General features: G+C 43.3%; 107 protein-coding genes and 2 tRNA genes (1 of these 109 running past the window's edge). 54 read left to right on the top strand and 55 right to left on the bottom strand.

Annotation, left to right across the window (positions count from 1 at the left end):
- The 3 genes in view from DK188_RS08150 to dtd are tightly spaced (each overlapping or abutting the next) and all read left to right on the top strand, a layout consistent with a single transcriptional unit that may run on beyond the window.
- A protein-coding gene (locus DK188_RS08150; RefSeq protein WP_111670607.1) for a thioredoxin family protein crosses the window boundary here: on the top strand, window positions 1-315 show its 3' portion. Its footprint begins 309 nt before the window's first position; the window shows 315 of its 624 coding nt (coding positions 310-624); its start codon lies off the left edge, out of view; it ends in the stop codon at window positions 313-315.
- Complete coding sequence (locus tag DK188_RS08145) at window positions 312-1031, top strand: Rossmann-fold NAD(P)-binding domain-containing protein (protein WP_111670328.1); 720 nt, start codon at window positions 312-314, stop codon at window positions 1029-1031. The genes DK188_RS08150 and DK188_RS08145 overlap by 4 nt, the downstream gene beginning before the upstream one ends.
- Window positions 1028-1480: a D-aminoacyl-tRNA deacylase gene (gene dtd / locus DK188_RS08140; protein ID WP_111670327.1), complete on the top strand. Its 453-nt coding sequence runs from the start codon at window positions 1028-1030 to the stop codon at window positions 1478-1480. The genes DK188_RS08145 and dtd overlap by 4 nt, the downstream gene beginning before the upstream one ends.
- 269 nt (window positions 1481-1749) lie before the next feature.
- Here the strand turns inward: dtd and DK188_RS08135 are convergent, their stop codons facing one another.
- From DK188_RS08135 to mce, 5 genes are all read right to left on the bottom strand, one after another.
- Window positions 1750-2253 carry a toxin-antitoxin system YwqK family antitoxin gene (locus DK188_RS08135; protein ID WP_111670326.1) on the bottom strand — a complete coding sequence of 168 codons (504 nt, stop codon included), beginning with the start codon at window positions 2251-2253 and terminating at the stop codon, window positions 1750-1752.
- 102 nt (window positions 2254-2355) lie between these two features.
- Entirely contained in the window at window positions 2356-2787 is a 432-nt protein-coding gene (locus tag DK188_RS08130; RefSeq protein ID WP_157963196.1) for a hypothetical protein, read from the bottom strand.
- 87 nt (window positions 2788-2874) lie between these two features.
- Entirely contained in the window at window positions 2875-3903 is a 1029-nt protein-coding gene (gene thiL / locus DK188_RS08125; RefSeq protein WP_111670324.1) for a thiamine-phosphate kinase, read from the bottom strand.
- 2 nt (window positions 3904-3905) lie between these two features.
- On the bottom strand, window positions 3906-4490 hold the full coding sequence (locus DK188_RS08120) for a hypothetical protein (protein WP_157963195.1): 585 nt from the start codon (window positions 4488-4490) through the stop codon (window positions 3906-3908).
- Between the two features lie 179 nt (window positions 4491-4669).
- Window positions 4670-5071: a methylmalonyl-CoA epimerase gene (gene mce / locus DK188_RS08115; RefSeq protein WP_111670322.1), complete on the bottom strand. Its 402-nt coding sequence runs from the start codon at window positions 5069-5071 to the stop codon at window positions 4670-4672.
- Between the two features lie 92 nt (window positions 5072-5163).
- Here mce and DK188_RS08110 point away from each other — a divergent pair, with 92 nt between their 5' ends.
- The 3 genes from DK188_RS08110 (at window position 5164) to DK188_RS08100 (ending at window position 7471) form a co-directional block, all read left to right on the top strand.
- Window positions 5164-5490, top strand: a complete 327-nt coding sequence (locus DK188_RS08110) for a HesB/IscA family protein (protein ID WP_111670321.1) — start codon at window positions 5164-5166, stop codon at window positions 5488-5490.
- Between the two features lie 176 nt (window positions 5491-5666).
- Window positions 5667-6761 carry a glycine cleavage system aminomethyltransferase GcvT gene (gene gcvT / locus DK188_RS08105; protein ID WP_111670320.1) on the top strand — a complete coding sequence of 365 codons (1095 nt, stop codon included), beginning with the start codon at window positions 5667-5669 and terminating at the stop codon, window positions 6759-6761.
- Between the two features lie 2 nt (window positions 6762-6763).
- Window positions 6764-7471, top strand: a complete 708-nt coding sequence (locus DK188_RS08100) for a 2-phosphosulfolactate phosphatase (protein WP_111670319.1) — start codon at window positions 6764-6766, stop codon at window positions 7469-7471.
- A 344-nt stretch (window positions 7472-7815) separates the two neighbouring features.
- On the opposite strand, the gene DK188_RS08095 is transcribed toward DK188_RS08100, so the two are convergent.
- Complete coding sequence (locus DK188_RS08095) at window positions 7816-8880, bottom strand: BamA/TamA family outer membrane protein (protein ID WP_157963194.1); 1065 nt, start codon at window positions 8878-8880, stop codon at window positions 7816-7818.
- Between the two features lie 267 nt (window positions 8881-9147).
- On the opposite strand from DK188_RS08095, the gene DK188_RS08090 reads away from it, so the two are divergent.
- On the top strand, window positions 9148-9384 hold the full coding sequence (locus tag DK188_RS08090; protein WP_111670317.1) for a YdcH family protein: 237 nt from the start codon (window positions 9148-9150) through the stop codon (window positions 9382-9384).
- Window positions 9385-9433: 49 nt separating this feature from the next.
- Here the strand turns inward: DK188_RS08090 and DK188_RS08085 are convergent, their stop codons facing one another.
- Window positions 9434-9778 (bottom strand): nucleotide pyrophosphohydrolase, encoded by a 345-nt coding sequence (locus DK188_RS08085; protein WP_198672987.1) that lies wholly within the window; start codon window positions 9776-9778, stop codon window positions 9434-9436.
- A gap of 162 nt (window positions 9779-9940) precedes the next feature.
- Here DK188_RS08085 and DK188_RS08080 point away from each other — a divergent pair, with 162 nt between their 5' ends.
- Both DK188_RS08080 and DK188_RS08075 read left to right on the top strand, forming a co-directional pair.
- On the top strand, window positions 9941-11500 hold the full coding sequence (locus tag DK188_RS08080; protein ID WP_111670316.1) for a M81 family metallopeptidase: 1560 nt from the start codon (window positions 9941-9943) through the stop codon (window positions 11498-11500).
- 26 nt (window positions 11501-11526) lie between these two features.
- Window positions 11527-11898 (top strand): iron chaperone, encoded by a 372-nt coding sequence (locus tag DK188_RS08075; RefSeq protein ID WP_232825689.1) that lies wholly within the window; start codon window positions 11527-11529, stop codon window positions 11896-11898.
- Window positions 11899-11900: 2 nt separating this feature from the next.
- Here the strand turns inward: DK188_RS08075 and DK188_RS08070 are convergent, their stop codons facing one another.
- Window positions 11901-13172 carry an aminotransferase class V-fold PLP-dependent enzyme gene (locus tag DK188_RS08070; protein ID WP_111670314.1) on the bottom strand — a complete coding sequence of 424 codons (1272 nt, stop codon included), beginning with the start codon at window positions 13170-13172 and terminating at the stop codon, window positions 11901-11903.
- A 156-nt stretch (window positions 13173-13328) separates the two neighbouring features.
- On the opposite strand from DK188_RS08070, the gene DK188_RS08065 reads away from it, so the two are divergent.
- Window positions 13329-14855 carry a sulfatase family protein gene (locus DK188_RS08065; protein ID WP_111670313.1) on the top strand — a complete coding sequence of 509 codons (1527 nt, stop codon included), beginning with the start codon at window positions 13329-13331 and terminating at the stop codon, window positions 14853-14855.
- Here the strand turns inward: DK188_RS08065 and DK188_RS08060 are convergent.
- From DK188_RS08060 to rlmD, 3 genes are all read right to left on the bottom strand, one after another.
- Entirely contained in the window at window positions 14849-16354 is a 1506-nt protein-coding gene (locus tag DK188_RS08060) for an ATP-binding cassette domain-containing protein (RefSeq protein WP_111670605.1), read from the bottom strand. The two genes, DK188_RS08065 and DK188_RS08060, sit on opposite strands and share 7 nt — an antisense overlap.
- Before the next feature lie 164 nt (window positions 16355-16518).
- The gene (locus DK188_RS08055) at window positions 16519-16896 is read right to left on the bottom strand and encodes a hypothetical protein (protein WP_111670312.1); all 378 of its coding nucleotides are present in this window, start codon (window positions 16894-16896) and stop codon (window positions 16519-16521) included.
- The gene (gene rlmD / locus DK188_RS08050; RefSeq protein WP_111670604.1) at window positions 16893-18299 is read right to left on the bottom strand and encodes a 23S rRNA (uracil(1939)-C(5))-methyltransferase RlmD; all 1407 of its coding nucleotides are present in this window, start codon (window positions 18297-18299) and stop codon (window positions 16893-16895) included. The genes DK188_RS08055 and rlmD overlap by 4 nt, the downstream gene beginning before the upstream one ends.
- A 134-nt stretch (window positions 18300-18433) precedes the next feature.
- On the opposite strand from rlmD, the gene DK188_RS08045 reads away from it, so the two are divergent.
- From DK188_RS08045 to DK188_RS08030, 4 genes are all read left to right on the top strand, one after another.
- Window positions 18434-19246: an SDR family oxidoreductase gene (locus DK188_RS08045; RefSeq protein WP_111670311.1), complete on the top strand. Its 813-nt coding sequence runs from the start codon at window positions 18434-18436 to the stop codon at window positions 19244-19246.
- Window positions 19247-23119, top strand: a complete 3873-nt coding sequence (locus DK188_RS08040) for an AAA domain-containing protein (RefSeq protein ID WP_111670310.1) — start codon at window positions 19247-19249, stop codon at window positions 23117-23119.
- Between the two features lie 652 nt (window positions 23120-23771).
- Window positions 23772-24113 (top strand): helix-turn-helix domain-containing protein, encoded by a 342-nt coding sequence (locus DK188_RS08035; protein ID WP_111670309.1) that lies wholly within the window; start codon window positions 23772-23774, stop codon window positions 24111-24113.
- The gene (locus DK188_RS08030; protein ID WP_111670308.1) at window positions 24107-25408 is read left to right on the top strand and encodes a type II toxin-antitoxin system HipA family toxin; all 1302 of its coding nucleotides are present in this window, start codon (window positions 24107-24109) and stop codon (window positions 25406-25408) included. The genes DK188_RS08035 and DK188_RS08030 overlap by 7 nt, the downstream gene beginning before the upstream one ends.
- Here the strand turns inward: DK188_RS08030 and DK188_RS08025 are convergent.
- Entirely contained in the window at window positions 25405-26751 is a 1347-nt protein-coding gene (locus DK188_RS08025) for a cell envelope integrity protein TolA (RefSeq protein ID WP_111670307.1), read from the bottom strand. The genes DK188_RS08030 and DK188_RS08025 overlap by 4 nt on opposite strands.
- A 159-nt stretch (window positions 26752-26910) precedes the next feature.
- A complete protein-coding gene (locus DK188_RS08020; RefSeq protein WP_111670306.1) occupies window positions 26911-27681 on the bottom strand; it encodes a YdcF family protein in 771 nt (256 codons plus the stop codon).
- Between the two features lie 205 nt (window positions 27682-27886).
- Here DK188_RS08020 and DK188_RS08015 point away from each other — a divergent pair, with 205 nt between their 5' ends.
- A complete protein-coding gene (locus DK188_RS08015) occupies window positions 27887-28294 on the top strand; it encodes a nucleotidyltransferase substrate binding protein (RefSeq protein WP_111670305.1) in 408 nt (135 codons plus the stop codon).
- The gene (locus DK188_RS08010) at window positions 28294-28626 is read left to right on the top strand and encodes a nucleotidyltransferase domain-containing protein (protein ID WP_111670304.1); all 333 of its coding nucleotides are present in this window, start codon (window positions 28294-28296) and stop codon (window positions 28624-28626) included. Before DK188_RS08015 ends, DK188_RS08010 begins: the two co-directional genes overlap by 1 nt.
- On the opposite strand, the gene DK188_RS08005 is transcribed toward DK188_RS08010, so the two are convergent.
- A complete protein-coding gene (locus DK188_RS08005; RefSeq protein WP_111670303.1) occupies window positions 28619-28927 on the bottom strand; it encodes a DUF3784 domain-containing protein in 309 nt (102 codons plus the stop codon). The genes DK188_RS08010 and DK188_RS08005 overlap by 8 nt on opposite strands.
- Window positions 28928-29053: 126 nt before the next feature.
- Here DK188_RS08005 and DK188_RS08000 point away from each other — a divergent pair, with 126 nt between their 5' ends.
- A complete protein-coding gene (locus tag DK188_RS08000) occupies window positions 29054-31999 on the top strand; it encodes an FAD-binding and (Fe-S)-binding domain-containing protein (protein ID WP_111670302.1) in 2946 nt (981 codons plus the stop codon).
- Between the two features lie 137 nt (window positions 32000-32136).
- Here the strand turns inward: DK188_RS08000 and DK188_RS07995 are convergent, their stop codons facing one another.
- The 6 genes from DK188_RS07995 to DK188_RS07970 all read right to left on the bottom strand — a co-directional run bounded on the left by DK188_RS07995 (window position 32137) and on the right by DK188_RS07970 (window position 39363).
- A complete protein-coding gene (locus DK188_RS07995; protein ID WP_111670301.1) occupies window positions 32137-32550 on the bottom strand; it encodes a type II toxin-antitoxin system VapC family toxin in 414 nt (137 codons plus the stop codon).
- Window positions 32534-32806 carry a DUF6364 family protein gene (locus DK188_RS07990; protein ID WP_111670300.1) on the bottom strand — a complete coding sequence of 91 codons (273 nt, stop codon included), beginning with the start codon at window positions 32804-32806 and terminating at the stop codon, window positions 32534-32536. Before DK188_RS07990 ends, DK188_RS07995 begins: the two co-directional genes overlap by 17 nt.
- Before the next feature lie 219 nt (window positions 32807-33025).
- Window positions 33026-35545: a replication restart helicase PriA gene (priA, locus tag DK188_RS07985; protein ID WP_111670603.1), complete on the bottom strand. Its 2520-nt coding sequence runs from the start codon at window positions 35543-35545 to the stop codon at window positions 33026-33028.
- A gap of 4 nt (window positions 35546-35549) precedes the next feature.
- Window positions 35550-37577 carry a thioredoxin domain-containing protein gene (locus tag DK188_RS07980; RefSeq protein ID WP_111670299.1) on the bottom strand — a complete coding sequence of 676 codons (2028 nt, stop codon included), beginning with the start codon at window positions 37575-37577 and terminating at the stop codon, window positions 35550-35552.
- A 46-nt stretch (window positions 37578-37623) separates the two neighbouring features.
- Window positions 37624-38592: a GSCFA domain-containing protein gene (locus DK188_RS07975; RefSeq protein WP_111670298.1), complete on the bottom strand. Its 969-nt coding sequence runs from the start codon at window positions 38590-38592 to the stop codon at window positions 37624-37626.
- A gap of 27 nt (window positions 38593-38619) precedes the next feature.
- A complete protein-coding gene (locus DK188_RS07970; RefSeq protein ID WP_111670297.1) occupies window positions 38620-39363 on the bottom strand; it encodes a DUF1835 domain-containing protein in 744 nt (247 codons plus the stop codon).
- Window positions 39364-39505: 142 nt separating this feature from the next.
- Here DK188_RS07970 and DK188_RS07965 point away from each other — a divergent pair, with 142 nt between their 5' ends.
- Both DK188_RS07965 and DK188_RS07960 read left to right on the top strand, forming a co-directional pair.
- The gene (locus tag DK188_RS07965; RefSeq protein WP_111670296.1) at window positions 39506-39994 is read left to right on the top strand and encodes an RNA polymerase sigma factor; all 489 of its coding nucleotides are present in this window, start codon (window positions 39506-39508) and stop codon (window positions 39992-39994) included.
- Window positions 39995-40006: 12 nt separating this feature from the next.
- A complete protein-coding gene (locus DK188_RS07960; protein WP_111670295.1) occupies window positions 40007-40600 on the top strand; it encodes a hypothetical protein in 594 nt (197 codons plus the stop codon).
- Between the two features lie 55 nt (window positions 40601-40655).
- Here DK188_RS07960 and DK188_RS07955 read toward each other — a convergent pair whose 3' ends face one another.
- The 8 genes from DK188_RS07955 to DK188_RS07920 all read right to left on the bottom strand — a co-directional run bounded on the left by DK188_RS07955 (window position 40656) and on the right by DK188_RS07920 (window position 52856).
- On the bottom strand, window positions 40656-41087 hold the full coding sequence (locus DK188_RS07955) for a DUF1801 domain-containing protein (RefSeq protein ID WP_111670294.1): 432 nt from the start codon (window positions 41085-41087) through the stop codon (window positions 40656-40658).
- A 2-nt stretch (window positions 41088-41089) separates the two neighbouring features.
- Window positions 41090-41479 (bottom strand): SMU1112c/YaeR family gloxylase I-like metalloprotein, encoded by a 390-nt coding sequence (gloA2, locus tag DK188_RS07950; RefSeq protein WP_111670293.1) that lies wholly within the window; start codon window positions 41477-41479, stop codon window positions 41090-41092.
- Window positions 41479-42252: a class I SAM-dependent methyltransferase gene (locus DK188_RS07945; RefSeq protein WP_111670292.1), complete on the bottom strand. Its 774-nt coding sequence runs from the start codon at window positions 42250-42252 to the stop codon at window positions 41479-41481. Before DK188_RS07945 ends, gloA2 begins: the two co-directional genes overlap by 1 nt.
- Window positions 42252-44327: a S9 family peptidase gene (locus DK188_RS07940; RefSeq protein ID WP_111670291.1), complete on the bottom strand. Its 2076-nt coding sequence runs from the start codon at window positions 44325-44327 to the stop codon at window positions 42252-42254. The genes DK188_RS07945 and DK188_RS07940 overlap by 1 nt, the downstream gene beginning before the upstream one ends.
- A 2-nt stretch (window positions 44328-44329) precedes the next feature.
- Window positions 44330-45637, bottom strand: coding sequence for a D-alanyl-D-alanine carboxypeptidase (locus tag DK188_RS07935; RefSeq protein ID WP_111670290.1), 1308 nt, complete (start codon window positions 45635-45637; stop codon window positions 44330-44332).
- A gap of 59 nt (window positions 45638-45696) precedes the next feature.
- Window positions 45697-47109, bottom strand: coding sequence for a SusD/RagB family nutrient-binding outer membrane lipoprotein (locus tag DK188_RS07930; RefSeq protein WP_111670289.1), 1413 nt, complete (start codon window positions 47107-47109; stop codon window positions 45697-45699).
- Window positions 47110-47128: 19 nt separating this feature from the next.
- A complete protein-coding gene (locus tag DK188_RS07925; protein WP_111670288.1) occupies window positions 47129-50218 on the bottom strand; it encodes a SusC/RagA family TonB-linked outer membrane protein in 3090 nt (1029 codons plus the stop codon).
- A 424-nt stretch (window positions 50219-50642) separates the two neighbouring features.
- Window positions 50643-52856: a sodium-translocating pyrophosphatase gene (locus tag DK188_RS07920; RefSeq protein ID WP_111670287.1), complete on the bottom strand. Its 2214-nt coding sequence runs from the start codon at window positions 52854-52856 to the stop codon at window positions 50643-50645.
- A 267-nt stretch (window positions 52857-53123) separates the two neighbouring features.
- Between DK188_RS07920 and DK188_RS07915 the strand changes: the two genes are divergently transcribed.
- Entirely contained in the window at window positions 53124-53822 is a 699-nt protein-coding gene (locus tag DK188_RS07915) for a response regulator transcription factor (RefSeq protein WP_111670286.1), read from the top strand.
- Window positions 53823-53834: 12 nt separating this feature from the next.
- Window positions 53835-55283: a HAMP domain-containing sensor histidine kinase gene (locus DK188_RS07910; protein WP_111670285.1), complete on the top strand. Its 1449-nt coding sequence runs from the start codon at window positions 53835-53837 to the stop codon at window positions 55281-55283.
- A gap of 69 nt (window positions 55284-55352) precedes the next feature.
- Here DK188_RS07910 and DK188_RS07905 read toward each other — a convergent pair whose 3' ends face one another.
- The 4 genes from DK188_RS07905 to DK188_RS07890 all read right to left on the bottom strand — a co-directional run bounded on the left by DK188_RS07905 (window position 55353) and on the right by DK188_RS07890 (window position 57847).
- Complete coding sequence (locus DK188_RS07905) at window positions 55353-55799, bottom strand: DM13 domain-containing protein (protein ID WP_111670284.1); 447 nt, start codon at window positions 55797-55799, stop codon at window positions 55353-55355.
- A gap of 101 nt (window positions 55800-55900) precedes the next feature.
- Window positions 55901-56512 carry a Crp/Fnr family transcriptional regulator gene (locus DK188_RS07900; RefSeq protein WP_111670283.1) on the bottom strand — a complete coding sequence of 204 codons (612 nt, stop codon included), beginning with the start codon at window positions 56510-56512 and terminating at the stop codon, window positions 55901-55903.
- Window positions 56509-57396: a hypothetical protein gene (locus tag DK188_RS07895; RefSeq protein WP_111670282.1), complete on the bottom strand. Its 888-nt coding sequence runs from the start codon at window positions 57394-57396 to the stop codon at window positions 56509-56511. The genes DK188_RS07900 and DK188_RS07895 overlap by 4 nt, the downstream gene beginning before the upstream one ends.
- A 1-nt stretch (window position 57397) precedes the next feature.
- Window positions 57398-57847, bottom strand: coding sequence for a DM13 domain-containing protein (locus tag DK188_RS07890; RefSeq protein WP_111670281.1), 450 nt, complete (start codon window positions 57845-57847; stop codon window positions 57398-57400).
- 88 nt (window positions 57848-57935) lie between these two features.
- On the opposite strand from DK188_RS07890, the gene DK188_RS07885 reads away from it, so the two are divergent.
- From DK188_RS07885 to DK188_RS07855, 6 genes are all read left to right on the top strand, one after another.
- Window positions 57936-58256 (top strand): hypothetical protein, encoded by a 321-nt coding sequence (locus DK188_RS07885; protein WP_317046864.1) that lies wholly within the window; start codon window positions 57936-57938, stop codon window positions 58254-58256.
- A gap of 45 nt (window positions 58257-58301) precedes the next feature.
- Window positions 58302-58709 (top strand): DUF4174 domain-containing protein, encoded by a 408-nt coding sequence (locus DK188_RS07880; RefSeq protein WP_111670280.1) that lies wholly within the window; start codon window positions 58302-58304, stop codon window positions 58707-58709.
- A gap of 462 nt (window positions 58710-59171) precedes the next feature.
- A tRNA-Pro gene (locus DK188_RS07870) sits at window positions 59172-59245 on the top strand.
- A gap of 302 nt (window positions 59246-59547) precedes the next feature.
- On the top strand, window positions 59548-60135 hold the full coding sequence (locus DK188_RS07865) for a Crp/Fnr family transcriptional regulator (protein WP_232825688.1): 588 nt from the start codon (window positions 59548-59550) through the stop codon (window positions 60133-60135).
- 72 nt (window positions 60136-60207) lie between these two features.
- Window positions 60208-60564: a YciI family protein gene (locus DK188_RS07860; protein WP_111670278.1), complete on the top strand. Its 357-nt coding sequence runs from the start codon at window positions 60208-60210 to the stop codon at window positions 60562-60564.
- 6 nt (window positions 60565-60570) lie between these two features.
- Window positions 60571-60987: a hypothetical protein gene (locus DK188_RS07855; protein ID WP_111670277.1), complete on the top strand. Its 417-nt coding sequence runs from the start codon at window positions 60571-60573 to the stop codon at window positions 60985-60987.
- A gap of 123 nt (window positions 60988-61110) precedes the next feature.
- Here DK188_RS07855 and DK188_RS07850 read toward each other — a convergent pair whose 3' ends face one another.
- Window positions 61111-62049 carry a GNAT family N-acetyltransferase gene (locus tag DK188_RS07850; protein ID WP_111670276.1) on the bottom strand — a complete coding sequence of 313 codons (939 nt, stop codon included), beginning with the start codon at window positions 62047-62049 and terminating at the stop codon, window positions 61111-61113.
- Window positions 62050-62287: 238 nt separating this feature from the next.
- Between DK188_RS07850 and DK188_RS07845 the strand changes: the two genes are divergently transcribed.
- From DK188_RS07845 to DK188_RS07810, 8 genes are all read left to right on the top strand, one after another.
- Window positions 62288-63106: a polysaccharide biosynthesis/export family protein gene (locus tag DK188_RS07845; protein WP_111670275.1), complete on the top strand. Its 819-nt coding sequence runs from the start codon at window positions 62288-62290 to the stop codon at window positions 63104-63106.
- A 4-nt stretch (window positions 63107-63110) separates the two neighbouring features.
- Window positions 63111-65573 (top strand): GumC family protein, encoded by a 2463-nt coding sequence (locus DK188_RS07840; protein ID WP_111670274.1) that lies wholly within the window; start codon window positions 63111-63113, stop codon window positions 65571-65573.
- 73 nt (window positions 65574-65646) lie between these two features.
- A complete protein-coding gene (gene kdsB, locus DK188_RS07835) occupies window positions 65647-66372 on the top strand; it encodes a 3-deoxy-manno-octulosonate cytidylyltransferase (protein ID WP_111670273.1) in 726 nt (241 codons plus the stop codon).
- A gap of 99 nt (window positions 66373-66471) precedes the next feature.
- Window positions 66472-66753 carry a GNAT family N-acetyltransferase gene (locus DK188_RS07830; RefSeq protein ID WP_111670272.1) on the top strand — a complete coding sequence of 94 codons (282 nt, stop codon included), beginning with the start codon at window positions 66472-66474 and terminating at the stop codon, window positions 66751-66753.
- Between the two features lie 275 nt (window positions 66754-67028).
- Complete coding sequence (locus DK188_RS07825; RefSeq protein WP_232825687.1) at window positions 67029-67436, top strand: GNAT family N-acetyltransferase; 408 nt, start codon at window positions 67029-67031, stop codon at window positions 67434-67436.
- A gap of 105 nt (window positions 67437-67541) precedes the next feature.
- The gene (locus DK188_RS07820; protein ID WP_111670270.1) at window positions 67542-68819 is read left to right on the top strand and encodes a metal-dependent hydrolase family protein; all 1278 of its coding nucleotides are present in this window, start codon (window positions 67542-67544) and stop codon (window positions 68817-68819) included.
- A 90-nt stretch (window positions 68820-68909) separates the two neighbouring features.
- Complete coding sequence (locus DK188_RS07815; RefSeq protein WP_111670269.1) at window positions 68910-70418, top strand: S10 family peptidase; 1509 nt, start codon at window positions 68910-68912, stop codon at window positions 70416-70418.
- A gap of 123 nt (window positions 70419-70541) precedes the next feature.
- A complete protein-coding gene (locus DK188_RS07810; protein WP_232825686.1) occupies window positions 70542-71543 on the top strand; it encodes a serine hydrolase domain-containing protein in 1002 nt (333 codons plus the stop codon).
- A gap of 5 nt (window positions 71544-71548) precedes the next feature.
- On the opposite strand, the gene DK188_RS07805 is transcribed toward DK188_RS07810, so the two are convergent.
- The 4 genes from DK188_RS07805 to DK188_RS07790 all read right to left on the bottom strand — a co-directional run bounded on the left by DK188_RS07805 (window position 71549) and on the right by DK188_RS07790 (window position 78261).
- Window positions 71549-75541: a T9SS type A sorting domain-containing protein gene (locus tag DK188_RS07805; protein WP_111670267.1), complete on the bottom strand. Its 3993-nt coding sequence runs from the start codon at window positions 75539-75541 to the stop codon at window positions 71549-71551.
- Between the two features lie 216 nt (window positions 75542-75757).
- The gene (locus DK188_RS07800; RefSeq protein ID WP_111670266.1) at window positions 75758-76141 is read right to left on the bottom strand and encodes a response regulator; all 384 of its coding nucleotides are present in this window, start codon (window positions 76139-76141) and stop codon (window positions 75758-75760) included.
- A gap of 173 nt (window positions 76142-76314) precedes the next feature.
- Complete coding sequence (gene groL / locus DK188_RS07795; RefSeq protein WP_111670265.1) at window positions 76315-77943, bottom strand: chaperonin GroEL; 1629 nt, start codon at window positions 77941-77943, stop codon at window positions 76315-76317.
- Window positions 77944-77982: 39 nt separating this feature from the next.
- Complete coding sequence (locus tag DK188_RS07790) at window positions 77983-78261, bottom strand: co-chaperone GroES (protein ID WP_111670264.1); 279 nt, start codon at window positions 78259-78261, stop codon at window positions 77983-77985.
- A gap of 224 nt (window positions 78262-78485) precedes the next feature.
- On the opposite strand from DK188_RS07790, the gene DK188_RS07785 reads away from it, so the two are divergent.
- Window positions 78486-79193, top strand: coding sequence for a hypothetical protein (locus tag DK188_RS07785; protein WP_111670263.1), 708 nt, complete (start codon window positions 78486-78488; stop codon window positions 79191-79193).
- 89 nt (window positions 79194-79282) lie between these two features.
- Here DK188_RS07785 and DK188_RS07780 read toward each other — a convergent pair whose 3' ends face one another.
- The 6 genes from DK188_RS07780 to miaB form a co-directional block, all read right to left on the bottom strand.
- Window positions 79283-80212 (bottom strand): sterol desaturase family protein, encoded by a 930-nt coding sequence (locus DK188_RS07780; protein ID WP_111670262.1) that lies wholly within the window; start codon window positions 80210-80212, stop codon window positions 79283-79285.
- A 150-nt stretch (window positions 80213-80362) separates the two neighbouring features.
- Window positions 80363-80722 carry a preprotein translocase subunit SecG gene (gene secG / locus DK188_RS07775; RefSeq protein WP_111670261.1) on the bottom strand — a complete coding sequence of 120 codons (360 nt, stop codon included), beginning with the start codon at window positions 80720-80722 and terminating at the stop codon, window positions 80363-80365.
- Window positions 80723-80732: 10 nt separating this feature from the next.
- Window positions 80733-81479, bottom strand: a complete 747-nt coding sequence (locus DK188_RS07770; protein WP_111670260.1) for a hypothetical protein — start codon at window positions 81477-81479, stop codon at window positions 80733-80735.
- Between the two features lie 30 nt (window positions 81480-81509).
- A complete protein-coding gene (lptE, locus tag DK188_RS07765; protein ID WP_111670259.1) occupies window positions 81510-82046 on the bottom strand; it encodes an LPS assembly lipoprotein LptE in 537 nt (178 codons plus the stop codon).
- Window positions 82033-83319, bottom strand: a complete 1287-nt coding sequence (locus DK188_RS07760) for a sigma-54 interaction domain-containing protein (protein WP_111670258.1) — start codon at window positions 83317-83319, stop codon at window positions 82033-82035. Before DK188_RS07760 ends, lptE begins: the two co-directional genes overlap by 14 nt.
- Window positions 83316-84791 carry a tRNA (N6-isopentenyl adenosine(37)-C2)-methylthiotransferase MiaB gene (gene miaB, locus DK188_RS07755; RefSeq protein WP_111670257.1) on the bottom strand — a complete coding sequence of 492 codons (1476 nt, stop codon included), beginning with the start codon at window positions 84789-84791 and terminating at the stop codon, window positions 83316-83318. Before miaB ends, DK188_RS07760 begins: the two co-directional genes overlap by 4 nt.
- Before the next feature lie 340 nt (window positions 84792-85131).
- Between miaB and DK188_RS07750 the strand changes: the two genes are divergently transcribed.
- On the top strand, window positions 85132-85638 hold the full coding sequence (locus DK188_RS07750; RefSeq protein WP_157963193.1) for a hypothetical protein: 507 nt from the start codon (window positions 85132-85134) through the stop codon (window positions 85636-85638).
- Window positions 85635-87449, top strand: coding sequence for a M64 family metallopeptidase (locus DK188_RS07745; RefSeq protein ID WP_111670255.1), 1815 nt, complete (start codon window positions 85635-85637; stop codon window positions 87447-87449). Before DK188_RS07750 ends, DK188_RS07745 begins: the two co-directional genes overlap by 4 nt.
- A 1-nt stretch (window position 87450) precedes the next feature.
- Here the strand turns inward: DK188_RS07745 and dinB are convergent, their stop codons facing one another.
- From dinB to DK188_RS07730, 3 genes are all read right to left on the bottom strand, one after another.
- Window positions 87451-88554, bottom strand: a complete 1104-nt coding sequence (dinB, locus tag DK188_RS07740; protein ID WP_262512135.1) for a DNA polymerase IV — start codon at window positions 88552-88554, stop codon at window positions 87451-87453.
- Complete coding sequence (locus DK188_RS07735; protein ID WP_232825685.1) at window positions 88544-89761, bottom strand: anthranilate synthase component I family protein; 1218 nt, start codon at window positions 89759-89761, stop codon at window positions 88544-88546. The genes dinB and DK188_RS07735 overlap by 11 nt, the downstream gene beginning before the upstream one ends.
- Window positions 89762-89850: 89 nt before the next feature.
- Entirely contained in the window at window positions 89851-90573 is a 723-nt protein-coding gene (locus DK188_RS07730) for a YceI family protein (protein WP_111670252.1), read from the bottom strand.
- 135 nt (window positions 90574-90708) lie between these two features.
- On the opposite strand from DK188_RS07730, the gene DK188_RS07725 reads away from it, so the two are divergent.
- The 7 genes from DK188_RS07725 (at window position 90709) to DK188_RS07695 (ending at window position 96911) form a co-directional block, all read left to right on the top strand.
- Complete coding sequence (locus DK188_RS07725; RefSeq protein ID WP_111670251.1) at window positions 90709-91230, top strand: gamma carbonic anhydrase family protein; 522 nt, start codon at window positions 90709-90711, stop codon at window positions 91228-91230.
- Window positions 91231-91386: 156 nt separating this feature from the next.
- The gene (locus tag DK188_RS07720; RefSeq protein WP_157963192.1) at window positions 91387-91875 is read left to right on the top strand and encodes a hypothetical protein; all 489 of its coding nucleotides are present in this window, start codon (window positions 91387-91389) and stop codon (window positions 91873-91875) included.
- A gap of 138 nt (window positions 91876-92013) precedes the next feature.
- Window positions 92014-92727, top strand: coding sequence for an esterase family protein (locus tag DK188_RS07715; RefSeq protein ID WP_111670249.1), 714 nt, complete (start codon window positions 92014-92016; stop codon window positions 92725-92727).
- Window positions 92728-92754: 27 nt separating this feature from the next.
- Entirely contained in the window at window positions 92755-93711 is a 957-nt protein-coding gene (locus DK188_RS07710) for an ATP-grasp domain-containing protein (protein ID WP_111670248.1), read from the top strand.
- An 11-nt stretch (window positions 93712-93722) separates the two neighbouring features.
- On the top strand, window positions 93723-94841 hold the full coding sequence (locus DK188_RS07705) for a carboxylate-amine ligase (protein WP_111670247.1): 1119 nt from the start codon (window positions 93723-93725) through the stop codon (window positions 94839-94841).
- 42 nt (window positions 94842-94883) lie between these two features.
- Window positions 94884-95714, top strand: a complete 831-nt coding sequence (locus DK188_RS07700) for a type 1 glutamine amidotransferase (RefSeq protein ID WP_317046863.1) — start codon at window positions 94884-94886, stop codon at window positions 95712-95714.
- Between the two features lie 6 nt (window positions 95715-95720).
- Window positions 95721-96911 (top strand): hypothetical protein, encoded by a 1191-nt coding sequence (locus DK188_RS07695; RefSeq protein ID WP_111670246.1) that lies wholly within the window; start codon window positions 95721-95723, stop codon window positions 96909-96911.
- Between the two features lie 28 nt (window positions 96912-96939).
- Here the strand turns inward: DK188_RS07695 and pyrE are convergent, their stop codons facing one another.
- Entirely contained in the window at window positions 96940-97584 is a 645-nt protein-coding gene (pyrE, locus tag DK188_RS07690) for an orotate phosphoribosyltransferase (RefSeq protein WP_111670245.1), read from the bottom strand.
- A gap of 95 nt (window positions 97585-97679) precedes the next feature.
- Between pyrE and DK188_RS07685 the strand changes: the two genes are divergently transcribed.
- Complete coding sequence (locus DK188_RS07685; protein ID WP_111670244.1) at window positions 97680-98357, top strand: NUDIX hydrolase; 678 nt, start codon at window positions 97680-97682, stop codon at window positions 98355-98357.
- Here DK188_RS07685 and coaD read toward each other — a convergent pair.
- Genes coaD through DK188_RS07665 form a run of 4 tightly spaced genes read right to left on the bottom strand, consistent with a single transcriptional unit; the run spans window position 98354 to window position 100787 of the window.
- The gene (coaD, locus tag DK188_RS07680; protein WP_111670243.1) at window positions 98354-98809 is read right to left on the bottom strand and encodes a pantetheine-phosphate adenylyltransferase; all 456 of its coding nucleotides are present in this window, start codon (window positions 98807-98809) and stop codon (window positions 98354-98356) included. The genes DK188_RS07685 and coaD overlap by 4 nt on opposite strands.
- A 3-nt stretch (window positions 98810-98812) precedes the next feature.
- The gene (locus DK188_RS07675) at window positions 98813-99631 is read right to left on the bottom strand and encodes a DUF3822 family protein (protein ID WP_157963191.1); all 819 of its coding nucleotides are present in this window, start codon (window positions 99629-99631) and stop codon (window positions 98813-98815) included.
- A 12-nt stretch (window positions 99632-99643) separates the two neighbouring features.
- The gene (locus DK188_RS07670; protein ID WP_111670241.1) at window positions 99644-100228 is read right to left on the bottom strand and encodes a hypothetical protein; all 585 of its coding nucleotides are present in this window, start codon (window positions 100226-100228) and stop codon (window positions 99644-99646) included.
- Window positions 100229-100277: 49 nt separating this feature from the next.
- The gene (locus DK188_RS07665; protein ID WP_111670240.1) at window positions 100278-100787 is read right to left on the bottom strand and encodes an NUDIX domain-containing protein; all 510 of its coding nucleotides are present in this window, start codon (window positions 100785-100787) and stop codon (window positions 100278-100280) included.
- Window positions 100788-100802: 15 nt separating this feature from the next.
- Between DK188_RS07665 and DK188_RS07660 the strand changes: the two genes are divergently transcribed.
- The 4 genes from DK188_RS07660 to DK188_RS07645 all read left to right on the top strand — a co-directional run bounded on the left by DK188_RS07660 (window position 100803) and on the right by DK188_RS07645 (window position 105793).
- Window positions 100803-102251 (top strand): ATP-dependent DNA helicase, encoded by a 1449-nt coding sequence (locus DK188_RS07660; protein WP_111670239.1) that lies wholly within the window; start codon window positions 100803-100805, stop codon window positions 102249-102251.
- 148 nt (window positions 102252-102399) lie between these two features.
- Window positions 102400-102798 carry a DUF1573 domain-containing protein gene (locus tag DK188_RS07655; RefSeq protein WP_111670238.1) on the top strand — a complete coding sequence of 133 codons (399 nt, stop codon included), beginning with the start codon at window positions 102400-102402 and terminating at the stop codon, window positions 102796-102798.
- 244 nt (window positions 102799-103042) lie between these two features.
- Window positions 103043-104788, top strand: coding sequence for an ABC transporter ATP-binding protein (locus DK188_RS07650; protein ID WP_111670237.1), 1746 nt, complete (start codon window positions 103043-103045; stop codon window positions 104786-104788).
- A 15-nt stretch (window positions 104789-104803) separates the two neighbouring features.
- A complete protein-coding gene (locus DK188_RS07645; protein ID WP_111670236.1) occupies window positions 104804-105793 on the top strand; it encodes a metallophosphoesterase family protein in 990 nt (329 codons plus the stop codon).
- On the opposite strand, the gene DK188_RS07640 is transcribed toward DK188_RS07645, so the two are convergent.
- Window positions 105790-106734 carry an EamA family transporter gene (locus DK188_RS07640; protein ID WP_111670235.1) on the bottom strand — a complete coding sequence of 315 codons (945 nt, stop codon included), beginning with the start codon at window positions 106732-106734 and terminating at the stop codon, window positions 105790-105792. The two genes, DK188_RS07645 and DK188_RS07640, sit on opposite strands and share 4 nt — an antisense overlap.
- Before the next feature lie 114 nt (window positions 106735-106848).
- On the opposite strand from DK188_RS07640, the gene DK188_RS07635 reads away from it, so the two are divergent.
- Both DK188_RS07635 and DK188_RS07630 read left to right on the top strand, forming a co-directional pair.
- Complete coding sequence (locus DK188_RS07635; RefSeq protein ID WP_111670234.1) at window positions 106849-107340, top strand: GNAT family N-acetyltransferase; 492 nt, start codon at window positions 106849-106851, stop codon at window positions 107338-107340.
- 28 nt (window positions 107341-107368) lie between these two features.
- Complete coding sequence (locus tag DK188_RS07630) at window positions 107369-108001, top strand: hypothetical protein (protein WP_111670233.1); 633 nt, start codon at window positions 107369-107371, stop codon at window positions 107999-108001.
- Window positions 108002-108095: 94 nt separating this feature from the next.
- On the opposite strand, the gene DK188_RS07625 is transcribed toward DK188_RS07630, so the two are convergent.
- Window positions 108096-111932, bottom strand: coding sequence for a PVC-type heme-binding CxxCH protein (locus DK188_RS07625; RefSeq protein ID WP_111670232.1), 3837 nt, complete (start codon window positions 111930-111932; stop codon window positions 108096-108098).
- Window positions 111933-112317: 385 nt separating this feature from the next.
- Between DK188_RS07625 and DK188_RS07620 the strand changes: the two genes are divergently transcribed.
- Window positions 112318-113388 carry an AI-2E family transporter gene (locus DK188_RS07620; protein WP_111670231.1) on the top strand — a complete coding sequence of 357 codons (1071 nt, stop codon included), beginning with the start codon at window positions 112318-112320 and terminating at the stop codon, window positions 113386-113388.
- A gap of 37 nt (window positions 113389-113425) precedes the next feature.
- Here the strand turns inward: DK188_RS07620 and DK188_RS07615 are convergent.
- Both DK188_RS07615 and DK188_RS07610 read right to left on the bottom strand, forming a co-directional pair.
- Window positions 113426-113506 (bottom strand) — tRNA-Leu (locus tag DK188_RS07615).
- Window positions 113507-113613: 107 nt separating this feature from the next.
- Window positions 113614-115035 carry an alanine/glycine:cation symporter family protein gene (locus DK188_RS07610; RefSeq protein ID WP_111670230.1) on the bottom strand — a complete coding sequence of 474 codons (1422 nt, stop codon included), beginning with the start codon at window positions 115033-115035 and terminating at the stop codon, window positions 113614-113616.
- 107 nt (window positions 115036-115142) lie between these two features.
- Between DK188_RS07610 and DK188_RS21690 the strand changes: the two genes are divergently transcribed.
- A partial coding sequence (locus DK188_RS21690; protein ID WP_232825684.1) for a hypothetical protein occupies window positions 115143-115343 on the top strand: 201 nt, incomplete at its 3' end.

The raw sequence follows: 115343 nt of genomic DNA, 5'->3' as shown, positions 1-115343 counted from the left end.
GACCTAAACCCGCTGATCGACCTCAAAATCCTAATGCGCGATGAGAATCCTACAGTTATGGATGCATACCTGACCAATGGAGCGCGTGCTATTCCCAAGCTGGTGGCATTTACCAAAGATTTGAAAGCGGAGCTATTTACTTGGGGACCAAAGCCGGAATACCTCATCAATCGACACAAAGAATACAAGCTTGATGCTCAAGGGAAACCGTACAAGGAGTTTCTTGAGGAAATTCACCTTTGGTACGCAAGAAATAAAAATCAGGACTTGGAAGCCGAGCTTTTCCCATTAATTCAGTCAACTTTGACCCCATGAACATCGCATTAATTTCGGGTACCTCAGGACTTGTCGGCATGCAGCTGCTTCACCAGCTCTTGCAAGGCAATACATACGATTACGTGCTCAGTGTAGGCAGAAGGAAGCTTTCTCTGAAACATGGCAAACTGATTCAGATCGATGGAGATCTTTTCAACCTTGAATCCTGGGACTGGCAAGAAATGATCAAATCCCAGTCTCTGGGAGGAGAATACCATGCATTTCTTGATGCTGTCACCGACAAAAAGGCTACGATTCACGCCTTTTCCAGCTTGGGCACTACGATCAAAGTAGCCGGGTCCAAAGAGAAATTCTTCGCAATCGATCATGATTTGGTTCTAGGATTTGCCCGATGGGCAAAAAAGATTGGTGCTTCCAGATTCCTATATGTTTCTGCACTGGGTGCGGATGCTAAGTCTTCGGTTTTTTACAATAAGGTAAAAGGTCAGACTGAAGCTGATCTCAAAGCCTTGGAATTTGAGTACTTGGGCTTATTTAGACCATCGCTTTTGCTCGGAAATCGAAGTGAATTCCGAATGGGGGAGTTGGTAGCTTCAGTTTTGATGAAGCCATTGGTTTGGCTGAAAATCGCTAAAAATATCCGTCCGATATACGATTACCAAGTAGCCAAAGCCATGGTAAAGAAAGCCAATTCGAGCTATGCTGCTCCTGTTGAAATTGTTCCCTCGGGCCAAATGCAAGACCTAAGCCAATGATTGTAGTCATCCAGCGCGTATCCGAGTCTTCTGTCAAAATCGACGGTAATGTCAAAGCTCAAATTGGGCAGGGTTTGATGATTCTCTTGGGAATCGAAGAAGCAGATAATCAGGAAGACATCGATTGGTTGAGTAAGAAGATCGTCAATCTCCGGATTTTCCCGGACGAAAATGGCGTGATGAATCGCAGTGTGCTCGAAGTGGGAGGGGAGATCTTGTTGATTTCACAGTTTACCCTTCATGCCAGTACCAAAAAGGGCAATCGTCCCTCTTACATCAAAGCCGCGAAACCCGATATTTCCATTCCCCTTTACGAAAAAATGATTGCGGCTTTAGAAACCGAACTGGGCAAGTCGATTGGCACCGGGGAATTTGGAGCGGATATGAAAGTCAGCTTGGTCAATGACGGTCCAGTGACCATTGTGATGGATTCGAAGAATCGGGTTTAGTGACTAGGTCGAATGATTTCACTACAAATCTCGATATAATCTTCCACAGCTTCCTCGAAAGCATATTTCAAATCCGCTACCGTGCCACCTTCAAAAGTCACCAAATCATCAATGACTTCGATTTTTCCATGAAAAACCTTATCCTCAGCCGAAAATGAAACTGATCCGATGAAGTTCTAGTATTCAAGTGTGTTTTTCATAGCTTTTCTTTATTTCAATATGAATCAATCAAGGTTAAACTACACCAATTGTCTATGGAGAGTACTGAATCAATCAATGGGCTTGCCTTTTTTATCAAATCGGATTAAATCAATTTGATTACCAGCGAAATCTCTGATGGATTTCTCCTCCTTGTCGCCATTTTCATTGTAATGGACTGTGACTATTTGGTCTTTTTTTGGATAAAATTTGGTTCTTTCGCTCAAATAGGTCTTTTGATCATTGAATCCAACACCAAAATCAAGAAACTTTTTGAGATTCCCTTTTTTGTCATAGAAGGAAATCATACTAGCGCTTTTTCCTCGACTACTTAAATTGTAGAATGTTCGTTTTTTGAAGTCTTTTCCTATTCTCTTTTTACCTTCCAAGGAAATGGTGCCATTTGGGTTCACCCAAAGATAAGGGCCATCCTGAATCCCATTTTTGTAGGAAACATAGCCGAAGTTCTTGCCTTCGGGATAGAAATAGGTGACTTTTCCATGAATTTTTTCATTTTTAAATTGTTGAGCACGCTCAAGGATTCCATTTTGATAAAAAATGGAATCCTTATCCAATTCAAGGTAATTTCTGGATTTGGTATTAAAAGCACTATCTAAAAGTAATAACTCCTTGATTCCGCTCCCGTATTGCCATTGTCTTAGACCTTCTTGGTCTCTTTAGATCTGAGTAAAAGAGCAAAAGTTGATTTCTATTTCGTCATTTAACTTTTTCCCAAAAATGATCCATTCTTCGCCAGGATCAATTCCAAGATCACATGAAGTATGATAGTTAAAGCTTCTATGTCCGCCAAAAACTTTGAGTTTTGAGATTGGGCCACCTTTGAAGCGATCTATCTCGGTTACTTCAGCCTCAAAATACCGCTGAATTGATTCATCGTCCTTTTTCTCAATAGGGGGAATCAGTTTTCCGACTTTTACCAGAGCTACATAGTCATACTCATTCATTTTTTCTATAGAAAAATCTCCTGTAAAAGCACAAACACAGGCAACTGAGTAATAGGGCAACAAGAAAAGTGAAATGCCAAAAAAGTAACTGAATAAAGTTGATCTCATTAACAAGAGTAATTTAGTTGAAATTTTTACTCCCATCAATTTAGATGATTTTCTGTTTTTTTATAAAAAAAGCTGGAGTTCATCCTCCAGCCCATTTTGCTTCTTGAATCTAACCTCTTGCTTCTAGAAATGCTTCCAACCCTGAGCTTTTAGCTGCACTGCGGTTCCGCTTTTGGTTACCAGATATTTTCCCTCATCAGGCTTGGTCATGTGACCGATGAAGTGGATGTCTGGATGTTTTTCCAGCTTCGCAAAGTCTTTTTGATCAATCGTGAAAAGCAACTCATAATCTTCCCCGCCATTCAAAACGCAGGTGATCGGGTCCAAATTCAATTCCACTGCCGTGTCGAAGGTCTGCTTGTCGATAGGTAGTTTGTCTTCATAGATCGTCGCACCGACGCCTGACCCTTTACAGATGTGAAAAATCTCAGAGGCCAAGCCATCCGAAATATCCATCATGCTGGTAGGCACTACGCCCAATTCCCGCATTTCATGAATGATGTCCATTCTTGCGTCGGGTTTGAGTTGGCGTCCCGTCACGACAGTGTAATTTTCAAGATTGGGTTTCATGTCAGGATTTGCCAAATACACCTGCTTTTCGCGCTCCAAGATCTGTAAACCCACCAAGGCTGAACCCAAATCACCTGTGACACAAAGGATATCATTGACTTTGGCACCTGTTCGGTAAGTGATTTGCTCTTTTTGTGCTTCACCGATGGCAGTGACAGAGATTACCAATCCACCTCGTGAGGCGGTTGTGTCTCCGCCGACGAGATCAACGCCATAATGCTCGCAGGCGGCATTTATTCCTTCGTAAAGAGCGTCTACTGCTTCTACAGAAAAGCGATTGGATAATGCGATGCTCACCGTGATTTGCTTCGGAATGGCATTCATGGCAGCCACATCGGAGATATTGACAGCGACCGCTTTGAATCCGACATGGGTCAATGGAGCATAAGAAAGGTCGAAATGTACTCCTTCAAGTAAAAGATCGGTAGTCACCACTTTCACATGATCCCCGGCTTCAATAACCGCCGCATCGTCGCCGATACCTTTGACAGTCCCTGAGTTTTTGATTATTACTCTAGAATTCAAATGATCAATTAGGCCAAACTCACCCAATTCACTTATTTCTGTTCTTACTTCTGACATTATTATTTCTTGGTTGGAAATGCAAAGATACTTCTAATTCCAAATTGGGTTATACCATTCCAATTTGTCGGGAAAAATGGGTTAGCATTTAGAGTAGGTGAAATTAACAGTGAATACTTCTCTCCCATTTTAAACTCCTTGCCTAAGCCTAATGAAAACCCAAGTCGGAAATAACCGAAGGAATCACGACTAGTCTGTGATAAATTAGGCCCAGCTTGAAGAAAAAATCGATTAGGAAGCCATTTTCTGAAGTTGGCAGAGACCAGCCAATTATTGAAATTTAGATCGTAAGGATCTTCTGGAAATCCGGGAGAAATGTTCGGAGTAACTTTGAACTTATTGCTTGAATAAATTAGTCCTGTTTCAAATTCCCATTTTTCCGATAGGGGAGTTAAATATAGAAAACCAATATCAAAAAAGAACTTTCCATCATAGGATGGGGCACCATCAGCATCACTTTGGATATAGGAAGGATTGCCAAAGGAAGCTTGTATACCAAATCTGTTGGCTTTTTTTTCTTGAGCTAGGGTAAAATTCGACCACAAGCAAAAGCATATTATAGCAGTAAAAAAGGTTAGAATCTTCATAATGACATTTGATTAGTTGTTTGCTAAAAATTGTTAAGCTTAACGAAAAATCCTTCCGAACAGATTTACTAAATGCCAAATTTTAATTGTTGGGCCATAAATCCATTTTGGGAAATGGAATGCTTATTTGATCAATCTACCAATTCAAAAACCTTTCAACTTTAGCACTTTCAAACCTTTCAACCCGAATTTTGACACAACTCCACAAGCACCCCATTCGTGCTGCGCGGGTGCAAAAATACCACAATTTTATTGTCTGCACCTTGTTTTGGCGTTTCATTCAGGATTTCAAAACCGGCTTCTTTCAGTCTTTTGACTTCTGCATGGATATCTTCCACATCAAAAGCGATGTGGTGGACTCCCTCTGATTTTCGCTCCAAATACTTCGCAATCGGACTGTCTGGCCGGCTCGCCTGAAGTAATTCTACCTTGGTTTCGCCCACCTGAAAAAAGCTGGTTTCTACCCCTTCACCGTCCACAGACTCGGTTTTGTAGTGCTCTTTTCCCAGCAATCGAGCAAAGAGTTCATTGGACTTTTCTAAATCTGAGACAGCTATTCCGATATGTTCAATTTTCCTCATCATCTATTTTGTATCTTTGTGGCGAATCTTTTTTTTAGGGGATGTGTTGAGTATGCATTCCTATAGTATAGCTAAAGTAAAAGTATAAAAATATGATCATCGTTTCAGACAAAGCCAAAGAGCGGATTCTAGAACTCAAAAAAGAGGAAGGCCGGTCCGAAAATGAAAATATCCGAGTTTCGGTCAAAGGTGGAGGTTGTTCCGGTTTGATGTATGACTTGGGTTTTGATGCCACTGTGGTGGATTCAGACCATGTCTTTGAAGACAAAGGCGTCAAAATCCTCGTAGATCGAAAAAGTTTACTGTACCTCGCCGGTACGGTACTTGAATTCTCTGATGGGCTGAACGGCAAAGGATTCCAGTTTGTAAATCCTAACGCCAGCCGAACGTGTGGATGTGGAGAAAGCTTCTCCGTATAATCCCTATCTCGAAAAATAACGCATAAAAAAGCAGCCGAAACGCTGCTTTTTTTGTTTAAAGACAGCAAGAGATCAAGGCGTCACATCCTTTCCTCCACCAGTCAAAAATCCAAAAATCCCTTTACCTTAATTCCTGTCAATCCTTACCTTTGCCCACGATAAAAAAAACACCCTAAATGGAAGAGCAAATCAAAAACGTACCTCTGAATGACCTGCACGTAGCCCTTGGTGGCAAAATGGTGCCTTTTGCCGGATTCTATATGCCCGTGCGCTACAGTTCCGACAATGAAGAACACCTTTGTGTCCGCAATGGAGTAGGGGTATTTGATGTGTCTCACATGGGTGAATTCCTTGTGGAAGGACCGGAGGCGCTTACTTTGATCCAAAAAGTAACTTCGAACGACGCGTCAAAACTGGTGATCGGTCAGGCTCAGTATTCCTGCTTTCCCAATGAAACAGGCGGAATTGTGGATGATTTGATCGTCTATAAATTTGACGAAGAAAAATACATGCTCGTGGTCAATGCTTCCAATATTGCCAAGGATTGGGCTTGGGTCAACAAGTACAACACCATGGGAGCCAAATTGACCAATGTCTCCGATGACTATTCACTTTTTGCAGTGCAAGGACCAAAAGCTATCGAGGCTGTTCAGTCCTTGACTCCTGTGAATCTTGCCGAAGTGAAGTTCTATCATTTTACCGTTGGAGAATTTGCCGGAGTTCAGGATGTGATCATTTCAGGTACGGGTTATACTGGCGCTGGAGGATTTGAGATTTATGTGAAAAATGCAGACGCAGCACATGTATGGAACGCGATTTTTGAAGCTGGAAAAGATTTTGACATCAAGCCTATCGGTTTGGGTGCACGCGATACGCTCAGAATGGAAATGGGGTATTGCCTCTATGGCAATGATATCAACGATACCACTTCACCGATTGAAGCAGGCCTCGGATGGATCACCAAGTTCACCAAAGACTTCACCAATTCTGAAGCGCTTAAGAAACAGAAAGAAGAAGGTGTCTCCCGCAAATTGGTGGGTTTTATCATGCAGGAAAGAGGAATTCCAAGAGGACATTACTCGATCGTCGATGCTGCAGGAGAAGTAATAGGCGAGGTGACTTCCGGAACTCAGTCTCCAAGCATGGGTGTAGGTATAGGAATGGGGTATGTGAAAACGGAATTCAGCAAACCTGGAACCGAGATTTATATCCAAGTCAGAACTAAGAACCTGAAAGCACAGGTTGAAAAACTTCCGCTTCTGAAAGCTTAAGCATGAGAAAAGTTGAAGTCTGCTTCAGTCCTGAGTTAATTCATCTCTTTGATCTTGAAAGCAAAATCGTGGTCGTGGTCGATATCTTTCGCGCCACTTCCACGATGGTAGCTGCTTTGGCGAATGGAGTGGTGGAGATTCTTCCATTTGCCGATCTGGAAGCTTGCAGGGTGATGAAGGAGAAGGGATTTTTGATCGGAGGGGAGCGAAATGGACTTACAGCTCCCGGATTCGAAATGGGAAACTCTCCGGTAGCCTACTTGGATGGAACGTATGCCGGTCGCAAACTCGCCATGACCACAACTAACGGAACCCAAGCCATTGAAAAATCTCGTACAGCCGAAGAGATTCTGATCGGAGCTTTTCCAAATCTTCAGGCCACTGTTTCTTATATTCAAACGCAGGACAAGGATGTCCTCATCCATTGTGCGGGCTGGAAAGGTCATTTCAATCTAGAGGATTCCCTGTATGCGGGAGCATTGGTGAAGTCCCTGGAATCCACGCACACATCAAGTGAAGACGGTGCATTGGCTATGGGGACACTTTTTGAAAAAGTCGGCCATAATCTCAAAGGATTTTTGTCTCAAGCATCCCATGCCAAGCGATTGCAAAATCATGGAATCGAGCGGGACATTGACTTCTGTCTGACACTTGATTTGTATGAGATTGTGGTGAAATTGGATGAAAGAGGGTTTTTGGTGAAAGTTTAGTAGTATCTTTTTTCTCATCCTTCAAACTTCAACTTTCTTACTTTTCCTGAAAACTGCCCACTGAGACTGCCTACTTTCAGCTTTCTCACTTCTGCGTTCTTAATTTTCCAAAACTGCCTACTATGACTGAAGGCTGGAATTATCCCGCTGATCTGCGCTGAAAAAGTCGCTGAACTACGCGGATTTTTTCTTCTCTGAACTAGCTGTGAGCTTTATTAATAAAAAAAGGCAATCACTTACGACTGCCTTTCAGATTTCTGATTTTATACTTTTGACTTTTGGTCTTGCCTACTGCCCACTGTGACTGCCTACTTTCATCTTTTTCACTTCAAATTTCTTCCTTCCTAAAATGCTTCCCCAAACGTAAAATAAAACTGCATCCCCTCATTTGGAGAATGCGCCAAATCCAGCCTCAAATTCAACTTTTTGGCTTTTGAAAGTCGGAATCTCCCACCTGCTCCATAGGTTATTTTTGCACGGTCAGCTAGGGAATTGAGATTTGAAAAAACATTCCCAACTCCGGCAAAACCAACCAAACCCCATCGGTTCCCGATGCTTTTTCTAATTTCTGATTGAATAAAAGCCAGATTGTTATCTCTGTATTTTCCCTCAAAAAGCCCTCTTAAAGAGCGATTTCCACCCACTAATGGCAATGCAAAAAAAGGTGTTTCTCCAGTTGTGAATTTTGTCGCGATCTGATTTGCCCAGATTACAGTTTGAGAAAGCGATTTGTAGTGTCTCAGGTCGCCCCCGATTTCCCAATAGGAATAATCTCCTCCAAATGGCTTTCCAAATCGCATCAGGTAAGTTTCCGAAAACCATCCTGAATTAGGGTAAATTGGGTTGTCCCTTGAATCAAAAATGAATGCTGGGCCGAGTCCGACATTCCATCCGCCATCTTTTCCGATATAATCCTCATTTGCGAGCTTTCCATCAGGATCAAAACCTGAAAAGCTAAAGTGGTCCAAAACTGTCTTGACGCCAAGATATCTTGAAGGAGCTATTTGCTTGGCAAAATCAAATCGAAGTCTTGGGAATTTTGCATCATATGTTTCAGAATCCGATTCATTTACCTCATTTCCAATTCCATAGAAAAAGTACAAGTAATCATACCAGCCAACTTCGCCTGAAAACAGATTTTTGTTTTGATCGGTAAAAATTCTCCAATTCACATAGCTCAAGAATTGCCTTCGCAAAGAATATGCAACGCCAAAAACTGATTGACTTTCATAGGTTTCTGTCGGATTCCCTAGATTGAAATTTGTTGCTCCTCCCACTCCGAATACCCAGCGAGTTTCCGGAGTATAATACGCCAAAGGAAGGATGAAAACAGCTTTCTGTTGTTTCAGAGTGGAATCATCTTGTGCAAATGCGGAATTAGTGATTTTTCCCAAAATCAGAAAAAGCAAGACTGAACACTTTGCAAATTGAAGCATATTGTAATGTACGAGCCTAGCACCTGAAGCTGATCAAAGGTCGGTGGAAATGTTTCAATCGAGGATTTTCCTACTCCTTTAAATCATGCTTGCTTGATTTAATCACCTTGAAATCCGGTGAACCTTTCATTCCCTATTTCCCAATTGGAAGACTTTAATCCTGATCCTATGTGACCTTTGTCATGATTTATTAGGGGAGTCGGGGCTAAACTTGTATCAAGACAAAACCCATAAGAAATCATGTTTAAAAAGCATCCGCTAACCGAGGAGTTTCCTGAGTTTGAAGCTAAAATCCATGAATTGAAGGCAGAAAATGAGCATTTCAAAAAGCTGTTTGAAGCCTATGATGAAGTGGATCACGAGATCTATCGTATCGAATCTGATGCAGAACCTGCCTCCGATGAGACCGCCAACCAATTGAGGATAAATAGGCTTCGGTTAAAGGATGAACTTTATTTCATGCTCAAGGAAGGTTAAGTTGTTTTATTACCCTAAACTAGAAAAGCCCATCCCTGGATTGGGCTTTTTATTTCAGTTTCTCATTGTTTTTGTGCCTGTCGAGATCGCGGATATTCTTCTTTTCGAAGTTCTTCTGCAAAGCTTGAGTTAAATCCACTCCGGTCTGATTGGCAAGGCAAATCAAAACCCAAAGTACGTCCGCTAGTTCATCACCAAGATCTTTCCCTTTGTCCGACTCTTTGAAAGATTGCTCGCCATAGGTGCGGGACATAATGCGGGCTAATTCGCCTACTTCTTCCATCAAAATGGTCATGTTGGTAAGTTCATTGAAATACCGGACCCCGACTGTTTTGATCCACTGATCGACTTGAGCTTGTGCCTGTGCAAGGGTTATTTCTGTTGACTTATTCATTTGGGGATAATTTGAATCGGAAATTAGAGATTGAGGTAGGGGATTCCAAACGGTCTGAATTTTTTAAACTGGAATTCACTTTTGTGTTTAATCCTGAAATTCCACCAGTGAATTTGGTTCACACATTTTTCTGAGTTAATTCACGGTCCAAAACATTCTTTCATGAAAAAGCTAATTCTCCTCCTTTTGGTCTGTGTTTTATTTTTTCGCTGCGCGGAAAAAGAATCCGAAAACAAACTTCCAAGGATTGCAATCGCAGGTTTGGCGATCGAATCAAGTACCTTTTCGCCAGCTTTGACCCATGAAGAAGCATTCAAAGCGCGGGTCGATGAGGATGTATTTTCGTTTTATCCCTTTTTGGCTGAGGACTCAGTGGATAGAAAGCGTGCCGAATGGATTCCTACCTTGCGGGCACATGCCTTGCCAGGTGGTATTGTGACCCGTGAAGCATATGAATCGCTGGTCACCCAGACCTTGGATCGGCTAAAGGCCAACCTTCCGTATGATGGACTTTTCTTTGACATCCACGGTGCTATGAGTGTGGTGGGATTGGATGATCCCGAAGGAGATTTTATCCAGCGGGTAAGGGAAGTGGTGGGATATGAGACCGTGATTTCTACCTCAATGGATTTGCATGGAAATGTTTCTAAGGTGCTTGCAGAGAATTCAGACCTGATCACCTGCTATAGAATGGCGCCACATGAAGATGCTTTGGAATCCAAAAAGCGGGCTGTTGAAAACCTTTTGGTTCGATTGGAAAGTGGAAAAGGAAAACCTGCCTACAAGGCTTGGATCCCTGTTCCAATATTGCTTCCCGGAGAAAAGACAAGTACCAGAATTGAGCCTGGAAAGGGACTTTATGCCAAAGTGGATCCAGCGACCAAAGAAGAAGGAGTCATCGATGCTGCGATTTGGATTGGCTACGCTTGGGCGGATGAACCAAGGAATCATGCTGTGGTCATGGTCACCGGAGATGATGAATCAAAAGTGAAAGAAGCTGCGGAATACTTAGCCAAAAGCTTTTGGGATGTGCGGTCCGAATTTGAGTTTGTCGCTCCTGTGGCGACATTGGAGGAAAGTTTGAACATGGCTTTGGTCAGTGAAAAAAAGCCTTTCATGATTTCTGATATGGGTGATAATCCCACCGCAGGAGGCGCAGGCGATGTGACTTGGACCTTGCACGAGATCCTGAAGCGTCCCGAGTTCAAATCCGAAGATGGACCTGAATTAATCTATGCGTCAATTCCCGGACCTGAATTGGTGGCGAAAGCTATTGCGGCAGGAGTAGGCGGGAAAGTTTCTGGTGAAGCTGGAGCTGCAGTGGATAACCGATTCGCTCCCCCAGTGATGCTTTCAGGAACTGTGGAAGCCATCAAAGAAGGTGACAGAGATGCTGGAATTGAAGTGGTGATCAAGGTCGGTTCCGTACGGGTGATAGTCACCCAAAAAAGAAAGCCCTACCATCATGAAAAGGACTTTACAGATTTGGGCTTGAATCCAAGGGAAGCCGCTATAGTAGTGGTAAAGATCGGCTATTTGGTGCCCGAATTATATGACATGCGTGGAGATTGGATCATGGCTCAGACGCCAGGTGGTGTGGATCAGGATCTGGATCGATTGGGACACAAGCGGATCATCCGTCCGATGTATCCTTTGGACAAGGATATGGCTGATCCGGATCTGAGTGTCCGATGGATTCCTGTTTCTGGAAGTAGCAAGTAATTTTCTCACCTCCAATTTTTTATACAATGATGAATCCAAAGCCAGAGTCTGTTGACCAGTACTTAAGTTGGTTTACAGGGGAAATCCGTGAGCGACTCGAACTAATCAGAGTTACGCTTAAAAATGAGCTTCCAGAGGCCAAGGAAGTGATCAGCTACCATATGCCCGCATTCAAGACCTCTGAAGTATTGGTCTATTATGCTGTCGCAAAGAATCACATCGGATTTTATCCAACCAACAGTGGTGTAGCTGAATTCAAAAATGAACTAGAAGAATATCAAACTAGCAAAGGAGCCATTCAATTCCCGCATAATAAGCCTTTGCCTCTTGATTTGATCGTTGCGATAGCCCAGTTCAGATTCTTGGAGGTTCAGGCCAAGCAAGCAAGAAAGAAGTAAAACTAACCCAGTGCATTTGGAAGTGCTTCGACTAGAAGATCGATTTCATGCTTTGAATTGTAAATATGCGTGGATATGCGAATGGCGTCGACTTGACCTTCCGGTACTTGCCGGATTCGGAATCCCGACTTTGCAAGGTTAGTTCCGACTTCTTGGAAGGAAATAGCCTTGGGTCGGAAAGAAACCATACAAATACGGGATGCGTCCTCCTTAGGGCTAAGGATTTCCAGCTGATTTTTGAATTGGGAGAGTCCTTCGTACAAATAGTGGTTCAATTCACGAATTCGAGATTCTACTTTTCCAGTGCCGATTTCATCATGAAATGCAATAGCTGCCGACACTCCTTTCATCAATGTGGTACTTTGCGTTCCGTAGTCAAATCGATGCGCTGAAGCTGCATAGCCTAGCATTACAGGTGGATTTGAAAATAGATCCCAACCGGAATCACTTCCTCCGCCGACATGAAATGGCTGAAGTCGGTCCAGCATCGCTTCCCTGACATAGAGAAATCCTGTGCCACTTGGTCCCAAAAGCCACTTGTGACAGCAACCAGCATAGAAGTCACACCCCAACGCATCCAAGTTCAGATCAAGACAGCCAGCGCCATGTGCTCCGTCTATTGCCGTCAGGATGCCTTGATTTCGGGCATATTCGGCTATGTCTTTCACAGGAAAAACCAGTCCAGTGGTACAGGTCACATGCGGTATGGCAATGACTTTGGTTTTGGGTGAAACCAAGCTTTTGATCCGGTCAAGATTTTCAGCTTGGGTCGAAGCAGGAGTAAAAGGTTTCAGAACTATTCCATGGAGTTTGGCCCGATTGAGCCAAGGAAGCGCATTGCCTACGTGGTCATGCGTAGTGAGAATCACTTCGTCTCCTGGATTGAGCGCAATTCCCCATGCCATGATATTGATTCCTTCTGTGGTGTTATGTGTCAGGGAAAGCTCTTCCGTTTTAATTCCCAAAAAGGCAGCCAGCTTCTCTCGTTCTGGCTGTGTGCTACCATATTCTCCAGTGGTATTGATTTGAAGGAGCGACTCTTCCATGGCTCTTTGGACGGGGAAAGGAGCAGGGCCAAATGTTCCATTGTTTAGATAAATTCGGTCTTTGGATAGAGGAAAACTCCCTCTGATTTGATCCCAAAAAGGTTCTCCTTGCAAGGTGTGATCTATTTGCAGGTTCTTCTGGATAGTTCGGTGCGGAGCAAATCCAAACAGACCTGGTGCAGCTAGTCCGACAGAGAATTTTTTAAGAAAATCACGCCTATTTTTCATGAAATGGATTCCCTTTTGGGAGATGTAAGTAAACCAAAATCTTTGCGTTAGCAAAGTGACTATTCGATGATTTCGGTTTTTGGAAGATATTATTTGGTTTGGAATCTGGGCCAAAAGTAACTTACTTGATATTTAACCTGCATTCAATTTTGGTTGATGAATCCATCCTTGCTACGCCTATCATTAGTTTCGATTTTCATCCTGTTGCTTTCTGGCTCAGTTGCCTTGGCATGGCAATCGGATGCTCAAAGTGATTTACCCAATGTCATTCTTCTGCTGGGTGACGATCATGGATGGGATGAAACAGGCTACAACGGTCATCCTTATCTCAAAACTCCTGTGCTGGATGAAATGGCAGCTCAGGGCATTCGGATGAATCGGTTTTACTCAGCCTCTCCGGTATGTTCTCCCACTCGGGGGAGCATCCTTACAGGAAGGCATCCAAATCGCTACGGAACCTTCACTCCGGGATTCTCCATTCGACCTGAGGAGGTCAGTATTGCTCAATTGTTGAAAAATGCAGGCTATGCCACTGCCCACTTTGGAAAATGGCACTTGGGGCCAGTCAAAGCCGAATCACCTACCAATCCTGGTGCAATGGGGTTTGAGGAATGGCTTTCACACGATAATTTTTTTGAAATGAATCCCGTGCTTTCTCGAAATGGAGCTAGCCCCGAAGTATTCAAAGGAGAGGGATCAGAGGTTATTGTACGGGAAGCTTTGGCATTTATGGAAAAAGCGAAGGAGGCAGGCAAACCTTTTTTCGTTGTCATTTGGTTTGGCTCGCCACATGAACCCTATAGCGCATTGCCAAAAGACTTGGCCTTGTACGATGATTTACCCCTTGATTTTGCAAATAAGACTGTCCGCTTGACTTCCAATGAGACAGGAGAGCCAGTGGATCGGCTCCAGCGGGGGGTCTTGCGTGAACGCTTTGCTGAAATCACCGCTATGGACCGCACGATCGGCTGGGTTAGGGATTACCTGAAAAGTGAGGATCTCCGAGAAAATACGCTCCTATGGTATTTTGGGGACAACGGAACCCCAAAAGAAGGAAATGCAACTGTTCCCTTTCGGGAAGAAAAGGGCAGTGTCTATGAAGGTGGGATTCGAGTTCCGAGTGTTTTGGAATGGCCTGCTGCGTTCCCAGTGCCTGCAGTGACGGATGTAAATATCGTTTCATCCGATGTCTTTCCAACGCTTTGCGCCATAGTGGGACAGTCCATTCCTTCTAGGCCAGTTGATGGAATCAATCTTTTACCAATCTTCTCGCAAAAGATAGCGCAAAGACCTGAACCGATTAAATTTTGGAATGGAGCTCCCAGGACTCAAAGTGGAATAGTGCCCAAACCCTACATTGCTCCCGAGCTGCAAGAAGGGACTACGCCACTGGCAAAATTGCAGGATGGAATTGCCACGAGGAATTTCAAAAACTTTCATCATCCCGACATCCTGCCGCAGGACTATCGAGGACCTAGGGCGATTCTGGACAATGACTTCAAACTGGTCATCCACGAAAGAAAAGATGGGACGGTTTTCAGGGAGTTATTCCAGGTGAAAATGGATCCTGCGGAAAAGAAAAATCTCATTGCCGATTACCCCAAACTCGCAGAAGACCTCGAAAAATCTTTGCTGGAATGGCAACAATCTGTTTTAAAAAGCTTGATGGGAGAAGATTATTGATTTGGGGACTTTTCAGTTTTTAAAATTCCTAAATCAAGGGTTTTCGATACCTGTTCCGGTATGTCACTGGCATAGTGACTCACAAAGACTATAGCCATTGAGGTGCTTTCGCAGATTTTTTCGATGGTTAATTTAAAAAGTGCACGCTGTAAATCGTCTAGCCCTTGGGAAGCTTCATCCAAAATCAACAGACTTGGTGCTTTAATCAGTGCCCTAGCCAAAAGCGTCCATCGCTGTTGGCCTAGGGAAAGTCTGGAGATCGGCTGGTCTTTGACTTCTTCTAGCTGAAATAACCCAAGCCATTGATCGGCTTTTGACTCTTGGTCAGGAGTGGTTTTTTTGAATAATCCCATCGTATCAAAGAATCCCGAAAGGACCACCTTACGGCAGGTTTGGTTGCTTGGGAAAAATCTGGTCAGCTCAGGTGCCACGAATCCTATCGGGCGCTTTACATCCCAGATGCTTTCACCGCTTCCTCTTTTTCTGCCAAAAAGCACAATATGCTGCGAATAAGCTTGTGGGTTTTCTCCGATAAGTAAGCTGATTAGCGTCGATTTTCCCGATCCGTTTGGTCCTTTCAATAGCCAGCGCTCACCATCTTTAATTTCCCAATTGAGCTGGTTTAGGATCCGTTTATCACCGTATTGAATGGTGACATCACGCAGCTGAACGATCGGCCCTTTGTTTTCCTTATTTTTTGGAAGAAAGGTTTTCAGCAAGTTCCAGTCCCAAGAAGGTGGAGCCAATCCTCCATGGACTTCAGGAAAAAATTCAGATGTCCAAGTATTGCCAATCCCAATAGAATTTAGGTAGGCAAGGTGAGTTATTCCTGCTGGGATTTCCCTGGATGAAGTGGTGATCAGCACGTGGATTTCTTCCCTAATAATCGCCTGGAGAAAATCTCCAAAGGCAGCCCGGCTTTCCTGATCTAATCCTGTCATCGGCTGGTCCATGAGAAAGATTTTAGGCTGACGAAGTAATCCTAAGGCAAGTGCCAATCGCCGTGTTTCTCCATTGGAAAGCTTAAGAATCGATGAGTCCAGGAGCGTATTTAGGCGGAGTAATTCTGCAACCCTTTCCAAACTCCAAGGACCTGGAATCTGGGGGGAATTTTCCTCCAAATATTCACGGACGGTTGCAGCTTGCTCAGATTCTGCACTGTTGAATCGCTGCTGAAAGTAAAAGTTTTGAAGATTGGATTTGTTCCTGAATCGATACTGCTGGGACACATATGCGATCAAGTCCCGGAAGCTATTGACGCTTCCCTGTTCTGTTTTGGTCCGGATATAGTCCTCCGAAAATGGCCTGACTACATGTCCATCGGGTAGGTGAGTCGTACCAAGCAGTGTCTCAAGAAATGCGGTAAGTTCGAGACCGGAGTCTGCTGTGATGGCCCAGTGTTGTCCTTTTTCCCAAGTAAAATTTAACTGCTGAAAAGTGGCTTTGCCGAGATACTGGACGGTAGCTTTTTCTACTTGGATCAGAATATTGGAAGTCAAAGGCTTTAAAGTTCGGGTTGATTTATGAAGGTATAAGATTGGTTTTTTTTTGAATAAAGCAGGATTTTTCTCCAAAATTTTCTTTAAGCTATCCTATTTAAAAAATTGATCTTCAATAAAAAAAGGAGCGATACCTAAATAATCGGTAAAGCTCCTTTTTGTAATCAGTCATTGGGATACGGAATGTACACGAAAGAGGTAAATGCCCCATCCATGACGAAAAGACAACAGAATTCATCTGGATCTTTGTAGGCTTTTTTGAAGTCTTCCAAGGCCTCTTCAGCAATTAAAGTTCGCTGGACAAATTCATCGACGTAGGTGATGAAGTAGTTCCAGTCGAGGTCTTTTTCAGCTTTTCCAATAAAGATCTTTCCGATCGGCTGCATGTCTTTGGAGATGGGGAAAATCGGATATTCCGAAAATCCCCTGGAGCGGATTTGGTATGAAGCCTCTTTGAGGACGTCAGATATTTTCACAAAATCACTGGTGATCGTACCCAAATACTTTCCACTCAGTTCGGGATCATTGAAGTCTGAAATCATTTTTTTAGCGTTAAGCGTACCACATTTTCGACATGATAGGTTTGTGGGAACATATCCACAGGCTGGACCTTTTCGACTTGATATTTCTCACCGAGGAGCGCTAAATCCCGAGCTTGAGTCGCCGGGTTGCAAGAGACGTAGACGATTTTAGGCGCTTCAAGTCTGAGGAGCATTTCCACCACTTTTTCATCCATACCTGCTCTCGGAGGATCGGTGATGATGACATCGGGAGCGGCATGGTTTGCAATGAATTCTTCATTGAGGATATCCTTCATGTCCCCGGCATAGAAGAGCGTATTATTTATTCCGTTTAGTTGGGAATTGAGCTTGGCATCTTCGATTGCGGCTTCGACATATTCCACACCGATGACCTGTTTGGCCTTTTTTGCGACGAAATTGGCGATGGTTCCGGTCCCGGTGTAAAGGTCATAGACCACTTCGTCCCCCTGCAGATCGGCAAAGTCCCGCGCCACCTTGTATAGTTCGTAGGCTTGCTCCAAGTTGGTCTGGTAGAATGATTTGGGTCCGATTCGGAATTTCAATCCTTCCATTTCTTCCTCGATGTAGGGTTGCCCTGAAAAAGTCACCAGCTCCAAATCATTGTAAGTTTCGTTTCCTTTGGTATTGATGACGTAGAGCAGGGAGGAGATTTCAGGAAATTTCCCCTTCAAAAACTCCATCACCAACTGAATTGACTCGGGGTCATTTTCTCCAAACTGCACGATGACCATGGTCTGATTGGTCGTGGTGGTGCGGATGATGAGGTTTCTCAGCAAACCGGCATTGGCCCGGATATCGTAGAAGCTTAGGTTGTTTCCAAGTGCAAAGACTCTCAGTTCGTTTCGAATGGCATTCGAAAGCCCTCCCTGCAGGTAGCAGTGCTCGATGTCGATGATTTTGTCAAACATCTTTGGGATGTGGAACCCAAGAGCATTTCGGTCAAAATCTTCTTCAGATCGAATCTGATCCAGCGTGAGCCACTTTTTATTTGAGAATGTGAAATCAAGTTTGTTGCGGTAGTACTGGGTTTTGGCCGAACCCAAAATGGGCATCACCTCTGGTATCGGAACTTTGGCGATCCGCTGAAACTGATCCACGACTTGCTGCCGCTTGTAGTTCTTTTGTAGATCGTAGTGGATATGCTGCCATTTGCACCCACCGCAGGTGCCAAAATGTGAGCAAAACGGTTCGATTCGGTCTTTGGAATATTCATGGAAATGAATGGCCTCGCCTTCCATGAAGGAGCTTTTCCCTTTGGTGATCCGTACATCGACCACGTCACCGGGTGCGACATTGGCTACAAAAACCACCTTTCCCTCGTGGAGGCCTACACACTTACCTTCGGAAGCGATTCGCTCGATCAGCAGGTTGGTGACGACCTTGTTTTTCATTTTTCGCGACATGGCCGCAAAATTAGGGAAAAAAGGGAAGTCTGCGTCCCAGGATTTAAAATCCTCCAACTTGTATTTTAATAGAAACCCCTTTTTTCCAGTCAATAAGTTTTCAATTTTCTATCTTTACCCTCGAAAATAGACCCATGAAGTTCAAAGATAAAGTTGTGATCGTCACTGGGGCCACTTCGGGAATCGGAGAGGCCTGCGCAGTTACTTTTGGAAAGCAAGGTGCCAAAATCGTCATCACAGGAAGAAATCAATCCAAACTTGACCTGAGTTCAAACCTGCTCAAAAATCAGGGAATTGAAGTTTTAGCCATTTTGGCTGATGCGGCATCTGAAGCCGATAATCAACTGGTGGCGGAGAAGACCATTTCCCACTTTGGTAGAATTGATGTCCTGATCAACAATGCGGGGATTTCCATGCGGGCTCTTTTCCAGGACTTGGATTTGGAGGTTTTTCGAAAGGTAATGGAGACCAACTTCTGGGGCACAGTGAGCTTGACTAAGTTTTGTCTTCCAGCTATTCTTAAATCCCAAGGCTCGATCATCGGCATTTCTTCTATCAATGGTTTCCGCGGCACCCCAGCCCGGACTGCGTATACCGCGAGTAAATATGCCATGAATGGTTTTTTTGAATCTCTTCGTACGGAGGTAATGAAGCAAGGAGTACATATCCTGGTCGTCGCACCCGGATTTACTGCCTCTAATATCCGCAACAATGCCCTGACCGCCGATGGACATACTCAAGGAGAATCTCCACGCGACGAAGGTAAAATGATGACTGCAGAACAGGTCGCAGAGGAAATCCTAAAAGCAACCCTGAAGCGAAAGCGAGACCTCGTTCTCACCACACAAGGCAAACTTGCGGTTTTTTTGAACAAATGGATTCCAGGCTATATGGATGGCCTTGTCTATCGGGAGATGGCCAAAGAGAAAGATTCACCCTTGAAGTAAATGGGCGAATCGGTCTTTCAGAACTATATCAATCGGCTGACTGATCTTTCCTCCAGGAATAGATCGCTTTATTTGCCAAAACTGGATGGAACTGGAAAGATCGATTTGAGGGAATTTGAGTTTTTAAATGGCAAACCGAATTTTGAAATTCTCCAAAGTGTAATCCAAGGGAAAAAGCAAATTCAATTGATTGCCGAGGTAGATCCCCGAATGGGTGAGACCAATCAGCTTTCCAAACAACTGGCACGTTTGGCTTTCAGAGCTCAATTGGCCCAAGAAGAAACAGGGAGCCAAAGCTTGTATCTGGCGTGGCCTTTCGTAGAAGGCAAACTGATCAATGGCCAAGTACTGCGAGCACCGATTTTGCTTGTACCGATTCAGCTGACCCGGGAAAAAGGTTTTTGGTGGATGGGTGTTGAGGATGCATGGCAGTGGAATCCTGCATTTTTACTCGCCTACCGACACGCTTATCACAAAGAAAGTGATGAAGAAAAGCTTCAAGAGGAATTGGAAAGCCTTTCACTTGATCCCCTTGAGTTCCGTATCCAATTGAATCGAATTTTAGAAGAAAACTTCCAAATTCAATTGAGTTCTTCCATTTATGAGGATCAGGTATCACCTTTTCCTTCTTCACAGATTAGCTTGGATCAGGCTCGATTTCAAGACGGGAAAATCAGTCTCAAGACCTATGCAGTTTTGGGGCAATTTGTCCAAAATGGAAATTTCCTCTTCAGGGAATATGAGGAACTAACCGCCTTTCAGGACTCAGACTCGCTGGAGGCTTTGTTTGAGCGGTTTTTTGCATTAGGTGAAAAGGGAGCGATTCCAAGGGAAGAACAGCTTTTCCCCATCTTTCCTCTGGATGCTTCTCAGGAACATGCCCTGCTGGAGGTGCGTCAGGGAAAAAGTCTGGTCGTAGAAGGTCCTCCCGGTACAGGAAAGTCACAATTGATAGCCAATCTGGTTTCGGATTTTATCGCCAGAGGCAAAAAAGTACTTGTGGTTTCACAAAAAAGGGCAGCATTGGACGTGGTTTTTGAGCGGTTGGATAATGCCGGATTTGGGGATTTTTTGGCATTGGTGCATGACTATCGGGCGGATCATCGGACTCTTTTTGAGAAAATCAAAAAGCAAATCGAATCGATCGAGTTCTATCAGGAGCAAAATAGGGGAATTGATTCCATTCAGTTGGAGCGGGAGATTTCCCAAGTTTCTGGTACGATTGCCAGGCTTTCAGGCAAGTTTGAGGAAGTTCGTAAGGCACTTTTTGATGAAAAGCCTGCAGGTATACCCATAAAAGCAATGTACCTCGAGGCAAATTTAAATCGGCTAGCTTACTCGGATGTGGCGCTGCTTCAATTGGATTTCCAAAATGCCAAAAAGTTTGAACAGGATTTGAAGGTTTTCTTTGGTTACAGGAATCGCTTTCAGAAAGAACGCTTCTGGGAAAAGCGAATCTCCTTTTCATCGGTTGAAGCAAAAGATTTTGTGCAAATTTCAGAAGTGCTAGTTCGATTGGAAAATCACTGCAAGCAGCTTCCAAAGTGGTTTTTTGAAAAAAATCCCGGGGGATTTCTCAAGGCGGTCTGGACTCATCCTGAATTTTTAAATCAGGTTCAAAAACTTCAGTTAGCACTAATTCAGCTGCCTAATCCTGAGCAGGATTTTGGTTTTATTTTCCATCCCAAAGAGCAAAAAACACTATCCAAAATCCGCAACTTTCTGGCTGAGGCGGTGGAGATTTCCCGGCATTGGGAATTGGAATTAAGTGCTGATTTAGAAAGCTTGAGCAAGGAATTGGAGGTGCTTATTCCGCTTTCGCAACGCTTTTTGGGAAAGCTGCAGGCCAAATTTTCCAAGTCAAAATTTCCATTGGTTTTTCAAACTTTGGCTAATAATAATTTAGCTTTTGAGGGAAAGAATTTGCTGAAAATCAAACTGGAATGCGAGTCAAAACTCCAGCTGAATGCTCAATCGGAGCGATATCCTATCTCTACGTTTATTAAATCCACAGGCATTTTTACCGAAGATTTGGTGCTGGTAGACCGTTTAATGGCCTGGAAAGAAAGTTGGGACGGGCTACAAGAAATCCATCAGTTGCGGAATTGGCAAAGCCTCTCGTTCCCTGAATTTCGATCCGCATTGAAAGAGCTGAAAGATTGGATGGATGGAATTTCTCTGGACTTGGTTTCCTCCCGAATTTGGTTGGTTGAGGAGCAATTTCTCCAACTTATTCAAAATGGATTGCAAGCTGTTTTTCCAATCAATTCGCTGAATTGGCCTAGCATTTTCACTGAATTGAAGGGATTTGATCAGTTTTTGGATAGCTGGAGATTCAGGGAGCTTGGGCAGCAAGTGGCGCATACCTATCCTGAGTCTGACTTTGAGGAGGTTCAATCTGCGTTTTGGAATGGGTGGAGGCTGACTTGGATTGCTGAGATCGAGCGACAGTACCCGGTGTTGAGTGAAATGGGTTCTTTGACCTTGGAACAAGAGATGGACGAGCTCAAGTGGGCAATCCTTGAAAAGCGCCGAATCGCCAGACACGCAGCCTTGCTCCGATTACGGGAGCAGATTTGTCTCCCTATGGAGTTCAATCGGCTTGGTAATCGCCTGACCTATCGGGAGCTCTTGCATCAGGTGAGTAAAAAGCGGCAGCGCTGGACCGTGCGAAAGTTGGCTGCTGAGTTGGGAACAGAGGTGTTTAGGCTTTTGCCTTGTTGGTTGGCCAGTCCGGAGACTGTTTCTGCCTTGTTTCCGCTGATTCAAACCTTTGATTTGGTGATTTTTGACGAGGCTTCCCAGTGTCCTGTGGAGCGAGGACTGCCGGCAATGCTTCGAGGCAAGCAGGTGGTGGTGGCTGGGGATTCCAAACAGCTCAGGCCGACAGACTTTTATCAGGTGAAGTGGGAATCTGAAGAAGAAGGTGTCGAATATGAAGCTGAGTCACTTTTGGAACTGGCAGGACATTTCTTCGAGAAAATCCAACTCAGAGGACATTACCGTTCTGCTGACCCGGCATTGATTCATTTTTCCAATTCAAGTTTTTACGCGAACAAACTGGAGACCTTGCCAGATTATCGGACAGCAAGGGCCGGAAAGCCTTGTTTTACCTGGCAAAAAATCGAAGGAATCTGGGAAAATCAAATGAACAAAGCTGAAGCAGAGGCTGTGGTAGTTCAAGCGGGAGAGATTCTGGAAAATTGTCCTTCGGATTCTGTGGGGATAGTGACGGGCAATTATTTCCAGATGGAGCTGATTCGTGAAAAACTATGGAAATCAGGTATTCATACGGATAAAATCAAAGTCAGAAATATTGAAAATGTCCAAGGAGACGAGTTTGATCAGGTGATTCTTTCTTTGGGGTATGCTGCTAATAGGGAAGGAAAGTTGATCACCAACTTTGGGCTGCTCGGTAAATCCGGAGCTGAAAACCGGCTGAACGTGGCCATCACAAGAGCCCGAAAGATGATGCATGTGATCAGTTCGGTCAAACCTGAGGATTTCCGTCCCGGTCAGTTGAATAATCCAGGTTTGTCTTTGCTTCGTGAATTTTTGGTATGGGCTAGGCTTCAAAGTGAAGCCAGATCCAGTGGTATCCCCGAGGCAGCGATAGGTGGTTTCGAAATTGATTGGAGTTTGAAAAATCGACTATTGAAAGCTGACCGTCAGTTTTCTGCTCAAATTCCTTCTGCGGTGATGGATTTGGTTTTCACTGATGAAGAAGACCAGCAGATAGCTGTTTTGACGGATGACCAGCGCTTTTTTAGTGCGCCTTCTGCAAAAGCTGCAATGGCCTATCATCCAATTTTGCTTGAGGAGAAGGGATGGAAATGGGAGTGGAAGTGGAGTAGATTTTTATTAGTATTATGATATTAGACATAAGTATCAAGTCATAGCAAGAGACGAGATACAAGAAGCAAGAGGAGAATTTAGTATCTAGTGAGTGTCAAGATTAGAATCACAAGAATTAACTGAAGCTATTGATGTTTAGTAGCAAGTATTCAGACAACCTATTTTGATGTTTTTAAAGAATCATAAGTCAATCATTAAATCAATATTTAATACATAATGAATGATAAATAGTTCATTAAATTTTTTTAATAATGATTATCTGTAATTCTACCAATGGCCAAATTTTATTAAGTTTCACCTCGGCTTGGTTCGGCCAGCTCACCAACCGTCTTTCGGTATCCCGTTAGTTTTGGTTTTTGGGGATGGGAGGAAAATGCCGTGCAGCCGCATTTTCCTCCCATCCTTTAAATAACTTTAAATCCGGTGGCCGAGCCCGGTCAATGAGCTTGTCGAAGTGTCGAGGCCATTTTGATCTACTGTTAGAAAATCGGATAACCAGATTTTTGATTAAAAAAATCAAATCAAGCTTTTCCTAGAAATCTTATTTTTAATCTCTTACTTCTAAATGTCTTGCTTCTTGAATCTTTTTCCCAAGCAAATAAATTTCAATAAAGATTGATTTTTCATTCATTAAATCTTAATTTTGGATTTAATGAATGAATTATAAGTCATGAATATTACTCAATTATCAGATACGGCCATTCTCCAGATGATTGGAGATTTTGTCAAGAAGAAGCGGATGGATCTGAATAAGACCCAGGGAGAGCTTTCTACTGATGCGGGGATTAGCCGATCCACTTTGAGTCTCTTGGAGCGGGGAGAGAAGGTTAATCTCATCACCTTGATTCAGGTGTTGCGGGTCTTGAATGAGCTTCAGGTATTGGAAGTGTTTGAGGTCAGGCAGCAGATTCGGCCATTGGATTACATCAAGCTCCAAAAGAAGTACGAGCGGCAGCGAGTGAGGCATTCTGATATGGCTGCCGAAGATCCTATTCCTCCGCTAGAATGGTAGTAGCAGCTGAAGTTTGGATCTGGAATAGCCTTGCCGGCGCGGTGCTTTGGGATCAAGAGCTGCAATTGGCAAGTTTTGAGTTTGATTCCGGATTTTTGCGTTCGGGATGGGACATTGCACCTGTCACTATGCCACTCAGTCAAGGGAAGAAGCTTCATGCTTTCCCAGACATTCGCCGTGGAAGAAATGATGGATATGATACGTTCAGAGGTCTGCCGGGACTTTTGGCAGATATGCTTCCCGACAAATACGGAAACCAGCTCATCAATGCTTGGCTCGTGCAGAATGGACGCCCAACCGATAGCCTTAATCCTGTAGAGTTACTCTGTTTCATCGGGAAAAGGGGAGTCGGAGCTCTTGAGATTAAACCCTCTTTGCGAAGCGAAGCCCGTACTGCATCCAATTTGGAGATCGACAGTCTGGTGGGGATTGCCAATAAAATTCTGGATTCTAGGGAAGACTTTCACACTGATCTTACCAAAGAGGAAGAAGCTGCGCTGGCAGATATTCTGAAGATTGGAACCTCTGCAGGCGGAGCCCGTGCCAAGGCTGTGATTGCTTACAATCCAGAAACAGGTGAAGTCAAAAGCGGTCAGGTAGAAGCTCCGGCAGGGTTCTCACATTGGCTGATTAAGTTTGACGGAGTGACGGACAGTCAGTTTGGTGCTTCCTTGGGCTATGGCCGGGTAGAGATGGCCTATTATCTCATGGCCTTGGAGGCAGGAATCCAGATGAATGAATCCCGGATTTTAGAAGAAAATGGTCGAGCACACTTCATGACCAAGCGATTTGACCGTACAGACGATGGGGTTAAGATTCACATGCAAAGTCTCTGCGGCTTGCGGCATTTTGATTTCAATCAGGTGGGAGTCTATAGCTACGAGCAGATCTTTGAGACCATGCGGATGTTGCGGCTGACTTACCCGGAAGCCGAGCAGCTATTTATTAGGATGGTATTTAATGTCCTTGCCCGCAACTGTGATGACCATACCAAAAACTTTGCTTTTTTGATGGATCAAAGCGGAAAATGGTCGCTTTCTCCGGCCTTTGATATTTGCTTTGCCTATCGACCTGGAAGTATCTGGGTGAGTTCCCAGTCGCTCCAAGTCAACGGTAAACGGGATCAAATCTCAGAGGCTGATTTTCTGGAAGTGGCCCGAAAGATGAATATCCGGAAGCCGGGAGAAAAAATAGATCAGGTGAAATCTGCCATTCGACGTTGGAGAGAATTTGCAGATGAGGTAAAGGTCGATCCTAAACTCAGAGATTCGATTCAGACTACTCTTTTGGCTTAGTTTCCACAGGGATTGGCCATAATCGGGGTCAATTCTTGATTGTACACATTCATTTTTTTGAGAAAAACCTGTTGGAGGTCAGCTCCATATTGTCGGTCGATTTCAGTGAATTTGTCATAGATTCCTTCAAAGATCACCAAGAGCCTTTTCTGGCAGTCGATGGATTTTTGTTTTGCATCCCGTTCTTTTGAATCCAGCGAATTGCCCAAAAGTGCTTTTTCATCTTTTAGGATGCTTTCTTTGAGCTCCAGTTTTTGAATTTCGACAAACTCATTTCCCTCAAACATCTCCTCTACACTTTTTTTTGCTGATTCCAAGGAGCCCTGTTTTTTGCTGATTTCTTTCGCTTTGCTAATGGTTTTCTCCTCCAATATTTTTCGTTTTTCCAGGATTTGCTTTTTGATTTCTACGATCTCCACATCGATTTGGGCTCTACGTACACTGTTTCCCTCGGGTGATGCTGCGGCCAATCTTTGTCGCGCATCAGCTTCTTGCCTTGCCAAAGCATCTTGTTCTTTTGCCCGTGCGGCATCCATTTTTTCTTCGGATTCTACGATTTTTACTTCAATCTTCTCCTGAAGAGGCGTATACTCCTTCCCTTTGAAGGTGAAATTGACATCTTCGATTTTTTCTAGCCTGCTGACGTAGTCGTCGCTTTCCCACCCGGTGATCAGGTAGGTTTGATTCTCAAAAAAGACATAACCAATCCCAAAAGGACTCAGGATCAGTTTGCGGTTTTCGGGATTCATCTGGAAGTCGGTGTTTTTGGAAAACCAGGCCAGCATGTGTCCACTGGCTTCCAAATTGACTCCCTGAAAGCTTTCGGACGGAAACTGGGACTTGTCTCCTACGTAGGTTTTATTCCCGTCCCGCTCCATGTAATCCTTAAAAAATTCCGGTTCGCTTATTCCTTCCAAATAGTCTGGCAGGTAGGAAAGCATCTCGTAAGTAATCATGGCAATTTTATCTGCAGTCCGCTGTCGGGTAGTGTAGGTGAAAAACTCGCCCGTTTCCAACTCTATCGCAAAGTCCATTTCATTGAAAAGGTCCGATCCCTTTAGCTGTTTGAGCTGCTCGGCCAGATCCTTGTCGATTCCAAACAGACCGTTTTTCGTATTGAGATAGAAATAGGAATTCACCTGCACTTCGGAGGTTTTGGCTGTGAAATAAAACTTCTTATTGAAGTGAAATTCATGATCAAGAGTAAATGGGGATTTGAGAGAAATCTCCTGCAACTGAAATTTATCCTTGTCTTCTTTCTCTTTTAATCCCTGAGGGACTTGGGCCTGAATCAAGTGGATCCCGGTCCAAAAAATCAACAATAGAGAAACTAAATTTTTCATATCATATTGATATCATGTAAGTTATGGATTTGGAAGAACAAAAGAAAAAACATCTACAGTTTTCCAGTGTAATCATTTGGCTTAATCGAAAAAGGGTAGGCAGCCATTCGCCTCAAGGTATTTCCACTAAAGAGATTTAAAATTCATTTCTGATCAAGTTTACATATACCCCACCAAGGTATAAATCGTTATTCCAATCCACTCTTTGACCAATTTATGCCAATAGGAAATTGAATCTGCATCAGGGAATATCAATGCCGGAATATCGTATTTGACCTCATGGGAATAATAATCCACAGGAAAAGTGACTGTTTTCAATCCCACTTTGTCAAAGCATCCCTTTGCCCTTTTCATGTGAAAAGCCGAGGTGACCAATACAAATTCCTGATCGGTGGAGATTCCGTTTTTCTCTAAAAAATCACGGGAGAACTGGGCGTTTTGGGCGGTGTTTTTACTCTGATTCTCAATCAAAATATCCGACTCAGGCATTCCAGTCATCAGTAAAAATCGCTTCAAAACTTCTGCCTCGGTCTGTGGATTGACGGGATTCAGGCCCGTGCCTCCTGTGATCAGGATCTTTTTGATTTTGCCCATGCGGTAGAGTTGGAGGGCATGGGTGATCCGGTCTGCACCTTTGTTGAAAAAGGTGCGGTCATATGCGGTTTTACTCAGATTGGTAACTCCGGTGAGGACAATGCCGATTTCGTGATTTTCTATTTCTTCGAAAGACTTGAAATCAGGTTCCCAAGCCAATAAAGCTAAATTGGAAAGGAAGGGATTGGTGAAAAAGAGTAGAAGTCCGATTCCTGCCCACAGCAACTTTTTACCCCATTTTCTTCTGATAAAAACCGCTCCACTGACAATTAAAATCAGTACAATCGTCAGCGGCATCGCCAAGAAACTCAGAAACTGGGAGAGGTAGAAAAACATTAGGACTTAGGTTTTGGGCAAATAAACGCGGGAAGGGTGGAATTTTCAAACTCAATTTTCAATTATCAAGGGTTTGGCAAACTTGATCATTGATCATTGAGTTTGGTCATTGATAATTGACCTTCCCTAAATAGTGTTGGCCGTTTGGTCATTGATTTTTCTCTCTAAGTAATTGTGGTAAATTGAACAATCAATTCAGGAGTTTATGGAAAAGGATATTCGTTGGATTCAGCGTTTGGATAATTTCCTCAAGGCAGTAAATCTCCTTGTGGAAGTAGAATCAATGGATTTGGACGAACTTTCTCAATTAGAAAAAGAGGGGATTGTCCAGCGATTTGAATATACGTTAGAGTTAGGTTGGAAGACGCTGAAAGATAAAATGGAGTCTGATGGCTTGATTTTGGATCGTATTTCTCCCAAAGTGGTCGTAAAGGAAGCCTTTCAGGCTAAGTACATTGATCAAATTGAGGTTTGGCTGGAAATGATCAATGATCGGAACTTACTAATTCATAGTTATGATCTGGAAACCTTTGAATCGGTTATTCCTGATATCCAGTCTGTTTATACACCTTTGTTAGCCTCACTGGCAAAAAAACTTTCAGAAATTCACTAATGGAAACTTTTGGACTATCTGATAAATCTTTCCAAATCCTTCTCGAGATTTTTAGGAATTACCCAGCCATTTCTGAGGTAAAAGTCTATGGTTCACGTGCCAAAGGAACCTACACCGTGCGCAGTGATTTGGATTTGGTAATTTTTGATGAGATAGATCGAAAAACCTTAGGTGAAATCTGGATGGAGGTTAATTCGAGTGATTTTCCCTTGACAGTCGATCTTCAGGTTTGGAAGGAGATCAATAATGAAAACCTCAAAGAACACATCCAAAGGGTTGGAAAGGTGTTTTATTCAGCTTCTCGGCAGAAAATCAAGGTTGAAATTAGTTGATTCTGTTATTTTTTAAATAATTACCACCAACCACGGCGATCACTGCGCCAACCAAAGTAACGATCAAGGTTGTTTTTGAGCTCAGGGTTGGATTTTCCAACCAAATAGAAAAGGCATAGGCAAGAATGGCGATGATACCCATAGCCGTAAATAAAATGAAGCCGAAAAATGGCAGCCTATTTTTTTCAGCATTTTCTTGCTCTTTTTGAGACAGATTATTGTAGCCTGCAAGAATATTTGGATAAACTCGAACAGTCAGCCCAATTACCAAAAAAATGACTCCAGAAATTATTGCTCCCATGATTCACTAAGTTAGGGTTCTATTTTCAATTGTACTTTTAGGATAGTTGAAAAACTTTGGGGAACAAGTTTTTCATTAAGCTATTATTACCACAATTAATTTATTTCCGATCTGTATTTTTACTCTATGCTTTCAGACCAACCTAACCTAGTACCTCATTTAGAAAAACTGGCCACCCAATTGGAGGGTAGTTTGCAGTTTGACCGACTCACCCGGACCCTGTACGCCACCGATGCATCTGTCTATAGAGAGATGCCCTTGGCAGTCGCTTTTCCTAAGTCCGAATCCGATATCCAAAAACTCATTTACTTTGCTACCGAGCATGGTACGTCCCTGATCCCCCGAACCGCAGGTACTTCACTAGCCGGACAATGTGTGGGAAATGGAATCGTGGTGGACGTTTCCAAGCATTTCACTCAAATCCTGGAATTCAATCCAGAAGAACGCTGGGTTCGGGTACAACCTGGAGTCGTTCGAGATGAGTTGAACCGATACCTTAAGCCTCATGGCTTATTTTTCAGCCCCATCACTTCCACTGCCAATCGGGCGATGATCGGAGGGATGGTTGGGAATAATTCTTCAGGCACGACTTCAATCGTTTATGGCGTCACTCGGGACAAGGTTATTTCCTTGAATACCATTTTAAGTGATGGGAAAAAGGTCATTTTCGGAGAGATTTCGCAGGACGAGTTTGACCGGAAGTGCGGACAAAAAGATCTGGAGGGAACAATCTACCGACAGGTTTTCGACGAGCTCAATAACCCTGAAATCAGAGAAGAAATCCATGCCCAATTCCCCAAAAAGTCCATCCACCGCCGAAATACAGGTTATGCAGTAGATGAATTGCTCAAAGCTGAGCTTTTCGAAGGCAAAGAAAAATTCAACTTCTGTAAGTTGCTGGCAGGTTCGGAGGGGACTTTGGCCTTTACCACCGAAATCAAAATCAGTCTCGATCCACTTCCTGATCCTGTGGAAATCGTGGTAGCGGCACATTTTGAGAGCATCCACGAAAGCATGAAATCCGCCCAAGTCGCTATGAAGCATCCGGCGACTGCAGTAGAACTGATGGATAAAATCATCCTGGACTGCACCAAGGAAAGCATCGAATACTCCAAAAACCGCTACTTCGTTGAGGGTGATCCCAAGGCGATTTTGATGATCGAGTTTCGGGGAAAAACGCTGGAAGAGGCCATGGCCAAAGGGGAGGCACTCGTCGCTGATCTGAAAGCAGGTGGCTATGGTTATGCCTATCCGATCATTGAGCCCGCCCGTGTGGCCTCTGCTTGGGCACTTCGCGCAGCTGGTTTGGGGCTTCTGGGAAATATTCCAGGCGACCCCAAAGCGGTAGCTTGTATTGAAGATACTGCCGTGGATATCGAGGACTTGGCGGATTACATTGATGAGTTGGATGAGATTCTGAAAGGTTTCAACCAAAATCCGGTTCACTATGCCCACGCAGGTGCAGGAGAGATCCACATGCGTCCGATTTTGGACCTGAAAAAGGCCGAGGATGTCGAGGAGTTTTATCAGATTTCTTTGGCTTCGGCCAAGTTGGTGAAGAAATATCAGGGTTCGCTGTCCGGCGAGCATGGAGACGGACGAGTGCGAGCGGCTTTTATTCCATTAATGGTGGGAGAAAAGAACTACGAACTTTTCCGTCGAATCAAATACAACTGGGACCCAAAAAACATCTTCAATCCAGGCAAAATTGTGGATGCTGCGCCAATGAATAAGTTCCTGCGCTATGAGCCTGGAATGGTCACTCCCGAGCACAAGACGGTGTTTGATTATTCTGCTGATGGAGGCATTCTACGCTTGGCGGAGAAATGTAACGGTTCGGGTGATTGTCGCAAGCTACCGGGTTCGGGAGGGACGATGTGTCCGAGCTTTATGGCGACTCGAAATGAGCGAGATACCGTTCGTGGTCGGGCCAATACCCTGCGGGAGTTTTTGACTTTGGATAAGACCGAAAATGCCTTCGACCATACCGAGATCAAAGAAGCGATGGACCTTTGCTTAAGTTGCAAGGGCTGCACAGCAGAGTGTCCTTCGGGCGTGGATATGGCGAGCATGAAGGCGGAATTTCTCTACCAGTATCAAAAAACCAATGGGGTTCCACTTCGCTCCAGGGCTTTTGCCTATATCAATGAACTGAATGAATTAGGAGCTAAGGTGCCCGGAATCGCTAATTTTTTCTTGAGCAATTCGGTGACAGGCGGCCTGATGAAATCCGTATTAAACGTGGCCCCAAGCCGAAATCTACCTGAAATCAGTCCGACCAGTCTGAGAAAGTGGTACAAAAAGAACTATGCATCCCTAGCTGGTCCTGCAAAAACAATCAAGTCGGTGTACTTTTTCGTGGATGAATTCACCAACCATAACGATACGCAAATCGGCATCAAGGCGATTTCTCTTTTGAAAAAACTCGGTTACGAAGTCAAAGTGGTTGATCATGAGGAAAGCGGGCGATCGGCACTTTCTAAGGGATTGTTGAAGAAAGCCAAAAAACATGCAGAAGCAAACGTCCGAACTTTCGAGAAATTGATCGATGGCAATACACCGTTGATTGGTTTGGAGCCATCTGCGATTTTAAGTTTCCGGGATGAATACCCGAGAATTGTTAGCCCTGAATTAGTGCCTGCTGCCAAGAAACTCAAGTTTCACGTCAAGCTGATCGACGAGTTTCTCGGTCAGGAAGTGGCCGCTGGAAATATCAAAGCCGAGTCATTTACCTCCAAATCACAAAAGATCAAGCTACATGGGCATTGCCATCAGAAGGCACTTTCTTCGTTGACTTGGACGCAAAAAATACTTTCGCTTCCCGTCAACTATAGTGTAGAAACGATACCAAGTGGTTGCTGTGGGATGGCTGGTAGCTTTGGCTATGAGGCAGAGCACTTTGACGTTTCACAGCAGATTGGGGAGTTGGTGCTGTTTCCTGCGGTGAGAAAAGCAGAAGCGGATACATTCATCGCTGCGCCGGGTACTTCTTGCCGTCATCAAATTGCCGATGGAACGGGTCGGAAAGCGAAGCATCCGGTGGAGATTCTTTGGGAGGCATTAAACATTTGATGTTTTAAAAACCTCGAGGGTTTCAATTGGTATTTTGCTTAGAAATACCGTTGAAATACAATAGAAAAACAGCCTTCGGCTGAAATAGATGACACTAGATTATGTTATCCTGCTTCTCTAGAAGCAGGATTTTTTTTCTAAAGCCTTTCCAAAAGCTGAATGGGTGTCAAAATTGGAAGTTGAGGCTTGGAGTGCCTTAAAAATTTCTGATCATTTGTTACAATTCCTTCCATTTCAGAATTGATTGCAATAAAACAGTGAATAGCATCTTCGATGTCGTCAAAATCAGATTCTACCGCGCTAAGCACCTCATATTTCGATCCTTCCAAAAAGTCAAATCTTTTAGCAATTACTCCTGCAATCTGTTTGGTCACTTCCAAACCTTTTGCAAGCTCGAGGTAGTAACAGCAAGTTTGGAGCACTGAAATCGAGATAAAACCCTGAATCTTTCTTTCTTCAAGTTTTAGGAAAAATTCATTCAATTGATCTTGGTCTGGGCTTCTTTCCAGAAAAAAATCAAGAATCACATTCACGTCAAAGAAGATCTTCATAGCCCCATTTTTTGGCCTTTGCTCGATAGTACTCTTCTTTCCAGTCCATTCCCTCTGGAAATTCGATCTTTGATTTTGGTAGTGACTTCATGTATTCAACCAAATTCATTCCATTTGGGAGACTTGGTCTTGGCTTAATCAAAGTTTCAAAATGCTCCTGAACCAAATCCGACACGCTTCGGTCTTTGGACTCGGCGTAAGCTTTGATTTTTTCCAGCAGATTTTCCTCGATGGTGATGTTGAGTTTCTTTTTCATAGAATACGTATGAATACTCTAATGTACGTATAAATAATTGAAAATGATATCGTCCTAAAAACCAGAAATACAATAGAAATACAGCTTTTGGCTAAAATAGATGGCCCTTGATTTTGTTATCTGCTTCTCCAGCAGCAGGTTTTTTTGTCACTACTCAAGGTTTGTAGCCTTGTAAATCTGGACAAATCAAAAAATTAGTCAATTCAACAATAGACCATCCTACGAGGGATCCACATCTACGATCCATCGCACTGAACGGAACTCAGGCCGGGACTGAAGCTCTTCCAGGATTTTGGCAAGGCTGTCTTTGAAGACACTTTGGGTATTCCCGCTTCGATCCAGTTTGATCAAGCTTTCAAACTGATATTGATTCTTGATTCGGGCAATGATTCCTTTCTCAGGGCCTAGCACAATCTTTTTCACCGCAATAGTTGCCATCTCTCGATGTAGCGCATGGGCGGCTTTTTCGGAGACTTTGAAGTCAGAATGCCTTGTCGTGATTTTCACAAGCTTGACATAAGGAGGATAGTAGAACTTCTTCCGGTCCATCATTTCCTGACGGAAAAACTCAAAGTAATCTCCCTTAATCACTTTTTCATACAAGTCATTATCGGGATTTCGGCTTTGAATGATCACCTGACCTTGGACTTCTCTTCGCCCTGCACGACCTGCTACTTGGGTGATTTGCTGATAAGCGCGCTCTCCAGATCGGAAATCCGGAAAATTCAAAATCCGGTCTCCATCCCAAATGCCGACGACAGTCACTTTTCCAAAATCCAAGCCTTTGGTAATCATTTGCGTGCCAACCAAAATATCAATCTGCCCGGCTCCAAACTCATCCAAAAGTCGCTGATAGCCATACTTGTTTCGAGTGGTATCGAGGTCCATTCTGCCCATTCGGGCTTCTGGGAAAAGTAGACTCAGCGATTCTTCGATTCGCTCTGTACCCATTCCCATGGTCGTCAATTGCGTACTACCACAAGCAGGGCAGGACTGAGGCACTTTTTCCTTGTAGCCACAGTAATGGCAGCGCATTTCTTCTGCAAACTGATGGTACGTCAAACTCACATCGCATTGCACGCATTGTCCCGTCCATCCGCAGTCCTCACACTGGATGTAAGGGGAGTAGCCGCGCCGATTTTGGAAGATCAAAACCTGCTCCTGATTGTCCAAAGCCGCTTGGATTTTCTCCCGCATCATTCGAGTGGAATCCAGTTTAAGTAGATTCTTCTTGCGATCGGCAGCTAGGTCTGCAAGGTGATACTGCGGCATCCTGGCATCTCCAAAGCGATGGGTGATTTCCACATAGCCATATTTACCCTGATTGGCATTGAAATAGGATTCGAAGGACGGAGTAGCTGAACCTAAAAGGGTCTTGGCCTGATGGAAATAGGCGAGCATTGTCGCAGCATCGCGGGCATGAAATCTCGGCGCAGGATCAAATTGCTTGTAACTGGGTTCGTGCTCCTCATCGATGATAATCATCCCCAGACTGTCGAAAGGCAGGAAAATCGAAGAACGTACGCCAACTACAAAAGAAAATCTCCCGCTCAATACGCCATTCCAAACTTCCACACGCTCATTGTCCGAGTATTTGGAATGGTAGACGCCCATCTGGGAGCCAAAGACTTTTTTCAATCGGCTGACGATCTGTGTGGTGAGTGCGATTTCGGGTAATAGCAAAAGCACCTGAGAACCGCTATCCATCACTTCCCGGATGAGTTGGATGTAGATTTCGGTCTTTCCGCTTCCCGTCACACCATGCAATAAAACCGTCTGTTTGCTCTCAAAATGGGTTTTGATCTCTTCAAAAGCTGCTTGTTGGGAAATTGAAAGTACTGCAGGTTCTTTTTCAGGTTCTTCCTCAGGAAGTCGGTTTACTACAACTTTGAAAGACTCAAAAATTCCGTTTTTGATCAATGTCTTGAGCGAACTTTCGGAATCGCCTTCTTCCAATAGTGTGGCTTTGTCGACTCCTTTCTCATTCAGCTGTGGTTTTTGGAAAACGGGTATATCTCGAAGGTATTTCAGTAGGATAGATTCCTGCTTGGGTTTGCCCTGAACACCCTCAAAGACTGCTTCCAAAGCTGCCTTACTCGAAACAATATCTGCAGTCAGTCGAATTCTGGTTTCAACTTTCGGGGTATACTTTTCCTGAACTTTCTCAAAAACCAGGATTGCTTCCTTGGCAACAAGACTTTTCAGAATCGGGTGAATCGTCTTAACGCCAAGGATTTTTTCGCAGTCTTCGTAGCTGATTTCTTCGGTTTTCTCCAGAGCTTCCAAGATCTTTTCCTCCCTAAAATCCAAGGGAAATTTGCTTTGCTCCCGGTCAAAATTCGGGTTGAGCTGAATTTTACTTTCGCTGGAAAGCCGAAGGCCTGAGGGAACCGCTGCATGCATCACTTCACCGATATGGCAGCAATAGTATTCAGCCATCCAAACCCAAAAGCGGATTTGGAGCGGATTCACACTGGGCTCGATATCCAACACCTCCAAAATTGGCTTCGATTCATAAGCCTGAGGTGGCTTGTTGTGCACCTTACCGATGATGCCCGTCAGCACTTTTTTCTTGCCAAACTGCACCATCACCCGAGAACCGATCTGGATCTGTGATTTCAGATTAGAAGGGATTTTGTAGGTGAACATCCTCGGGATGGGGACAGGCAGGATGATATCGGCGAAGTTATACCCGCTTTCTTTTCCTAAAAATTCTTGATCTCCAAATAGGCTTTCCACCAAATCAGGCTAAATAGGGTAATTGAGAAGCTGCTTCTTCCAAAGTATGCACTGGCTTTTGGCAGGCATGATCGAAGCAGACATAAATTAACGCATTTCCACTTGAATCGGGAGTTTTTCCCTGTAGAATTGGGGCAGTTTGTGTCAAAGATTCTGACCAGCCGACAATTAGATTCGGAAAATAGGCCGATTGAATTTCTCGGGCTTTCAGTTCCGCGTCTTTTCCCACGATGCCTATTTCGGCAGTAGGAACCACATTTTCCAAATAGAAATGTGCCCAATTGCAGAGAAATCCGGGTTCCCTAAGGATCAGCTCTTTCATTCTGCCAAGCATTTTTGAGGCGATTTCCGAATAGTTTTCTTGATAAGTGAAAAGCGAAAGCCGATGAAGGTTTCGTGCCATAATCGAGTTGGAAGCCGGAATGACATTGTCAAAAAGCTCCTTTTTATTTGCGATCAGTTTTTCAGCTTTGGGATTATTGAAAAAGAAAAAACCATCACTTTCATCGTAAAACTCTGTGATACAAATGTTTGCCAATTGCTTTGCAAAGTCTAGCCAATCAGATTTTCCACTTGCCTCAAAACCCATCAAACTTGCACGAATCACAGCTGCATAATCTTCCAGAAAAGCTGGCGTGTAGGCTTGACCATTTTTATAGGCGCGATGTAAAACTCCATTTTGGATCATCTTTCCTTTGATGAAATTGAGGTTTTCCATGGCCAGTTCCAACATTCGCTTTTCTCCAGTAGCATAAAAAGCCTGAATCAATCCTGAAGTCATCAGGCCATTCCACCCAGCCAAGACTTTGTCGTCTTTTCCTGGATAGATGCGTTGATTTCGGACTTCTAGAAGTTGGTTTTTGACTTCATTAAGTTTTACTGAAAATTCTGTTTCATTCAATCCAAACTCTGAAGCGACCTCAGAATAGCTCTTTGTTTGAAAAAGAATATTGACCTCTTCTTCCCAATTACCAGCGGTTTTAAGGTTATAAAGTTTGCTCAACCAAGGCATCTCATCCGAGACGATTTCAGCTAATTCTTCATAAGTCCAGGTATAAAATTTTCCTTCGACACCTTCACTGTCTGCATCTTGGGCTGCATGAAATCCTCCTTCTCCATTCAGCATTTCTGCTTCCAACCAATTGACGGTTTCGATTACTTTTTCAAGAAAAAGCGGATCCTTGCTTGCCTGATAGGCTTTTGCGTAGAGTTCCAGCAGCTGACCGTTGTCATAGAGCATCTTTTCGAAATGCGGTGCAAACCATTCTCCATCGACTGAATATCTAGCAAATCCACCTCGGAGCTGATCGTAGATTCCACCCATTCCGATTTTTCGCAGGGTGAAAAAGACCTTTTCTTTCAGTTCTTCATTTTTGCTGAGCAAGGCATAATCCAACAAAAAATCCCAAATCGCGGGCATCGGAAACTTGGGAATCCGATTCATTCCACCCCATTCCGGATCAAACTGCGCACTGAGTTTGGTGACGATCTCAACCAATTCATCTGCATCAAATTCGCTTTCGCCAGCAGCGATTCCATATTTTTCGGTTTCTTTTCGATTCAAACTCCTCCCGAATCCTTCGGCACTTTCGGCCAATTGATCGGCATGTTTTGCATAGGCATCGGCGATATTGGCTAGAAGTTGCTTCCACTTCACGTTTGGGAAATAGGTCCCGCCATAGAAAGGTTTTTGGTTTGGCATCAGAAATACATTCAATGGCCAGCCTCCCTGAAGTCCCATTGCCTGAACGGCATCCATGTAAATATTATCGATATCTGGTCGCTCCTCCCGGTCGATCTTGATGCAGACAAAGTGTTCATTCATCAAATCTGCGGTGACTTGATCCTCAAAACTCTCCCGCTCCATCACATGACACCAATGGCAGGCAGAGTATCCGATAGAAACTAAGATTGGCTTGTTCTCAATTTCCGCCTTCTTCAGCGCTTCCGGTCCCCAAGGAAACCAATCCACAGGATTGTGCGCGTGCTGAAGGAGATAGGGAGATTGGGAATGAACTAGACGGTTAGACATAATTGAGTATTATGAATTTAGAAATGAGAATCACTTTTTTATTGGACTAGTATCTTGCTTTCACCATATGAATCTCCCTTGAAAAATCAAATTCCCCGTTCAATCGTTCCAGTTTGGCAAGTAAGTTTTGAAGGAATTTCTGATGGGAAGCGCTTTCGGGATTGAAAGGACGATGGGCAAGTTCAAGCTGCACTTTTTGTATTTCGGTGACTTTGGCTTGAGTTTCTGGGGAAAAGACGCTCGATCTCCACTTTTCCCAAATGTAGTTTTCAGCTTCCTCAGTCGGATGAATTCGGTCGCTTTTGTAAAATCGGTAGTCCCGCAATTCATCCATCATGATTTCGTAAGCAGGGAAATAACTCACGGACTCCATTCGCCGCTCCAAATTGGCGCAAAGCACCCGAAGCATACTTTTGCTCAGTTGATTCTCTGGAATTCCGTCCTTGATGTGACGAACCGGACTGACTGTAAGGATAATCTTCAGGTTTGGATAGACTCTTGAGAAATTTTCCAAGACATGGCATAGACCCATTTCCATTTCTTCAAGAGAGGAAAGAGATTTCTTGAACAGTTTCTGAGGCTGCTTGTGGCAATTGGCCACTCGACCAAAAGATTCAAGCTCGTAAATCCAGGCTGTACCCAGCGTCAAAATCAGGTGGCTTCCTTCTTCAAGATAAGTTTTGGTGAGTTTGAGCCGGGTCTGGTAATTTTCTTTCAGTTCCTGAGCTGATTTGCCCACCACATTCGAATGGGTGGAATAATGCAGGAAAAGCCCATCCGTCTCCAGAATTCCATCCTCATCCAAGGGATCATTGAAAAGCGCATGATCGAGCAAATCCGCCAGATTGTGTGGATGGAAGATGGTCCCAAAAGGGTTGATGAGGATATCGAATTTGGCATCGCTCATCTTTTGCCCGATAGTCTGAGCAAAGCAAGAACCCATGCTCAGGATTTTGCTTTGATGAGTGATGGGAAAAGGGTATTTGGGAATCGAAAAATCAGTGAACCAATGCATGGGATGAAGTTACTAAGAATTTTTTCCTCAACTTATCCCTAATTCCAAACACATTTTTTTCACCTGTAAATCCCCGAATCCGTATTCTGGAAGGTGTTTCTGAAATTCCTGAAAAATGGCTGAGAAGTCTTTGGTTTGTAGTTTTTGGCTGATTTCGATCAAAGTTTCTTTTGGCTTTCCCAGAAAATCCCCCACCGGAATCATATCTCTCCAAGCTTCAACGGCAGGTTTAATAAATGGAAACCGCTCAATAAATAATTGTGCGATCTGAAGGGCTCCGAAGACGTTATCATTCTGAAAGTGAAGCCAAAGATTTCCCAACACTTCGCGTTCCCGGACACTGAGTGAATGGGATTTTTTGTGAAACGCCAACTCCAGTTCTTTCCCGCTAAGCGTAGAAAAGTGATAGGGCGAATCCGGATAAGGAAGTACCAAAAATACCTCTGCCGGATGTGTCTTGAGGTAATTCAAAATAAACCAGAGGTTAACTTGGCAAAACAAATCCTCCTCAAACCAAAGGTAGATTTTGGCATCGTCAGGAATGGATTTGATTTTGAGAATTTCCTCGTAGGAGTGAGTTCGATAGTCAATCTCTGTGGCGTCGGGGTAATTTTTTTGGATAAATTCTGCTCTGACCTCCCAAAGTTCTTGGGTCGGTGTAGGATTGACCGGACCGTCGACTAGACATTCTCTGAATATGATTCTGTCTCCCGGTATAGTTTCAGGGAAAATTTTCGCAAGGGCATCCCCATTTAGTACATGGAAAATCATGAAGAAAACCAGTTAGATTAGGATTTTCAATTTAAGTAAACCCAAATCACCCATTCATTTATTTTGTGTGCTTTTTAAAAATAAATTGGGACTGATGTGATTTTTTGCCCAAACCGCAGACTAATTGTTCAAAAGCTAATTCATGAACCGCGAGGACGAATTCATTCATCTCATTCAGCAAAACCAAGGCCTGATCTACAAGATCACGACCATCTATACTCGTGATCGGGAAGAGCAGAAGGATTTGTATCAGGAGATCGTGTATCAGACTTGGAAATCTTTTGATCAGTTCCAAAAAGCCTCCAAGCCAAGCACATGGCTCTATCGGGTGGGGATGAATACCGCAATCACCAACCTAAATCGATCCAAAAAAAGGGTAACTGCAGTGCCTTTGGACGGAATGGAGCTGGATTTTGCCGATGAGATGGAATCTGGTATGGAAGAGCGGCTCAGATCGCTTTATGCTGAAATCCGAAAGTTGGGATTGCTGGATCGGGGGATTGTTTTCCTTTTTCTCGAAGGAAAAAGTCACGATGAAATCGCAGAAATCGTCGGAATCAGCAGCAGCAACGTCGGCACGCGCCTTTCGCGGATCAAGGATAAGCTTAGAAAAGGACTTCAAACGAATTAAATCAACAAGACAATGGAACTCGATGAAATGAAGTCGCTTTGGCAGAATTTGAGCGTCAAAGTGGAAAAACAAGAAAAAATTCAAAAACACATACTCATGGAAATGACTAAGAAAAACTATCAAAACCGCCTAAACAGCATCTATTTGCCCGAAATAGTAGGAAGCGTGATTTGCTTTGGCTATGCCGGGTACTTTTTGTTTCAGATTGAAAAATTGGAGTTGCCGATCAATCAGGTGCTGGCCATATTTAATACCGCCTTGATGATCATTTTGCCGATGATCAGTCTGTGGACTTTGGCCAGATTGAATGGTCTAAATATCACGGAAGAAAGTCCTTTGCTTTTGGTTGAGAAATTCAAAAAGCAAAAAACCTTTTTCTGGAAGTTTCAGCAATTCAATCTGATTCTTTCCGGATTGTTTGCGGTGAGTATTTTACCTCCTTTGGCTGAGCTTTTGGGTAAAAAAGACTTGGTAATGGAACCCTTCTTCTGGTTGATTTATGTGCCTATTGGGCTGATTTCAATTTATATTTTCGGAAAAATGACTGTCAGAAAATACAAAAAATCACTCCAGCAAGCGCAGCAGCTAATCGAGGGTATGGAGTGATAGAAGTGAATTGAAATTAGTTGCCGACCTGCTAGGTTTCTAAAACTTGGCAGGTCTAGTTTTTTGGGAGCGGATATTTTTCCTTCATGTAGTCATACGATTCCTTTATCAGCTTTCGCAAAACATCCTCATTTAGGTCACTTAGCTTATTGAAATAGATACAAGAAGCTCCGGTTTTGTGTTTGCCGAGATTAGCCATAAGATGCTCAAATTTATTTTCCATGCACCCTAGCAGGTAAAGTGACATAGCGGCTTTTCGCGGAGCAAATCCTGCGATAAGGAAATCGCCTTTTCGGCCGCTTTCGTAGTGATAATGATACTTTCCAAACCCCACTATGGCATCTCCCCACATCACTGCTTTTTCACCGGTGACTTCTTCCATGATTCGCTTCAGTGAAAAAGAGTCTGCTCGCTTTTGTGGATGCTCGGTGGTGTTTAAGAAATCATCCACTGAGGCGGTTGTGGGTTGGGTTTTGTTTTCTGCCATGCCTAAATTTCGTAAAGTTCTATCGGTAAATCATCAGGATCAGCAAAAAAAGTGAATCGCTTTCCTGTACTTTCATCCACTCTGATCGGTTCTGGATATATTCCGGATTGGATCAAAAAAGCGATGGATTCTTCCAAGTTTGAGACTGCGAAAGCCAAATGCCGCAATCCACGTGCTTCGGGCCTGGAGACCCGCTGAGGAGGATCAGGAAATGAAAAAAGCTCGATCAGATAAGATCCATTGAGCGCCAAATCCAATTTGTAGGATTGTCGCTCTTTCCGATAGACTTCCTGAATGATAGTAAATCCTAAAATCTCGGTATAAAACTTTTTGGATCGAACATAATCAGAGCAGATGATGGCAATGTGGTGCAAAGATGAAAGGTAGAGCATTACCGAGGTGAAAGATTAGGCTTTGTGGCAAGATAAATCAACTCTTTGGGATTGACGCCAAATCGGAGGAAGTCCTGACTAACTGGGACAAGCTCAAGCTCAAAGCCGGATTCTCTGAGTAATTCTGGATAGGCAAGGTGACCAAAAAGCCTGACGTGGTCCCACTGACCGTATTTTTGAAGCCGTTCAGTTGGGTCAGTGATCGTGGGATCTTCGATGGTTTCTGGGTTCTTTGACGAAATCGGAACTTGAAGGATCGCCCGTCCTCCTGGATTCAGAACTCGGATTAACTCCGACAAGGCTACCTGAACTGAAGGGATATGTTCCAGGACATGATTGCATAGAATCAAGTCAAAGCTGCTGTCTGGAAACTCAATTTGGGTGATATCCATATGGACTGTGCCCGCTGGATAGGAATAGCCTGGCATAAAATAATCGCTGTAGACATACTTGTCAAAGCCAATCGCTTTAAGTTTTTTGAACAGTTGGATTTCCGGGGCGACATGTAAAACCCGTAGATTGGAGGCTGATTTTTGTATTTCTAAGGATTTGGTCAGAAAAAGATAAATCAATCGCTCCCTATCTCTGGAGTAACATTTTGGACAGAGTGTCCGCCGCTTTCCTCCCCCGATGACCCCCAATTCGTTTTCTATTTCTGAACCAGCCCACATCCAATCGGAAGCTAGGAAAGAACAAAATGGACATTGGTATCTGAAACCGACATGGGTGACTAGTTTTTGGATACGTTTGGCGTAGTGGGTAAGAGATGGCATTAGTTGGAAAGTAAGTTCTTTTTCAAAAAATCTGCAGTCAAGTCACCCACTTGGATCATATTGCTCCATTTCATCCAATGGTGGGTATCTCCAGGTATCAAAACAGCTTCATACCCTTTATTCATTTCTTCAAATCTACGAATAAGATCGGTCGTTTGACTTACATTGACATTGCGGTCATCATCGGAATGGATGAAAAGTACCGGCGAAGTCCAGGTGTCTAAATTAGCGATAGGAGAGGATTTCCAGGCAATTTCCTTGGCTTTCTCATAATCTGGAGCCACTTCATAGCCATCTGGCAAATCGTATCTGCCATCCAGATCATGTACCCCATGAATGTCCACGCCGACCTTGAACAAATCTGAATCCCTAGCTAAAGCCAGGGCAGTGAGGTATCCGCCATAACTTCCCCCATAAATTCCAATTTTTTCAGCATCCACTTGATCCAATGAAGCTAAAAACTCACCCGCAGCTTTGATGTCTTGGTATTCGACAGCTCCTTGGTAGTAGCCTTTTGCTGGCCGGTGAAATTCGTAGCCATAGCCGATTCCCAGCCTATAATTCACCGAAAGGACTACAAAACCCATTTCAGCCAAGTATTGATTGTAGGAATAGGTGTTAGAATAGTAATCCATATAACTCCACCCCAACAGCATTTGTCGCTGGGGTCCCCCATGGACAAAAACAACTCCCGGCTTTTTTGCTTGTCCGTCTTCTTTCTCGAATAGCTGACCATAAACCGTCGTACCATCCGGTGCAGTAAATTTCACTTGTTTTGGTGTGACAAGTTTTGAAATAGGAAAATCGGCGGGAATAAGGTCTTCCTGCAAAAGGGTGGTCACCTTCCCAGATTTGATCGCGACCAAATGTGGGCGTTGCGGGCTTGCAGAAAAGAAGGCAAGTTTGCCACTATCTCCCAGTGAAACGGGATAGGCTTCTATGCCTGATCCGGTAGTTTCCCAAGTTAATTTTTTCGTGGTCAAATCCACCGAGCCAATATGTCTTCTATCCAAATCTTCCGGTTCAGATCCAGAATTAGCAGAGAAGACCAGTTTTTCCCGGTTGGAACTCATTTTTACCTGTTCCACCATGAAGTTTCCAGGAGTCAGGATTTGGGTTTTTCCGGTAGGAATATCGAGAGAATACAAATGTTGCCAGCCATCTTCGTAGGATTGGAAGATCAATTCTGAAGCAGCAGAAAAGTCAAAGAAACCGGGAGAGTAGGAGCCCCGAAGTGTTTCTGGAGCTTTCCAGAGTTTTTCACCTTCGCCAGTCGCCACCTCGGCTATCCAGATTTCCCATGGAATATGTCTGGGTTCGAGAAGAGGAAAAGCGGTGCCTTCTCCACCTCGTGAGCGGATGAAAGCGATTTTGGTCCCGTCAGGAGACCATCTGGGATTGGAATCTCGATGGAATGACGCTTCCAAAAACCTGATCGGTGTCTGCTCATCCCGATAGATGGCTAAGAGTTGGTGTCCCCCACGATTAACCGTGAAGGCTAGACTTTTTCCATCTGGGGAAAATGCTGCAGAATTGACGTTCCCTTTGATCTGGAATAGCTGTGTTGGTTTTTCATTTTCACTTAGAGCTAGTTTCCAGACCTGCCCGCCTTTTAGATAAGTGAGTTGATCTGGAAAACCCACCGAAATATTGTCTCCTTCTGTGATAGAATCTGCATTTTTGGATTGCAGATTGATTTTCCAGATTTCAACTTTTGGGAGTTGTGGTAGATTCTGGGCATTGACAGTGGACGAAGCATTACCCCCGCCATGATCTCCACCACGTACGAAAACTAACCATTTACCATCAGGAGAAAACTGAAGGCTACTGATTTCCTGTCCATCATCTTCATTGAAAACGGTGAGTTTTTCAGGTGTGAAACTTGGACCTTTCGCCCAGAAAACATTTCGCTTTCCCGCTTCATTCATTGCCCAAGCTATCGCATCGCCAGTAGGAGAAGCTACCAGTTCGGATGGAAAGCTGAATTTTCCTACTTGCTCTAGAGTGAAGGATTGGGCATTTAGAGATTGGGTAATGAGGAGAAAAAGGAGGAGGAAAATGCAAATTCGTTTCATAATTAGTAGCGGTCGTGAATGTGATAAAGTACTTCTTGAAGCTCAGTTTTCAAGTCGTTGCTTGGGATTTGGTAATTATTCATCATGCAGGAAAAATGGAGGATCTTCCCACTCTTGGTGATCAAGTAGCCGCTGAGGGAATTAGCCATGCTCAAGGTTCCGGTTTTGGCGTAGATGTAGGGAGCTTGGCCTTCATCGGCATTGTACCAATTACGAATCGTTCCTGATTCTCCACCTGCAGGGAAATAGGCTTTAATTTTCTCCAAAGGCACTTCTTCGCGTATTTTCCCAAGCAAGCTAATGATGGACCTCGGAGTGAACATATTTCTGGAAGAAAGTCCAGAACCGTCATACCATACAGGCTCGTCAGGAAGTTCTTTTAAGAGGTTTTCCCGGGCATAATCAATTGCATCCGCAGTACTGAGTGTATTTGTCAGCTGATCAGAGACCAAAAGTAAAAGTTGTTCAGCTAGGAAATTGTCGCTGATTTTCATCATCTGGGCATAGATGCTGTCGGCGGGATGTGTCTGAAGTTTCGAGGGATCGAGGGTTAAGTAGGATTTGTTCTTGATCAGTTCAACATTCTTTCCAAGCAGTTCGGAGAGCATGACTGATGTGTTTTCGGCAGAGGTGATAAAGGGAATATCAGTTTCAAAGTCCTCATTCAGGTTATTTTCTGGGATTTCATAAGAAAACAGATTGGAAACTCGATCTCTTCTAAATCGGTAACCCTGCCAGTTTTCGGTTTCTTTTCCAGATAGAAATGGTCTAAACCGCTCAGGAATAACTGAGATCTTTTGCGTAGCTCTTCCTTTTGCGAAGCGGACCACATTCCCATAAATTGGAAATGCCGATCGCTCGGTAGCATAATAGGCGTTGTACCAATCCCAAGACCAGCCCGGACCGAAAGCACTTACCTGGTCGAAATTATCCAAGAGGTAAAGTTGCTTGTCGGAGTTTTTAAGAAATTCCAAGACTTTCTCATTTTTCAAATCAGGATGGAGAAAACTCGGGTCTCCAGTGCCCCAAAAGATCAAGGAATCGCCCCTTTCCAAATAATTGAGGCCATTGACCAGATCATCACCCAAAATTGAATAGGCCGTGTAAAAGGTAAACAGCTTGGTATTGGAAGCCGGGATAAAGTATTTGTCGGCGTTGATGGCAACCAGAGGTTTTTCTTTATCCGGATCTACCAACATAAACCCAAGATGTCCTTTGTCAAAGATATCCGATTTGGAGAGCGACTTGTTTATTTTCTGAACAGTGCAGGAGCTTAGAAGTACAGCTATACCGAATAGGAATTTTTTCATGGATGAAAATAAAAAAAGTCTCCTGCTATAAACAGGAGACTGGATAAAAATGCGAAAGATTACTGATTCCACCAGATGCGATCCAACAGTGTCACCTCGGGGACATTATTTCCGTTTCTACTGATTTCACTATCTGGATAGGCTAGTCTTCGGATGAATTGGTTATTTAAATCCGGATTGAGATTTACAGGCAGAGTCATGTCTTTGTACCCGTAGTCAAAGCGTCTTGCATCATTCCATGTTTCTGGGTGAAGAAACAGGGCCACCCATTTTTCTTTCATAATATCTGCAAGTGTCAGGTTCTCTGCTCCCATACTCACTGTTGGATGGGCGAGATAAGCATTTTTTGCTGCTTCATCCACTTCCAGCATATCCATGTGTGCTCCTATGCCTGCCAAATAAGCTGCGTAGGCTCTTGCAGGATTTGTTTCCAGTGCAGCTTCCGCTTCGATGAATTTCAATTCTGCATAGGTAGCGATCAATACCGGAGACTGCTCCGAGGTGTAAAACTGACCCGGTACCAAAGTAGATCTTGCCCCTTGCTCGGGTGCGTCTCCACGGCCTTCGCCGTTGACTGTTCCGATAAATTCGCCATCGTCTGTAGTTCCAACCATCAAGGGAAGTCTTGGGTCTACCACTGGGTAGGTGGTCCCGTCTAAAGCCTGAATGAATTGTTCTGAGATCCAACCTCCCAAAAGCAAATTTTCATTGTTTATCGCCACCTGTGCCCACGGATTGAACCGTTGTTCGAAGAACTCTACAACAGCATCGTCTGCATTGGAGGTAAATCCTCCATCCACAGCCTGAAGAACTGCAGCTGCACTATATCCTGATGTGGATTTGGTATGAATCAGGAATCTGGCCTTCAGCGTATTTGCAAATTTGATCCAAGCTGTGATATCTCCTTGGAAAATAAAGTCATCTCCTCCGATGGAAATAGATGATTCCGACTGTAAGTTGGTAATGCCTTGGTCCAAGAGACTGATAATCTGGTCGTAAAGAATCTGGTCATCATCATAGCTGGGTGTGACAGTTTCGAAATTGAAGCTTTGCGAAAACGGCACATCCCCAAATAGATCCACTGTCATACCTAGATTTAAGGCCATTAATACCTGTCCGGCGCCTAGGTAATGGTTTGCACCGGATTCTTCGGATTTTCTGATGATCTCGTTGACATCAGTCATGACGTTGTAAAAGTTGAACCAGGTCGTGCTGTAGTCCAGTCTATCCATGACATCAGATCCACCGCTGGGGTTTGGAGAAGCCAAGTATTGGACAAAATTACTAGTCGCACTACCTGCCCGCTGTACATTGAGGGCTGTTTCGAATGTGCTATTGGTCATCAATCCCGAAATGGGTGCATCTTCGGGGTTATTGGGATTTTCGTTGACATCCAGGAAGGAATCACAGGAAGAAAAGGCCAATAATAGAGAAGAGCCAATGATCGCAGTATATTTATTTCTGATTTTCATCTTTTCGTTGTTGAGCAGGTTAAAGGCCTAGATTCAAGGTAAAAAATACACTCTGTACGCCGGGAAATCCCAATCCGGTAAACCCTACCGCATTTCCGCCTGCCCCGGCAGAGAAAGATTCCGGATCAAATCCATCCCATGGGGTATAGAGAATGATATTATTGGCAGCAACTGATATTCGGGCTGTCCGGAATGGGGTCTTTTCGATTACCTCCGGTTGCAAGCTATAAGCAAGCGTGATGTTTCTCAACTTGATAAAGCTCGCATCCAAAACGAAATTCTCTGATGTCGTTCGGTAATAATTTCTCCAATATCCCGCTCCATAACTTACCCCGTCAGGTCCAACTCCCTGTCCGAGCCATACTTCTTTGGTGTTTTGGGATCCATCCGCCAAGACACCCTCGAATACTCTAAAGTCATTTCTGGCAAGAGAAGCTTCCTGCTTTCCGAATGCAGAGAGGAAATTGTCAAATTGGCTGTATTGCTCAACTCCCGATCTGAAATCAACCAAAAAGGAGAGTTCGAAACCTTTGTAACTAAAGTCGTTTCTTATACCGCCAAATAGTTTGGGTACTGCATTACCCAAGACAAGTTGCGTTCCTGTCCTTACCGGGAATCCATTAGCTCCGATTAATATGGGCAAGTCCCTGTCCAGAAAATCTGACTCGGGGTCTGCTCCAGGTCTGACATAGCTACTTCCATAAATATTACCATAGGCTTGCCCTTCTTTCAAAATCATGGTCACAGTACTGCCAACATAGCCAAATTGGGATCCTACCACTATTTCATCGATCCCTTCACGGATTTCTTTGATTTCATTTCGGTTGGTGGTGAGGTTTGCAGTGACATCCCAACGAAAATCCCCCTGCTGGATCGGCGTACCGCCTACTACTATTTCCCATCCTCTATTTTCGATTTCACCTGCATTGGTGATGTAGGATGAAAATCCAGTAGCATCTGAAATCGGAACGGGAATAATCTGGTCTTTTGAATTTGACTTATAATAGGTCACGTCCAGATTTGCACGGTTGTTGAAAAAAGCTAGCTGAGTTCCAAACTCGTAAGATGTTGTCAATTCTGGACGAAGTGCAGGGTCTCCAAAAACTGAATTTCTGGAAAATCCAACCTGTCCATTAAGTGGAAAAACACTAGGCGAAACAAAAGTAGCACCCAAAACATGCGGGTTGGTATCCTTTCCAACTTGAGCTACCGATGCTCTAAACTTACCAAAAGTGATCCACGCAGGTAGACTCAACTGTTCGCTAAAGGCGTAGCTCAAATTCACCGAGGGGTAAAAGAAGGAATTGTTTCCCTGGGGCAGGGTAGAAGACAAGTCATTTCTTCCGGTCACATTTAGAAATAAGAAATTCTTATAATCCACCATCAAATCCCCATAAAAACCCACCAATCTTCGGATGCTCTTTCCTTGACTGGCAAAGACTTGGGTGGTGTTGCTGATGTTGTAAAACCCTGGAATGACAAAATTGCTTCCCGATAGGGATACCCGATCAAACTGTCTTTGGAAAATATCATTTCCCACTCTTAGGCTGGTGTTCCAGTTTTCATTCCACTGTTTTTTTAAAGTGATGAAGAAATTGGAAGTCAGATCCCGACTGATTATCCGCGTCTCTTCTATGAATCCTGTGGCGCTTAGGGCCTGTTCCCCGTCGATGCCCATTGGGCCGGGTGTAATCTCAGTTCTCGAATCGGTATAGTTGTCGAGCCCTACCCGATAGGAGAAAGTCAACCACTTGGTGGGGCTGTAGTTAAAGTTTAGGTTTCCGATGATCCGATTGACGTCGTCTTCATACGTGGAAAACCGTGCATCATAAATTGGGTTTGTATTACCACCGACAGAACGCATGGTGCCATCAGGATTGATGTAATCCCGGACATCCTGCGTTTCGGCCCAATACATCATCCGCTCCAAAAACCGATCATGAGGAACGCGATTGCCTCCCGAATTGGAATAATTCATAGATCCGGAAAAATTGAATTTTTCGCTGGTTGTAATGGTCCCTGATAACTTGGCGGTGGTTCGTTGCCAGTCAGAAAATGGAATAATTCCACTTTGATCCAACCTGCCCAATGAACCGTAGAATGTCGCACGCTCATTCCCTCCAGATACGCTCAAGCTGTTGTCCACTTGCATCCCGGTATCAAATGCTCTTGTCCAATTGTCTTGGTAGACATAGTTGGGGTCATTTTCTTCAGCTATGTTGGCTCCCCAGGCTGGCCAAAAGCTGCTGTCGTCTCTCACTCCACTGAAGCCCTGCCCATACTGATCCTGCAACCGTGGCTTTTTGACCAGTTTATCAAAACCCAGTGAAGAATTGAAATCCACACGGATTTGCCCATCCTTACCTTTTTTGGTAGTGATAATTACTGCTCCGTTGGCCGCACGGACACCATAGAGTGCTGTTGCAGCGGCACCTTTGAGGATGGACATGGATTCAATATCATTCGGATTGATGTCAGCGATTCGGTTAGACATTCCCCGTGGTGTACCGCTTGATTCTACAGTTGAATTATCCACCGGAACCCCGTCTACAACAAATAGGGGCTGGTTATCTGCAGAAGGATCCAAGGAGTTTATCCCACGGATGATTATTCTGGCCGATTGTCCGGGTGCACCTCCTGAATTGGTCACTTGAACACCAGCCACCTGCCCTTGGAGCGAATTCACCAAGTTGGGTTGCCTGGATTTAGTAATAGCTTCTGCATCGATACTCTGGGCTGCATAGCCTAATGACTTTTTTTCTTGGGAAATACCAAATGCCGTCACAATCACCTCGTCTAATTGCGAAAGGGACTGACCCATAGTGACATTGTGGGTCGTTGTATTCCCTACGACTATACTTTTAGACTCGAAGCCAATGAAAGAGAATACCAAGGTAGACTCCGAATTCGGTACAGAAATGGAATACATCCCATTGATATCTGTGACTGTACCTACACTGGATCCTTCCAACAAGATACTTACTCCGGGAAGTGGGAGTCCGTCCTCCTGAGAGGTGACTTTCCCAGTAACTGTTATTTGAGCATATAGCTGGCTACATGTCAATAAAGTTACCAGAAGTGATAAAGCGAATTTGTAGCTCTTCCTCATGATAGTTTTGGTTTGTTGATTGATAAAAGTTTAAAATCATGGCGGTATCTATGGCAAATAGCCATTAAACACTCCGGGTTTTGGCAGGTTATTGGGTCTTTGACGAAACAGAATAGTGTATTGAAGGGCGCTTGGATTCAAGCCAAACTATTCAGCTGTTTCAATGGCTAAAAATTAATTTAGTGGATCTGTTAAAAAATTCAAAGAAAAATATAAGTTTCTTAGTAAAGTTAACTTTGGATGAACTGTTTTAATCCATGCTAAATGACTGAGAACTAAATAAAAACAAGAATAAATTTAACAAATCCTTGTTGCTGTTCAGGATCATTTTTTTCCACAAAAGAAAGAGATTAGAATAATTCCTATGTAATAAAAAAGGCCACTCAGCAGTGCTGAATGGCCTCTAATTGGTTGATTGTTTTATTTATTTGGTAATTGTGATTGTTTCGGTTTCTACTTTTTTACCATTTACGACAGTGATTTCTTTTTTCACTTCCTTCTTCACCACATGTTCAGCTACAGAATGATGGGTACCTTCAGAAATATGCGGTGCTATCACTAAGGCAACAATGGACATGAGCTTGATAAGAATATTCATAGATGGGCCTGATGTGTCTTTGAAAGGATCACCAACAGTATCTCCAGTCACAGAAGCTTTATGCGGCTCGGATTTCTTATAGTACATCTCTCCGTTGATTTCTACACCTTTTTCAAATGACTTCTTGGCATTGTCCCATGCACCACCGGCATTGGATTGGAAAATGCCCATCAAAACCCCAGAAACGGTCACTCCTGCGAGTGTCCCACCAAGAACTTCCGGTCCAAAAGCAAAACCAATGATAATAGGGGAAAGTAGTGCAATAGCACCCGGAGCGATCATTTCTCGGATCGAAGCTTTGGTAGAGATCTCCACGCACTTCTCGTATTCAGGCTTGGATTTATACTCCATGATACCTGGTATCTCTCTAAACTGTCGTCTTACTTCATTCACCATGTCCATGGCTGCACGACCTACTGCAGCAATAGCAAGCGAAGAGAAGATAAATGGAATCATTCCCCCAACGAAGAGTCCGGCAAGTACGTCTGCCTTGTAGATGTCAATGGCGTCAATGCCTGCGATACCAACAAATGCAGCAAACAAGGCCAAGGAAGTCAAGGCTGCTGAAGCGATGGCGAATCCTTTCCCGGTAGCTGCTGTAGTATTGCCTACCGCATCCAAAATATCCGTACGTCCCCTTACTTCTTCAGGAAGTTGGGACATCTCCGCGATTCCACCTGCATTATCCGCAATCGGTCCGAAGGCATCTATAGCCAATTGCATAGCTGTGGTTGCCATCATTCCCGCTGCAGCGATGGCTACACCGTACAGTCCCGCAAACTCATAGGAACCATAAATACCGCCTGCCAATACGAGGATGGGGAGCACTGTGGATTCCATGCCAACTGAAAGCCCACCGATAATATTCGTGGCGTGACCGGTGCCTGATTGCTTGATGATGGATAATACAGGTCGCTTACCCATGGCTGTATAGTATTCAGTAATGATAGACATCAATGTGCCGACCACTAATCCCAAAACAATGGCATAAAACACATCCATATTGGTGAATTCATAGCCTCGGATAGAAAGGGTCTCAGGCAACATGTATTGCACCACAAAGAATGAAGCAATACCGGTGAAAAGGATCGAAGACCAGTTACCCATGTTAAGTGCTTTTTGCACGTCACCTTTGTCATCCTTGATGGTAACAAAGGCCATCCCTAGGATCGAAAATACAATTCCCAAACCTGCCAAAACCATTGGAAGTAATATCGGCGCGATTCCGCCAAAAGCATCTACCGATACAATTTCTCTACCCAATACCATGGTAGCCAAAATCGTAGCCACATAAGAACCAAACAAATCGGCACCCATTCCTGCTACGTCTCCTACATTGTCTCCTACGTTGTCAGCGATTGTGGCAGGGTTTCTTACGTCGTCTTCGGGAATTCCCGCTTCAACTTTTCCTACCAAGTCAGCTCCTACGTCAGCAGCTTTAGTGTAAATACCGCCGCCCACTCGGGCAAAAAGTGCGATAGATTCAGCACCTAATGAAAATCCTGCCAATACTTCGAGGGCTTTTTCCATTTCGATGCCGTTTACTCCAGCACCTACACTGACTACGAATACTTGATATAAAATGATGAAAAGTGCGCCCAATCCTAATACGGCCAATCCGGCTACACCTAGCCCCATCACAGATCCGCCTGTGAAGGAAACTTTCAGTGCATGTTTGAGACTGGTTCGAGCGGCTTGGGTCGTTCTCACATTGGCTTTCGTGGCAATTTTCATCCCGATATAGCCTGCAAATGCTGAAAGAAAAGCGCCAATAATAAATGAGATTGCAATAGTTGGGTGGGAGGTTTCTACGAGCATCCCAGACCAGGCCAAAACAATGGCTGCAATAATGGCAAAATAGGAAAGCACCTTCCATTCTGCTCTTAAAAATGCCATGGCACCGTCCGCTATGTAGCCGGCAAGTTCTACCATGTTTTTATCTCCTGTCTCTTGTTTGACGACCCAGGAAGATTTCACAGCCATCACAATAAGACCCAACACACCAAGTGCCGGGACCATATAAATCAACGCTTGTTCCATACTATATTTTGATATGATTTGGGTTTTTGATAATTAATTGGGCAAATATAGAATTAATCCAATACCTGCCAATTCTATATTGAATTGAAGATCTCATTCTGTCTTTTCTTTGATTTTTTGAATTCTATTCTTGATCTGGGTATATTTTTAACACTACTTCATCCCAATCAATCGATCATTCTGCTCATTAATTCAGAATGAGGAACTTGTCCATTGTGATACTTTCGTGAACAATTAAGTCTAGTTTGCCCTTCGTTTTGGAATAGTATGAAAAAAATTCTTGTCGTAGAGGACGATATCAATATTAACCAGTTACTTCTGCTGCACTTGCAGGATTCAGGATATGAAGTGACTGTCTGTGATCACGGACGGAGAGGTTTTGAAAAGGCCAGTTCAGAGGAATTTGACTTGCTTGTTTTGGATGTCATGCTGCCCGAAATGGACGGAATCACGATCTGCCAGCGGCTCCGGGCCATGGATGTGTTCACACCGATTCTGATGCTTACCGCCAAGTCTGAAGAAATCGACAAAGTCGTCGGATTAGAATCAGGAGCCGATGATTACCTGACCAAACCTTTCAAAATCAGGGAGTTTCTGGCCAGAGTGAAGGCGATCCTTCGGAGACAAGAGCTGAGTAGGCAGAATTCTGACAAGGAAAAAAACACAATCAGGCAGGGATTGCTGGAGATTGATCTTAAAAAGCGAAAAGTACTGTTTGGACAAAAACGGATTGAATTGACGCCCAAAGAGTTTGATTTACTTTACCTTATGGCCAAAAATCCCGGCAGAAGTTATTCCCGCGCTGAGCTTCTGGAGCTGATTTGGGGATATGATTTCAGCGGCTACGAACACACGGTAAATGCACATATCAACAGGCTTCGGGCCAAGATTGAAGTTGATTCCAATTCACCAGTCTACATCCTGACAACCTGGGGGGTCGGCTACCGATTCAATGATGAACTTTAGAAAATTTGATCCATGAAAAGTCTCTACTGGAGAATATCGCTCACCTTCATATTGGTTTTACTCTTGGTGGGGGTCTCGTACATTTTTATCACGGCACGGAATGCCCAGCGGTATTTCCAGGAAACTACCCAACGGCTGAATGCGGATATTTCTTCCTATTTGATCAAGGAAGTGAACCCATTCAAAGACGGAAAGGTGAATGAAGAAGCCTTGGGTACTATCATGCATTCGATGATGGCTGTCAATCCCGGAATTGAGGTTTATTTGCTCAGTCCACAAGGCGAAATCCTTTCCTATGTGGTGCTTGACCAGTTGGTGAAGTTAAAAGCCGTCGATCTCGAACCAATTCAAGAATTCATCGACTCTCAAGGAGCAAAGTTCATTTTGGGTGATGATCCCCGTAATCCAGGGAGTAATTCTGTCTTTTCTGCCTCGCCGGTGTATGAAGACGGAACGTTGCTTGGCTACGTCTATATTACTTTGGAGAGTGAGAAGTTTGCATCAATCAGCTCAAGCTTACTGGGGTCGTATTGGTTGAAGCTAACCTACAGTTCAATTTTGATCACTTTAATTTTGGGTTTATTGATTGGGCTGGTGTTGATTTCCTGGCTCACCCGTCACCTTCGAAAAGTAGTGCACGCAGTAGAGGAATTCAAAGATGGCAATCTTCAGGCTAGAGTTCCGCAATCCAAATCAGATTCGGATTTGGCTTTGCTCGGAAAGACCTTCAATGATATGGCCGATACGATTCTGAAGAATATTGAAGAATTGAAAAATGTTGACTCGCTTCGTCGCGAACTCATCGCCAATGTTTCCCATGATCTCCGAAACCCCCTGGCCATCATCAATGGCTATGTGGAAACTCTACAAATCAAGGATGAAAAAATCACACCGGAAGAAAAAAGAAAATACTTCAAAATCATACTTGATTCGGTGGATAAGCTTACCAAACTGGTGGGTGACTTGTTTGACCTTTCCAAGCTGGAGTCAGGTCAGATGCCTGTGAAATTTGAGCGGATGAAAATCCAAGAGCTAATCCACGACTCGAGTTTGAAGTATGAGCTGCTGGCAGGGTCTAAGGACATTCAGATTACTTCCAGCATTTGCCCAAACCTCCCTCCCGTACAAGTGGATTTATATTTGATCGATCGGGTTATCCAGAATCTTTTGGACAATGCAGTCAAATACACACCTCAAAATGGCGAAATAGAACTTGAGGCCTGTACCACTCCAGGAGGTGTCATGATTCGGGTGAAAAATTCAGGAAATGGAATACCCCAAGAAGATATTGACCAGATTTTTGACCGATACTACAAAGTTGACAAAGACTTTAAGGGAATAGAAGGTTCAGGTTTAGGCTTGGCTATCGTTAGGAAAATTCTTGAAATCCACGGTACTCATATCCAATTGTCCTCGGATTCTCAGACTTATACCGAGTTTCAATTTGTTCTTCCTGCTTGATTTCCTCCCTATTTTCGTATAAAAAAAGCCGCATCAAGAGCGGCTTTTATTAGTAAGTAAATAACTAGGCTAATTAAGCGGTGCAAATCCAAAAGGGATAGCCGCGGCTCCACACCAAATGATGGCATGGGTGAATTTAGAATCCGGAAGTCCAGGAAGTGAAAAGAATTGCTCCCCGGGTTTGCCCACAATAGAGACCAATTGAAAACTAGCCGAGTTGCTCAAGGCCAAAGTTTGCGAAGTAGCCAAATAGACGGTCACTGTACCTGTGCTAAATTTGGTGGTGAAGGTATCCGATAGCTGAACAAAATATTTGCCGTCCTTATCCTTGACAATAGATACAATTCCCATAGTATTGGTCGAACTCTGTGCTGTCAAGGTTCCGGCTTTGATCACTTCGATTTCACCCATGACTTCCATATTGTCATCTGGAGCGGAGGGGTTCCCCTCATTATCTTCACAGGAGAAAAACAAGATCGGCGTCAGTGCCAAAAGGATTTTTAGTATACTTTTCATAGTCGTGAATAATTTAATGTTTCGATAGTTTTGTTAACTCTAATCTGTTGGAAGCGAATTAGTTTAGGTGATAAGCCAACTTTTTTTCCTTGATCTGTTGCTCAGAGACTGTCCAGATTTCTAAAGAGAATTCTTCCCCTACTGTAATTGATTTTATTTTGAGATTTCAATCCAGATAGCACCATACTTACGGTCTGCCGACTTGTATCTGACATGGCAGCAAGATCTTCATGGGTGAGTGAGATTTTGACTAAGGTTTCTTGTCCGAATTTCTTCCCCAATTTCTTTCCCAGCTCTTTCAGGGTCTGTCTGATGCGGTTTTCAGCATCCTGAAAAAGTACGCGTTCCAATCGGTTTCTTGCATTTAAGATTTCCGCCTGCATAGTTTCCAGAATTTTGATCAATCGTAGATTGGTGTCGTCTTCGTAAGGAATAAATTCCACTACGGTGTTATCCTCCAGAGCTGAAGCTGAATAGGTGTGAAGCCTTCGGTTTTCACGTGCGGTAAACTCTCCGAGAAATTCCCCTTGGATCTTGATCGAAAGGATAGATTTTCCGCCAGATTCATGGATTCGATGGGTTTTTACCAATCCGGTTTTGATCAGAAAATACCCCCTGAATTCACTTCCCTGACAGATTATCATGTCGCCTTGATTCAGTTTTCTTAAGAATGGAAAGGATTTTTGGTTGTTGATACTTTTGGCCTGATTCATTGTTCTTTATTTTTTCTTTCGTAGAAGACCCCGATAGAAAATGTCCCTGCGGAATACAGATTTTTTCTATCAAAAACGAAATCGCCATAGTTCCGATAGTTTAGAGACAAATTGATCTGTTTGTATATCGGAATGGCTGCACCAAAACTATAGCTGGTATATGCCGTCCCATCTCCCCTGACAAAATCTGTTGCTACTAGGACATCTCTTACCGGAGTGAGCGCATTGATCCGTGAATTGACCCAGACCAAATTGGCTACCTTGTATCCCAACTCGATACCCACACCGATCTGATCTGTAAAAGTGACTCCCTCATACTGTGTTCGGTAATTGTAAGCGCCATAGAGGTTGCCATAAAGTGGGGCATTGGGCAAAGAAAACGAAGCCGCCAAGGTAGTCCACACGTTAAATTCCCCGTCTCCAGAGGGCAGGTTGATGGATTCAAAATCGTTCAAGTTGCTTTGCGCAAAATTATTTGCCTTCCCGATTGGAATTTCAGGGGCTATTGCGATGGATAGTGGAAGGTGTTTTTTCAACAAGGCTTGCTTAAACTCCAGTCTCAGATCCCCCAAACCACTGACAGTCTCTGTGGAGGAGAATCCATTCCATACTTGAAGTGGCCAATTGGCAATCACCGTGAGCTTATCTGTGAGCCCATATTCTCCGTAGAGGACAAGAGAATTCTGGGTAAATTCATTGGTTTTCAGTTGGTCACCCGCCAAAGTAAAGTACTGGTCCGATGAAAAGCGATTGAAGCTTAATTGGAAGAATCCTTCTTTTTTTGCTTTGGTCCAGCCGCTTTGAGCCTGAAGCCCAAAGGAAGTACAAAATATCCCCAACCCAAATAAAATCTTGAGTGGGGATAATTGAAACGTTACTACCATCTTACTGGAGTCTAGCATTTCCGAAAGGAACACCTACCGAACCACACCATAGAATCACGTGTGTGTATTTTGCCGTGGACGATCCTGTCGGGATGGCAAAGAAATTTTCACCCGCAGATCTTACCGGTCCCAAAACCAAAAGGTTTGGATTTCCATTGGCGGGGTCTGGCATAAAGGTCGCTGATGTCGACAAGTACACGGTCACAGTACCCGTAGCAAGGGCGGTGTTGAAATTGGAACTGAAGGAAAGAAACTCTTTGCCCTGTGTGTCTACTCCAAGGCTTGCAGTGCCCATCGAGCCAGCACTGTTTTGGTCTACAAATGCTCCTGATCGCTGCACCGAAAGTGAACCTGTAGGGCGAGAGGGATCTATGGTCACCGGATCCGGATCGTCTGAACATGCGACCATACCTAAAAAGGCAACATAGAATAATAGGATTACTTTTTTCATAATTAACGGATTTTGTTTGATTTGAATGAGTCAAAATTCGATTTGGCATATCACAAAATGATCACGAAACCATAAACCTTTCTTTCATTTGAAAATCTGGAGGTTGATCTTTGGGAAAAATGAAAGCGAAATGAATGTAGATGAATTTGGCGCTTTGGTGTCTCCCCAACCTGACTTCTCACCCGAGTTGAAAGCCCTCTGGTATGACGGGAAGGGGGATTGGGAGGCAGCCCATGATCAAGTGGATCATCTTTTGGGAAAAACTGCCGCGCGAGTCCATGCTTACTTGCACCGGAAGGAGGGAGATCTGTGGAATGCAGACTATTGGTATGCCAAAGCGGGCGAAAAGCGTCCTTCTATGAGTCTGGATGATGAATGGAAGGATTTGGTTGGGCGATTTTTGCACTAGTTTACTGGCTCGAAAACTTTATGCTTTTCGCTATGTTATAATTACATGCAAGTTTTCTTCGCTTTTTTTATGCTTCTTTCGATTAGCTATTCCGATTCAAAAATTCCTGAGGATTTTCAATGGAAAAATCGAATTCTGATCCTAAAGAATTTTCAAAATGATTCGCTTTGGTTTGATAAAGGACTCAAGGAGGAAATCCAAAATCGGAAGCTTTTGATTTTTCACTTTTCAGGCGGAATCAAGCTGAAGTCCAATTTTGAAGAAGAAATTGAGAATGCTAAGTTTCTCGAGAAGCTTCCTGCCGATTCCGAATCCAAAACTGCCTGGGTTTTGATTGGTCTGGATGGGGGAGTTAAAAATTCAGGGAATGACTTTCCGCTACCAAAGGAAATTTTTAGGCTCATCGACTCCATGCCAATGCGTCAATCTGAAATGAAAAAATCCAACAATTAGGTCGAACTGTTACTTTTTCGATTCAAAACCGCTAAAAAATACCCTCTATAGGGTATGTTTTGGGACTGTAACGGTAAGTATTTTTGGTCCAGTTGTAACTGATACCTATGAAATTCTTTTATTTATCGTCTAAGCCAAATCCTATTGGGCAATTTGAAGTACATGAGAAAGATTGCCAAAATATCCCTGATGCGGTTGATAGAGATTACTTAGGTCCTTTTAACAACGGAAGAGAGGCACTTCGTAAAGCGCTGCAAGTTCAAGACGGATCTGTTTGTTGTGAAATTTGCTGCAAATCTATTTCGGAACCTCTGATTTTCCATTCGAAGAAAAAGGAGTTGTAGGCCTTCAGAATGAGGTTCTGATAATACACGTTGAATACCAGTCCGTTAGAATTTGGAGTTTTAAATTAGAATTTCCCATTTTCAAAAATCGAATGAAATTGTAATTTTAGCCCCGAAACGGGGTGTGGCGCAGTCCGGTAGCGTACACGTCTGGGGGGCGTGTGGTCGCAGGTTCAAATCCTGTCACCCCGACGAACTAGGATTTTAACAAGATTCAAAACTCTGTAAATGGCTGATTTACAGAGTTTTTTTGTTTTAATTTTGAGTTTAAAACAAAAGTTATTTTTTTAGCCAAAACCATTTTTTTCTGGTTAAATAAATAGACTTTAATTGTTGCAAAGGATTTATTTTCAGGAAAAAATGGACAAATTCTAAAAAAAATCTACCACACGATAGCAGTTTTAATCGAATGAATTCAGTATGAATCTCCCGATTTCATTAAAGTTGGTTTTTAGCGAGGTATTTCAATAGATCTTAGGTTTGAGTTGGAGCATATGGAAAATAGTGACGAAATATTTCAGGTTTTGGAAAAACACATCGTGGCAAGGCTAGGTAAAAACCCTGAAAATCTGGATTTAGTCCTTTCCAAGTTTTCCTACCAAAAGGTGAAACGGAATGAGCTCCTTCTACGGCAAGGAGAGAACTGTACCCTGGTGTATTTTATTGCAAAAGGCGCACTTCAGGTTTTTGTCTCTGATGCCGATGGAAATGAAACAACCCGGGACATTGTTATTGAGGATAATTGGTGCAGTGATCTGATTAGTTTTGGAAGTGGACTTTCCTCTGTGGAGAATATTCGAACCCTTGAGCCCACATGGTTATTGGCGATAGATCGGAGTGGGTTTCAAGAAATGGTCAGCAGCGTCCCTCAATTTGACAAAGTCTACAAGCAAATCCTGGAAGCTTCTTATGCCAATTCGGTTTATAGGATCAACACTTTGGTCTCAATGTCTGCCTTGGATCGGATCAAGTGGCTGATGCAAAATAGGCCCACCCTGATGCGTAGATTTTCCAGTAAACTGATCGCCTCATATTTGGGAATCAACAAAGACGTATTTAGTCGCCTGAAATCCAAATTGTAGACTTTTGTCATCGTTGGCTTAAGTTGTGAAATCTACTTTTGACTAGTAATTCACACTTTAACCACACTACATATGACAGAGTATCTTCTTTTATTTAGAAATGCCAGTGCTCCCAATGGGTATTTGCCAAGTACCCAAGATACTGCAGACGACATGCCCAAATGGCAATCTTGGATTGGGAATATTGCGATGCAGGGTAAATTGATCCATACTGCACCGATCCGGTATGAGGGCTCAATTGTCGATGGGAAAAATGTCCAGAAAGGCCAACCCTATAAAGAATCCGAAAGCGTTTTGGTCTCTGGTTTCCTGATTTGTAAGTCAGATCGGATAGAGGAGGTAGAGGAATGGAGTAAATCCTGTCCCATCCTTAAATATCCAAACAGCTCCGTGGAAGTCCGTCCATTGGTACCTTTTCCGCTAGGTTGATCGATCATGGATAAACTACTGAATGTAGGGAAATATTTATTTCCCCTTTCTTTTCTACTCTATGTAGGACTGCATGCAGGTAAGCCCGAGGTAGGGGCGGCATTTGTTCCTGATTATCTGCCGTTTCCATATTTTTGGAATTACTTCACGATGGTTTGTATTCTGCTGTTTATCGTCAGTGCTTTGATCGGAAAGTACGATAAATTAGCCTATGCACTCATGGCTTTGTATGTGATTTTCATGGCGTTTTTGGTGCACTTGCCTAGGGCGATAGGATTGGAAATTCCTGCAGAAATGATGGCAGAAAACCTGGCCAGGGAGCAAGAACTAGAGATGGTCAACTTCTTCAGAAACCTGATGATTTGCGGAGCATTGATGGGTTTTGCCAAATTTGTCGCCCGAGATAAGCGGGTTATTGGCTGAGTAGGTATGGATTTGAAAGGCTGAAAAAGTAGAAATCTACCCCCAAAAAGTTGGCGGCTTATTGGGGGTATTTCTATGCGCGGAAACGTCAACTGGAACCTGACTTTAATTTTTTGGTAGTGATCAAAAAACCTCCAAATCGCCCAGGCTCCAGGCCCAATCCCGATTCATGGGCTCCTCATTTTCGTTAACTTTTCTGAGCGTCACCATAGGTCCGATTTTAAGAATTGGAATCAGGCCGAGTTGGATGTTTTTTTGATCAGAATAAGTAAGCCCCGAAAAAGAAGAAAATCGTGCTCCAGATTGCTTTATCCTCTGATTTAGCATTTGGTTCAATTCCCGCTCCATAGGTTGGGATAGGGAAGCTGAGCTGAAAAAATCACAGATTCGAAATTCCCTTCCCATAGTTCCTTCTTTGATCCGGTAGATCAGCAAGTAGTTTTTGCCATCACTGATGTAGTGGTAATTGAAAAGCGGATTGTCTCGATACCTCCAGTTGAGATACCCTGGGACAAGTCTTGTCCTGACTTTTTCACAAGGAGGAGAGACAGTCTCTAGTAAGTCTATCAATTCCTTGATCCCATGCCAGTCGGTTTTTTCCAAGGAACCCTTTGTTTTTGAGTTAGTCAAATGAAAATTCAGTTTTAAAGGAAGCTTTCCCCATTTTTCCCAACCCATTTTAAGGTACCCAGGAGTACTTTTCGAATTGGGGGTATTGAAAATGAGATTCACTCCTTCATTTTTTATTTCTTCGATCAGGGAGAGACTGAGATTTTTGAAGATTCCTTTTCCCTGATAATCTGGATGGGTAGCTGTATCGACCGCCCGACAGGCGAATAGGGTCTCAGAACCCACTTGGTATTCCCACTTTAAAAATGCCCTAATTCCCACGAGTTGGCCATTTTCATCAGCCAAGATTACGGGTGATTTTCCAAAAGGATTATGCAGATGCTTCCAATTCCAAAGTTCCTGGGACTTTGGGATCAAGCTTTCTCCAAGAGCTTTCTTCAAGAGAAGGATGATTTCAGGGATGTCAGCTTCTGTGGCTTTTCTGTGATCCATGCGCCGAATTTAGGATAATTGTTGGGTAAGACTTTTAGCTTAAAGACCCAATATTTGACCAAATGCTATTCTTTTTGTTTCAGAGAGTTTCTTCACACATTGATGGATCACTTCGGTCAGTATTTTTCCGCTAGTCGATTCATAGTTAGGCGCAAAGTAGTAGATACCCGAGACTGATATTTTACGTGCTATTGCGATATTTCTATATCTTTGATTCATTGAGTTCAAATAATTCTGAATGAAGCATTTCTTCTTTTTTGTCAGCCTGATTGTGTTGGCAACTTCCTGCATCAGTAACAAGCGGATCACCTATTTACAAAACCTTTCGGACAGTACTTCAATTGCTCTCGATGAGTTTATTCCCTTTGCTGAGGTGGACTACACGTATATTTTGCAGCCATTTGACATTGTTCAGATTGATTTTGCAAGTGCAGATCCAGAGTTGGTCGAAGGCTTCAAATTCATGAATACGCCCGGGAACATGGGTTTAGGTGGAGGAGCTGGTGGAGGAGGGGGAAGTGATCCCCTGTACATGACAGGCTATTCTTTGGATAAAGAAGGAATGGTCGAGTTGCCCAAGTTGGGCAAAATCAAAATCGGAGGTATGTCTGAAGAACAGGCGAAAGAAGTGGTCCAAATGGAGATCAATAAGTTCTTTAAGGAAGAGGTTTTTGTCAGACTGAGAATAGCCGGGATTAGATACACCACCTTAGGAGAATTCAACAGCGTGGGAGTCCAAATTATTTATAAAAACCGGGCTACACTTTTCGATGCTTTAGCCAATTCAGGAGAGACCAGCATTTTGGGTAAAAAGAACAAAATGTTTTTGATCAGACAGTATGACGGGGGAACGAAGATTCACCAAATCAATCTAAATGACCGGGCATTATTGGGCAGTCCTTGGTACTTCATCCAGCCGAATGACATCCTATATCTGGAGCCGATGAAGATCAGACAAATCGGCACTGCAGATAACCTAACTGCCTCACTTGCATTGTTTGCAGGCCTATTGGCATCGACTTTATTAATATTTAATTTAGTGTCAGGGGACATTTAAGGATATGGAGAAGTTAGACCTCAGCCAACTTGATAACGAAGAAAAGGCACTGGAGATCCGGTATGTCATTGCCAAGTACATCCGTTATTGGCCCTGGTATGTATTGTTTACAGTGCTTTTTTTGACAGGGACTTTCCTTTTTCATAGGTATACTGTCGATGAGTTTGAAGTGACAGGATCACTTGTGATTAAAAACAGCAGCACTCCCGAATCCAGAATTCTCGATCGTTCAAACATTTTCAATGCGGGAGTTAATCTGGAAAATGATATTCTTCGGTTGAAGTCTAAAAACATGGCCCGCATAGCGATGGAAAAACTCCATTTCGATGTGGAGTATTTTGCCAAGACTAATATCAAAGACATTGAGCTCTATGATCGCTCGCCTGTCAGGATAGAGGTTGATTGGGATCATTTGCAAGTGACTGATGCCATGGTTGAGCTCCAGATTTTGTCTGAATCTAATTTTCGACTGGTTCCGGCTGAGGTTGGTTTGATGGATTTCAATGCAGCCCAGGCTGCAGGGGATGAATCCATATTTGACAAAACGTATACGTTTGGGCAGGAGATTGAGACCGCTAGGTCTAAGTTTACCGTATTTCTGATCAATCCTTCCAGAGCTGGAGAAGTTATCCTTTTCAGACTGGTAAATCCTACAGTACTTGAGGAGCGACTTGCCAAATCGGTGCAGGTTTCGATGGAAAATGAATATTCTTCTGTCCTAAGATTAAGCACTACAACCAAAGTAGTCGAGAAAGGCAGAGATTACATCAATGCGCTCATGCAATCCTACATCGAGTATGACCTCAATGAAAAAAACAAAATTCAGGAAAACACCATTGACTTTATCGAAAGCCAGCTGGGATTTTTGGAAGACTCACTGAAGGCAAAAGAACGTGAGCTCCAGCAATTTAAGGTAGAAAATAAACTTTTGGACGTATCAGCTGAATTTTCCAGCATTCTGGCCAAGATGAATACCCTGGATGAGCGCAATGCGGAACTTGAATTTCAGCTTCAATACTTCGATGAGATCAAACAGTATATGGAGCAAAAAAGCAAAGACTTCTCTGACGTGGTTGCTCCCTCTGTCATCGGTGTCCCTGATCCTTTGCTGAATGGCCTTATTCAGACCTTGGTCACCCTGTCTCAAGAACGAAGAAAACTGCTTGCTACGGTTAATGAGAACCACCCGGAAGTCAACAAAATTGACGTTCAGATGGAGAAAGTGCAGGATGCGCTCTTTGAAAACGTGGTAAATCTCATCGATAATACCAAAAAGCAAAAGCAAAACATACAGGCTGAAATCAGAGTGTATGATGCAGAGTTTGCCACATTGCCTGAGTCAGAATCGAGGTACACCAGCATTTTCAGGGAATTCAAACTCCGTGAATCGCTATACACTTATCTCTTGGAAAAAAGAGCAGAAGCCGGAATCGCTCGAGCAGCTAACGTATCTGACAATGCCATTCTCGATCTTGCTAAAAAAGGCACATTGGTCTTTCCAAAAAAGACGCAAAATTATGGTTTGGCCTTGGCATTGGGACTTTTGCTTCCTTTTGGATTTATCGTAGTGAGGGACATGTTTGATGAAAGTATCAAAGATCAACGTGACCTGAAAAAGCACTTCATGATTCCCCAACTTGGCGTGGTGGGATACAGCACCAAGGACACCAATAAAGTCGTTTTGGAACACCCAAAATCAGCTGTGGCAGAATCTTTCAGATCATTGAGATCTGCCATCACTTACTTGGCTTCCGGTAAAAACACAAAAAAGATTCTTGTCACTTCCTCTGTTTCCGGTGAGGGAAAAACCTTCACTTCCCTGAATCTGGCTTCTGCCATGGCCTTGGGTTCCAAGAAAACGGTCGTAGTCGGAGCGGATTTGAGACGGCCCAAACTTGCTAGTTATTTTGAGCATTCGGAGAAGTTGGGACTATCTACCTATCTCATCGGTAAGACTTCCGCTGAATCCATAATATTACCTACTCAGCAGGAGAATCTGTTTTTTGTCCCATCGGGGGTTATTCCTCCCAATCCAGCGGAATTACTCCAGACCCCAAAGCTGATCGAATTCCTCAATTTCTTGGATGAGCGCTTTGATGTCATCATATTTGATACGCCGCCGATGGGCCTGGTTTCAGAAACCATCGATTTGATGCGGTTATTTGATATTAATCTCTATGTAGTACGCCAGAACTACACCATCAAGGATCACTTGGTCATGATCAACGACTTGTTTAACAACAAGCAGGTGAAAAATGTGTACGGAGTTTTTAATGGCATCATCAATTCGGGATACCATTACGAAGGCTACAACTATGGCTACGGAAATACCTATTTGTACTCTCAGAATAACAAATACATGTACAATTATTACGGAGACGACCTGGAGACCAAGAAAAAGAAAATCAAAAAAGCCAAGAAATTTGATCTGGTCAAATCACTGAAGAAAGCATTCAGAATCAGGTAAAATGAGACTAATCCTGTCCTAATAAGCACTGGATTCGAAACAATAATTCTTGCCACTTACAAATTCATTTCCAATGAAAATCGCCGCTCTGATTCCTGCCAGATATGGTTCTACCCGATTGCCAGCAAAATTGGTTCAGGATCTGGGAGGTATCTCTGTGATCCAGCGCACCTATGTGAGTACACTTGCCACAGGGATCTTCGACGAAGTCTGGGTAGTCACCGACCATGAGGAGATCGAAAGGCAAATCTTGGAACTGGGAGGGAAAGTTTACTTCAGCAAAAAGTCGCATGAAAGTGGATCAGATCGCATAGCCGAAGCTCTAGAACAGGTCGATGCTGATCTTATTGTCAATGTGCAGGGTGATGAACCCTTTCAGGATCCTAAATCACTGAAAGATCTGGTGGCGGTTTTTGAACGGCCTAAAGTCAAAGTGGCTTCTCTTATGTGTAAAATCCCTGAAGATGAGGCCTATAGTCCAAATGCTGTCAAGGTGGTTTTGGATGAAAAAATGAATGCGATCTATTTTTCCCGTTCTCCAATTCCATTTAACCGGGAGCGAAATGAAATCATTTTTTACTGGAAACATATTGGGATTTATGCCTATACCCGAGAACTTTTAAAGGAATTTACCGCTTGGCCCAAGGGAAAACTGGAGCAAATAGAAATGCTGGAGCAACTCAGATTGGTAGAAAAAGGAGTGAAAATCCGAATGGTGGAGACTTCTCATCAAGCTATCGCGATCGATACCAAAGAGGACTTGGATCGGGCAAGAAATTTCCTGAAGAGTATCCTTTGATCTTTAGGGAATTAAAAAAACGAGTTACAGGAGGTTTTTTTAGAGTGAAAGGTCCTAAAAACCCTTAACTCTTAACGTTTAACCATTAACTTTTATCTTATGGAAATCAAACACGAATTTGACGGCAGAAAAGGATCATTTTTCTTAGAAGAAGGAGCAAAACGTTTTGCGGAAATGGTCTATGTCATGGCTGGTCCTCAGAAAATGATCATTGAGCATACAGAAGTGGATGAAAGTCTAAAGGGCCAGGGAATTGGAGCCAAATTGCTTGAATCTCTCGTGGATTATGTTCGAAAAGAAGAAATCAAAGTGATCCCGCTTTGTCCTTTTGCTAAAGCAACATTTAAAAAAAGGTCCGACTTACAGGATGTGCTGAATTAGATTCAAGCAAGGAGTAGTATTGCGAGCATAACAAGGAGAGCTATAATACCTCCGACCAAAAGTCGGTTTTTTTCCAATTGAGATTTTCTGCTCTTTCTATACTCGATAGATTCAGATAAGGCTCCAGATTCAGCTTTTTCCAAATTTCTACTACTTTTGAAAAAATTGGATTTTGGACGGATTTTGCCTAAGTCATGGTTCTCTTGGAACGATTGACTGGCCTGTCTGCTGAATCCCGCACCTCCCGTCATAGTTTTATTCGTTTTCTAAAAATAATGATTTCGTTTCAAAAAGAAAGTACTCTGAATCTGGAAGAATACATTTTTATCCTTACTGATTCCGGACTGGGTAAACGTCGACCAATGGATAATCCGGACCATTTGGAGCAGATGATTCAAGGCTCTAATCTGTTGGTTACCGCTAGGGAAAACGGGCAATTAGTCGGGTTTTTGCGCGGACTTTCTGATTTCTGTTATCGTTGTTTTATTGCGGATTTGGCTGTAGCCAAAGGTTACCAAGGCCAAGGAATCGGCCGGGAAATTCTCAATTATACCCGAAGCCTAGCACCTGAAGCACGGTTGATTCTATTCGCCGCGGAAGATGCGGAGCCATTTTATAAGAGATTGGGATTCAAAGCACACGAACACTGCTATCAACTTAAACCCTGCGAAAGCCTGAAATAAAAGTGGGTATTGGGTTATGGATAGAAATCTCCAATCCCCAAACTTCAGATTTTTTATCCGCAATTATTGGATTAACTTACTTCACAACCACCTACCTAGTTATCTATGAAGAAAATTATCCTTTCAGGGGCATTCCTGATGCTTTCCTTGTCTGTTTTTTCCCAAAAAACGTATATCCATGCCGGTAAATTAATCGATGTCAGGACCAAAAAAATCCTTAACGAACAGACCATAGTAGTCGAAGGTGATAAAATTCTTTCTGTCACAGCCGGATATCAAAACCCTGGCGCTGAAGATCAAGCCATTGATCTGAAAAATGCCACCGTCATGCCAGGACTAATGGACATGCATGTGCATATCGAAAGTCAGACCAGTCCGACTCGGTATGTTGACGGCTTCAGGGACAATGAAGCGGATGTGGCCTATAAGGCGCTTCCTTATGCACATATTACCTTGATGTCAGGATTTACTACTGTCAGGGATCTGGGCGGTTCTGGGGTCAATATTGCGTTGAGAAATGCCATTAACAATGGCTTGGTCGTGGGACCAAGAATCTACACCGCAGGAAAATCAATTGCGCCAACTGGAGGGCATGCTGATCCTACCAATGGAGTGCGTCGAGATCTGATGCGAGATCCCGGTCCCGATGAAGGAGTGATCAATGGTGAGGCTGATGCCCGCAAAGCAGTCCGTCAGGCAGTGAAATATGGTTCGGATGTGATCAAAGTGACTGCCACTGGTGGGGTGTTATCTGTGGCAAGAGATGGTTCTGCTCCTCAATTCCAGCAGGATGAATTGGATGCCGTTGTCCGGACCGCCAAGGATTTTGGTATCCATGTCGCAGCCCATGCTCATGGGGATGAAGGAATGAAGCGTGCTGTTAAAGCAGGAATTCATTCCATCGAACATGGCACGCTGATGACCGAGGAGACTATGGAATTAATGAAAGAAGCAGGTACCTGGTACGTGCCTACGGTGACAGCAGGAATGTCGGCTGCAGAGTATGCTAAGATTCCAGGGTATTATCCTCCTGTCGTCAGGGACAAAGCCATGCAGATCGGAGCCCAGATTCAACAGACCTTTGCAAAAGCCTATAAAAAGGGAGTGAAAATCGCCTTTGGAACCGATGCAGGTGTTTTTCCTCATGGAGAAAACTACCGGGAGTTTCTCTACATGACAGAAGTAGGCATGCCTAACCTGGAAGCCATCCAAGCTGCCACGCTGAATGCTGCACAGCTACTTGGTATTGACAATAAACTAGGCACCTTGGAGCCTGGAAAAATTGCAGATATCATCGCTGTTTCCGGTGATCCTGAAGAAGACATCAAAGTCATGAAGGATGTCATCTTTGTGATGAAAGATGGAAAAATCTTTAAGAAATGATCAATTATCAAGGGTGAATTACCAATGATTACGTGGAATATTCATTTGAAAATTGAATAGTAACATCCAAAACCTTCAACCTCACGAACCATGAAAACTCGATTTTTCTTCCTTTTTCTCATCTTATCGAATTTCACTCTAGCTCAAGACAAAAAAGATTCCCTCACAGGGCCTCAGCCGATGGCGCAAGTTTTTGAGTCGAAACAATCAGTGACCATTGATGGAAAAACCATCAATCTCAATGCAAAAGCCGGAACGATGGAGCTAAAGGATGAAAATAATCGGCCGATAGCGCTTTTTGGGTTTACCGCGTATTTCAAAGAAAACCCTGAGAAAAATCGACCAATCATTTTTGCCTATAATGGCGGTCCTGGATCATCCTCTTATTGGCTCCACATGGGAATCATGGGACCAAAGCGGATTGTCGTGGACGACCCCAACTATAACAAAGCGGCTCCTTATGAATTGGTGAATAATGAGTTTTCCATCCTGGATATAGCTGATGTGGTGATGATGGATCCTGTGGGTACAGGTCTGAGTGTACCGATTGGAAATGCTACCGGAAAGGACTTTTGGGGCGTGGATCAGGATATCCGAAGTGTAAGCTTGTTTATTATGCAGTTTTTGAAGGCAAATAATCGGCTGAATTCACCGAAGTACATTTTGGGAGAAAGCTATGGTACCTTCCGAAATGCTGGTGTGATGAGCTATTTACTCAACGAGGGCTATGCGCTGAATGGTGTCATCATGGTTTCTGCGGTATTCGATCTGCGAACGCTGTTTTTTGCCCCAAATGAAGATATCTCTTACATTGCCTATCTGCCAACCATGGCGGCCACAAGTTGGTACCATGGTAAAGTGGCAAATAAAGGAACTGACCTTCCGGCCTTTGTCCAGCAAGTGCGGGAATTCACCGAAAATGAATACGCACCTGCTCTTTTCAAAGGAAACCGAATCTCCGAATCGGAGAAATCAACCATAGCGGCCAAACTTCAAGATATCACAGGAATCTCTTCTGAGGTCTGGAAACGTGCTGATCTGAAAATCAACGCAGGAGAGTACTTTCAGGAATTGCTTCGCAGCACCGGCGAGACTGTCGGTAGGCTGGATTCACGCTACAAAGGAATCAATATCGACCCGATGGCCATGGATTCGTTTACAGATCCTCAAAGTGATGCGATCTCTCCGGCCTATACGATGGCATTTCTTGACTATTTTCATGGAAGTCTCAATGTAAGTAAGGATTTGCTCTACGCAACTTCGGCCTATTCAAAAGAAGGATTCCGATGGGACTGGAAGCATCAGGGTAATAATTTTTGGGGTGCCGATGCGGCAGTCACTACGCTACCTGATATGGCAGACGCGTTGAGCAAAGATCCCCATGTGAAAATATTGATCATGAATGGGTATTATGACTTGGCTACAGTTTTCTATGGGGTGGAGCATTCGATCTCGCATTTGGATTTGCCTCAGTCAGCTCTGGATCGGATTCGTATGACCTATTATGAGGCAGGTCATATGATGTACACCCATTTGCCCTCAGCTCAGCTCTTTCGGGATGATTTAAAGAAATTTATCGAGGATAGCCTCAGGAAATAACGGATGACACCCAGAATTAATTTTTTATTCCAAACTAGTAAGACACGAATTCTCCTTGGATTTTGTCTACTCATATCCAGTCTTAGTGCCCAAGCTCAAGTACCAACTCCTTCAGGAAAGGTTTTGTATTTTCCACCAAATGAATCAGCTATCTGGGAGGAAAGACCTTTAGCCGAACTTGGGTGGGATCAACAGGCATTAGCTGATATGCTGGCATGGCTTCCTACTCAGGATACCAGAGCATTTTTGATTTTAAAGGATGGAAAGCTTGTTATAGAGGAATATTGGGGCAGTAAACTCACCGGAGTAGGGGAGATGGACCAAAATTCATTTTGGTATTGGGCATCTGCCGGAAAAACGCTTACTGCAGCTCTTATCGGTCTAGCTGAAGAAGATAAACTACTCAAGATCAAAGATCCTACACAAAAGTATCTGGGAAAAGGCTGGACAGCTATGGCTGATAAAGAGGAAAAAAAGATTCGTCTTGTCCATCACCTTTCCTTTACTACCGGTTTGGATGACTCAGTTGAAAACCTAGACGACTTTTCTCCGGAGAAATTAAAATTTTTAGCTAAACCGGGGACTCGATGGAGTTATCATAATGCCACTTATACCTTGCTTCAGCAGACCCTTGTCAAAGCAAGTGGGTTGGATTTTCAATCCTTTTATAAAGAAAAGCTTGGTAACCGCATTGGAATGAAGGGATTTTGGCAAAGCTCTGGAATGGAGAATATATTTTATTCCGATGCCAGGTCCATGGCCCGCTTCGGATTGCTGCTTTTGGCGGAAGGAAAATGGAATGGTGAGACTTTGTTTTCAGGAGATTTTCTTGAAAAAATGACCTTGTCTTCTCAGTCCTTGAATCCAAGCTATGGATATCTGACTTGGCTCAATGGTAAAAAATCTTATAAAATGCCAGGTTCTCAGGTCGTAATTAATGATTCTCTTACGCCCCTGGCACCTGCTGATATGTATCTTGCTTTGGGAGAAAATGGTCAGTTTCTGATGGTAATTCCTTCCCAAAACATGGTCATCGTTAGAATGGGAGGCGCTCCAGGTGATCATCCTGTTCCTGATTTCTTGGTCAGACAGATTTGGGACCGATTTTCAAAAGTGATTCGGTAATTGGATTATTCCAGAATAATCTTTTTGGTGATCACTTCTTTTGTGGAGTAAAGTTTCAGGAGATACATTCCTTTTGGCAGGTGAGATAGATCGAAAGTGCCTCTGGTGTTTTTCATTGAGGTAGACTCTACGAGTACCTTTCCGGTCAAATCCAATATGACCGCAGTCATATCATCCAAGTTTACGATTTGACTTTCCAGTGTAATTTTTCCTTTAGTGGGGTTTGGATATAGCCGTACAGCGAGGGTATTACTGTTTTCAGGCAAAAGACTTATACCAATGGTCTGTGAAATATCTGCATCTCCGTCAAAGTCCACTTGGATCAATCGATAAAATTGCCTGCCCAATCTTGGGTTGGAATCTATAATTTGATACGAAATCCGCTCCTGAGAATCACCTGATCCAGGCACTAGGGCAAGGGTTTCCCAAATAGTTCCATCTGGGGATTTTTCAAGAATAAAATGTGAATTGTCCTTTTCTGAAGCAGTTACCCATTCGATGAGGATTTCTTGTGAGTCAGTGATGGTGGCTTGAAAAGAAATCAATTCTACGGGCAAGATCCTGAAAGAGCTTGCAATGGAATATAATGGTTCTCCTGCAGTGGTTGATCCGGCTGTAACGGTGCCACTAGAAGCCGTTCCTGAAACAGATCCTCCTAAATCTCTCCAACCGCTGCCGTCATATCGGATGCTGACCAATTCTGTGTGGTCAATGAGGGGTGAAGTTCGGGAAGCATTGTAGGACAGGGTTACTCCTCTGGCAAGCGTTCCTACTATGCGATCCAATACCCAATGCTCGGATTGATTCATTAGGCCAATGGTTGGATCTTTAGAGACCGTATCAGTAGGAATATCTACCGGAGCAACTTGGAAATATTGAGCAATGTATTCATCCAATCCTCCGCCACCTCGTGCTGCTATAGAAATTGGAGCATAGTAGCCTGCGTCTCCTGTAGGAAAGGTGAAGGCCTGATTTCCGATTTTCCGGGTTGGACCGTCTGTATGGCTAGAATCTGACATACCTGATGCAGTAGACGTATTTTCAATTGTCAACAAGTTAGTTGAGCTGGATTGAATAATGCCATTCGAAAAGGTGGCGGTGAGGGAAATAGATAATGGAACGGCCAATTCCAAAGTCCCTGATGTGTTCATACTCAGCCGCCTAATGATAGGAGAAAAGGTTGCATTGCCTTGCAGTTGTTGAATAGTATTGCCTTGAATGGACACCACACCGCTACCCAGTCCAAAACTAATTGCTGAAGTAGTACCAGTTGTCGAGATATTTCCTGAAAAAGTACTAGTTCCATTGTATGCCGGTTCTAAAGCACCAGTTCCAGTCCTGACAAAACTTACATTTTCTTCAAATATATCTCCGTTAGTTCCTGCCAATCTCCATGTGCCGCCAGCATTGTGGGTAAAGTTTGCGACGCCAAAGGTATTCCCTCCGGTCCAGGTATTCGCAGTATTTCCTGTTTTGATGAAATTCACGACACCACCCAGAGTAGCAAATGAATTAGCTGCATTGGCAGTCAAGCTGGGAGCAGTGAAAGTAGCATTTCTTGCAAAGGTATTTGATCCTATGAAATTAACCGAAGTAGTCCCTGTTACTTGGAAGTCACCTTGAAAACTGGAATTCGTAGAATTAAAAGTAGCGACACTGAAAATTCCATTGGTGATGTTTTGAACCTGTATGAAGAAATGAATATCGAGTGTATTTCCAACGCTGAAGTTGGTAGTAAGCAGTCCCCCGGTTGCCAAATTGGATGTACCAGTCGCTCTTCCAAAACCAATTATTCCAGCTGGATTGGTGTTATTGATGGTGATGGATTCAGCAAAAGTATTGGTACCATTGTAAGAAATATCGATGAAGCTAGTTCCAGTATTTTCAAATGTTGAGGTAGAAGTGAATGTGTCTCCTGTGGTATTTGCTAGCCTCAGTGATCCATTGGAGTTGTTATTAAAAACTACTTGGCCAAAAGTATTTCCTCCAGTCCAGGTATTGGCTGTATTTCCGGTTTTGGTAAAACTAGCGACACCACCAAGCGTTGCAAATGAATTGGCTGCATTGGCAGTCAAGCTGGGAGCGGTGAAGGTAGCATTTCTGGCAAAGGTATTTGTTCCAATGAAATTGACCGAAGTTGTAGCCGTGACTTGGAAGTCCCCTTGAAAACTGGAATTATTTGAAGTAAAAGTGGCTACGCCAAAATTCCCATTGGCGACATTTTGAACCTGTGTGAAATTATCTAAGTCCAAAAGTGCCCCTACAGAAAAATTGCTCGTAGTGAGACTTCCAGTAGTGAGGCTACTGGTGCCTGCTGCCCCTCCAAACCGAATATCTCCAGCGGCATTGGTATTGTTTATTGTAATTGATTCTGCAAAGGTATTGGTGCCATTGTAGGCAATATCAATAAAGTTTGTTCCAGTATTGGTGAATTCGGAAGTTCTTAAAAAGGTATCACCGTTTGTACCCGCTAGTCGAATTAAAGCATTTGAATTATTAATCACGGATACTGTTCCGAACGTATTTCCCCCGAGCCAAGTATCGTCTGGACCACCATTTTTGATGAAGGTAGTAGAAGTACCTGCAGGGGTACTAAAGGTGTTTGGTCCGTCAAGATTTAGATCACCTGCTGAAATAAAGGTATTGGTACCGTTGAAGGTATTGTTAGTTTCTATATCTGTATCATCGGTCGTAGTCACCGAAAAATCTCCCTGAAAAGTGGAATTATTTACAAAAAAATCCGAAACGGTAAAACTGCCGTTTGGTACATTTTGGATTTGTGTAAAGTTATTGAACTCCAACAATGCGCCTTGAGCAAAGTCTGTGGTAATAACACCTCCTGTGGTAAGGGTAGATACGCCACCTCCCTCTCCAAACCTCACGTCACCTCCAGCATTGGTATTATTTAAAGTTATTTGCTGAGCAAAAGTATTCGTACCAGCGTAGGCTATTCCGAGGAAGTTAGTTCCATTATTAACAAAGAACGATGTAGAGGTAAACGTGTCTCCTGCGCTATTTGCTAGTCTTAACCTTGCATTTCCGGAATTCGTAACTTCTAGACTTCCAAAAGTATTTCCTCCAAACCAGTCATTATTTCCTGCGCCTGTCTTGGTAAACCGTGCTGTCCCACTGGTTGTAGCGAAGCTATTTCCTGCGGCAACCATAGTTATTGAAGGTGCCTGGAACGCTGCATTTCTCGCGTATGTATTTGACCCAACGAAATTGATAGCCGTAGTGGCGGTTACCTGGAAATCTCCTTGGAAACTGGAGGCATTTGATGTGAAAGTTCCCACTCCAAAGGTTCCATTGGGCACATTTTGAATTTGTGTGAAATTTCTTAAACTCAGATTACCAATACTAAATGAGCCGTTGAGCAGTCCGCCTACATTTAAAATTGAGACTCCTCCATTCGTTCCAAAACCTATGGTTCCTCCTGCAGTAAGGTTTTCGAGGGTGATTGATGCATTAAATTGTGTGGTCCCTGCATAGGCTATTTGTAGATCACCTGTGGTTCCTTTAATGAACCGCACTGTGGAATTAAAGGTGTCCCCGTTCGTATTGGCAAATCTCCATTGACTGTTGTCATTATTTCTGATGACTGTCGGCCCATTGAATGTATTGCCTCCATTGACAAAATCAGTTCCTGATCCCGTCTTGATTAAAGTTATGTTTCCGTTAAACGTAGTGTTTTGCAACTGGGTAAAATCATTTACAGCCAAGCTGCCATTATTGATGGTCCCACCGGTAGATCTATAATTCCTAGAAACAGTTAGTTGAAAACCATTTAGATCCAGGACCCCATTGGATACCGTCAAATCACGAATGGTGCGGTTGGCATCCAAGATAGGTTGATTAGGAGCAGCCCCATTATTGATGACTACGAGTCCAGTAGCTGTAGGCACAGCTCCAGTGCTCCAATTGGACGCAGTATTCCAATCTGAGCTTGTGGCTCCGGTCCAGGTCTGTCCTAAAACGGAAAATCCGACAGACCATACCAAAAATGCAAGAAGTAATCTTTTAAGTATCAGGTGATTGAAAATAAGGGCTTATGCAAATAAATCCTTTTTTTTTCATATTGTTTTACGAGAAAATAAAAAAAAAATTACAAGAGGATGTGAAATTAATTGAATGTTTCGAATAAAAACTTCTATTATTTCTAGTACAAATTAATAAAAATGAAGTTCAAATAATGATTAGTGTTTTTCAAATAAAAATCAGCTAGTTGAAAGCTGTGTATTAATTTTTTCAAGAGAAAGTGGTTTTTCAAGAAAACCTGAAACAATTGGGTATTCCAAGGCCTTTTGTCGGTCTTGATAATCTATCGAACTTGAAAGAATGACAATGGTGTCTTTCCGGTCAGGGAAATTTGAACAGTAAGCATCCAAGAACTCCCAACCGTTCAAAACTGGCATATTGATATCCAAAAACAAAAGGAGGGATGTATCGCTGGCAATTGATTTGATTTTTTCCAATGCTTCTTGAGCACTCAAAAATTCCTCGATCTGATTTCCAATACCAGCTTTACCCAAAAGCCTCCTGTTAATAAGGTTATTGATGGGGTCGTCATCTACTAAAAAAATCAAATTGAAGCAGACCATTAAGTGTTGAAGTCAGGGGTTTGTGTGTGTTAGCACAACAAAATACAATTATTCCTTTGCCTAAGAAAAGGTTTTACCTGCTTTTTATTTTTAAGGGGTTTCTTAGCCTATAAATCAGGCAAATAAAAAAGGAGATCCAAGTGGATCTCCTTTCAAAGGGCAAATAATTGGGATTACATCATTCCACCCATTCCGCCACCTCCCATAGGAGGCATGGCAGGAGAATCTTCCTTCACATCTGCCACTACACATTCGGTAGTCAATAGTAATGCTGCAATAGAAGCGGCATTTTCTAGGGCCAGACGGGTAACCTTAGTAGGGTCGATTACACCTGCCGCGAATAGATCTTCATAGATGTCTGTTCTTGCGTTATAGCCGTAGTTCCCCTTGTTTTCTCTGATTTTGTTGATCACTACAGAAGGCTCACCACCAGCATTGGATACGATTGTTCTCAATGGAGACTCGATAGCCAATCGGATGATATTGATGCCAGTGTCTTGATCTTCATTTTCACCTTTCAGGTCAACAAGTGCTTCAGCTGCTCTTACCAGAGCAACACCACCACCTACTACTACACCTTCTTGAACAGCAGCTCTAGTAGCGTGCAAAGCATCATCGACTCGGTCTTTCTTTTCTTTCATTTCTACTTCAGTAGCTGCACCGATATACAGGATTGCTACACCGCCAGAAAGCTTAGCCAGTCTTTCCTGAAGCTTTTCTTTGTCGTAGTCTGAAGTAGTCTTTTCGATCTGAGCTTTGATTTCAGCAATTCTGCCTTTGATTGCAGCAGCATCACCAGCACCATTTACGATCGTGGTATTGTCTTTGTCAATGTTGATTTTTTCTGCTCTTCCAAGCATGTCTGGAGTTGCATTTTCCAGTTTGAAACCTCGCTCTTCAGAGATTACGGTACCACCGGTCAAGATTGCGATGTCTTCCAACATAGCTTTTCTTCTATCACCGAAACCTGGAGCTTTCACAGCTGCTACTTTCAAAGCACCTCTGATTTTGTTCACAACCAAAGTCGCCAGAGCTTCTCCATCTACATCTTCAGAGATGATCAACAATGGCTTACCTGACTGAGCTACTGGCTCAAGCACCGGAAGCAATTCTTTCATGGAAGAGATCTTCTTGTCGTAGATCAGGATGAACGGATTGTCCAACTCAGCTTCCATCTTTTCGGTATTGGTTACAAAGTATGGAGACAAGTAACCTCTGTCAAACTGCATACCTTCCACTGTCTTCACGTCAGTTTCAGTGCCTTTTGCTTCTTCTACAGTGATCACGCCGTCTTTACCGACTTTGTCCATAGCATCGGAAATCATCTTCCCGATTTCTTCGTCGTTGTTAGCAGATACAGTAGCTACCTGAGCGATTTCCTTAGAAGTGGAGATTTGCTTAGAGTTTTCTTTCAGTCTGTTCACGACTGCAGCCACTGCTTTATCGATGCCTCTCTTCAAATCCATCGGATTAGCACCAGCAGCTACGTTTTTGATGCCTACATTGAAGATAGACTGTGCCAAAACCGTAGCAGTCGTAGTTCCGTCACCAGCATTGTCAGCTGTTTTGGAAGCTACTTCTTTCACCAACTGTGCACCCATATTTTCGATTGGCTCAGAAAGCTCAATTTCTTTGGCAACAGATACACCATCTTTGGTAATTGTAGGGGCACCAAATTTCTTGTCAATAATTACATTTCGACCTTTTGGTCCCAAAGTTACTTTTACAGCGTCTGCCAATGCATCTACGCCTTTTTTCAGACGATCTCTAGCGTCTGTATCGAAAAACAATTGTTTTGCCATTTTCTTAAAATTTTCTAGTTAATGATTCAGGTTGATTGATTAAAGGATCGCGAAGATGTCAGACTCTCTCATGATCAGAAAATCACTTCCTTCTACGCTTAGTTCAGTGCCAGAGTACTTTCCGTACAATACGGTATCTCCCACTTTCACAGTCAAGGGCTCATCTTTTTTTCCATTGCCTACTGCGACTACTGTACCTTTTTGGGGTTTTTCTTTTGCAGTATCCGGGATATAAAGCCCAGAAGCAGTTTTCTCTTCTGCTGCGGCAGGTTGTACCAAAACTCGGTCAGCTAGAGGTTTGATGTTCACGTTTGACATAGTATTAAATTGTTTAAGGTAAGATTTTAGATTAAAATGCTACAACCCATGTAGCACTTCCTGTGCCAAGGGATTTTGTGCCAAAAAGGCTGACAAATCGGCCGTTTAAGTCAGTATTTTGAGTCATTCAATCAGCCTTTTTTGGTAAAATAGCCTGTCAAATTTTCGCAAGTAGGTGTAAAAAATGTCAGAATTCATTATTTTAATCCAAACCATTAACACCTATGAGAACTTTACCAAAAAACTGGATCACCGAGGGACTGATCGATTTTGAGTACAAAAAGTACCAACTACTAGCCTATCTGCAGGAGGCTGAGCGGGAATTTCAAGCGATCAAATTATATCCCATGCTTGCCGACTTGATTGACCATCATCGGCTGTTGAATGAATTGAATGAGGGCAAAACTGAACTAAGCAAACTTTTTCCCAAAGCACTAAACGGAATTGATCTTCATTCCGCACAACTCCACTACCAGTCAATTGTCCAAGATGGCGAAGTGATGAAAGAGATCTCCCAAATCACGGAGTTTGCCTTACCCCGGATTTCCCGAAGAATAGAAGAAGGCAAGACGATCTACAATTTTGTAGAAGAACAAGTGGAATTTGAGCCAGTTGGCATTCTGCCCATCTACAACAGGGAGGGATTTTTACTCATCACGAGGGAGTCAAGTCCCGAGGTTCATGCATTCCGATATAAATCCAATATCCTTCAGATGACGGGTGAGAAATTCAGAAGTATTACCTTCTGGTTGCTTGGAATTTTTCAGAAGAACCTAGTGAATACCCTCGAAAAACTTAAAATGCAACTGATCAAAGAAGTCAAAGAGTTGCCAAATCCGGCGACTTGGCGGGTTCATAGCCCTCATGTTTTTCCAATAGAGGAGACGCTGATTCCGTTGAGCAAGCGATTATTGCTGCAGCATGTTTCTTGAAAAGTGAATGGTAAACGTGAAAAAAGGCTTGAAATCAGAGATTCAAGCCTTTTCTTTTTGCTGACAAGGTCAATTAGACTCGTCCCAGCTTATTTTTCCATGACCTCTTCCAAAGCCCGATTTGGCGCTGGTGCTTTCGCATTTCTTAGATTTTCCCGGGTCTGTATCACCTCATCCCCAGGTTTGCCAAAAAGGATTTTCCAACCCTCTTTGAAACTTTCAGCTTTCCGCAAATCGGAAAGAATATCCGACCATTCATGGAAAACGAGGTAGATTGGGTTGTACGATTTGACAGGCTTGGTGATCCCGTATTTTGGACGCTCTGCTTCCGGCATAAATGTGCCAAACATCCTATCCCAGATGATCAGCGTGGAGCCATAATTTTTGTCCAAATAATGTGCATCGCTGGCATGATGTACCCGGTGATGTGAAGGTGTGGTGAAAATGTATTCTATCACGGGATGAAGTTTGGTAATGTATTCAGTATGAATCCAAAACTGATACAAAACAGCGATCTGATGACAGATGAAAAAGACAAAAGGATCGAAGCCCATCAGCATCACGGGGACGAAGAATATAATTTTGATGTGCTGAGTCCAACCGAGTCGAAAAGATACTGAAAGGTTGTATTTACTGGAATTGTGGTGGGTAATATGCGTGGCCCACCAAAAACGGTTTTCATGTGACACTCGGTGTGCCCAATATCGGGCGAAGTCGATGGCCACAAAGCATAATACAAAAGACCACCAAGTCGCAGGAATCTGAAAGGGAGAGATATTGTAACAAAATACGGCCACTCCGAAAGTCGCTAACTTTATGGCAGCACTTATTCCTACGTTTACCAGTCCTATGGTAGATGCAGCGAGAAAATCCTTGGTGTTGTAGGAGTCGCGTTTTTTATAAATACTGATTCCCCATTCTACAAAAACAAGTAAAAACATAATCGGGGCGGCCCAAAGGATAATGTTTGGCCAATTTTCCAGCTGAAGATCTTCCAGCTTGATAGGCTTTTCAAGCATAATCTAAATGATCAAGAGTTGTGATTTTATTAATAACATCCAAAAATCCAATTTCTTACAAATTGGAAAGTGAAAATTTAAAGTTTAAGGTAATAAAAAAAGTCTGACCCTTGGGCCAGACTTCCTTGAATGGTAAAAAGAATTTCGGGATTAATTTCCAGTAGTATCTTCAGCTGCAGGAGTTTCAGTGGCAGGAAGGACATTTTCAGTCTCTCCGAATGCTGGCGCAACTACTTGTTGCTTAGCGCTTTCGATATTTGGAGAGGAAAATTGATTAGGCTGGCTGCTGGTATAGAAGGCAGATGAAGCCAAAGCCAAGACTAGGATGGAAACCGCAAGGACCCAAGTCGCTTTTTCTAAGATATCTCCAGTTTTAGTCACTCCCATGATTTGAGAAGCACTACCTCCGAAAGCCGCTCCTGCACCGCCTTTTGAATTTTGTCCCAGAATTACCAGGATCAGGAGGACGGCAAGGATTAGGATAATTGTAATTAATACAGTGAATGCCATTTTTATCGTATTATTCTTTCAGTTTTTCAATTAAGTCCGCAAAGTAAGCCCTTTTCTCGGGAAACTTCAAACCAAGCTTCTCATATATTTCCATCGCCATAGATTTTTTGCCTTGCTGGGCAAGAATCTTAGCAAAGGATTCAGATAGCAGGTTATCGTTGAGTTTGGTACTGGAGTCCGAAAGATTTTCAGTGTTTTGATTGGCTTCTATTTCTTTGATTGTAGCCAGTTTGAATTCCTTCTTGCTGAAAGCCTTGATCATATCGATCTGTTCCTGCTTTTTGGAATCGACGATTTGACGTTTTTCCTTTCGCTTGATGGTCTCGATCAAATCGTCTTTTGGCGGTTTTCTTCTCTTTTGTGCCGGCTTAGTGCTTTGTCTGGGTTCTTCTTCGGGTTGTTTTCCTTTGAGCTGGAGGCCAAGGTTTTTCAGTGAAGTCGTTCGCTCGGCAGAATCCAATTCAGAAGTCGGCTCCTCAGGGAGAAAATCCTCGCTTTTTGATGAGGACATGGAGTCCTGGGAACTTGGCTTTTCGATAAGGTTTTTAAGCCAAATACGATCTGGGCTGGTAATCGCAGCCTGAGCCAAAAGCTGGCTTTTAACCCCTTTGCTTTTCAGAAACTCATACCGTGCAGCCAAAACAAAAGGAATCTGAAAGTAGGGGAAATTTTCCTGCACTTTCTTCAGCTGGAGAATTTCTGATTTCTCCAGATGATCCGCTTTTTGGATAAGGTCTAGGAATTGAGTTGCGTTCACTTTCTTGATTTTGAATGGAAGATAGTAAAATTACCAGTTGGCAACCGTCGCATTGAAGATGTCCTGTAAAATTACCTCGAAAATCTCTTCAACAAGTTGGTTTTCTATATCAAGCAAGGTCACATTCCGTGGGTCATAATCCTTGAAAAATGAAAAAGTCTGTTTTTTACTTTCCTCCTCTAGTTTCAAGTTTATATAATCTACTTCTATGGAAATTGTCAAGCGCATCTGTCCGGCCCGATCGGGTAAGTTTGGGTCCCCGCTGGAAACTGCTGCCTGAGGGGTAACAGTGTATCTATTGATCGCTCCAGAGAACTGAATGTCACCATTTGAGCGAACTAGCTCTAGTTTGGTGTTTCTTTGGTAAAATTCTTTCAGAGATTCGGTAAATAACTGCTCCATATTGGCAGGCCCTCCTCCGGAATCATTGAAGAAATTCTCTACCGAGAAAGTCTGGATTAGGTCGTAATTAATTCTTCCAGGGTTAAATCCATAGCTAATTTTACAGCCCGAAAAAGCAAGAATTGGTAAAATATATAAAACGAATCTCCAGTTACTCAATTTCATATTGCTTGATTTTACGGTAAAGTGTTCGCTCCGAAATCCCTAGGTCGCTTGCCGCATATTTGCGCTTGTTGTTGTGTTTTCGAAGAGCTCTGAGGATCATTTCTTTTTCTTTTTTCTCCAATGAAAGCGAATTGTCGTCTTCCTCATGAATGATGTCTTCGATAACGTCCTCCTCATAATTTTCATTATTTAGTGAGGTGTTTTTCTGAGACTCAAGTACGAGCGGAACTTTGTAAGAGGAGCCACTCTCCATGGATTCATTCGGTGAAAAACCTGCATCCAAATCCTCAAAAAGTCCTTGATGCTTTTGCATGATGTTGGAATTTATTCCTCCGTTTTGATAGGATTCCAAAACCAGCTTTTTCAGCTCATTCATGTCTTTTTTCATGTCGAAAAGGACTTTGTACAGGATATCACGCTCTGAGAAATCGCTGCTTTCGACTCCACCCGAATGTCCTAGTGCCATAGGTAGACGAGATGTATCTGCCGGAAGGTACTTGGAGAGGGTTTGAGCATTGACTTCCCGATTCTCCTCCAGCAGGGAAATTTGCTCTGCAATATTCTTGAGTTGCCGGATATTGCCCGGAAAGGCATAGCGAATCAATAAAGCCTGAGCTTCCGGATTCAGGGAAATCGGTCTGACATGATATTTTTCTGAAAAATCCCCGGTGAATTTCCGGAACAGAAGCACTACATCTTCCCCTCTCTCCCGCAAGGGCGGAACGTATATCGGAACTGTATTTAACCGATAATAAAGATCTTCCCGGAATCTTCCTTTTTCAACCGCTTTTAACAGATTGACATTGGTTGCAGTGATGACCCGAACATTAGTTTTGAGGACTTTGGATGAGCCGACTTTGATAAATTCTCCGTTTTCCAAGACACGGAGTAGCCTCGCTTGGGTTCCGAGTGGCATTTCTCCGATTTCGTCCAAAAAGATCGAGCCTCCATCTGTGACCTCAAAATAACCCTTTCTGGCTTCGTGTGCTCCGGTAAAAGAACCTTTTTCATGTCCAAATAGCTCTGAATCTATTGTTCCTTCAGGTATCGCCCCGCAGTTGATAGCTATGAATTTCCCGTGTTTTCTTAGGGAGAGTGAATGGATAATTTTTGAAAAACTTTCCTTTCCGCTGCCGCTTTCTCCAGTGATCAATACTGTCATATCAGTAGGAGCTGCCTGCATCGCTACTTGGATGGCGTGATTTAGCAGCGGACTATTGCCTATGATACCAAAACGCTGCTTGACACTTTGAATTTCCTGAGGAGTGATCATGCCAAGACAGGATTTACTTCCAACACCTCCCCAAAAAGGGTTGCCTGGGATACTTCGGTGATTCTCACACGGACGTAATCGCCTTTTTTAGCTTTGTCGGCTGGAATGATGACCACTTTGTTGGCAGAGTTTCTGCCTTTCAGTTGCAGGTCAGATTTTTTGGCAGTTCCCTCGATGAGGATCAGTTGCTCCTGGTGGAGATCCAGTTTGTTTCGCTCAAAGGAAAGCTCCGCTTGCTTGGATATGATTTCAGCGAGCCTTCTTTTTTTGGTTTCCAAAGGAATATCATCTGCATATTTCTTCGCTGCCAGTGTTCCAGGACGCTCAGAATAGTAAAACATGTAGGAGAAATCGTATTTCACAATGTCCATCAAGGATAAGGTGTCCTGATGTTCTTCTTCCGTCTCCGTGCAGAATCCTGTAATCATGTCCGAGGAAATGCCACATTCTTCACCGAGGATTTCCCGAATGGCAGCAACCCGATTGAGGTACCACTCCCGATCGTAGGTTCGGTTCATTAGATCAAGGACTCGGCTATTTCCACTTTGCACGGGCAGGTGGATGTAATTGCAGATGTTGTCGTACTTCTTGATCGTATGCAGCACTTCATCCGTGATATCCTTGGGGTGGGAGGTGGAGAACCTGACCCTCAGGTAAGGACTCACTTTCGCGACCATTTCCAGCAGATTTGCAAAATTGACCACTTCAGTGACTGTATCTTCTTTTTTGTTCAGTCGGGCCTTGTTGTTCTCTTCTGGTGACCACTTGTAGCTGTCCACGTTTTGACCAAGTAGGGTGACTTCTTTATAGCCTTTGTCAAAAAGATCCTGGGCTTCAGCTACTATAGAATGTGGATCTCGGCTACGCTCTCTCCCTCGGGTAAAGGGAACTACGCAAAATGAGCACATGTTGTCACAGCCTCGCATGATGGAAATGAATGCAGTGACGCCATTCGAATTTAGACGTACTGGTGCGATGTCGGCATAAGTTTCTTCACGGGAAAGGAAAGTATTCACGCCTTTTTCTCCCTCCTCAGCTGCCGAAATCAAGTTTGGTAAATCCCGGTATGCATCTGGACCTACGACTACATCCACGATTTTCTCTTCGGTAAGCAGATTTTCCTTCAGTCGCTCGGCCATGCAGCCCAATACGCCAATGGTCAGTTCGGGCTTGTTCTTTTTTGCCTTTTGAAACTGACTCAGTCGTTTCCGAACGGTCAATTCAGCTTTTTCGCGAATCGAACAGGTGTTCAGAAAAATCACATCTGCCTGCTCAAAATCTGAAGTCGTGTCAAAACCATTCTCCTTCATGATCGAAGCCACGATCTCAGAGTCCGAAAAGTTCATCTGGCAGCCATAGCTTTCGATGTAGAGTTTTTTGGTTTTGCCGGTGTTTTCGTCTGCTGTGGTTTTGAAGTCGCAGGCTTGTGCCTCCTCAGCAGAAATAATGTCAATATCTTTAATCAGATCCATGAACTGGAGTTTTTGTCAATTGGTCTAGAATCGGTCTTTGAAGAAATTCAAACCCTAAAAGATTGAATCAGGTTGCGAAATTACTAAAATGCAGACAAAATGGCAGGAAACCATCAGGAATCTTTCTACTAAAAATAAAGTTTTTATTTATTATCAAACCAAACCTCCACCAGCTCCCAAAATCGAACATCCTCATCCGTATCTTTATTACCTATCTGGTTATTCATATTTACCTGTTGTTATGGGAAATTTCTTCGAAATTGGGTGTTAGGTAGACTTCATTTGTGATCTAATTTTTTAAAACTATTTTCTATATTAGATTGGTTTTTTACTTTTCATTATGAAAGCAATAATGTGTTTTTTATGTGTAATTCTTCTTTTGGCTCAATCATGTAAAAGTAAACAAGATTTGGGGGAAATGAGCGGAAAGGCCATTGAGGAGCTTTCTCAACCGAAAACCCCTGAGATTTTGACAATTTCTTTTAGTATTAATAAGCTTGATTCGGTTAATCAAATTGGTGCTTTTTCCAATTATGGTAAATTGAAAGAAAGGGAGGATGCTTTTTTTCAGGCAAAAGAAGGCGATTTAAAAATTTCATTTTTAAACCTCTTAGGTCAAGTTTGCTTTGAAAAAATCATTCCAAATCCACTTTTGAAACAGGTCGAATATTCTGAAAATGATACTTCTGGAATACTTGTATCTAAAACAATTGAAATGGAAGAATCTGAGTTTTTTGTCCGAATTCAGTGGGTCGAATGTATTGAACAAATGCAACTTGATAGATTAGAGGGTGGGAATTGGAAGACTTTGAGAAGATTAGGTTTTACTAAACCGAATATTCAATGATTAAACATATTCTGAATTTTGGATTGGTACTATTTTTTGTTTCAATCAAGGGCTATTCTCAGGTATTTCCCTTGGAGGTGGTCAAATACAAAGCATCTCCTGACCTAGTTGTCAATTTGGTCATTTTGGGAGATGGATACACTGCCGACCAACAAGATAAATTTTTAGAAGATGTTAATAGGAATGTGGAGGGCATGCTGGAACTCGAGCCTTGGAGATCTCATAAAGACAAAATTAATGTCTATGCTGTAAAGGTCATTTCTAATAAATCAGGAGCCTCAGATCGGCCTAGCGAACCTGTTGATAATTATTTTGGAAGTTCTTTTTACACTGCAGACATTGAGCGCTTATTATATCCAACCCAGCTTTCAAAAGTTTATTCTGTACTTAATTCAAATACCCCATTTTTTGATTTAGTGGTAATAATGGTAAATGATAGTAGATATGGAGGAGCAGGGGGTGAGTTTGCGACATTTTCAACACATCCCGAGGCACTACAACTTATGGTTCATGAAATTGGCCATACTTTTTCAGGCTTGGCCGATGAATATTGGGCAGGTGATCAGTATGCTGATGAAAAGGCTAATATGACTCAAAACAATAACCCTGGGACTGTTCGATGGAAATCATTCCTAAACATTGCTTCAGTTGGCATTTTCCCACATGAGGAGTCGCCTAAGTGGTATAGGCCTCACCAAAATTGCCTGATGAGATTTCTTGGAAGCCCTCTTTGTGAAGTCTGTAAAAATGAAGTGATTCTCACGATTGATAATTTAACCGAAGTAGAGCCATTCGAAAGCCCAATTGCTTTTTTCGGAGCTGATAAATTTGAGATTTACGAAAATCAGAAAGTGACTTTTTTTGATTTGACTACCCAAAGCCCAGAAACTTGGGAATGGTCTTTCGAAGGAGGATCACCTGCGTCAAGTGAAGAACAAAATCCTGTTATTTCCTTTTCTGAGGAAGGTTTGTATACCGTTAGTCTGACAAGTACGAATGCAATTAGCTCAAATACATATTCAAGAAATCAATTTATTCGAGTCAGGAAGGACGACTTGCCACCAACCCTAAGAGTGAAAAACGTTGAGGTAGAATTGGATTCAGAAGGCAATGCTCAACTCACAGTAAGCCAAGTGGATAATGGCACTTTTGATAATGTGGAATTAAGGGAATTGTTCTTGGCAAAAACCAATTTTGACTGCAATGATTTGGGTGTGAATCATGTAATTTTCAAAGCAGTTGACATCAATGGGAATTCGGATAGCACACTTGTAGCCGTAACAGTAAAGGATAGAATTGCACCAATAGCAAAAGTGAAAAACATTGCCCTTGCGTTAGGTGAGGAAGGGGATATTACAATCAGTCCACAGGATATAGACGATGGTTCCTTTGATAATTGTGGAATTGTCAGCATGAGTTTATCTAAAGAAACTTTTGACATAAGAAATCAAGGTGACAATTGGGTTGATTTGATTCTTACTGATTCCAGTGGAAATAGAACTGTAGCCACAGCGATTGTAAATATTGACATTCTTTTGAGTTCGCCGAATAAAGAATCGATGGAAGTTCTGCTATATCCAAATCCAAGTTCTGGAAAGGTTCAAATTGTATATCCCAAAAATATTGATCCCGGACTTGTTCAGATTGATATTATTGACAGTAGGGGAGTTGTATTAAATCAAATCTATGAATTTCAGAAAGTTGGAGATAATATTTATTTTGAGTTAAATGGGTTAAGCAATGGAATCTACTTCGTTAAATTGTATTCGAGAAGTGAAATTAAAATGCTAAAACTGATTTTGAGAAAGTGATTTATCCTTGGTCAAAAGGAATCCTCAATTGCTCCCCAAAATGAATTTGCTCTTCGGTGATATTTAAATTTGAAATTCCTAAACCCAAGAGCCGAACGGGCTGCATAATCTCCTCCTGATGCAGTAATTCCAGTGCGATTTTCCAAAAAGTTTCTTCATTAGGATATTGTTCAAGCGTCCGGCTGCGAGTTTGGAGGGTAAAATCTGAATGCTTGATTTTGAGCGTGATCGTTCGTCCTTTGATTCCGTTTCGCTCGATCCTGCGAATGACTTCATCGAAGACGGGTCTGAGATTTTGTTCTAATTCCTGAAGCGTAATTAGGTCTTTTTCAAAAGTATTTTCAGCACTCAGTGACTTTCTGACCCGATGCGGCTGAACTTCAGAAAGATGGATACCTCTCACGATATTAAAATAGTGAAGCCCAGATTTACCAAATTTCTTGGTCAAAAACTGAAGGGAATAGTCCTTCAGATCTTTGCCGTTGTGAATGCCCAGGCTTTGCATTTTCTCTGCGGTGACTTTACCGATACCGAAGAATTTTCCGATAGGCAATTTTTCCAGGAAAGCTTCGGCTTCTTCGGGCAAAATCACCGCTTGACCATTTGGTTTGTTTAAGTCAGAAGCGATTTTTGCAAGAAATTTATTGTAACTGACCCCTGCAGAGGCATTGAGTCCGGTTTTATCCTTGATCTTTGACCGGATATGTTTTGCAATCAGAATTGCGGACTTGAGTCCTGCTTTGTTTTCGGTTACATCCAGAAAGGCTTCATCCAGCGAAAGCGGCTCGACCAGGTCCGTGTATTCATGAAAAATCTCCCGAATCTGCAGGGAGATTTCCTTGTATCGGTCAAATCGTGGACGTGCAAAAATTAGGTGGGGGCATTTCTTGGCAGCCAAGGCTGAAGACATTGCGGAGAAGATTCCAAATTTTCGGGCTTCATAACTTGCAGCTGCGATCACACCCCGTGCTTCATTTCCTCCTACGACCAAGGGCTTACCTCTCCACTCCGGATGGTCCAATTGCTCCACCGATGCATAATAAGCATCCATATCCACATGGATGATCTTACGAATGGGAGGGAGGTTCTCTTGATTAGGTTCCACGGAGCAACTCAAATAGGGCTTGGGCTTTAAGGGTACATTCCTCATACTCCAGCTCTGCTGAGGCGTCGATGGTGATGGCACTACCCACTCCAAAATAGAGCTTTTTCGCTTCCAAATCAGCAATGATCGAGCGAATCACTACCGAAAAATCAAAGTTTCCACTAGTATCGATCCAACCAAAAGCACCCGAAAACCAACCCCGTTTAAAACATTCTTCCCGCTCGATAATTTTCATGGTGCTGATCTTCGGCGCTCCGGTCATGGATCCCATTGGGAAAGTCGCGTGAATTATTTCTTTTAGGGAAACTCCTGGCCTGACTGCTGAACTCACAGTACTGATCATCTGCCAAACTCTGGGAAAAGGATAAATCCCGAAAAGCTCCTCTACTTTTACCGAACCCGTTTGTGATACCCGGGCGAGATCATTCCGCATCAGGTCAGTGATCATGAGATTTTCTGCGCGCTCTTTTTCGCTGGAGATGAGTTTATCCCGATTTTTAGAGTCTTCCTCCGCTTGAATCCCTCTTCGGCTTGTCCCTTTGATAGGCTGAGCGATGAGCTTGGAACCGATTTTTTTCAAGAAACGCTCTGGAGAAGCAGAAATCAACCACTGATTCTTCGCTTTAAATAAGGCTGCAAAAGGCATCTTGGATAGCTCATTTAATCTGAAAAATGCGGCTACTGGATTCCAGGAATCAAATGATCCAGAAAATGACTGACAGAAATTTATTTCATAGGTGTTTCCTTCCAATATTTCATTTTGAATCCTGTGAACCCGGTCCAAATATTCTTCCCGGGTTATTTCTGGGTTCACTTGACAGAGAAATAAGGCCTGTTCAGGTATTGCTTGATTCGCGATTTCATACAAATGAGCTTCGGAAAACTCAGTTGATGTATAAAAGCCATCCGGAGTCAACTGAAGGGCCATTTCCGGCTCAAAAAAACAAAGCTCAGGAAGTGGAAAATACTCCAGGTTTTGACTGGTCAATTGTTCAATCTGATTTTTGAAATCGTAGCCAAAAATCCCAACCTTGAATAGTTGAGATTGCCAAAGTTCGTCTTCTGATAGTTCTGTATTTCCTGCAAAAAATAAGTTGTCAAAGGGACCTTGGGGATAGTCATGATCATTACCCTGAGTCAAAGCTATAAATTGAAATTTTTCTTCTGCCCAATAGCTCAGCTTTTCCTTCCATTTGGGAAAATTCATTGGGTAGAAAATCGGAAACTTATTCATTGGGTTACAAAAAAAAGAGGAATTCCGAAGAATCCCTCTTTTATCATTGGGTAGTTGGTTAATTATTGAGCGGTCACATCCAATACCAGAGATACGGTATTGTAGATGAACTGATCTTTCGCTTTGTCAGCTGCAGTGGCTTCGTCGCCATAGGCAAGTCCCCAAGCAGTTCTATCGATGTTGAAGCCTGCTTTGGCTTTCACTACACCGTCGGTGATAGTAACAGCTGCAGGGAACTTAATGTTTTTGGTCGTACCTCTCATTGTCAAATTCCCGCTGATCCAGTGTGTAGGAGCATCAGGTGAAAGTGAGCTGGCTGCGTTTGGGGTATTATCAGATACAAATTCTTCTTTGTCAGTGATTTGATCATTGGCTGTGAAAGGCTCCGCTCCGGTGATTTCAAAAGTTGCGGTTGGGAAATTTGCAGCGTCAAAGAAGTCAGCTGACTGAAGGTGCGTGTACAGTTTTCCATGAAACTCAGAACCTGCTTCCATGTCTTCGATGGTCAAGCCCGGAATGTCAAACGTGAAAGAACCTCCTGTGATAGTTCCATCCGCTACGATAAGTTTACCTGTAGTAGCAGGGATTTTTCCGAAATGCTGGCCAGTTGGCTTATATCCTCTCCAAGCAATAGTAGATTGGTCAAGGTTTAGCGATAATTCTTTTCCAGCTGCTTCTGCTACTTCCTGAGCTTCGCTGGTTTCAACTGTTTCTGAAGGCGCACCACAAGCAAAGGCAAGCATGGATGCAGCTACGAATAGACCGATTTGTTTGGTTAATTTCATTGTGCTTTTTTTGGATTGGTTTTCTAAAATTTACATGTATATACACGGAAAACCGCATGACTCTAAAAAAGTTCAACTTTGAAAAAAAAATCTTTTAAGGGGTAAGATTTTTCGCAAATCTAAAAATCCGAACTGATGGCATTGATAATGGAAGTACGGGGCAAGAGCCCGAAATTTGGAGACAGGTGTTGGCTGGCACCAAATGCAACTGTGGTAGGGGATGTAGTCTTGGGTAAAAACTGCACCGTTTGGTTTAATGCCGTAATCCGAGGTGATGTGCATGAAATCAGAATCGGAGATGATACCAATATCCAAGATGGTGCAGTTATCCATTGTACCTACCAAAAAGCGGGAACCTACATTGGGAATCAAGTCTCGATCGCCCACAATGCCTGTGTCCACGGATGCACCATTCATGACCGGGTATTGATCGGAATGGGAGCAATAGTGATGGATGGCGCCATAGTTCATTCCGGTGCCGTGATCGCAGCAGGAGCAGTAGTCCTGGCAAATACGGTAGTGGAGCCGAACTCAATCTATGCCGGAATGCCTGCTAAAAAAGTGAAAGCCACCGGGCCTGAAATGGAGGAAGTAATTCTCCGCACTGCCCGAAACTATCCCATGTACGCAGAATGGTTTAGGGAAGAAAAGATTTAAGAATTAACCACTTGACTCTTGCATAGGGACAGGTAGGTTTTTGGGAGAAATCAATAGGGCACGAACTAGACAACTTGAAAAACAAAATAAATAGTTTGTAAAATTTTTAATTTTTCAGGTAATTAAATGTCACAAACCCTGCTTAATCCCTCAGCTATGAAGTCCCCGCTCCAAATTCTAAGCAATTGGAAAATACTCCTTTTGCTGTTTGCACTAGTTCTTTTGGCTAATTTTCTTCTTGGGCAGTTTATGCCCAAAGAGCAAGCCTTGGACTTGAAGTTCGCCTATTCGGCAAAAGAAGCCTATGATTCGATTCTTCAATTGGATGAAAATGGATTGAAGCGCTACAGATTTGGAATTCTAGCTTTGGACATGCCTTACATCCTAATTTATGGCCTATTTTTCTCAGGAGTCATGTTCAAACTGTGGGGAAGGCCATGGACGATCCTGATCCCAATTTCCATTATGGTGTTGGATTTTTTCGAAAACGTCATGGTCCTAGAGATGCTTGGTCACTTGCCCGAACAGCACCTGAACCTGGGAAGCTTAGCCTCCATTTTCACGACAGGCAAATGGATTTTTGTTTCAATTTTAGGGCTTAGTATTCTATCCGGCCTGATACGGAATCTGTTTTTTAAAAAGTAAGCCATCGGCCGATCAGCAATCCGAAAATTAACGGATACTTCATCATCGGTTTTGCTTCGATTTTTTTTTTTCAATGAATTTTGACTAGTATTTGGTAACAGTTAGTAGGCCTGGTTTTTCTTGATCAAAAAATAATTTATGAAGGAAGAATATTTCAAGTGGTATTCGCCACATCTGAATAAGGAAGTGGAGATGTTGGTATTTGGTCATGCAGGCTATCCGGTAGTAGTGTTTCCTACTTCTAAGGGTTCATTTCATGAAAATAGGGACATGGGATTGATCGGTTCGGCCAAATGGTTTATTGATCAGGGGTTGATTCAGATCTTTTGTCCGAGCAGCAATGATGCGGATAGTTTCTACAACAAAGGCATTCATCCTCACCAGCGGATTCAAAATCACGTCGCCTATGACAAGATGATTTGCCATGAGATCGTAGAGCGAATTCGACTCAATACTCCTGTATCCAAGGTCGCGATGGCAGGGTGCAGTTTTGGAGGATACCATGCCGCCAATTTTTCATTTAGACACCCGGGATATGTCAGCCACTTGTTCAGCATGAGTGGTGCTTTTGACATTCGGAGTTTTATGGATGGCTATCAGCACGATGATATTTATTACAACAGTCCACTGGAATATTTGCCAGGACTACATGATCATGAGCTTTGGAACATGAAAATAGTCCTTGGAACATCCAATTGGGATATCTGCTACGATGCCAATATTAAGCTCCATCAGGTCCTGGAGCAGCGGAATGTACCACATTGGTTTGATGTCAGGCATGAAAAGCAACACGACTGGCCAGTTTGGAAGGAAATGTTTCCGCACTATTTATCAACCATCAAATTCAACTAAGGCGAATCAATTTTAATCGAAATAATTATGAAGAAAATAGGGATACTTTTCGGGATGGAGGATACTTTTCCCCATGCATTTGTAGAACGGGTAAATCAAACTGCCCCAAAGGGCATCGTCGCTGAACCCGTCCAAATAGACAAGGTGATTCAGAATAAACTAACAGAGTACGCGGTAATTATCGATCGAATCTCCCAAGATGTTCCATTCTATAGAGCCTATCTCAAAAATGCCGCCCTAACCGGCACAGCTGTCATCAACAATCCCTTTTGGTGGAGTGCAGATGACAAGTTTTTCAACAACTGTCTGGCAGATCAGCTCGGGGTCCCATTACCCAAAACGGTGATTTTACCCTCTGCCAAGCATCCGGATGACACCACATCGAAGTCGTTCCGAAATCTCGTGGCACCGCTGGACTGGGAGGGGATTTTCGATTATACGGGATTTCCTGCCTACATGAAGCCCTATGCAGGTGGAGGCTGGAAGAATGTCTATCGATTGGAAAACAAGGAAGAGTTTTTTCAGAAACATCCTGAAACAGGCCAATTGGTGATGCTCCTCCAGGAGGAAATTGTCTTTGATGAATATTTCCGAGTGTATTGTCTGGGCGGCAAGGCTGTGCGAATCATGGAATATGAACCACGCAATCCGCATCACCTCCGCTATGTGGTAGACAAAGCTCCCGCCTCGAAAAAATTACTCAGCACTGTGAAAGATTATACCATCAAGTTATGTACTGGGTTGGGGTATGATTTCAATACCGTGGAGTTTGCTGTCAGAGATGGAATTCCCTATGCCATTGATTTTGGTAACCCTGCACCGGATGCGGATATCAATTCTGTAGGACAGGCAAATTTTGAGTGGGTAGTCGAGGAGGCAGCTAAAATGGCTATAGCTTACGCCAAAGCCCAAAAGCCCGGTAAAATGAACCTTACTTGGGGCACATTTATGAAAAACTCGGTCGAGATGGCCAAAAGATTTTAAGGAATAAGGGTATGGCAAACATTTCCAAACAGCTCCCCAAATTCACGCTAGGGGTAGAAGAAGAGTACATGATTATTGATCCGGTGACTCGGGATCTGCGATCTCACATGTCAAAAATCGTGGAAGGGGGTAAGATCACGCTGAAAGAGCAAGTCAAAGCTGAGATGCACCAATCCGTAGTAGAAGTCGGAACGAATGTTTGCCAAAATGTAGCTGAGGCTCGAAGGGAGGTTTCTTTTCTCCGGAATAAAATATTCGAACTAGCTTCAGCACAGGGATTGGTGGTCGGGGCATCCAGTACGCACCCTTTTGCCAAATGGCAAGATCAAGAGATCACGGATGATCCGCGCTATCATAATATCGTCAATGAGCTGAAGGATATTGCCCGATCCAACCTGATTTTTGGATTGCATGTGCATGTAGGTATTGAAAGTAGGGAGATTGCGCTTCAGCTCATGAATCAAGCCTGCTATTTCTTGCCGCATATCTATGCGTTGACGACCAATTCTCCCTTCTGGGAAGGTAGAAATACTGGTTTCAAGGCATTTCGGGCCAAGGTTTTTGCGAAATTCCCAAGGACAGGACTTCCTGAATATTTCGATTCAGTTCAGTCTTATGATAATTTTTTGGAGATTTTGGTCAAGACTAATTGCATCGATAATCCAAAGAAGATCTGGTGGGACCTTCGGATGCATCCTTTCTTCAGTACTATTGAATTCCGTATCTGTGACATGTGTCTGACCGTGGACGAGACGATTTGTATCGTGGCGCTCATTCAGGCTGTAGTCGCTAAGTTGTATAAGCTGCTGATGAGTAATACCAGCTTTAACATCTATCGGATTGCTTTGATTCGTGAAAATAAATTCCGGGCTGCTAGAAATGGTGTGGAGGGACTTTTGATCGATTTTGGGAGGAAGATAGAAGTGCCGACCAAGGACCTGATCATGGAGTTGCTTGACTTTGTCGAAGACGTAGTAGACGAGCTGGGTAGCCGAGAAGAGATCAATTATGTCCACAAAATCCTCGAAAAAGGAACCGGAGCGGATCAGCAATTGGAGGTGTTTGATAAAACAGGGAGCTTGGAAGCAGTTGTTGATTTTATTACCAGCAAATTTACCGAGGGGATTTGAGTCATTGATTACCTTTGTTCGTAGACCAACCAACACTCCACAGTGGGAAAGAAAAAAGTAAATCTGGCAATTTTGGACATGTACGATGGCGAACCCAATCAGGGCATGCGCTGCATCCACGATATTCTTTCCAGATTTTCCAGTGAAATCAGCTACAGAGAATTTGATGTCAGGGGAAAGGCAGAACTTCCCGATATCCGCAATTTTGATATGTTTATCTCCACTGGTGGCCCCGGCAATCCAACCGAGGGAGACGGCAATTGGGATTTGCGCTACAATGATTTTCTGGATCAAGTCTGGATATGGAATATGAATCATGCCAAGAAAAAGTATCTGTTGCTCATCTGCCATTCCTTCCAAATGGCTTGCAAGCATTTTGGTTTGGGACAACTCAGTAAACGGAAATCCACATCATTTGGCGTGATGACTGTCCATAAAACCCCCGAAGGATTGCAGGATCCGCTTTTTGCAAATCTGGATAATCCATTCTGGGCAGTAGATTCAAGAGATTACCAAGTTTTACAGCCGGACAAAAGAAAATTCAAAGCGCTGGGCTCCAAAATAATTGCCTTGGAGAAAATCCGAAACCATGTAGAATACGAACGGGCAATTATGGCGATTCGGTTTTCAGCCGAAATTGTCGGGACTCAATTTCATCCTGAGGCAGATGCAGTTAGCTTTTTGGAGCATTTGAAAAAGCCTATGGTGAAAGAGAAAATCATTGAACTCAAAGGGAAAACTAAGTTTCGAACAATGCTCGAGGACCTGGTGGACGAAAATAAAGTATACAAAACCAATGAAACGCTGATTCCTAATTTTTTGGAACAATCCATTCAAAAACTAAAGCTGGTAAACACCCCATCGCTGACTTGATTTTCCATGATTGAATCCTTCCGATCCCGGTTTAACGCATCTTTTACCCCTGAAAAATACCAGGCGCTATTGGATGATATTGCCTCGGATTTTCAATATAAGCCCACTTTCAGAATAGCGGAGACGCCCTTTTTTATTCCCAAAAGCCTTGGCAAACAAATCCTTCAGGCTAGCCAGGAGGTGATTGATTTTATCAAAAGACCAGATTTCAAAGAATTGACCCAAAGGTCTGTCGAGCTGAATACTTCCGTCCCAAATGAGGACGAGCATACCCAGTTTTTAGCCATTGATTTTGGGATTTGTGAAGAAAATGGACAGTTGATTCCCAAACTCATCGAGGTTCAGGGATTTCCCTCCATTTTCAACTTTCAGTTTAATCTCTTCCGAAAATACCTTACCCATTATCCCTTTCTCGCTGAGTTGTCGCCTTATCCACAAGGAGTGAACGAATCGATCTACCTTGACTTGCTCAAGGAAGTGGTATTTGGAAATTATTCTGCCGAAGAAGTGGTATTGCTGGAAATTGAGCCGGAAAAGCAAAACACGAAAATCGACTTTTATTACGCCAAAAAGGATCTCGGAATTCAGATCGAATGTGTTACCGAGGTTATCAAAGTAGGCCGGCAATTGTTTTATGTCAATGCAGCCGGAGTGAAAGTCAGAATTCGAAGGATTTACAACCGGGTAATATTTGATGAACTGGATCTGAGAAAAGATCTAAAGTTGGCCTTTAGTTTTGAAGAAGAACTGGATGTGGAATGGGCAGGTCATCCAAATTGGTATACGCGAATTTCGAAATTCATTCTTCCCTATTTACGTGGGGACTATTTTATCGAGACCAAATTGCTTAGCGAACTGGAAGTGATTCCCGATGATTTGGAAAATTATGTTTTGAAGCCATTGTTTTCATTTTCCGGAGCCGGTGTGGTTTTTCATGTGAAAAAGGAAGACGTGGAAGCTGTAAAGGATAAGGACCTGTTTATTTTGCAAAAGAAGGTTCACTATGCTCCCGTCGTGGAATCACCCGATGGAAAGGTCAAAGTGGAGGTTCGAATCCTCTGCCTCTGGCCAGAGAAAGATCAAAGTCCAACCATCGTTGGTAATCTGGTCCGACTCAGTCGGGGAGAGATGATCGGTGTGAAATTCAATAAGGACAAAGACTGGGTAGGTGGATCAATCGGTCTTTTCGAAAAGTAAAAAAGCCGGAAGTTCCGGCTTTCATTTTTTATTGCTTCCAGCTTCCTGGATCTTTTCTCCACTCGGCGAGTGATTCGAGCATTTCGGAAGAGACATAGTTGCGCTTGACAGCGATTGGCAATAGCGCATCATAATGACTCAAACAGACAAGTTTAACACCGGCATTGGCAAAGTTTTGGGCAGCTACTTCGAAGCCATAGCTAAATATGGCAACCATGCCTAAGACGTCAAATCCTGCATTTTTTAAGTCTTCGGCAGCCTTGAGCGAGCTTCCTCCTGTAGAGACTAGATCCTCAACAACTACTACTTTTTGACCTGGTGTGACTTTGCCTTCGATCATATTTTCCATGCCGTGACCTTTGGGTTTGGATCGGACGTAGATGAATGGAAGCCCGAGTTCATTGGCGATCAATGCTCCTTGAGGAATTCCCGCAGTTGCTACGCCGGCTATTGCTTCTACATTTTGAAAAAAATGTGTAACACTATCGACCAGGCTATTTTTGATCATATTTCTCACTTCTGGAAAAGAAAGTGAAAGTCTATTGTCACAATAAATTGGTGATTTCCAGCCTGATGCCCAAGTGAAGGGCTTTTCCGGTTGGAGCCTAATGGCTTGTATTTCGAGGAGTTTGTCGGCAACTTCGGCCGCTATGCTTTGGTCTAATATTTCCATGGTTTAAAATTAATGGAATCATTCACCTTAAGATTGTACTGCCTGATTTTTTTATGCATTTTTGACCGACGCACTTTATCCAGCAGAGTCTTACCATGAGAATCTTTGTCAATGACAAGCCAATGGAGTTGATCGGTTATGATGAGCTCGATCCAGCCAAATCATACGATTACATCTTTTCCAATCTTGAGGAGTTTCCAGCAGATATGGAGTGGGCAGATGATATTCTTTTTCATGAACCCAGCCAGGATCTCATTATCCGGCTGCTTTATTTGCTTCGGACTCGAAAAATGAAGGAACTTGATTCCATCACGTTGGTCACCAAGGACAAGAAAGCGATGAAGAATTTCATCAAAAGCCGCTTTGTGATTATCAAAGCTGCTGGAGGGATTGTCTCGAAAAAAAACAAAATCCTCATGATCTATCGCCTTGGGAAGTGGGACTTTCCCAAAGGGAAGTTTGACAAAGGCGAGACACCTGCTGAATGTGCCAAAAGGGAAGTCGAAGAAGAAACCAATGTCAAAGTGAAGCTCGGCGTACATATCTGCAACACGTGGCATACGTATACTCAAAATCGTAAAAGTATCCTGAAAAAGACCTACTGGTTTGCAATGGATTCGGTTAACGATGCTGGTATGAAACCGCAGGAAGAAGAGGGAATTGAGGAAATTTTGTGGCTTTCAGAGGGAGATGCCAAAACTGCGTTGATCAACTCCTATCCATCGATGCGGTATTTGTTCAAACAGTACCTGAAAAACCATATCAAAATCTAAATCGGAAAAGGCAAAAATTCACTTACGTCCCCACCGTAGCGGTGTACCTCCCTGATCACGGTAGAACTGATCGCGGCATACTGCGGCGAGGTGATCAAAAAAACCGTTTCAAGTTCTGGGTTTAGGTACCTGTTCATTTGACTGATGGTGTTTTCGTATTCGAAGTCAGTTGTATTTCGTAATCCACGAATAAGAAATTGAGCTTGGTATTTTTTGGCTAGGGTTGAGGTAAGTTCATTGTAAACCACCACCTGTACCCTGGGCTCCTCAGCATATACTCCTTTAATCTTGGAGACCATCAGATCCACGTCGAAGTAGCGATTTTTTTTTGTGGAGTTGTAGCCGATACTGACAATCACTTCGTCAAAAAGGTTGAGACTACGCAAGACGATATCATGGTGTCCCATCGTAAAAGGATCGAATGAACCCGGAAAAATTGCTGTTTTCTTCATGGATTAATCGTATTGCCAGTAGGTCTCAAAGATATTCTCTTCCTTCAGATGTTTGAATCCATGGGAATAATTCTGATTGGCATGAGGATTTGCCAGTTTGAAGTTCTGGAAATAATCATTTCCCCAATCTTCTGTGATTTTACTGGAATTAGTTGCTCCAAATATACTGATCCTGACATAGTTGCGGTCATATTTGAGCTGCTCTATGGTGATCAAAATGTACTTGAGAATGTCTTCTTTTGAAGATATCTCAAACATATTAAAGAGGCTAAGATCCTGATCAGTGAATGCGGCCAGGTAAATATGAGACTGGAAATAATACACCAAAATCTCCTGACCGATTAGGTTGAAGCGTTCTTTAAACAGATAAGAAAGGAAGGAACAGCCGCCGTGATGGAGTGTGATTTCTGAATATCTCGCTTCGAGATTTTTCTTAAGCTCTGAGGAGATAAGGCTTACAATCTGTAAGTTGTTGCTATCCAAAGACGAGGAGAAATACTTAGCTGAAGGGGGGACTTCTGTGGCGAATCCCAGGTAGTTTTGCTCTTTACCAGGCTGGTAAAGTACCCCGGGGATCAATCCAAAGGTCGGCTGATGAAAATAGATTTTGACCGGTACATCTTGCTTTAGCAGCGGGTCAGAACTGAAAAATCCCTCCAACTTTCCAAGGCTAAAATTCGAATAATTGTGAATTCCAATGTTAGCCTGATTTTGATCTTTGGCAAAAATAATCAGTGATTTAGGGTAAATAAAAAGTGATAAGCTCGAGATGTCAACCACATCAAACTTATCACTTTTATACACCTTCAGGTTGTTTTCCAAAATCCAGAGGGATTATTTCCAGTTACCTTCAGTAGATGCGTCTGTTCTTGAACCCACTCTTAATGCTTTTTCTTTGTTATTGGCTCTTCGCTCAGGGTTGATCGGTGAAGGGTCTCTGATTTCGAACACGTTCACTAGGTAACCTCCTGTTTTTTCAACTTTGTCTGCAAAGAATTCAAATTGCTTTCCTCCAGATCCTGGAACTACAGGCAGCAGGTCGATATTGAAGTCTGGATATTTTCGCTCATTGAATAAAGAATCCATTACTGCAACTGATCCAAGGGTATCAAACTGCACGGTGATCTCTTCAGCTCCGTAGTCAAGCAATTTTGTGGTCTCTTTCCGCTGAACCATCCAAATTGTCCCGTTTTCAATGAACATCTTCAATGAATCCCAGGTGCTTGCATATTTTCCGTTAGAGGCTTGGTATGCTAGCTGAGCTTCTCTGAGCATTTCCAACTTTTCGATGGTAGCTGCTTCCAGCAAAGCAATTCTTTTTTCTTCTTCAACTACATCATTTACACCCTTCCATAGGAGGTAACCCAGGACCATGGCTACAACGAAGAAAACAACTGAGAGAATTTTTGTAAGATTCATTTTGATAAAGATTTAGAAATCTGGTTAAGGTTGAGGTTTTTAAAACGTGCTATTTTATGGAAATATTTCCAAAATTAAAATATCCATTCCACAATCCCAGCTCAGAAAGGGATTTAATTCCCCAAAATACCTGATGAAGGGAATCTTTTGGAATACTTTTTATTTCACTGATGGTTTTCCAAGAGATTTCGTCCAAGATTTGATTTGCTCCTGAAAGTTCAGGGTCTTTTCCCAATTTAACACTGCCGTTTATCCTTTTTACCGCAAAAAAATGCTCCATGGCATGCAGCGGGGGATTTAAGTATTCATGTACGAATAGGTAGCTGACAACCTCCACATTGAGATTTGTTTCTTCCAGATATTCTCTTTGCAGGTTTTCTTTAGCATCAGTGCCATAGATCATTCCACCACCTGGTACTGACCAGAGAATTTTTCCCCCACCCATGTGATGCTTGAGCATCAGCAGCTTGTCATTTTCGATTAGGATACCATTGACGCGGACTCTAAGCTGGTTACCAAATTTTGATTCGATTTCTTTGCTGATTTCGTCTTGTGGCATTTACATTCGTGGAATATGGGTAAAGATAATCAGGCAAACTTTAAGCCTTCCGAACTACTTGGTAAATATTTTCCCTTTGCTCCCACGCTGGGTCAGGCGGAGTTTTTTAGACGAATGGATTTTTTTCTTTTAAAAAAAGCCGAAGAAAAGCCCGTTTTTGTATTGAAAGGCTATGCGGGTACTGGGAAGACTTCGCTTACTTCTGCTCTCGTGAAAGTCCTTCCCAAAATGGAGATGCGCTCGCTGCTCCTTGCGCCTACCGGACGGGCTGCCAAGGTGATGAGTAACTATTCCGGCAGAGGAGCTTATACAATCCACAAGATCATTTATAAACCTAAGGGAGATCCCGGTACTATGGGAGGGGGCTTTATCCTACAGAAAAATTATTTTAAAGACACCGTCTTCATCGTGGATGAGTCGTCCATGCTGGCAGATGATGGAGGGATGTCCGGCAATTTACTTTGGGATTTGATCCAGTATGTATTCTCAGGCAAGGACAACCGCTTGCTCTTAATCGGGGATACCGCACAACTTCCTCCTGTAGGCAGTGAGTACAGCCCTGCACTGGATGCAGGGTACCTGCTTCGCCAATATCGCTTGGAAGCCGACCAAATCGAACTCTCGGAGGTCATGCGCCAACGCTTGGAATCTGGAATTCTTTTCAACGCCACTGCTCTGCGGGATCAACTCCTAAACCAAGAACCCAAAGTTGTTATCCAAACCGGTGGATTCAAGGACACCTTTAAAATGACCTCTGAGAGACTTGAGGATGGTCTCCGATATGCCTATGGGAAATACGGTACGGAGAATACTACTATTGTTACACGCTCCAACAAGTCCGCAGTCCAATACAACTTATTTATCAGGAGGGTCATCCATTTCTACGAAGAAGAGATCAATTCGGGAGATCTATTGATGATAGTGAAAAACAACTATACCTATATGGCCGAATCAGAGAAAGTGAATTTTCTGGCCAATGGGGATATGGTCGAGGTGATGAAGATCAGAAATTTCGAAGAGATGTATGGTTTAAGGTTTGCAACCTTGGAACTTAGACTGCTGGATTATCCAGAGGAGCCTTTTTTTGAGGCAAAGGTTATTTTGGATACCCTTTATTCTCCGAGTCCTTCGCTGACACGGGAACAATACCGAAGTCTCTATGATCTGGTATCTCAGGACTATGCGGATGTCGCCAATAAAACAGAGCGAATGGAACTGATTCGAAAGGATCCTTACCTCAATGCCCTTCAGGTGAAGTTTGCCTATGCGCTCACTTGTCATAAGGCACAGGGCGGACAATGGAAAGCGGTCTTTGTAGATCAGGGCTTTCTCAATGAGGAGCAGGTGGACCGGGATTTTGTCCGATGGCTCTACACAGCTATCACTAGAGCAACGGAAGAGTTGTATTTGGTCAATTTTGCCCCCAGATTCTTTGTAAAAGTTGCTGATTCAACTTCCGGGTAGGGAATCTTATCAATTTTTACATTTATTAACAATTATGAACTTTCAGATTGGCATGTTATTTTCACTTTTGGAATCAAATAGCGCCAATGCTTGTTTATGCGTTGGTAGTTACTTTCCGATATCTTTGAAAACTAATTCTAATAAAACCATGAAAAAACTAGGACTTCTATTGACACTATTTGCCTTTGCACTGGTGTTTCAGGCCAAGGCACAAGAATCTGCGTCTGGCGCTGTGATCACTTTCAAAGAAAAATCTGTGGATTTTGGTGATATCGTGCAGGGAGCAAAAGTAGAACACACATTTACGCTGACCAATTCCGGCACTGTTCCTTTAGTGATCTCAAATGTTGCCGCTACCTGCGGTTGCACGGTTCCAAGCTGGCCAAAAGAGCCTGTGGCTCCAGGAAGCTCTGCTGAAATTAAAGTTTCTTTTAATTCGGCTGGAAAAATGGGGAAACAAAACTCTGTGGTAAGGATCTATTCCAATGCTACTGAACCAATTGAGAAAGTGTCTCTAATCTCTAATGTTCTTCCAAAGACAAACTAATTTGTTTTGCATATTTCATTCAAAAGCCTGTTTATAGTAATATGACAGGCTTTTTTTATGTCAACTGTGGATTTTTCTTTGGATTATTTTTCAAATGAAAGAGCTATTTCTTCGACGTGTTCTTTTGAATTTTTGAACCTCTAGATCCAACTGGTTTTTGTCCAATTATTTATTCATTTAAAATCCCATTTTGATTGAACCCCGATTTTAATTTCGGGGTTTGTCATTTTACATCTACTCAACCATGGCAAAAACAAAAGAACGCCGCGTAACCATGGGCCAGGTCTTCAAGACTATCATTTGGCCCAGAAGAAAGCATTTATTTTTAGGGCTTTTTCTCATCATCATCAGCCGCTTGGCCAGTTTGGTCCTTCCCGGCGCCAGCAAATACCTGATCGATGATGTCATTCCAAGCAATGACCTGAATATGCTGAAGTGGCTCATTATCGCAGTAGTAGCCGCTATTGTAGTTCAATCTGTCACATCCTATAGTCTGACGCAGATATTGAGTGTGGAGGCTCAGCATCTGATCGCTAAGCTCCGCTCTCAAGTGCAACGGCATATCATCAAGCTCCCGATTCGTTTTTTTGATAATGCCAAAACCGGAGAACTTGTCTCCCGGATCATGACCGATGTAGAAGGAGTCAGGAATCTCGTGGGTACAGGCTTTGCCCAAATGGTTGGAGGTGTACTTACTGCGGTGATTTCTTTGGTGCTGCTGATCCGGATCAGTCCCATGATGACGCTGTATGTTTTAGTCCCAGTGGCTGTTTTTGGCTTGGTTTCCCTGAAAGCATTCAGTAGGATTCGGCCGATTTTCAGAGAGCGGGGTAAAATCAACGCGCAAGTTACTGGCAGATTGACCGAAACGCTCGGTGGTATCCGGGTGATCAAAGGCTTCAATGCAGAGGCGCAGGAGATCAAGACCTTTGAAAAAGGGGTAGAGGAACTGTTTCTCAACGTGAAAGCCAGCCTTACTGCTACGAGTTTTGTGACTTCGGCTGGGGCACTACTGCTCGGCTTGGCTTCGGCTGGGATCATGGGTATCGGTGGCTACATGATCATGCAGGGGGAAATGACTTTCGGAGATTTCTTGGCTTTTACACTTTATTTGGGCTTTATGATCGCCCCGATTGTGCAGATGTCCAATATCGGTAGCCAATTGACAGAGGCCTTTGCCGGACTGGATCGTACCGAAGAAATCATGAATACGCCGCTGGAGTCGGATGACCGAACGAGAACCCGCACGCTAGACGCTATCGTAGGCGACGTGGAATTCGATCAGGTTTCTTTCGCCTACGAATCGGGCAAAGAAGTCGTAAAATCCATCAGTTTCAAAGCTCCAGCTGGTTCGGTGACCGCTTTGGTCGGGACTTCTGGTTCGGGGAAAACCACCATTGCAGGGCTCGCAGCCACTTTTCTCAATCCTGATTCCGGCAAGATCATCCTAGACGGACAAGATCTGCAGACCGTCACCCTTGACTCTTTTCGCTCGCAGTTGGGCGTGGTGCTTCAGGACGATTTCTTGTTTGAAGGCACTATTCGTGAAAATATTCTTTTTCCACGGCCAGATGCCACAGATGAGGAACTTCATAAAGCCGTAAAAGCAGCTCACGTGCAGGAGTTTTCTGATCGGTTTGAGATGGGACTCGATACGTTGATAGGGGAAAGGGGCGTGAAACTCTCCGGGGGTCAGCGACAGCGGATTGCTATTGCCAGGGCAATTTTGGCTGATCCGAGGATTTTGATCTTGGATGAAGCGACGTCCAACCTTGATACCGAATCGGAAACGCTCATCCAAGCCAGTTTGAAGGAATTGATGAAGGGCAGGACCACTTTTGTCATCGCTCACAGACTGAGTACGATCCGACAGGCGGATCAGATTCTGGTCATCGAGCAAGGGAAAATCGTCGAGCGGGGTAGGCATGACGATCTGATCGAGTTGCAGGGCAGATATTATCAATTGTATACCTATCAGGCTCGGATTTAATTAGTTTTGCCTGCCATGAAAAAGAAGTCCCACACATCAAATTCCAGAAGAGATTTTCTGAAAACCAGTTCGGTTTCAGTGCTTTCACTAGCCATTCCTGAATCTGTTTTGGATCTTTTTTCTTTCGGAGAAAAGCTCAGGATCGGCCTGATCTCAGATCTCCATCTCGATATCATTCACGATGGTCCGGAGCGATTGCAAGCTTTTCTCGAAGAGATGAAGTTGGAGAAACCCGATGCGCTGATCCAAATGGGTGATTTTGCCATTCCCAATCCAGAAAATTTGGCTTCCATTCAGGCCTTCAATGCTGCCCACACCCATGCTTTTCATGTCTTGGGGAATCATGATATGGATGGCGGTTTTTCCAAAAAGGAGGTAGCCCGAATTTTCGGGATGGAGGATCTCTATTATGCTGTGGATTTGGGTTCGGTTTTGTTACTTGTTTTGGATGGAAACGACCCTGACTCCCCGACCAAAAAGGGATTTTACGATTCCTACATCGGGCCTACTCAACAGGCTTGGCTAGCAGCCGAGTTGGAAAAATCCCAAAAACCATGCGTAATCATTTCCCATCAACCGATCGCCGGGATTTACACGATTGATAATGCGTCGGAAATTCAGGCGATTTTAAGCCGTTTTTCTTCCAAAATTCTGCTGGCGATTAATGGGCATGCGCATGTCGATCAGCAGGTGGAAGTAGGAGGGGTGAATTATGTCCATATCAACTCTGCCTCTTACTATTGGGTAGGTGAGGCACTCGAGCACGAGAGCCTTTCCCAAGAGATCCACCAAAAACACCCTTCGCTCAAATACACCTGTCCTTACCTGAAGCCACTTTTTGCGATGTTGACCATTGATCCTAAGGCCAAAAAAATCACAATTGAAGGCAAAAAGTCCGAATGGATTGGTCCATCTCCTTTCGAACTCGGCTACACGATTCTGACTGAAGCAGAGCAGGAAAAATACCTGCAACCTAAGATCAGCGACCGAAAAGTTAGAGTTTAGAAGGACTCGTTTGGAGTCGATTCGTGTGTGGTATTTTTTCCTTTCGTACTCAAAGTAAGGAGGACGATGGTAATCAGGATAAATATCGTCCCAAGCCAATCCATTGGGCCAAAGTAAATTCCCAACCAAACTACTGCTACTCCTGCTGCTGCTAGAGGTTCCACGCTGCAAAGCAAACTTGCTGTCGTCGCTCCGACGATCGTAACTGACTTCAGGAAAAAATAAAAGGCCAGCACACTTCCGAAAAGGATAATGTAAGCAAAAGCCAGAATTGCTTCGAAATCCCAGATCCCCTGCATTCCCCAGGGTTTGGTAAATGGAGCAAAGGCGATTCCTCCCAAGAGCATGCCCCAGCCTGTAATCGTAGCCGGTGAGTATCTCCGAAGCAGTCCAACAGGCTGAATGGTATAAAAAGCCAAGGCTACCGCTGACAGTATCCCCCAAAATAAGGCGGCTTCAGAAATCACTAAAGTGTCAAATGAACCATGCGTCACCAGTAGAAACGTGCCGACTAAAGCCAATGCTAAGGAGGCATATTCAGCTAAAATAGGCCATTTTCTGTTTTTGACTGCATAAAAAGCCACCACCAGCAAAGGCCCAGTGTACTGCAGTACCGTAGCTGTAGCGGCATTGGAAAGGGAGATGCTGTAGAAATAGGTAAACTGAACCGCGACCATCCCAAAAATACTGAACAGCAGGAGCCGGACTACGTCTGATGGTTTTTTCCAGATGAGAAAGGTGTCAGATCTTTTCTCACTCAAGGAAAACAATACCAAAATCACCCCAGCAATCAACATCCGCCAGCATACGAGCCAAGCCGGATCAAAGCCTTTTTGCTCAAAAAGATACTGTGCACAGGTACCCGATATCCCCCAAAAGACCGCCGAGGATACAGCCATAATCAGACCGGGTATTCGTTGGTATTTGGTGGGAAGAGGCATTAGGTTTTGGTGGATTTGGACACGAATATATCTTCAAAATTCAGATTTCAATTTTGATTTTTGCCTAGATTCAATTTTGGGATATTCCTCAAGTAGAACATATAGGAAATTTGTATGAAATTAATTTTTAGAAAGGCAGTTCAAGCGGATTCAGAAGCAATCTGGGGAATCATCGAGCCCGTCATCCGTGAAGGAAAGACGTATGTTTTTTCACCCGACTCTTCCAGAGAAAAGATGATGGAGTATTGGCTAGACAAAGATAAATCCACCTATGTAGCCGAGGTGGATGGCGTTATTTTGGGGACTTTTTTCCTAAAAGCGAATCAGCCCGACCGGGGAGCTCATATCGTCAATGCAGGGTACATGGTCTCTCCGAAAGCAAGAGGAAAAGGAATCGGAAAAGCGATGGCGGAGTTTTCCTTTGAGGAGGCAAAGCGGCTGGGTTTTCTGGCCATGCAGTTTAATTATGTGGTGAAAAGTAATAACGCGGCCGTTTCGCTTTGGACCAAATTAGGATTTGAAATCGTCGGGGAAGTACCTGAGGCTTTTTTACATCCCGATTTGGGTCCGACCAATGTTTTGATACTCTACAGGAAACTTCAGTAGTAAGTCGACGGGCCTCTAAAGCCATATTTTGAAAGTTTCTAACTTAAATCTGGTTTCGCCTCTTGACCAAATCACCGAATTGCTTAATTTGAGATCAGGAACAGCCAGAAGACTCACTCTGCACATAACGGAAATACACGAAACTGGGGAGAGGAAGATTTACATGAATGTTGTAGGGTATAGGTTAAATGAGCAAATGGACAAAGTTGAATTAACGGCAAACGAAAGAGAAGAACTTAAACGGATAATCGAGCAAGCCAAGACCTACAGGGAAAGAAAATTAAAGGAGTTGACACTAATAACTATCGGAGTACTGACTTTAGGACTTGGAATCAGCTACTGGACTGGTAATCTCTCGTCGACAATTTTTCTCGTTGTATTGTCACTCGGACTTATGATGTTTGTCGTATCCTTGTTCGCTTGGTATATGGCTGGACTTCCAATAAATAAAATGGAAAAAGATCTTGCATTAGAAAAAAGGACAGGAATCTCACAGATTAAAACCATAAACATTTTTAATAGGAGAATTCGACTTGTGGACGGGACTACTGTCTATGAGGGAGATTCATTTTATGGAAAGTGGACAAAAGGTGATAAAATATTTTATCGGACGACAAATAGCGGAGAACATTTATTTGAATGCAAAAGAGTGGAGTCATAACTACGCCCTACAACAACGGCTATTATGCTTTACTTTTGATAAATTAATTTTAAAGGATAAAAGTAAAGATCCATAGCTATCCGCTAAATTCCCCTTACTCCACCCGCTTATTCGTTTTCAGATATCCCATTAAATTGACGATTTCTGCCTGAGTCAGATTTTCAAATAAGCCTGATGGCATCATGGAGACGTCAGTTGCCTCACGAGAAAGGATGCCGGATTTGTTGATCACCACTTGATCCTGTCCGACTATCCGCAGCGTGATTTGGCGCTGGTTTTCAGAGATAATATTGCCAGAATAGGTTCGACCATCCCGAGTATTGATCACGACCATTTTGTAGTCATCCTGGATTTCAGCACTGGGTTCCAAGACATTCATCAGGATGTATTCCGGGTCGGTTCTATTGGAACCAGTCAGATCAGGACCCATGACTCCACCTTCTCCGTACATTTTGTGGCAGCTTCCACAGGATTTGTTGAAGATCGTTTTGCCAGTTTTCAAGTTGGCACTTGCCAATGCTTGCGTGGTGAGCATCGATCGGTATTTCTCATAAGCTGCTTTATCGCTTGGAACTTGCTCAATTGGACCCCAAACCTCAATAAACCCACTACCAACTACCCGAAGTAGCTGTCTAGCTACACTGGCGGGAACTTCGGATTTCGCGATCTTCTTTTCTTTCAGTTGTTGCGTGACCATATTTCCATAGCGGGCTCGGGATGAGAGCGTTTGCATAGCTTCAAGTTTTTCCTCCGGGGAGAAGCTTGGGTACTTTTCCAAAAGCAAATTCCCCAGCCCATCATTGTCAAATGCAGCAATGGCTCGAATCGCATCCAGTCGCATAGTAGGTTCCTGAAATAATTTTGGGATTTCGGCGATGAGCAAACTTTGCTGTTGAGCGGCGAGGGTTTGTAGGGATCTTTTTCGCTGATCGATGGGGGCAGACTTATTCTTTAGCGTAGCCAAAGCCCGCTGAGTAGCTTCTCGGTCACCAAACAAACTGGAGATTTCCAAAGCTAGAGTTTGCTGTTTTCCGCCTGATTTCTGGATTTTCTCGGCTACAGCCTTCCAATTAGCCGGTGTATTAAGGTCAGTTCTGCCTTCCATTCCACTGAGCATGCCTGACAATAGCAGTTCAGTATTTGGGCCTCCTTTTCCGATCAGCGCTACCAGTTTTTCGATTTGGTCTCCATCCACAGTTCTTCTGCCCATGTTTTCGGTGACAAAACTGAGTTTTGATTTGGGGGCAAGTTCAAGGAATTTATCAGAATTTTGGGCAAAGAGAGGTTCGATTCCATACCAAAGCATTTTTGGAAGATTGTGATCTTTTTCGTCTTCGGCATGCTGGATCAAGCGCTCTGCAAGGGTCCATTTTTCTTCCAAGGGAATCCGCTGCAAAGCTGAAGTCAGGTACAGTCTGACAACAGGGGAGGAGTCGTCTTTTGCCATGGATTTGAACTTTTCCAAGGCTTCTTTACTCGGTTTCATATCCTCACAGAGCAATTGGATAGCCCAAGCTCGGATGTATGGATCTTTGTCAGAAAGGGAATTGATGAGTTCTTTTTCTGAAAATCCGCCGATTTGGTGAAGTGTCCACATCGCACGAAGCCGGAAGTCTGGATTTTTGTCATTGGCAAAAATCTGTTTCAAGGCAGGATTGGTCTTGGAGTCGAGCTTTTTATTCACAGCTCGCTTGTGCAAAATTCCACGAGCCCGGCGAGAATGCCAATCTGAAGTATTTGTCTGCAGAGCCACCAGCTGCGCATCCGTCATTTTATTCAGGTCTGAATACCTTCCTGGAAAATCCTTTGCCAGGGATTTTTCGGGCATAATTCTAAAGATTCGACCAGTTTCTTCATTCAAAACTTCTTTTCCGCAGATATCCGCATCATGCCAATCCAAGGCATAAAGCCCTCCGTCCGGTCCGATTTCCATGCTGAATCCCACCCATTGGGCATTATTGGCCATCATGAATTCATCCCCGTGTTTCCCTTCATAGCCCGAGCCTTTGGGAACTAGAATGTCCGAAAGCACCCCATGCTCATGGATATTTGCCATGAAGATTCGTCCCTGTTCTTCCTTTGGAAAAGCATCAGATTGATACACTCTGGCGCCTCCATGAGCGGATCGATGACTGTGATTTGCGATGGTTTTGATGTCTTCGTAGACAAAAGGATTGAAATGCTGGCCACCTTGCCGATGGTAAATTCCTCCCGGCACGACATGCCAAAGGTGGGGAATCACGCAGGCAGTCATCAGAAGTTGTCCTTTGGCATCGTAGTCGATTCCCCAGGGATTGCTAAAGCCATGTGCCACCACTTCAAATCGATCCTTGACCGGATGATAGCGCCACACGCCACCGTTGATGTCTACCCCGTCTTTTTCCAATAAATCCTCCGGAAAAGGATCTTTGTGGTAGTACAATTTGGCATCGCTATCACCTTTTGGCTTACGGATTTTGGATGGTGTGGCAAAACCCTGTAGCCCATATAGCCAACCATCCGGTCCCCAGTGAAGGCTATTGAGCGTCTCGTGTCGATCCCGGATTCCCCAACCCGTCAGGAGGATTTGGATGTCGTTCATATCGGCTTTGTCATCTCCGTTTTTATCAGGAACAAAAATCAAATTGGGCGGCGCACCTATAAAAACCCCGTCAAAGCCGACAGCCAGTGCAGCAGGGAAGGCCAAACCTTCCATGAAGACCTTTTGACTATCCGCGGCACCATCCCCATTGGTGTCTTCCAAAATCAGAATTCGGCTGTCTCCTGAATTGGAAAAGCCATACCCACGCGATTCGTAATCCTTGTTTTCTGCAATCCAAAGCCTGCCCCGATCATCCCAAGCGAATGCCATGGGTTGGGTCATCATCGGTTCAGATGCCCACACGTTGACCTTGTATCCGGGTTTGATTGTCATGGCCTCGACAGCTTCCTCCGCAGTTAGAAATTTGGCATTTCTCCCTTCCTCTTGGGCAAGACCCCAAAGTTCAGTGGTCGAATACATACCCTCTCTTCCGGAGAATTTGCCCCAAGATTCAGTGATGTTCACATCATTGAATTCACTGGTATAGACCAATAGGCGAAGTTTTATCGTCTCGGTTTTTCCGGCAGGAATGACCCAATCTCCATCTTTTGTAAAAGCTGGCCCAAGGCCAAGCTGTCCATCTACACGCCATTTATTGGGATAGCCTCTGTTTTCTGGATGATCAAAAACCGCCACATTCACCCGATCTTCTCGGCCTTCTATGGTCATTCCGACATTAGCCCACATGGAGGGCTGTCCTTCTGCTTGTTCGTTCTTTTGTCGCGCAGCGTTGACGATTTCTCCATCTATTCCTTCTTTCCAAGGCATTCTCAGGAAAAGACTCCCGTAGTCATATTGGCCGATAGTGACATTCGTTTTTGCTTCTCCTTTCCACTCCAGATCAAGGAGGTATTCGCCGTTTACCTCACTTAAGGTCCAGTTTTGGGTTTCTTCCATCACTGCATTTCCAAGTGAATCCAGTAGCTGATAAATCGTCTGCCATTTCACTTCCTCCCCGCTTTCTTCCACGATATTCAAGGCAACTTTTTTCCAATAATCCCCCTGAGGATTATGAAAGTAATCCCGACCATTCACACGGGTTAGTCCCCAATACAAACCTGTCTGATGCTTATGGTGTCCGGGGCTGTATTCTGTCAAAACCCCTTTTCCGTCAGGTGCTTGAATGGGATGGATATAGGGTCGAAATTCCTCTTTGGCGTTTTGAACCAGGATGGGTTCATTCTTACCCTGCCTGAAAACGGATAGCGTGCCTTCGCTTTCGTTTTGGATTAAAGTCAGAGGTGTGAGTTCATCAGATTTTTCTGTCTCCGAATTTTGATTTGGCTTGCAGCCAAAAATGATCAATAGAAGTAAAAAGCCATAGGAATAAAATGCTCGGAAAACACGCATAGAAATGGTCAATTGGGTTGGGCTTGAAAATCTTTCTGGACACTTTTTGATTTCTCCAGATCAATATAAAAAAAAGCGATTGGGAATTCTAAAATTCCTAACGCTCAGGCAATTTGATTCAAAGCGAGTCCTAAGCTTTTTAAATTTTCCGCTCCTCACCAAAAGCCAAAACAAACAGACACCGAACGCCCCCCTCCATGAGGGCAAGATGTCGAGGTGAAACTTACTAAAATTTGGCTACTGGCAGAATTTCGGATATTCTTGGTGAGCTTTTCAAAATGAGCGAAAAAAAATCCACTCTAAATCCAAGTCCTTGAAATTGATCCTCATGTAGGGAGCTGTTTCTTTTGCCAAAAGAGTAAATTCGAGAATATTAAAAAGAATCATGAATCGAATTCAAAACATCGCCTACTTCTTGATCATTCTTGTATTGGGTGCCATTATTTTGATTGAAGGTTCGTTTATTTTGGTTCCTCTAGTTTGGGGGATATTTTTCGCAGTGGCCTTGAATCCTATTTCTTCTTGGCTTGAGCGCAAAAGAATCCCCAGAGGTTTGGCCGTTTTCACGAGCATCCTCATGGTCAGTCTGGTGTCCTTAGGCATATTTTATCTGCTGGTAAATCAGATGCTGGGGTTGATCAAGGAAATCCCTGAGATTGGGAATAATCTGGAGTCTAAGTTAAGTAGGTATTTGCAGGAGCTGAGCCAACTGGTCGGTATAGACCTTGCAATGCCAGTTCAGGGGATTTCTTTTTTCCCGGAAGGAGATTTTAACAAAACCCTTATTGAAACGGGAAAATCTCTGACTTTGGCGGGTATTGTCCCTCTGTATACGTTCCTACTGATCTATTACAAAGATTTCTTCATGGAGTTTTTGGTACGGATTTCAACACAAAACAAAGATCAGATTCTGACTTGGGCAGAGGATTCCGGCCGTGTCATTCAATCCTATTTAGTAGGACTGATCCGAGTCACCGGAATTGTAGCGATACTGGCTGGGACCTTCTTTTATTTTTTAGGGGTGAACTATTTCATCCTGTTTGCCGCCTTCATTGCCATTCTTAACCTGATCCCTTACGTGGGGGTATTTATCTCCTCTTTTTTTGTGATCCTCTATGTATTCCTTACTACTGATTCTCTGGTCTATCCGATTGTGACTTTTGCGGTGCTTTGGGGTATTCAGCTCCTTGAAAATAATATCATCACCCCACTGGTGGTCGGTTCAAAGGTGAAGGTAAATGCCTTGGCCGTTATATTGGCCATTTTACTTGGAGGTTGGCTTTGGGGTATTTCGGGTATGGTCCTGTTTATACCTTTGGTAGGGGTTTTGAAGATTACCTTAGAAAAAAATCCGGACCTGAGTCCTTATGCCTACTTGTTGGGAGATGAAATACCAGTTACCGAAGAGAAAGAAAATTTCTTCAGACTGTTTCAGAACCGATTTTTTAAAAAATAAAAAAAGCAGGCCATATGACCTGCTTTTCTTGCACTTGTGCGGATGAAAGGATTCGAACCTTCACACCAAAGGCGCTGCCACCTGAAAGCAGTGCGTCTACCAATTTCGCCACATCCGCAAGGAAATTCTTTTGCAAATTAAGTAAATCTATGCCGTCCAAACTATCCCGGACTTTAATAAAATCCGATCCGGTCACGGCTTCACTTTAATGAAGTTGATTTTCAATCATTTCCACAAGTCGGTATTTTCAATCCCATTTTCTTTTGCTATAAAAACGGGATCTTTTCCTGCTTTACGCTGTCTTTTGTAGTCCTCGAAAGCTTTGAAGGCTGGTTTTCTAAGTAGGAAGATCGCCACAATATTCAGCCAAGCCATCATGCCCACGCCGATGTCTCCAAGTGTCCAAGCCACTTCTGCGGTTTTCACCGAGCCATAAAATGTCGCGCCTAAGATGGCAAGCTGTAAAATTCTCACCGACCACTTAGACGTCTTGTTTCTTGTCAAATAGCTAAGATTGGCCTCTGCAATAAAGTAGTAAGCCATAATGGTGGTAAAGGCAAAAAACAAGAGAGAAATGGCCACAAATCCCTTTCCGATACTTGGGAAATGTGTTCCGATGGCAAATTGGGTGAACTCAGGTCCATAGGGTATACCCGGTAGATTTTCTACCAAAAAGCCCCCCTCGGGATTCACCACATTAAACTGTCCAGTGAATAAAATCATCAAGGCCGTAGCGGTACACACAAATAACGTATCCACATACACGGAAAAGGCCTGAACCATCCCTTGTTTGACCGGGTGAGATACCTCAGCCGCCGCAGCTGCGTGCGGTGCAGTGCCTTGTCCTGCTTCATTGGAATAAATCCCACGCTTGACACCCCAAGCGATAGCCATCCCAAAAACCCCACTGTATGTCGCCTCTAAATTGAAGGCAGAACTGATGATCAGGCCAAAGATCGCCGGGACCTCGGTGATGTTCATGACAATAATAATTACTGCCATCAGGATATAGGCCAAGGCCATAAAAGGTACCACGACTTCAGCTACTTTGCTGATTCGCTTCACGCCACCAATGATGATCATGCCCAGAAAGAAGGTGATTAGAATGCCTGTATACTGCACAGGAATGTCGAAGGCGTTGTTTGCACTGAGCGCAATACTGTTACTCTGCACTCCGGGAAGGAAAAGGACTGTACTGAGAATAGTGGCGATGGCAAAAACAACCGCATACCACTTGATTCCAAGACCTTTTTCGATGTAATAGGCAGGTCCACCACGATATACTCCGTTATTGACTTCCTTGTAGATTTGGCCTAGGGTGGACTCGATAAATGCAGATGATGCTCCTAAAAAGGCGATTACCCACATCCAGAAAATAGCTCCAGGACCACCCATTGCAATGGCGGTGGCTACACCCGCGATATTTCCGGTTCCCACTCGTCCAGAAATGGCGATCGCAAAAGCCTGAAATGACGAAACTCCTTTTTCAGAAGCTTTGCCACCAAACAGTAGCCGGATCATTTCTTGGAAATAAGAAATTTGGACAAATTTTGTTGCAAAAGAAAAATAAACTCCAGCCGCCAAGCACAAAAATATTAGCGCGTTACTCCAGATTATTCCATTGATTGTATTGATAATTTCTGTCATGTATTGCTACAAGTTTTTTTATAAAATGATGGTTTTTTCAAATTTGGATTGAAAAGAAGAGTAAGAAGCATAAAAAATATGAAAAAGCAGATATAAGTGGTTTAGAAATGATGCATCCTAAGTGGATTTTGGTTGTGTTTTTAAGGGTCGCTAGAATCAAAAAAGCCTTTGAATTTTCATCCAAAGGCTTCCTAAAACTAAGTCGGGGTGGCAGGATTCGGATTTCGACCTTCCCGATCGCTATCGGGACGAGATACCGGGCTACGCTACGAACTTGGAAAAGAAAAAAGCCTTTGAATTTTCATCCA

The sequence above is a fragment of the Algoriphagus litoralis genome (assembly GCF_003259255.1).
Taxonomy (GTDB): Bacteria; Bacteroidota; Bacteroidia; order Cytophagales; family Cyclobacteriaceae; genus Algoriphagus; species Algoriphagus litoralis.
This window is presented reverse-complemented; position numbering and strand designations above follow the sequence as displayed.

Coding starts and splice junctions, on each gene's coding strand:
- DK188_RS07965 (WP_111670296.1), top strand. CDS start 39,506: ATGAACCGCGAGGACGAATTCATTCATCTCATTCAGCAAAACCAAGGC.
- DK188_RS08080 (WP_111670316.1), top strand. CDS start 9,941: ATGAAAAAGCTAATTCTCCTCCTTTTGGTCTGTGTTTTATTTTTTCGC.
- DK188_RS07895 (WP_111670282.1), bottom strand. CDS start 57,396: ATGGTAGTAACGTTTCAATTATCCCCACTCAAGATTTTATTTGGGTTG.
- pyrE (WP_111670245.1), bottom strand. CDS start 97,584: ATGGAAATATTAGACCAAAGCATAGCGGCCGAAGTTGCCGACAAACTC.
- DK188_RS08090 (WP_111670317.1), top strand. CDS start 9,148: ATGTTTAAAAAGCATCCGCTAACCGAGGAGTTTCCTGAGTTTGAAGCT.
- DK188_RS08000 (WP_111670302.1), top strand. CDS start 29,054: ATGCTTTCAGACCAACCTAACCTAGTACCTCATTTAGAAAAACTGGCC.
- DK188_RS08030 (WP_111670308.1), top strand. CDS start 24,107: ATGGTAGTAGCAGCTGAAGTTTGGATCTGGAATAGCCTTGCCGGCGCG.
- DK188_RS07705 (WP_111670247.1), top strand. CDS start 93,723: ATGGCAAACATTTCCAAACAGCTCCCCAAATTCACGCTAGGGGTAGAA.
- mce (WP_111670322.1), bottom strand. CDS start 5,071: ATGAGGAAAATTGAACATATCGGAATAGCTGTCTCAGATTTAGAAAAG.
- DK188_RS07610 (WP_111670230.1), bottom strand. CDS start 115,035: ATGACAGAAATTATCAATACAATCAATGGAATAATCTGGAGTAACGCG.
- DK188_RS07655 (WP_111670238.1), top strand. CDS start 102,400: ATGAAAAAACTAGGACTTCTATTGACACTATTTGCCTTTGCACTGGTG.
- DK188_RS07990 (WP_111670300.1), bottom strand. CDS start 32,806: ATGAAAAAGAAACTCAACATCACCATCGAGGAAAATCTGCTGGAAAAA.
- DK188_RS08045 (WP_111670311.1), top strand. CDS start 18,434: ATGAAGTTCAAAGATAAAGTTGTGATCGTCACTGGGGCCACTTCGGGA.
- DK188_RS08005 (WP_111670303.1), bottom strand. CDS start 28,927: ATGGGAGCAATAATTTCTGGAGTCATTTTTTTGGTAATTGGGCTGACT.
- DK188_RS07855 (WP_111670277.1), top strand. CDS start 60,571: ATGGATAAACTACTGAATGTAGGGAAATATTTATTTCCCCTTTCTTTT.
- DK188_RS07825 (WP_232825687.1), top strand. CDS start 67,029: ATGATTTCGTTTCAAAAAGAAAGTACTCTGAATCTGGAAGAATACATT.
- DK188_RS07820 (WP_111670270.1), top strand. CDS start 67,542: ATGAAGAAAATTATCCTTTCAGGGGCATTCCTGATGCTTTCCTTGTCT.
- DK188_RS07915 (WP_111670286.1), top strand. CDS start 53,124: ATGAAAAAAATTCTTGTCGTAGAGGACGATATCAATATTAACCAGTTA.
- DK188_RS07780 (WP_111670262.1), bottom strand. CDS start 80,212: ATGCTTGAAAAGCCTATCAAGCTGGAAGATCTTCAGCTGGAAAATTGG.
- DK188_RS07995 (WP_111670301.1), bottom strand. CDS start 32,550: ATGAAGATCTTCTTTGACGTGAATGTGATTCTTGATTTTTTTCTGGAA.
- DK188_RS08120 (WP_157963195.1), bottom strand. CDS start 4,490: ATGAAGATTCTAACCTTTTTTACTGCTATAATATGCTTTTGCTTGTGG.
- DK188_RS07910 (WP_111670285.1), top strand. CDS start 53,835: ATGAAAAGTCTCTACTGGAGAATATCGCTCACCTTCATATTGGTTTTA.
- DK188_RS07850 (WP_111670276.1), bottom strand. CDS start 62,049: ATGGATCACAGAAAAGCCACAGAAGCTGACATCCCTGAAATCATCCTT.
- DK188_RS07715 (WP_111670249.1), top strand. CDS start 92,014: ATGAAGGAAGAATATTTCAAGTGGTATTCGCCACATCTGAATAAGGAA.
- DK188_RS07640 (WP_111670235.1), bottom strand. CDS start 106,734: ATGCCTCTTCCCACCAAATACCAACGAATACCCGGTCTGATTATGGCT.
- DK188_RS07660 (WP_111670239.1), top strand. CDS start 100,803: ATGGGTAAAGATAATCAGGCAAACTTTAAGCCTTCCGAACTACTTGGT.
- DK188_RS07925 (WP_111670288.1), bottom strand. CDS start 50,218: ATGAGGAAGAGCTACAAATTCGCTTTATCACTTCTGGTAACTTTATTG.
- DK188_RS07725 (WP_111670251.1), top strand. CDS start 90,709: ATGGCATTGATAATGGAAGTACGGGGCAAGAGCCCGAAATTTGGAGAC.
- DK188_RS07750 (WP_157963193.1), top strand. CDS start 85,132: ATGAAAGCAATAATGTGTTTTTTATGTGTAATTCTTCTTTTGGCTCAA.
- DK188_RS07620 (WP_111670231.1), top strand. CDS start 112,318: ATGAATCGAATTCAAAACATCGCCTACTTCTTGATCATTCTTGTATTG.
- DK188_RS08075 (WP_232825689.1), top strand. CDS start 11,527: ATGATGAATCCAAAGCCAGAGTCTGTTGACCAGTACTTAAGTTGGTTT.
- kdsB (WP_111670273.1), top strand. CDS start 65,647: ATGAAAATCGCCGCTCTGATTCCTGCCAGATATGGTTCTACCCGATTG.
- DK188_RS07865 (WP_232825688.1), top strand. CDS start 59,548: ATGGAAAATAGTGACGAAATATTTCAGGTTTTGGAAAAACACATCGTG.
- DK188_RS07970 (WP_111670297.1), bottom strand. CDS start 39,363: ATGATTTTCCATGTACTAAATGGGGATGCCCTTGCGAAAATTTTCCCT.
- DK188_RS07890 (WP_111670281.1), bottom strand. CDS start 57,847: ATGAAAAAAGTAATCCTATTATTCTATGTTGCCTTTTTAGGTATGGTC.
- DK188_RS07790 (WP_111670264.1), bottom strand. CDS start 78,261: ATGTCAAACGTGAACATCAAACCTCTAGCTGACCGAGTTTTGGTACAA.
- DK188_RS07930 (WP_111670289.1), bottom strand. CDS start 47,109: ATGAAAATCAGAAATAAATATACTGCGATCATTGGCTCTTCTCTATTA.
- DK188_RS07945 (WP_111670292.1), bottom strand. CDS start 42,252: ATGCCATCTCTTACCCACTACGCCAAACGTATCCAAAAACTAGTCACC.
- miaB (WP_111670257.1), bottom strand. CDS start 84,791: ATGGATCTGATTAAAGATATTGACATTATTTCTGCTGAGGAGGCACAA.
- DK188_RS07650 (WP_111670237.1), top strand. CDS start 103,043: ATGGCAAAAACAAAAGAACGCCGCGTAACCATGGGCCAGGTCTTCAAG.
- DK188_RS07815 (WP_111670269.1), top strand. CDS start 68,910: ATGAAAACTCGATTTTTCTTCCTTTTTCTCATCTTATCGAATTTCACT.
- DK188_RS08100 (WP_111670319.1), top strand. CDS start 6,764: ATGAGAAAAGTTGAAGTCTGCTTCAGTCCTGAGTTAATTCATCTCTTT.
- DK188_RS08145 (WP_111670328.1), top strand. CDS start 312: ATGAACATCGCATTAATTTCGGGTACCTCAGGACTTGTCGGCATGCAG.
- DK188_RS07625 (WP_111670232.1), bottom strand. CDS start 111,932: ATGCGTGTTTTCCGAGCATTTTATTCCTATGGCTTTTTACTTCTATTG.
- DK188_RS08070 (WP_111670314.1), bottom strand. CDS start 13,172: ATGAAAAATAGGCGTGATTTTCTTAAAAAATTCTCTGTCGGACTAGCT.
- DK188_RS08035 (WP_111670309.1), top strand. CDS start 23,772: ATGAATATTACTCAATTATCAGATACGGCCATTCTCCAGATGATTGGA.
- DK188_RS07670 (WP_111670241.1), bottom strand. CDS start 100,228: ATGAATCTTACAAAAATTCTCTCAGTTGTTTTCTTCGTTGTAGCCATG.
- DK188_RS07840 (WP_111670274.1), top strand. CDS start 63,111: ATGGAGAAGTTAGACCTCAGCCAACTTGATAACGAAGAAAAGGCACTG.
- DK188_RS08130 (WP_157963196.1), bottom strand. CDS start 2,787: ATGGGAGTAAAAATTTCAACTAAATTACTCTTGTTAATGAGATCAACT.
- DK188_RS07635 (WP_111670234.1), top strand. CDS start 106,849: ATGAAATTAATTTTTAGAAAGGCAGTTCAAGCGGATTCAGAAGCAATC.
- DK188_RS07960 (WP_111670295.1), top strand. CDS start 40,007: ATGGAACTCGATGAAATGAAGTCGCTTTGGCAGAATTTGAGCGTCAAA.
- DK188_RS07730 (WP_111670252.1), bottom strand. CDS start 90,573: ATGAAATTAACCAAACAAATCGGTCTATTCGTAGCTGCATCCATGCTT.
- rlmD (WP_111670604.1), bottom strand. CDS start 18,299: ATGTCGCGAAAAATGAAAAACAAGGTCGTCACCAACCTGCTGATCGAG.
- DK188_RS07845 (WP_111670275.1), top strand. CDS start 62,288: ATGAAGCATTTCTTCTTTTTTGTCAGCCTGATTGTGTTGGCAACTTCC.
- DK188_RS07830 (WP_111670272.1), top strand. CDS start 66,472: ATGGAAATCAAACACGAATTTGACGGCAGAAAAGGATCATTTTTCTTA.
- DK188_RS07695 (WP_111670246.1), top strand. CDS start 95,721: ATGATTGAATCCTTCCGATCCCGGTTTAACGCATCTTTTACCCCTGAA.
- DK188_RS08015 (WP_111670305.1), top strand. CDS start 27,887: ATGGAAAAGGATATTCGTTGGATTCAGCGTTTGGATAATTTCCTCAAG.
- DK188_RS07760 (WP_111670258.1), bottom strand. CDS start 83,319: ATGATCACTCCTCAGGAAATTCAAAGTGTCAAGCAGCGTTTTGGTATC.
- DK188_RS07685 (WP_111670244.1), top strand. CDS start 97,680: ATGAGAATCTTTGTCAATGACAAGCCAATGGAGTTGATCGGTTATGAT.
- DK188_RS07920 (WP_111670287.1), bottom strand. CDS start 52,856: ATGGAACAAGCGTTGATTTATATGGTCCCGGCACTTGGTGTGTTGGGT.
- DK188_RS08010 (WP_111670304.1), top strand. CDS start 28,294: ATGGAAACTTTTGGACTATCTGATAAATCTTTCCAAATCCTTCTCGAG.
- DK188_RS08085 (WP_198672987.1), bottom strand. CDS start 9,778: ATGAATAAGTCAACAGAAATAACCCTTGCACAGGCACAAGCTCAAGTC.
- lptE (WP_111670259.1), bottom strand. CDS start 82,046: ATGAAATTGAGTAACTGGAGATTCGTTTTATATATTTTACCAATTCTT.
- gcvT (WP_111670320.1), top strand. CDS start 5,667: ATGGAAGAGCAAATCAAAAACGTACCTCTGAATGACCTGCACGTAGCC.
- DK188_RS07645 (WP_111670236.1), top strand. CDS start 104,804: ATGAAAAAGAAGTCCCACACATCAAATTCCAGAAGAGATTTTCTGAAA.
- DK188_RS08020 (WP_111670306.1), bottom strand. CDS start 27,681: ATGTTTTTCTACCTCTCCCAGTTTCTGAGTTTCTTGGCGATGCCGCTG.
- DK188_RS07955 (WP_111670294.1), bottom strand. CDS start 41,087: ATGGCAGAAAACAAAACCCAACCCACAACCGCCTCAGTGGATGATTTC.
- DK188_RS07860 (WP_111670278.1), top strand. CDS start 60,208: ATGACAGAGTATCTTCTTTTATTTAGAAATGCCAGTGCTCCCAATGGG.
- DK188_RS07800 (WP_111670266.1), bottom strand. CDS start 76,141: ATGGTCTGCTTCAATTTGATTTTTTTAGTAGATGACGACCCCATCAAT.
- DK188_RS07735 (WP_232825685.1), bottom strand. CDS start 89,761: ATGAATTTTCCCAAATGGAAGGAAAAGCTGAGCTATTGGGCAGAAGAA.
- groL (WP_111670265.1), bottom strand. CDS start 77,943: ATGGCAAAACAATTGTTTTTCGATACAGACGCTAGAGATCGTCTGAAA.
- DK188_RS07905 (WP_111670284.1), bottom strand. CDS start 55,799: ATGAAAAGTATACTAAAAATCCTTTTGGCACTGACGCCGATCTTGTTT.
- thiL (WP_111670324.1), bottom strand. CDS start 3,903: ATGTCAGAAGTAAGAACAGAAATAAGTGAATTGGGTGAGTTTGGCCTA.
- DK188_RS08040 (WP_111670310.1), top strand. CDS start 19,247: ATGGGCGAATCGGTCTTTCAGAACTATATCAATCGGCTGACTGATCTT.
- DK188_RS07935 (WP_111670290.1), bottom strand. CDS start 45,637: ATGAAAAAATTCCTATTCGGTATAGCTGTACTTCTAAGCTCCTGCACT.
- coaD (WP_111670243.1), bottom strand. CDS start 98,809: ATGAAGAAAACAGCAATTTTTCCGGGTTCATTCGATCCTTTTACGATG.
- DK188_RS08055 (WP_111670312.1), bottom strand. CDS start 16,896: ATGATTTCAGACTTCAATGATCCCGAACTGAGTGGAAAGTATTTGGGT.
- DK188_RS07980 (WP_111670299.1), bottom strand. CDS start 37,577: ATGTCTAACCGTCTAGTTCATTCCCAATCTCCCTATCTCCTTCAGCAC.
- DK188_RS07785 (WP_111670263.1), top strand. CDS start 78,486: ATGAGAACTTTACCAAAAAACTGGATCACCGAGGGACTGATCGATTTT.
- DK188_RS07745 (WP_111670255.1), top strand. CDS start 85,635: ATGATTAAACATATTCTGAATTTTGGATTGGTACTATTTTTTGTTTCA.
- secG (WP_111670261.1), bottom strand. CDS start 80,722: ATGGCATTCACTGTATTAATTACAATTATCCTAATCCTTGCCGTCCTC.
- DK188_RS07880 (WP_111670280.1), top strand. CDS start 58,302: ATGCAAGTTTTCTTCGCTTTTTTTATGCTTCTTTCGATTAGCTATTCC.
- DK188_RS08065 (WP_111670313.1), top strand. CDS start 13,329: ATGAATCCATCCTTGCTACGCCTATCATTAGTTTCGATTTTCATCCTG.
- DK188_RS07720 (WP_157963192.1), top strand. CDS start 91,387: ATGAAGTCCCCGCTCCAAATTCTAAGCAATTGGAAAATACTCCTTTTG.
- DK188_RS08025 (WP_111670307.1), bottom strand. CDS start 26,751: ATGAAAAATTTAGTTTCTCTATTGTTGATTTTTTGGACCGGGATCCAC.
- DK188_RS07710 (WP_111670248.1), top strand. CDS start 92,755: ATGAAGAAAATAGGGATACTTTTCGGGATGGAGGATACTTTTCCCCAT.
- DK188_RS07900 (WP_111670283.1), bottom strand. CDS start 56,512: ATGAATCAGGCCAAAAGTATCAACAACCAAAAATCCTTTCCATTCTTA.
- dtd (WP_111670327.1), top strand. CDS start 1,028: ATGATTGTAGTCATCCAGCGCGTATCCGAGTCTTCTGTCAAAATCGAC.
- DK188_RS07975 (WP_111670298.1), bottom strand. CDS start 38,592: ATGCATTGGTTCACTGATTTTTCGATTCCCAAATACCCTTTTCCCATC.
- DK188_RS07940 (WP_111670291.1), bottom strand. CDS start 44,327: ATGAAACGAATTTGCATTTTCCTCCTCCTTTTTCTCCTCATTACCCAA.
- DK188_RS07665 (WP_111670240.1), bottom strand. CDS start 100,787: ATGCCACAAGACGAAATCAGCAAAGAAATCGAATCAAAATTTGGTAAC.
- gloA2 (WP_111670293.1), bottom strand. CDS start 41,479: ATGCTCTACCTTTCATCTTTGCACCACATTGCCATCATCTGCTCTGAT.
- DK188_RS08110 (WP_111670321.1), top strand. CDS start 5,164: ATGATCATCGTTTCAGACAAAGCCAAAGAGCGGATTCTAGAACTCAAA.